Annotated in this window: 63 protein-coding genes, 10 tRNA genes and 1 riboswitch (1 of these 74 cut by a window edge); of the genes, 38 read left to right on the top strand and 35 right to left on the bottom strand. The window is 41.6% G+C overall.

Annotated features, from left to right (window positions below):
- Window positions 1-98 precede the first annotated feature (98 nt).
- From BM739_RS10655 to BM739_RS10640, 4 genes are all read right to left on the bottom strand, one after another.
- Window positions 99-174: transfer RNA gene (locus BM739_RS10655), tRNA-Val, on the bottom strand.
- Between the two features lie 37 nt (window positions 175-211).
- Window positions 212-287 (bottom strand) — tRNA-Val (locus BM739_RS10650).
- 36 nt (window positions 288-323) lie between these two features.
- A tRNA-Val gene (locus BM739_RS10645) sits at window positions 324-399 on the bottom strand.
- A 39-nt stretch (window positions 400-438) separates the two neighbouring features.
- Window positions 439-514, bottom strand: a tRNA-Val gene (locus BM739_RS10640).
- A gap of 420 nt (window positions 515-934) precedes the next feature.
- On the opposite strand from BM739_RS10640, the gene gltX reads away from it, so the two are divergent.
- The 7 genes from gltX to BM739_RS10605 all read left to right on the top strand — a co-directional run bounded on the left by gltX (window position 935) and on the right by BM739_RS10605 (window position 3,690).
- The gene (gene gltX / locus BM739_RS10635) at window positions 935-2,344 is read left to right on the top strand and encodes a glutamate--tRNA ligase (RefSeq protein ID WP_076540424.1); all 1,410 of its coding nucleotides are present in this window, start codon (window positions 935-937) and stop codon (window positions 2,342-2,344) included.
- 105 nt (window positions 2,345-2,449) lie between these two features.
- Window positions 2,450-2,525, top strand: a tRNA-Ala gene (locus BM739_RS10630).
- 84 nt (window positions 2,526-2,609) lie between these two features.
- Window positions 2,610-2,685: transfer RNA gene (locus BM739_RS10625), tRNA-Glu, on the top strand.
- A gap of 107 nt (window positions 2,686-2,792) precedes the next feature.
- Window positions 2,793-2,868 (top strand) — tRNA-Glu (locus tag BM739_RS10620).
- Between the two features lie 243 nt (window positions 2,869-3,111).
- Window positions 3,112-3,187 (top strand) — tRNA-Glu (locus tag BM739_RS10615).
- A 109-nt stretch (window positions 3,188-3,296) separates the two neighbouring features.
- Window positions 3,297-3,372: transfer RNA gene (locus BM739_RS10610), tRNA-Glu, on the top strand.
- Between the two features lie 242 nt (window positions 3,373-3,614).
- Window positions 3,615-3,690: transfer RNA gene (locus BM739_RS10605), tRNA-Glu, on the top strand.
- A 611-nt stretch (window positions 3,691-4,301) separates the two neighbouring features.
- On the opposite strand, the gene BM739_RS10600 is transcribed toward BM739_RS10605, so the two are convergent.
- The 3 genes from BM739_RS10600 to tesB form a co-directional block, all read right to left on the bottom strand.
- A complete protein-coding gene (locus BM739_RS10600) occupies window positions 4,302-5,534 on the bottom strand; it encodes an MFS transporter (RefSeq protein WP_076540449.1) in 1,233 nt (410 codons plus the stop codon).
- A 160-nt stretch (window positions 5,535-5,694) separates the two neighbouring features.
- The gene (locus BM739_RS10595; protein ID WP_076540422.1) at window positions 5,695-6,090 is read right to left on the bottom strand and encodes a YbaY family lipoprotein; all 396 of its coding nucleotides are present in this window, start codon (window positions 6,088-6,090) and stop codon (window positions 5,695-5,697) included.
- A 3-nt stretch (window positions 6,091-6,093) separates the two neighbouring features.
- Window positions 6,094-6,957, bottom strand: coding sequence for an acyl-CoA thioesterase II (tesB, locus tag BM739_RS10590; RefSeq protein ID WP_076540420.1), 864 nt, complete (start codon window positions 6,955-6,957; stop codon window positions 6,094-6,096).
- Window positions 6,958-7,191: 234 nt separating this feature from the next.
- Between tesB and BM739_RS10585 the strand changes: the two genes are divergently transcribed.
- Window positions 7,192-8,073, top strand: coding sequence for a 1,4-dihydroxy-2-naphthoate polyprenyltransferase (locus BM739_RS10585; protein WP_076540418.1), 882 nt, complete (start codon window positions 7,192-7,194; stop codon window positions 8,071-8,073).
- A 99-nt stretch (window positions 8,074-8,172) separates the two neighbouring features.
- Here BM739_RS10585 and gndA read toward each other — a convergent pair whose 3' ends face one another.
- Complete coding sequence (gene gndA, locus BM739_RS10580; protein WP_076540416.1) at window positions 8,173-9,702, bottom strand: NADP-dependent phosphogluconate dehydrogenase; 1,530 nt, start codon at window positions 9,700-9,702, stop codon at window positions 8,173-8,175.
- Window positions 9,703-10,232: 530 nt separating this feature from the next.
- Between gndA and BM739_RS10575 the strand changes: the two genes are divergently transcribed.
- Window positions 10,233-11,231: a LysR family transcriptional regulator gene (locus tag BM739_RS10575; protein WP_076540414.1), complete on the top strand. Its 999-nt coding sequence runs from the start codon at window positions 10,233-10,235 to the stop codon at window positions 11,229-11,231.
- A gap of 215 nt (window positions 11,232-11,446) precedes the next feature.
- On the opposite strand, the gene BM739_RS10570 is transcribed toward BM739_RS10575, so the two are convergent.
- Together BM739_RS10570 and BM739_RS10565 are read right to left on the bottom strand one after the other, a co-directional pair.
- Window positions 11,447-11,923, bottom strand: coding sequence for a hypothetical protein (locus tag BM739_RS10570; protein WP_076540412.1), 477 nt, complete (start codon window positions 11,921-11,923; stop codon window positions 11,447-11,449).
- A 372-nt stretch (window positions 11,924-12,295) separates the two neighbouring features.
- Window positions 12,296-14,215: a propionyl-CoA synthetase gene (locus tag BM739_RS10565; RefSeq protein WP_076540410.1), complete on the bottom strand. Its 1,920-nt coding sequence runs from the start codon at window positions 14,213-14,215 to the stop codon at window positions 12,296-12,298.
- Between the two features lie 428 nt (window positions 14,216-14,643).
- On the opposite strand from BM739_RS10565, the gene BM739_RS10560 reads away from it, so the two are divergent.
- The 8 genes from BM739_RS10560 (at window position 14,644) to BM739_RS10525 (ending at window position 23,484) form a co-directional block, all read left to right on the top strand.
- On the top strand, window positions 14,644-15,042 hold the full coding sequence (locus BM739_RS10560) for a MerR family DNA-binding transcriptional regulator (protein WP_076540447.1): 399 nt from the start codon (window positions 14,644-14,646) through the stop codon (window positions 15,040-15,042).
- Between the two features lie 127 nt (window positions 15,043-15,169).
- A complete protein-coding gene (locus tag BM739_RS10555) occupies window positions 15,170-16,339 on the top strand; it encodes an isovaleryl-CoA dehydrogenase (RefSeq protein ID WP_076540408.1) in 1,170 nt (389 codons plus the stop codon).
- 212 nt (window positions 16,340-16,551) lie between these two features.
- Window positions 16,552-18,159 carry a carboxyl transferase domain-containing protein gene (locus tag BM739_RS10550; protein WP_076540405.1) on the top strand — a complete coding sequence of 536 codons (1,608 nt, stop codon included), beginning with the start codon at window positions 16,552-16,554 and terminating at the stop codon, window positions 18,157-18,159.
- A 27-nt stretch (window positions 18,160-18,186) separates the two neighbouring features.
- Window positions 18,187-19,029, top strand: coding sequence for an enoyl-CoA hydratase-related protein (locus BM739_RS10545; protein WP_076540403.1), 843 nt, complete (start codon window positions 18,187-18,189; stop codon window positions 19,027-19,029).
- Window positions 19,029-21,074, top strand: coding sequence for an acetyl/propionyl/methylcrotonyl-CoA carboxylase subunit alpha (locus BM739_RS10540; protein ID WP_076540401.1), 2,046 nt, complete (start codon window positions 19,029-19,031; stop codon window positions 21,072-21,074). Before BM739_RS10545 ends, BM739_RS10540 begins: the two co-directional genes overlap by 1 nt.
- Window position 21,075: 1 nt before the next feature.
- Complete coding sequence (locus BM739_RS10535; protein WP_076540399.1) at window positions 21,076-21,978, top strand: hydroxymethylglutaryl-CoA lyase; 903 nt, start codon at window positions 21,076-21,078, stop codon at window positions 21,976-21,978.
- A gap of 124 nt (window positions 21,979-22,102) precedes the next feature.
- Window positions 22,103-22,816 (top strand): CoA transferase subunit A, encoded by a 714-nt coding sequence (locus BM739_RS10530; RefSeq protein ID WP_076540397.1) that lies wholly within the window; start codon window positions 22,103-22,105, stop codon window positions 22,814-22,816.
- A gap of 11 nt (window positions 22,817-22,827) precedes the next feature.
- Entirely contained in the window at window positions 22,828-23,484 is a 657-nt protein-coding gene (locus BM739_RS10525) for a 3-oxoacid CoA-transferase subunit B (RefSeq protein WP_076540395.1), read from the top strand.
- Window positions 23,485-23,887: 403 nt separating this feature from the next.
- On the opposite strand, the gene BM739_RS10520 is transcribed toward BM739_RS10525, so the two are convergent.
- The 3 genes from BM739_RS10520 to BM739_RS10510 all read right to left on the bottom strand — a co-directional run bounded on the left by BM739_RS10520 (window position 23,888) and on the right by BM739_RS10510 (window position 26,758).
- On the bottom strand, window positions 23,888-25,060 hold the full coding sequence (locus BM739_RS10520; protein WP_076540393.1) for a RelA/SpoT domain-containing protein: 1,173 nt from the start codon (window positions 25,058-25,060) through the stop codon (window positions 23,888-23,890).
- Window positions 25,061-25,528: 468 nt separating this feature from the next.
- The gene (locus tag BM739_RS10515; protein WP_076540391.1) at window positions 25,529-25,873 is read right to left on the bottom strand and encodes an FKBP-type peptidyl-prolyl cis-trans isomerase; all 345 of its coding nucleotides are present in this window, start codon (window positions 25,871-25,873) and stop codon (window positions 25,529-25,531) included.
- A gap of 573 nt (window positions 25,874-26,446) precedes the next feature.
- On the bottom strand, window positions 26,447-26,758 hold the full coding sequence (locus BM739_RS10510) for a cupin domain-containing protein (protein ID WP_076540389.1): 312 nt from the start codon (window positions 26,756-26,758) through the stop codon (window positions 26,447-26,449).
- Window positions 26,759-27,170: 412 nt separating this feature from the next.
- Here BM739_RS10510 and BM739_RS10505 point away from each other — a divergent pair, with 412 nt between their 5' ends.
- Window positions 27,171-27,869, top strand: a complete 699-nt coding sequence (locus BM739_RS10505) for an SEL1-like repeat protein (RefSeq protein WP_076540387.1) — start codon at window positions 27,171-27,173, stop codon at window positions 27,867-27,869.
- A 209-nt stretch (window positions 27,870-28,078) separates the two neighbouring features.
- Here the strand turns inward: BM739_RS10505 and BM739_RS10500 are convergent, their stop codons facing one another.
- Together BM739_RS10500 and BM739_RS10495 are read right to left on the bottom strand one after the other, a co-directional pair.
- Window positions 28,079-28,480 carry a hypothetical protein gene (locus BM739_RS10500; RefSeq protein WP_076540385.1) on the bottom strand — a complete coding sequence of 134 codons (402 nt, stop codon included), beginning with the start codon at window positions 28,478-28,480 and terminating at the stop codon, window positions 28,079-28,081.
- A gap of 135 nt (window positions 28,481-28,615) precedes the next feature.
- The gene (locus tag BM739_RS10495) at window positions 28,616-29,131 is read right to left on the bottom strand and encodes a DUF1097 domain-containing protein (protein ID WP_076540383.1); all 516 of its coding nucleotides are present in this window, start codon (window positions 29,129-29,131) and stop codon (window positions 28,616-28,618) included.
- A 416-nt stretch (window positions 29,132-29,547) separates the two neighbouring features.
- On the opposite strand from BM739_RS10495, the gene BM739_RS10490 reads away from it, so the two are divergent.
- The gene (locus BM739_RS10490; protein WP_076540381.1) at window positions 29,548-30,885 is read left to right on the top strand and encodes a coproporphyrinogen III oxidase family protein; all 1,338 of its coding nucleotides are present in this window, start codon (window positions 29,548-29,550) and stop codon (window positions 30,883-30,885) included.
- A gap of 405 nt (window positions 30,886-31,290) precedes the next feature.
- The gene (locus BM739_RS10485; protein WP_076540379.1) at window positions 31,291-33,081 is read left to right on the top strand and encodes an acyl-CoA dehydrogenase C-terminal domain-containing protein; all 1,791 of its coding nucleotides are present in this window, start codon (window positions 31,291-31,293) and stop codon (window positions 33,079-33,081) included.
- A gap of 105 nt (window positions 33,082-33,186) precedes the next feature.
- Here BM739_RS10485 and BM739_RS10480 read toward each other — a convergent pair whose 3' ends face one another.
- Window positions 33,187-33,765 (bottom strand): thymidine kinase, encoded by a 579-nt coding sequence (locus BM739_RS10480; RefSeq protein ID WP_076540377.1) that lies wholly within the window; start codon window positions 33,763-33,765, stop codon window positions 33,187-33,189.
- Window positions 33,766-34,069: 304 nt separating this feature from the next.
- Between BM739_RS10480 and BM739_RS10475 the strand changes: the two genes are divergently transcribed.
- A complete protein-coding gene (locus tag BM739_RS10475) occupies window positions 34,070-36,211 on the top strand; it encodes a M3 family metallopeptidase (protein WP_076540375.1) in 2,142 nt (713 codons plus the stop codon).
- A 482-nt stretch (window positions 36,212-36,693) separates the two neighbouring features.
- On the opposite strand, the gene BM739_RS10470 is transcribed toward BM739_RS10475, so the two are convergent.
- The 3 genes from BM739_RS10470 to BM739_RS10460 all read right to left on the bottom strand — a co-directional run bounded on the left by BM739_RS10470 (window position 36,694) and on the right by BM739_RS10460 (window position 40,597).
- Window positions 36,694-38,250 carry a Na+/H+ antiporter NhaC family protein gene (locus BM739_RS10470; protein ID WP_076540373.1) on the bottom strand — a complete coding sequence of 519 codons (1,557 nt, stop codon included), beginning with the start codon at window positions 38,248-38,250 and terminating at the stop codon, window positions 36,694-36,696.
- Window positions 38,251-38,327: 77 nt separating this feature from the next.
- A riboswitch (Lysine riboswitch) is annotated at window positions 38,328-38,548 on the bottom strand.
- Between the two features lie 373 nt (window positions 38,549-38,921).
- Window positions 38,922-39,845 carry an electron transfer flavoprotein subunit alpha/FixB family protein gene (locus tag BM739_RS10465; RefSeq protein WP_076540371.1) on the bottom strand — a complete coding sequence of 308 codons (924 nt, stop codon included), beginning with the start codon at window positions 39,843-39,845 and terminating at the stop codon, window positions 38,922-38,924.
- A 2-nt stretch (window positions 39,846-39,847) separates the two neighbouring features.
- On the bottom strand, window positions 39,848-40,597 hold the full coding sequence (locus BM739_RS10460) for an electron transfer flavoprotein subunit beta/FixA family protein (RefSeq protein WP_076540369.1): 750 nt from the start codon (window positions 40,595-40,597) through the stop codon (window positions 39,848-39,850).
- A gap of 452 nt (window positions 40,598-41,049) precedes the next feature.
- Here BM739_RS10460 and BM739_RS10455 point away from each other — a divergent pair, with 452 nt between their 5' ends.
- The 6 genes from BM739_RS10455 (at window position 41,050) to BM739_RS10430 (ending at window position 46,803) form a co-directional block, all read left to right on the top strand.
- Window positions 41,050-41,454, top strand: a complete 405-nt coding sequence (locus tag BM739_RS10455) for an H-NS family nucleoid-associated regulatory protein (RefSeq protein WP_076540367.1) — start codon at window positions 41,050-41,052, stop codon at window positions 41,452-41,454.
- Window positions 41,455-41,588: 134 nt separating this feature from the next.
- Entirely contained in the window at window positions 41,589-41,984 is a 396-nt protein-coding gene (gene rcsF / locus BM739_RS10450) for an Rcs stress response system protein RcsF (RefSeq protein WP_076540365.1), read from the top strand.
- Between the two features lie 270 nt (window positions 41,985-42,254).
- Complete coding sequence (gene tsaA / locus BM739_RS10445) at window positions 42,255-43,001, top strand: tRNA (N6-threonylcarbamoyladenosine(37)-N6)-methyltransferase TrmO (RefSeq protein WP_076540446.1); 747 nt, start codon at window positions 42,255-42,257, stop codon at window positions 42,999-43,001.
- A 1-nt stretch (window position 43,002) separates the two neighbouring features.
- Window positions 43,003-43,647: a DapH/DapD/GlmU-related protein gene (locus tag BM739_RS10440; protein WP_076540363.1), complete on the top strand. Its 645-nt coding sequence runs from the start codon at window positions 43,003-43,005 to the stop codon at window positions 43,645-43,647.
- A gap of 138 nt (window positions 43,648-43,785) precedes the next feature.
- Entirely contained in the window at window positions 43,786-45,501 is a 1,716-nt protein-coding gene (locus tag BM739_RS10435; RefSeq protein ID WP_076540361.1) for a proline--tRNA ligase, read from the top strand.
- Window positions 45,502-45,675: 174 nt separating this feature from the next.
- Window positions 45,676-46,803, top strand: coding sequence for a patatin-like phospholipase family protein (locus tag BM739_RS10430; RefSeq protein ID WP_076540359.1), 1,128 nt, complete (start codon window positions 45,676-45,678; stop codon window positions 46,801-46,803).
- Between the two features lie 336 nt (window positions 46,804-47,139).
- Here the strand turns inward: BM739_RS10430 and BM739_RS10425 are convergent, their stop codons facing one another.
- On the bottom strand, window positions 47,140-47,676 hold the full coding sequence (locus tag BM739_RS10425; protein ID WP_076540357.1) for a YfaZ family outer membrane protein: 537 nt from the start codon (window positions 47,674-47,676) through the stop codon (window positions 47,140-47,142).
- A 328-nt stretch (window positions 47,677-48,004) separates the two neighbouring features.
- Here BM739_RS10425 and BM739_RS10420 point away from each other — a divergent pair, with 328 nt between their 5' ends.
- Entirely contained in the window at window positions 48,005-48,493 is a 489-nt protein-coding gene (locus tag BM739_RS10420; RefSeq protein WP_076540355.1) for a glutathione peroxidase, read from the top strand.
- A gap of 1,304 nt (window positions 48,494-49,797) precedes the next feature.
- On the opposite strand, the gene BM739_RS20230 is transcribed toward BM739_RS10420, so the two are convergent.
- From BM739_RS20230 to BM739_RS10410, 3 genes are all read right to left on the bottom strand, one after another.
- Window positions 49,798-49,962 (bottom strand): hypothetical protein, encoded by a 165-nt coding sequence (locus BM739_RS20230; RefSeq protein ID WP_175609513.1) that lies wholly within the window; start codon window positions 49,960-49,962, stop codon window positions 49,798-49,800.
- 888 nt (window positions 49,963-50,850) lie between these two features.
- The gene (locus BM739_RS10415; protein ID WP_083698127.1) at window positions 50,851-52,635 is read right to left on the bottom strand and encodes a M1 family metallopeptidase; all 1,785 of its coding nucleotides are present in this window, start codon (window positions 52,633-52,635) and stop codon (window positions 50,851-50,853) included.
- Between the two features lie 155 nt (window positions 52,636-52,790).
- Window positions 52,791-53,762, bottom strand: coding sequence for a PstS family phosphate ABC transporter substrate-binding protein (locus BM739_RS10410; protein WP_076540352.1), 972 nt, complete (start codon window positions 53,760-53,762; stop codon window positions 52,791-52,793).
- A 1,280-nt stretch (window positions 53,763-55,042) separates the two neighbouring features.
- Here BM739_RS10410 and BM739_RS10400 point away from each other — a divergent pair.
- Window positions 55,043-55,522: a hypothetical protein gene (locus BM739_RS10400; protein WP_076540350.1), complete on the top strand. Its 480-nt coding sequence runs from the start codon at window positions 55,043-55,045 to the stop codon at window positions 55,520-55,522.
- A 122-nt stretch (window positions 55,523-55,644) separates the two neighbouring features.
- A complete protein-coding gene (locus BM739_RS10395) occupies window positions 55,645-56,460 on the top strand; it encodes a hypothetical protein (RefSeq protein ID WP_076540348.1) in 816 nt (271 codons plus the stop codon).
- 96 nt (window positions 56,461-56,556) lie between these two features.
- On the opposite strand, the gene phoR is transcribed toward BM739_RS10395, so the two are convergent.
- The 3 genes from phoR to BM739_RS10380 form a co-directional block, all read right to left on the bottom strand.
- Window positions 56,557-57,852 (bottom strand): phosphate regulon sensor histidine kinase PhoR, encoded by a 1,296-nt coding sequence (gene phoR, locus BM739_RS10390; protein WP_076540346.1) that lies wholly within the window; start codon window positions 57,850-57,852, stop codon window positions 56,557-56,559.
- Between the two features lie 221 nt (window positions 57,853-58,073).
- Window positions 58,074-58,763, bottom strand: coding sequence for a phosphate regulon transcriptional regulator PhoB (phoB, locus tag BM739_RS10385; RefSeq protein ID WP_076540345.1), 690 nt, complete (start codon window positions 58,761-58,763; stop codon window positions 58,074-58,076).
- Between the two features lie 216 nt (window positions 58,764-58,979).
- The gene (locus BM739_RS10380; RefSeq protein ID WP_076540344.1) at window positions 58,980-59,936 is read right to left on the bottom strand and encodes a porin; all 957 of its coding nucleotides are present in this window, start codon (window positions 59,934-59,936) and stop codon (window positions 58,980-58,982) included.
- Window positions 59,937-60,279: 343 nt separating this feature from the next.
- Here BM739_RS10380 and rdgC point away from each other — a divergent pair, with 343 nt between their 5' ends.
- On the top strand, window positions 60,280-61,191 hold the full coding sequence (rdgC, locus tag BM739_RS10375) for a recombination-associated protein RdgC (protein ID WP_076540342.1): 912 nt from the start codon (window positions 60,280-60,282) through the stop codon (window positions 61,189-61,191).
- A gap of 132 nt (window positions 61,192-61,323) precedes the next feature.
- On the opposite strand, the gene BM739_RS10370 is transcribed toward rdgC, so the two are convergent.
- On the bottom strand, window positions 61,324-63,129 hold the full coding sequence (locus BM739_RS10370) for a M61 family metallopeptidase (RefSeq protein WP_076540341.1): 1,806 nt from the start codon (window positions 63,127-63,129) through the stop codon (window positions 61,324-61,326).
- A gap of 153 nt (window positions 63,130-63,282) precedes the next feature.
- On the opposite strand from BM739_RS10370, the gene BM739_RS10365 reads away from it, so the two are divergent.
- From BM739_RS10365 to BM739_RS10345, 5 genes are all read left to right on the top strand, one after another.
- Window positions 63,283-65,439: a tetratricopeptide repeat protein gene (locus BM739_RS10365; RefSeq protein WP_076540340.1), complete on the top strand. Its 2,157-nt coding sequence runs from the start codon at window positions 63,283-63,285 to the stop codon at window positions 65,437-65,439.
- A 163-nt stretch (window positions 65,440-65,602) separates the two neighbouring features.
- A complete protein-coding gene (locus tag BM739_RS10360) occupies window positions 65,603-67,159 on the top strand; it encodes a GGDEF domain-containing protein (protein WP_076540338.1) in 1,557 nt (518 codons plus the stop codon).
- A 31-nt stretch (window positions 67,160-67,190) separates the two neighbouring features.
- Complete coding sequence (gene ppnN, locus BM739_RS10355; RefSeq protein ID WP_076540336.1) at window positions 67,191-68,552, top strand: nucleotide 5'-monophosphate nucleosidase PpnN; 1,362 nt, start codon at window positions 67,191-67,193, stop codon at window positions 68,550-68,552.
- A gap of 183 nt (window positions 68,553-68,735) precedes the next feature.
- Window positions 68,736-69,494, top strand: coding sequence for a flap endonuclease Xni (xni, locus tag BM739_RS10350; protein WP_076540334.1), 759 nt, complete (start codon window positions 68,736-68,738; stop codon window positions 69,492-69,494).
- Window positions 69,495-69,520: 26 nt separating this feature from the next.
- Complete coding sequence (locus tag BM739_RS10345) at window positions 69,521-70,000, top strand: DUF3192 domain-containing protein (protein WP_076540332.1); 480 nt, start codon at window positions 69,521-69,523, stop codon at window positions 69,998-70,000.
- 84 nt (window positions 70,001-70,084) lie between these two features.
- Here BM739_RS10345 and BM739_RS10340 read toward each other — a convergent pair whose 3' ends face one another.
- Window positions 70,085-72,847, bottom strand: coding sequence for a prolyl oligopeptidase family serine peptidase (locus BM739_RS10340; protein ID WP_076540331.1), 2,763 nt, complete (start codon window positions 72,845-72,847; stop codon window positions 70,085-70,087).
- 523 nt (window positions 72,848-73,370) lie between these two features.
- Here BM739_RS10340 and BM739_RS10335 point away from each other — a divergent pair.
- Window positions 73,371-74,381, top strand: a complete 1,011-nt coding sequence (locus BM739_RS10335; RefSeq protein WP_076540329.1) for an isocitrate dehydrogenase — start codon at window positions 73,371-73,373, stop codon at window positions 74,379-74,381.
- 142 nt (window positions 74,382-74,523) lie between these two features.
- Here the strand turns inward: BM739_RS10335 and rlmM are convergent, their stop codons facing one another.
- From rlmM to BM739_RS10315, 4 genes are all read right to left on the bottom strand, one after another.
- On the bottom strand, window positions 74,524-75,615 hold the full coding sequence (gene rlmM, locus BM739_RS10330) for a 23S rRNA (cytidine(2498)-2'-O)-methyltransferase RlmM (RefSeq protein ID WP_076540328.1): 1,092 nt from the start codon (window positions 75,613-75,615) through the stop codon (window positions 74,524-74,526).
- A 187-nt stretch (window positions 75,616-75,802) separates the two neighbouring features.
- Window positions 75,803-76,183 (bottom strand): DUF423 domain-containing protein, encoded by a 381-nt coding sequence (locus BM739_RS10325; RefSeq protein WP_076540326.1) that lies wholly within the window; start codon window positions 76,181-76,183, stop codon window positions 75,803-75,805.
- A 22-nt stretch (window positions 76,184-76,205) separates the two neighbouring features.
- Complete coding sequence (locus BM739_RS10320) at window positions 76,206-76,937, bottom strand: alpha/beta family hydrolase (protein ID WP_076540325.1); 732 nt, start codon at window positions 76,935-76,937, stop codon at window positions 76,206-76,208.
- Window positions 76,938-77,013: 76 nt separating this feature from the next.
- A complete protein-coding gene (locus BM739_RS10315; protein ID WP_076540323.1) occupies window positions 77,014-77,925 on the bottom strand; it encodes a transcriptional regulator GcvA in 912 nt (303 codons plus the stop codon).
- Between the two features lie 178 nt (window positions 77,926-78,103).
- Here BM739_RS10315 and BM739_RS10310 point away from each other — a divergent pair, with 178 nt between their 5' ends.
- Window positions 78,104-78,340, top strand: coding sequence for a hypothetical protein (locus tag BM739_RS10310; protein ID WP_076540321.1), 237 nt, complete (start codon window positions 78,104-78,106; stop codon window positions 78,338-78,340).
- Window positions 78,341-78,501: 161 nt separating this feature from the next.
- On the opposite strand, the gene thiI is transcribed toward BM739_RS10310, so the two are convergent.
- The 3 genes from thiI to pomA form a co-directional block, all read right to left on the bottom strand.
- Window positions 78,502-79,956, bottom strand: coding sequence for a tRNA uracil 4-sulfurtransferase ThiI (gene thiI / locus BM739_RS10305; protein WP_076540319.1), 1,455 nt, complete (start codon window positions 79,954-79,956; stop codon window positions 78,502-78,504).
- Between the two features lie 539 nt (window positions 79,957-80,495).
- Complete coding sequence (locus BM739_RS10300) at window positions 80,496-81,431, bottom strand: flagellar motor protein MotB (protein ID WP_076540317.1); 936 nt, start codon at window positions 81,429-81,431, stop codon at window positions 80,496-80,498.
- Between the two features lie 3 nt (window positions 81,432-81,434).
- A protein-coding gene (gene pomA / locus BM739_RS10295; protein ID WP_076540315.1) for a flagellar motor protein PomA crosses the window boundary here: on the bottom strand, window positions 81,435-81,993 show its 3' portion. The gene runs 209 nt beyond the window's last position; only the last 559 of its 768 coding nucleotides appear in the window; its start codon lies off the right edge, out of view; it ends in the stop codon at window positions 81,435-81,437.

Below are 81,993 nucleotides of genomic sequence, written 5' to 3'. Positions count from 1 at the left end.
GGCTCGAACCAGTGACCCCCTCCTTGTAAGGGAGGTGCTCTCCCAGCTGAGCTAATCGACCTGGGGATTTATAATGTTTTAATTCTTTATAAGAAGAATGGTGGTCGATACTGGGCTCGAACCAGTGACCCCCTCCTTGTAAGGGAGGTGCTCTCCCAGCTGAGCTAATCGACCWGGGATTTTATAATGTTTTAATTCTTTATAAAAAGAATGGTGGTCGATACTGGGCTCGAACCAGTGACCCCCTCCTTGTAAGGGAGGTGCTCTCCCAGCTGAGCTAATCGACCTGGGATTTATAATGTTTTAATTCTTTATAAAAAGAATGGTGGTCGATACTGGGCTCGAACCAGTGACCCCCTCCTTGTAAGGGAGGTGCTCTCCCAGCTGAGCTAATCGACCAGGGATTTACACAATGATTTAATTCTTTATAAAAAAGAATGGTGGTCGATACTGGGCTCGAACCAGTGACCCCCTCCTTGTAAGGGAGGTGCTCTCCCAGCTGAGCTAATCGACCTCGCTGTGTGGGGCCGTATTATAGGGAGCAACGAAATACTGTCAACGACTTTTTGATTAAAAAAGTTCAGGCGCGTTAAAAACAGCCGTCTTGGTTGATTGTTAGACGCATTAGACCGCCTTTTGCTGGCATCAATCATAATTTGGTGAATAAATAACATCTCACTATTGATATGCACCTATTATATTCTTTCTGACTCCACCAATACCTGCTAGTTAGTAGACTACTATTAACCTTTATATTCAAACTTAAATTGATTGCGCAATATTAGATGGCGTTGACTATAGTGAATGCCTGATCCACAGGAATGAAAATAACAAGTGTGGAACTCGCATAATGTGGTGGTTTGGGTATAGAATATCGACCACTTTATTATATCTGTCTTTATATAGACGTTTTTGAATAGGTTAGTGTCCCATTATGACAACTAAGACGCGTTTTGCCCCAAGCCCAACAGGCTTTTTACATGTCGGTGGTGCTCGTACAGCACTATATTCTTGGCTACATGCTAAAGCAAACCATGGTGAGTTTGTTTTACGTGTAGAAGATACAGATATTGAACGTTCAACACCTGAAGCTTGCGCTGCGATCTTAGAAGGTATGGAATGGTTAGGCCTAACTTGGGATGAAGGTCCTTATTACCAAACCAAGCGTTTTGATCGTTACAACGAAATCATTGCTCAAATGTTAGAACAAGGCAGTGCATATAAGTGCTACTGTTCTCGTGAACGTATTGAAACAATGCGTGAAGAACAAGCTGCAAATGGTGAAGCTCAAAAATATGATGGCCATTGTCGTGACTTAGCGCCACGTGAAACTGACGAGCCGTTTGTTATTCGTTTCAAAAACCCTACAGAAGGTAGTGTGGTATTTGATGATCACGTTCGTGGTCGCATCGAATTTGCTAACGATACTTTAGATGACTTAATCATAGCCCGTACTGAAGGTACGCCAACTTATAACTTCTGTGTCGTTGTTGATGATTGGGACATGGGGATCACTTGTGTTGTACGTGGTGAAGATCACATCAATAACACCCCTCGCCAAATTAATATTTTAAAAGCATTAGGTGCACCGGTTCCTGAATATGCGCACGTATCGATGATTTTAGGCGACGATGGCGCTAAATTATCAAAACGTCATGGCGCAGTTGGTGTAATGCAATACCGTGATGATGGCTATTTACCTGAAGCCCTATTGAACTACTTAGTTCGTTTAGGTTGGTCACATGGCGATCAAGAAGTTTTCTCCATTGATGAAATGATTTCATTATTTAAATTAGATGACATCAACAAAGCAGCGTCAGCATTCAATACTGACAAACTAAATTGGTTAAACCAGCATTACATTAAAGAGTCGGCACCAGAATATGTTGCAGGCCACCTTCAATGGCATATGGATGACCAAAAAATTGATACCACAAACGGCCCAGCTTTAACTGAAGTTGTCACAGCACTTGCAGAAAGAGCGAAAACCTTAAAAGAGTTAGCTGCATCTAGTCGCTACTTCTATGAAGACTTCGACGCTTTTGATGAAAATGCAGCGAAAAAGCACTTACGTGGTGTTGCAATGGAACCACTTAAGTTAATCCAACAAAAAATTTCTGCTCTATCTGACTGGTCTGTTGAAGCAATTCATCAAGCAATTGAAGACACCGCAGCAGAACTTGAAGTAGGAATGGGTAAAGTGGGAATGCCTTTACGTGTCGCTGTTACAGGCGCCGGAATGTCACCTGCTGTAGATTTAACCTTATTTCTCATTGGAAAGGCTCGTTGCGAACAAAGAATATCCAAAGCGATTGAATTTGTAGCAGCTAGAATAAATTCTTAAAAAACGAGTTGACACTTTTGGGCAGGCTGCATAGAATGCGCCCCGTACTTGAGACACGATGTGATTATTTATCGCAGCATGTCCAAATGCAATTTGTAAAGTTGAGGGGCTATAGCTCAGCTGGGAGAGCGCTTCGCTGGCAGCGAAGAGGTCCACGGTTCGATCCCGTGTAGCTCCACCAATTTTACAACAATTAAAGCGTTAAGTTTTAGCCTACAGAACTTAATGAGYATTCACTCTTTGGTAGAGTATAACGCCAGTCCGGGTCCCCTTCGTCTAGAGGCCTAGGACACCGCCCTTTCACGGCGGTAACAGGGGTTCGAATCCCCTAGGGGATACCACAACTTTAAAATTATTGAGTTATTTCGATAATTTAAAACAAGCGTTAAGTTTTAGCCTACAGAGCTTAATGAGTTATTCACTCTTTGCAGAGTCTAATGCAGTCCGGGTCCCCTTCGTCTAGAGGCCTAGGACACCGCCCTTTCACGGCGGTAACAGGGGTTCGAATCCCCTAGGGGATACCACTATTTTAAAATTRTTGAKTTATTTCGATAATTTAAAACAAGCGTTAAGTTTTAGCCTACAGAACTTAATGAGTTATTCACTCTTTGCAGAGTCTAATGCAGTCCGGGTACCCTCCGATTAAAGAAGAGAGCGCCTAGGACACCGCGCTGTTTTTATTAAGAGCACGGTGATTTCACTTTAATAGCCTTCTAAAGTGTTACTTATAGGTCTTCGTTATATTAGAAGTAAAACAATATGTCCGGGTCCCCTTCGTCTAGAGGCCTAGGACACCGCCCTTTCACGGCGGTAACAGGGGTTCGAATCCCCTAGGGGATACCACWATTTTAAAATTATTGATTTATTTCGATAATTTAAAACAAGCGTTAAGTTTTAGCCTACAGAACTTAATGAGTTATTCACTCTTTGGTAGAGTATAACGCCAGTCCGGGTCCCCTTCGTCTAGAGGCCTAGGACACCGCCCTTTCACGGCGGTAACAGGGGTTCGAATCCCCTAGGGGATACCACWAYTTTAAAATTATTGATTTATTTCGATAATTTAAAACAAGCGTTAAGTTTTAGCCTACAGAACTTAATGAGTATTCACTCTTTGCAGAGTCTAATGCAGTCCGGGTCCCCTTCGATTAAAGAAGAGAGAGCCTAGGACACCGCGCTGTTTTTATTAAGAGCACGGCGGTTTCACTTTAACAGCCTTCTAAAGTGTTACTTATAGGTCTTCGTTATATTAGAAGTAAAACAATATGTCCGGGTCCCCTTCGTCTAGAGGCCTAGGACACCGCCCTTTCACGGCGGTAACAGGGGTTCGAGTCCCCTAGGGGATACCACCTTCTTTTTTCGAAAAGAACATAAACCACTTAAATGTGGTTTTTTTGTGCCTAAAATTGGGCGCGTTGGTAGCGTTTTTAAAAAGCTCCAATGACTAGTATAAGTAAATATCCCAAAAGAACTCATCGCTAATATCTCATCGATATCTGTAAACTCATTCAAAAAGATCTTATCCATCATATATCCTATTACGGATATACTCGATCACATCAATTACAGCAACCAAGCCAAAACACTATAAAAACCTCCAATTGATAACTTCAAATCCGCCTTAGTAACCTTTCTAACTAGAACGAATCAAGCCAATACCTCAACGTCAACTTCAACGTCAGAATCCAATCAATAAATTTAAATATTCCACAACTAAATGGCTTTCTCCTTTCTTTATGATTAAGCCAATCACATAAATGCGCGCCCATACTAAGCATGGCTCACTCACAACCTGCTATTCAATTGATCAATTAGTGGCTTTATTAAATTCATAAACTAAATTGCTATTCAACTCTGTGCTTATCAATTCTTATTTAACCTTAATTTTGACACAAAAAAAGAAGCCATTAAGGCTTCTTTTATAAACAATGACGAAATTATTTTCCCAAGAGAACTGACATTATACTGCTGCTTTACTTAGGCTTTGATAATGCGACAACCTGAATATGGCCAGCGACAGTAATACTAGTAAGCCAACTGACCCCACAACAACACCTTGCCATTCAGCTTGAACCCAAAACATCATCAAGTAAGGTCCTCCAAGAGCTGCGCCGAGATAATAACTGCAAAGGTATAGTGATGTTGCTTTAGCCCTGTGAGAGGACGCTCTGATGGCCACAAATGAGTTACAACAGCTATGGGTTAAAAAGAATCCACTTGCTGTTAATAAAAAGCCTATAACGATAGCAAATAAATTATCAACCAAGGTCAGTAAAGTACCCAAGAACATCACCACTAATGCGGCGCGATATAAAAATTGCACCCCAAATTTAACCACCCACTTTGCAGATAAATAGGAAGTGAAAGTGCCACTGAGATAGCATAAGAAAATTAATGTCGCACCGAAACGACTAAACCCATACGGCTCAGCCATAAGATGTAATTGAATAAAACTAAACTGGTTTACCATCATCATAAACGCTATGCCACCAATGACATACACTAAGCGCATTTGATGATCCGTTAAGTGATAAACAAAGCCACCAATATCTTGTTTTATCTTCAAAAAGGTACTTTGCTTATCTAATTGTGGGGCATTTTTTGGCTCACAGCGAGGTAATAGGTAAGTCACCAATGCGATCCCCGTTAAGGTCACCAAAAAATTCACCATCATTGCTGACTGCCAATCAAAGTATTGTGACAATAATCCACCCATTAGGCGTCCGCCAATACCACCAAGACTATTAGACATAATGTAAATGCCTGCAGCTTTTAGCATAAAACTGGCTGGCAGTTGCTCTTTAAAATAAGCCATAGCAATAGCTGGTACGGCAGCTAATAATATCCCTTGCAGTAACCTCACCATCAACAGCGAATCAAAATCTTGGACAAAAATCAGTAAGATATTAGAAGCTGCTAGTAACCACATACTCACCATGATCGGCATTAACCGCCCGACTCTATCGGAAATAACCGCATACATCAGTAATGAAAAGGCCAGTGAAAAACTGGTAAAAGATAGAATCAATGTAGCTCTAGCACCTGAAACCTCAAAGTGTTCAGCAATAGAAGGTAGCATTCCTTGCATGGCATATAAGTTTATATAAACCACGACAGATGCTAAGCACAAAGCCCAAATTAAGCGGATTTCAGATTTTGACCGACAGGTGTTAATCCCTGTAGATGCAGACAATTCAGGCACAACACAAGCCTTAATTAAAAATGATGGTGAAATTGATTATTGCGCGATAACAAACTTAAGCAATGACGGAAATATTAAGATGTGACTTATGCCCTAAAATGGTTTTTAGGGCATCATATTCAAAGATTGAGTGAGTAAAACCTAACGCAAACTAATGAGGGACTTTTTTCATCACAACTTCAGTAGTGAACTTGTCGTTGTGGATGACTTGAAACTTTTCATAGGTTTGAAAAATCACCTGTTCATTGTAAGTAATCATTGCCACCACCCCATAATCCACCGCATCATCAATACCTTCAGCCGGTAAAGTAAACTTAAAAGGTACTGGCGCTCTGGCAATATCAAAGGTCTTTTGTGAAATGATTGAACCAGGGGTATTAAAGTCAATAATGGCAATATTGATTTTACAGCCTTGAGGCAAGGCTATTTTTTCTAAGTAGCCCGCATAGCCATTAATAACCACAGGCGGCTCTGGCTGAACGGTGACACAAGCACTTAGCATTAATGTTAATAACGAAAATATCGCCATTTTAAATGAAAATTTCATAAATTATCCTTTTGTCATTCTAAGTAGACCTTCTTGGGTTGCTGATGCAACTAAACGGCCTTGTTGATCAAAAAACTGTCCCTTTACAAAACCGCGACCACCGCTAGCATTACTGCTTTCAACACTGTAAAGCAACCAATCAGAAAAGTTAAACGGTCTATGGAACCACATCGCATGGTCAATAGTCGCCATCCTGACGCCAGGCGTTAAAAATGAAACCCCATGAGGCTGAGCTGCGGTGACTAAAAAATTAAAATCAGAGGCATAAGCCAATAAATATTCTTGAACATTATGATCCGTTGGGATTTTACCACTGGCGCGCATCCAGATATAACGTTTGGGCTCAGTGGAATCTGGCGCGATGGGGTGCGAAGGGTTCACTAAACGCATCTCAATGGGTGAGTCTGTCATAAACTTTTCAAGTATTCTTGCTGGGATCTTATCTCGCATACTCACAGCCAGCTCTTGCTGATTAAGTAAGCCTTCAGGTCCCGGCACATTAGGCATTTCAGCTTGATGTTCAAAACCTTCCTCAGGTGTTTGAAAAGAACAGGTCATAGTAAAAATTGGCCTCCCCTTCTGAATCGCTTTTACGCGTCTTGCACTGAAACTACCGCCATCACGCATAATTTCAACATCATAGACAATCGGTAACTTTTCATCACCGGCACGTAAAAAGTAAGAATGTAATGAGTGCACATGGCGATCTTCACTGACGGTTTGCTTAGCAGCGCTCAATGCTTGTCCCATCACCTGGCCGCCAAAAACATGACCAAAACCTAAGTCTTGGCTTTGACCGCGAAACAGCCCTAATTCAATTCGCTCTAGAGACAACAAAGACAAAAGGTTATTTAATACTTGGCTCATAATATTCCTAGCAGATTATTTACTTATCACTAATATCATAGGTTAACTTAATAACCTTGGTTACTGGAAAATTTAATCGTAAATTGAGTCACATATAAAATTAAATCAACCTAGAAGAAAAAATAGCATAACTTTTTCATCATTTGCGCGATCATAACCCCGTACAAAATCTCAAAAAATTGCTATGCTATTAGTCCATTCTAATTTAAATCAACACCCCGAAGCCTTAATTATATGCAATCTTGGATTTTAGCTATTAGACCACGTACTTTACCGGCTGCGATTGGTCCATTATTAATTGGTAATATTTTAGCACTACATTTAGAACTGTTTAGTTTTACAATTGCTTGTATCTCGATGCTGTGCGCTATTTTATTGCAAATAGCCGTAAACCTAGCCAACGATTATTTTGACTACAAAAACGGTATTGATACCGATGAGCGCGTTGGTCCAGTTCGAGTTACCCAAAGTGGCATGATATCCCCCACCAGTGTTCGAAATGCGATGATCTTATGTCTTGTATTAGCACTTATCGTCGGCTCAGTACTTATTGTTCATGGCGGCTGGCCTATTGCGATCTTAGCAGTAGCCTCCTTGCTAGGCGCGGTCTGTTACAGCGGCGGCCCGTACCCATTAGCTTCTCACGGTTTAGGTGAAGTCGCCGCATTTGTCTTTTTTGGCCTAGTAGCCGTAGTAGGCAGTTATTACTTACAGGCTGGGGAAACCAGTATCAGCGCTTGGTTACTTGGCAGCGCCATTGGTATGTTCAATGCCGCGATTATGCTCGTTAATAACACCCGTGATATCCAAACTGATACTAAAGCCGGCAAAAATACCTTAGCGGTTCGTATCGGCCAAGCTCAGGCAAGAGTGCTTTATCAAGCGTTAGTTTATTTACCCTTTGGGCTCATCATTGGCGGTTTTCTGATGGGCTACCTTGCAGGTTTACCGGTTTTACTCGCTGGGCTTTCCATCGTTTATGCCCGTCAGTTAAGTGGCGAGTTCAGTAACACCAGTGGTGAAGCGCTCAATCCAATTCTAGGCCGAACCGCAAAACTCACGATGATTTTTAGCTTGTTATTTAGCATAGGTTTAGTGTTTAGCTTGCCGCAATAATAAATATCACCAATAAAAAGGGCTGCTACTAAATCCTAAGTTTAGTAGCAGCCCTTTTTTATCGATTGATTCACAATAAGCCTAAAGCTTTTTTAGCAGCTAAACTTTAGCTAAGCTGCGCTCTTTAGCACTCCAATCTAAATGATACTTCTCACCAGCTGGCTTATCAGTTCGCTCAAAGGTATGAGCACCGAAGAAGTCGCGCTGACCTTGAAGTAAGTTAGCTGGCAGAGTTTCACAGCGGTAACTATCATAATAAGCAATCGCTGAGCTAATGCATGGAGCCGGCGTGCCTTGCATCACTGATGCAGCAACCGTCTTACGCCAATTCATTTGTTTAGCTGATAAATTCGTACTGAAAGTGTCAGCCAATAATAAATTCGCCAGATCTGCATTGTCTTGGTAAGCCTTGGTAATTTCTTGCAAGAAAGTGGCGCGGATAATACAGCCAGCACGCCAAATTTTGGCGATTTCAGCAAAATCTAAGGTCCAGTTTTGCTCTTTCGCAGCCATTGCCATCAGCTGGAACCCTTGTGCATAGCAGCACACCTTGGCGCAATATAGTGCATCTTCTAAGTTAGCAATAAACTCAGCTTTTTCTGCATCAGAAAGGCTTACAGCCGCTGGGCCTTTAAGTTTGCTGTTAAGCTGTACTCGTAAATCTTTTTGAGTACTTACCGCGCGGGCATAAACCGCTTCTGCAATGGTTGGCGCTGGACAGCCAATTTGTAAACTGCTTACCGCAGTCCAAAGGCCTGTGCCTTTTTGACCCGCTTTATCAAGGATCATTTCAACTAATGGCTTATCTGTTAGTGGATCGTCTTGCTGCAATACTTCTGCACTGATCCCCATCAGGTAGCTATTTAAGCTGCCATTGTTCCAGCCATTGAAAATGTCACCAATGTCATAAGCACTCATGCCTAGACCGTCATGAAGCAATTGATATGCTTCACAAATTAACTGCATGTCAGCATATTCAATGCCGTTATGTACCATTTTCACATAGTGACCAGAACCGGCAGGGCCAATATAAGTCGTACAAGGTTCACCTTCAGTAACAGGATTTCCCGGTTCAAAACGTTCAATGGGTAAGCCTGTTGCAGGGTCAACTTTAGCAGCAATAGCATTCCACACAGGTGCAACATACTGCCATGCAGCTTTATCGCCACTGGGCATTAAAGAAGGGCCGAATCGAGCACCGACTTCACCGCCAGAGACTGCTGAGCTAAAGAAAACAAACTGACCTTTATAACGTGCTTCACGTTCTACAGTATCAGTCCATAGGCTATTACCGGTATCAACGACAATGTCATCAGACTCAATGCCCGCTGCAATTAATGATTTACACACACCATCAACCGGTCCACCAGCAGGAACTGACAGCACAATAACACGTGGTTTAGTTAGAGATGACAGCATTTCGGTAAGATTATTACAAGCCAGCATTCGGGGGGCTGAATTGGCTTTTCTTTCCGCTTGTTCTTGGTTAATGGCTGAATTGACTTTGTCTGTATCTAAATCAAATGCAGCAACACTATAGCCATTATCAACGATATTTAATGCGAGATTCTTGCCCATAACACCAAGGCCAATAACGCCGATGTCTGAACTGAATGGTAGGGTATTCATTTATTATTTTCCAAAGGTCGCAGAGATTAATCGCGTATAGCGAATCCATTTGGACGGTGATTATACTGATTTGTGTAACTAAATTACAGTCATAATACGTGCATACACTTTTGCCAAAAGCGGCATATAAGATCACTCACAAGGCTCTGAAATAAATTATTCATATAAGACAACACCTTAATCTAGATTTTAACTTAAGATAAGCAAATGAAACTTGGTTTATCCGATTAAAAGTTATTTTGCGTTTCCTTTTTCTGGCATTAAAAACACATATTAATGATTAAGCCTGCTCAATTAACCAGCAACCCAAGCTGATATAGGTAAAATTCACTTTCGCTAAATCCACCAGTTGTAGCAACTAAGCTAATGATTTAAAATTAGATTTTTAAATTTATCCTGCCAATTAACACTTCTTGAATAAATTCCACTAAAAAATGTGATTAGGTTAATAAATACTACAATTAACCCGAAACCTATACCCCTAAATTGGTATATTTCAAAAAATTCACATCAGCTACGGAAACTAATCAATGATTAACGCGACCACTCAAGACAAGCTTCAGAATCTTGATTACATGACATTATTGGTATTTTTAAGGCTATATGAATTTAAAAGTGGCAAGCTCACGGCAGAAGCTTTTCATGTGCCACAATCAAAGATAAGCCGCTGTTTATCACGCTTGCGAGATGCATTTGATGACCCCTTATTTGTCAAAAAGGTAGCCGGTCTTGAAATTAGCGATAAAGCACAACGGCTCTACCCCATCATTAAAAAAATCGAGATAAACCACCTCGACTTAGCCCAAGAAATTGATAAAAGTAGCGACAAACTTGATAACGAAGTGGTGATCCACGCTCCATCGGGCTTCACCAATGGCTTACTCAGAAATCCCTATCAGTGCAGTTGTATGAACGCCTGTGTGAAATCAGCGGTACTGCAAGACAATGGTCCCAATGATGAAGAAATGCTGCTAAATAGCCAATGTGATGTGGTGATAAGTTGCCAAGCATCTAGCCATGTAGGGATTCAAAATCAGAAAATATGTGAAGTGCGAGATACCTTCATTGTCGCAAGAGATGATCACCCCATTTGGAATGAGATATACAAACCTATTCTTGATAGAGTGTTGAACTACCCGGTTATTTTGACCGAAGTGTTACACTTTAATAGTGACATTGAAGCCACCCCACTTAAACAGTTTGCCGATAGCCGTAAACGCGAGCTCGACGTTGCAGCCAAAACCAATAATCTTAATGAAATTAGTGATTTTCTCATTGACACTGATGCCATCACGTTAGTGGTATCACAAGGCGCGGTTGATCACTTAACTCAAAATGAAGCAATTAGGGCGCAAATTATACCGAAAACAGAGCGCGCCGAACTGATGCGTAATAAGTCTAATATGAATCTGTATATGCAAACCCGAAAATCAGAGCGCAAGCTATCTGATTGCGTGAAACATAAAATTGCACAACTGGTTACTCAGGGCGCTAATGGCAGCGATGAAGCCTGTCAATTTGAAAAATAAACACCTGCTACATAAGCCGGGCAATACTTACAACATTAAGATGAGCAAAAAACGCAAAGGCTATTACTGAGTTTAATAAATAATTTGATGCCGTTTTATCAAAAATAATAACTACAACGTTTTTCAGTAAACTTATTCATAAAAAAGCAGACTATTTGATTAAAAGTAGTCTGCTTTTTTTGTATCTATCTTTAAGGCCTTATCAGCTTGTTACTTCACTTAATCTCAGTAATGTTAATACTGCCTTTACCGTAGGTTGGGTGGCCTTTTCTCTGCTCTGCGGGTAAGCGATTGATACAATAATTGATATAAAAAATATTGAGGAGCAAGGTCAGTACTTTACTCATTTTATAGTCAAAACTAAAATTCACTTGAGCATAATCTTGTAGCGCAGCTCTTGCTCTAAAGGCCCAAAAAACATACAAAAATAAGGCGAATACTAATAATAGGCTGCCGAGGCCAGATAATAATGCCCAATCGCTGTGACACAGAGCGCCGCCTAAACCAAAGCTCACTGCAATACTGATAATAAAGCTATCGTCAGCAGTGCGAATTGAAGTCACCTTATCCATTTTAGGGTACTTAGCAAACAGCCAAATGATGGGGAAAATGCCACCACTAAACAGGGTTAACCAAAATAATCTACTGGTCTTGGTATTGATTTTTTCTGGCAGTTCTTTAATGTTCGTCATGATTACAATACTCGATATTTTTCTTGATGGATCGATAGTTCACTTGGATTTAACTCTTGATTAAGCTTTGGCTTAACTGTTGTTTTAGCAGCAGGTTTTTAACATTTTACTTAACCTGCACAACCAAAATCATTATAGCGGCTAGTGCGCGGTTAATTCACTATATAGCAGCGGATATCAACGATTAACCTCAACTAAATTAAATTTTAGTTGTTTTTCGCCGTACAGTTCATTGCGACAACCAGTTAATCTGCTAATTAAATGTGCAAAAAAGCACCAAAGCATATTCAAAAACCAAAAAAGCGAGCTGGTATGCTCGCTTCTGGCTAACGGTATGCTTGCTTCTAAGCAATAAATAACCCTAATGCAGCATTACACTGTTAGCTCTTTCGCCAGCGCATCGGCATAGCCCATCTTAGTTAATGCCGTGCGAATAATATCTAGCGTCATCGGATCTTCAATAGTGGCTGGCATAGTATATTCATTATTGTCAGCAATTTTACGCATGGTGGCGCGCAAGATTTTACCCGAGCGGGTTTTAGGCAATTTTTGCACCGCGCTGACTAATCGAAAAGACGCCACTGGGCCAATTTCATGTCTCACCAATGCCAGCAACTCTTGATATAAAACTTCATCTGATAACTCGACGCCATTTTTAAGCACCACTAATCCTAACGGCACCTGACCTTTGAGTTTATCTTGCACCCCAATAACCGCCGCTTCTGCAACCGCTGAATGTTGGCACAATACCTCTTCAAAGCGCCCGGTAGATAATCGATGCCCAGCAACATTAATAATGTCGTCAATACGACTCATAATATACAGATAACCATCTTCATCAATGTAGCCCGCATCACCCGTTAAGTAATAACCTTGATACATGGATAAATAGCTCTCCACATAGCGTTTATCGTTGTTCCATAAGGTGGTTAAGTTACCCGGTGGCAACGGAAGTTTAATCACCACATTTCCACTTTCATTGGCGCTAACTTGCTCGCCCATGGCATCAAGTACTTCGACCTGATAACCGGGCACAGGTCTTGCTGGCGATCCCGCTTTAATCTCGATAGGATCTGTCCCCATCAAATTCGCCGCAACTGGCCAACCGGTTTCAGTTTGCCACCAGTGATCGATAACTGGTTTTGCCAATTTATCTTGGGCCCAATTGAGCGTGTCGGGATCGCAGCGCTCACCCGCAAGAAACACTTGCCCTAAACACGATAATTCAACACCTTTAACTAATGCTCCGTCAGGATCTTCGCGTTTAATGGCTCGAATGGCCGTCGGCGCAGTAAAAAAGCTTTTCACATTATATTGTTCGATGATCCGCCAAAAAGCTCCTGCATCAGGGGTGCCAATGGGTTTACCTTCATACATCAATGTCGTTGCGCCAACCAATAATGGCCCATAAACAATATAAGAGTGACCAACAACCCAGCCCACATCTGATGCAGCCCAAAACACATCACCGGCGCCGATATTATATATGTGCTCCATAGACCAGATTAGCGCCACCCCATGGCCACCATTATCTCTCACCACGCCTTTGGGTTGGCCTGTTGTACCTGAGGTATAAAGCACATACAGCGGATGGGTCGCTTCAACGGCGACGCAATCCACTGACGATGCCTGACTCACAGCACTTTGCCAGTCAACGTCCCTTGGGCTTTGTAAGTCTGCAGTATATTGAGGTCGATTGAGAATAACGCAATGGTCAACTTGGTGAGACGCTTGAGCTAAGGCATCATCTAATAGCGGTTTGTACTTCACCACCCCTGATGGCTCAATACCACAAGATGCCGATAAAATAAGTTTCGGTTTAGCATCATTAATACGGGTGGCTAATTCATTGGCAGCAAAGCCGCCAAATACCACTGAATGAATGGCGCCTATGCGGGCACAGGCCAGCATGGCATAGGCGGTTTCTGGCACCATCGGCATATAAATGACCACTCTATCGCCCTTTTCAATGCCAATGGATTGCATGTAACCGGCTAACCGGCTCACTTGGGATAGTAATTCCTGATAACTAATACTGTACTGATTTTGGGTGACAGGACTTATGTATTCAATGGCAATGCGATCACCGTGGCCAGCCAGCACATGACGGTCAACAGCGTTATAGCAGGTATTCATTTCGCCACCAGCAAACCATTGATAAAATGGCGCATTAGCCTCATCTAACACGCTATCAAACGGCTTATCCCAGGTAATGGCCTTGGCAGCCTTTCCCCAAAATCCTTGTTTATCCTGTAAAGATTCTTGATGCATTTCAATCCCTAAACCAGCCATAAGCTACTCCCCACTGAACAATTTACCTCTCACGCTGAGTCATACCTTTAAATAACTTATCGTGAGTAATATTGAATTAGCTTCATTATGGCGTGGTTAAAAAAGTTTCCCCATTAGACCAAGGGATATAGAAATCTCGGCAACAACAGTTAAATAAAAACTTCAGTGTTATGATGCTAACGTAATGATAATTATAAATTAGCACTAAAACTTATCATTAATTATCAACCTAATTAATGGCGCCTTTGCTACAATATCAAATTCACTATGCTGCCACTGCGCCATCCTTTCGCGCGGTAATCCCTCGCCCTTGGCAAGCTGTATTTACATTGTTTTTTAACAAAAACAGCCTTGGCAACTGGCGACAAACTTTACCTTTACGTAAACTTCATATATCTTGCATCAAAAGACGTACTTTTGGTGAAACGATGAGCGCAAATTTAAACCCACAATCCACTTATTCAATTAGTGATTTATCAAAGGAATTTGATATCACCACACGTAGTATTCGGTTTTACGAAGACCAAGGCTTAATAAAACCGAAACGCCGCGGGCAAACACGTATCTATAGTTTAAAAGATCGTGTGCGCTTAAAACTGATATTACGAGGTAAACGCTTAGGTTTTTCGTTAGCGGAAACCCGTCGTTTGTTTGAGCTTTACGATGCAGATAAAAGCAGTACTTCTCAACTACAAACAATGCTCGATTTAGTAGAAGAGAAAAAAGCCTCTTTGCAGCAGCAAATGGACGATATCAAAGTGGTACTTATGGAACTGAACTCTGCTGAGCAGCAATGTAAGTCAGCCCTAGAGGACAGTGTTAAATAGCGACTCATCATCGACAGCAAAAGATCCGTTTAACTGAATAATAACAGCAACAATATAAAAATTATAAGCCTAAGGAACAACATAGTTTCACGGCACAGATAGCTAATATTCAACAGGACACAAGACAATGACATCACTCTACACAAGCCTTAATTTCGGCCTGGGCGAAGACGTGGACATGCTTCGCGATGCCGTACATGATTTTGCCAGCAACGAGATTGCGCCCATTGCGGCGCAGGTCGATCAAGACAATGCTTTTCCTAACCATATGTGGCCAGTTCTAGGAGAGATGGGACTCCTAGGCGTCACCGTGCCTGAAGAATATGGCGGCGCGAATATGGGCTACCTTGCCCATGTCGTCGCCATGGAAGAAATCTCCCGCGCCTCTGCCTCTATTGGCTTAAGCTACGGTGCCCACTCAAACCTTTGCGTCAATCAAATTAATCGTAATGGTAGCGCTGAGCAAAAAGCCAAGTACTTACCAAAATTAGTTAGTGGTGAACATATCGGCGCACTGGCTATGAGTGAACCTAATGCAGGTTCTGATGTGGTATCAATGAAGTTAAGCGCCCGTAAACAAGGCGACCATTACATTCTTAATGGCAATAAAATGTGGATCACCAATGGTCCTGATGCTGACACCTTAGTGATTTATGCCAAAACCGATGCAGATAAAGGCCCACATGGCATCACTGCCTTTATTGTTGAAAAGACCTTTAAAGGCTTCAGCACCGCACAAAAGCTCGATAAATTAGGCATGCGCGGATCCAATACCTGTGAATTGGTATTTGAAAATTGTGAGGTCCCTGAAGAAAATATCTTAGGCGGGCTTAACAATGGCGTAAAAGTACTGATGAGCGGCCTTGATTATGAGCGCGTGGTGTTATCAGGTGGGCCGTTAGGCATCATGAATGCCTGTATGGATATTGTCATGCCTTATATTCACGAGCGGGAACAGTTTGGTAAATCCATTGGTCAATTCCAATTAGTCCAAGGCAAGCTTGCCGATATGTACACCTGCATGAACGCTGCTAAATCTTACATCTATAACGTGGCCAAATCTTGTGACCGCGGCGAAACCACACGTAAAGATGCTGCTGGCGCAATTTTATATAGCGCCGAGCTAGCCACTAAAATGTCACTGGATGCGATTCAGTTATTAGGTGGCAATGGTTACGTCAATGAATATGCCACAGGGCGTTTATTACGTGATGCCAAGTTATATGAAATTGGAGCGGGAACCTCAGAAATTCGCCGTATGTTGATTGGACGTGAACTGTTTAATGAATCCAAATAGCTGTTAAATTTGGATAGCTAATCCAAATAGCTGTATATCAAAAAACAGCTGTATATCAAGCTAGTTAGCAGCACACTAAAAATACAATCAACACCAAACTATTCAAAAGTTAACGTCAATAGCAAAGTGTTTAGTGCGTAGCGTGGTTGAGGCACTCCCCCTTTAGTCTCAGCCATGCTAACGCCTCACTTGACTCATTAAGGATATGAATTGTGACGCAATTGAGCAGCCGTATTAACGCCCGTAGTGACGAGTTTAAAGCCAAGCATGATGACATGGTGGCATTAGTTGATGATCTAAAAATCAAACTCGCCCAAATTGAGCAAGGTGGTGGCCCTGTCGCCCTTGAGCGCCATCTGTCACGAGGCAAATTACTGCCCCGTCATCGAGTTGAAAAACTGCTCGACCCCGGCTCACCCTTTTTAGAAATATCCCAATTCGCCGCCTATGAAGTTTATGACGAAGCTGTGCCCGCAGCCGGTGTGATCGCCGGTATTGGCCGTGTAAGCGGTGTTGAATGCATGATCATTGCCAATGATGCCACCGTTAAAGGCGGCACTTACTACCCTATTACAGTGAAAAAGCATTTACGGGCCCAAGACATTGCTAGTCGCTGTCATTTACCTTGTATCTACCTGGTGGATTCTGGTGGAGCTAACCTACCAAGACAAGATGAAGTGTTTCCCGATCGCGATCATTTCGGACGTATTTTTTACAACCAAGCGCAAATGTCAGCTAAAGGTATTCCGCAAGTGGCTGTGGTCATGGGCTTATGTACTGCAGGTGGTGCCTATGTTCCCGCCATGGCAGATGAATCGATTATCGTTAAAGAGCAAGGCACTATCTTTTTAGCCGGCCCACCATTAGTGAAAGCCGCGACCGGCGAAGAAGTAACCGCCGAAGAGCTAGGCGGCGCTGAAGTTCATACTAAAATTTCCGGCGTTGCCGATCATTTAGCCCAAAATGATGACCACGCATTAGAGCTTGCCCGTAAAGCCATTTCACGCCTCAATCATCAAAAACAAATTGCAGCCCAGCTAAGTCCATCAAAGCCACCGAAATTCGATATCAGTGAATTGTACGGCATTGTCGGCACCGACCTTAAAAAGCCCTTTGATGTAAAAGAAGTCATCGCCCGGGTTGTTGATGATTCAGATTTTGACGAATTTAAAGCCAATTACGGTACCACGCTAGTTTGCGGCTTTGCCCGCATTCATGGCTACCCTGTCGGCATTGTCGCTAACAATGGCATTTTATTTTCTGAATCAGCCCAAAAAGGCGCTCACTTTATTGAGTTATGTTGCCAACGCAAAATCCCCTTACTGTTCCTGCAAAATATTACCGGCTTTATGGTGGGTAAAAAGTACGAACACGAAGGCATTGCTAAACACGGCGCTAAAATGGTCACCGCAGTATCATGTGCCAATGTGCCAAAGTTTACTGTGATTATTGGTGGCAGCTATGGCGCGGGTAATTACGGTATGTGTGGCCGCGCATTTGAACCCACTATGATGTGGATGTGGCCTAATGCCCGTATCTCAGTTATGGGCGGCGAGCAAGCAGCGGGTGTGTTAGCTACTGTGCGCCGTGACGGCTTAGCCCGCAAAGGCCAAGACTGGTCAGATGCAGACGAACAAGCCTTTAGAAAACCCATTGTTGCGCAGTATGACAAAGAAGGTCACCCCTACCATGCCAGTGCGCGCCTGTGGGATGACGGTATTATCGATCCAGCGCAAACCCGTGATGTGGTGGGTTTAGCCTTATCGGCGGCATTAAATGCGCCTATTGAAGACACCAAATTTGGTGTATTTCGCATGTAATTGCGGCTTAACAATAGGAGCAAGTTAATGACTCAAATAACTCATACTCAAGCTTATCAGTACATTCAATGCCAATTAAACCAAGGCGTGGCCGAGCTGATTTTAAACCGGGTTGAAAAACACAATGCTTTTGACGAAGTGATGATTAATGAAATGATCACTGCCATAGAATCATTCGCCAGCAATGACAGCTGCAACATGCTAATTGTGCGCGCTAATGGCAAAAACTTCAGTGCTGGCGCCGACCTTAACTGGATGCGCAAGCAGGCAAAAATGGACTTTGCCCAAAACCTAAATGATGCCAATGAGCTAGCAAAGCTGATGCATGTACTGGATAAATTCCCCAAACCCACCATTGCCTTAGTCAATGGCGCAGCTTTTGGCGGCGCATTAGGGTTAATTTGCTGCTGCGATATTGCCATTGCCAATGAGCGCGCAAGTTTTTGCCTCAGCGAAGTCAAACTAGGTTTAATCCCTGCGGTTATCAGCCCTTATGTGGTGCGAGCCATGGGCAACCGCCAAGCTCGCCGCTATATGCTCAGCGCCGAGCGATTCAGTGCCACTGTAGCCTTAACCCATCAAATTATTCATGAAGTTAATGATGATTTAGACGCGGCAGCCCAGCCGTTTATCGAGGCCTTTAACGCTAACAGCCCCCAAGGCATGGCATGGGTTAAAACCTTAGTGTCCCATCTTGAAGATGGCGTGATAAATGACGCCACCCTTGCCCATACTAGCGAGCAAATTGCCCGCATACGTGTATCAGACGAAGGCCAAGAAGGCCTCAATGCATTCTTTGACAAACGTTCACCATCTTGGCGTGCTCAATCGACTAAAAGCACTAAGACTGATGCACAAGGAGCCCAATAATGTTTACTAAGATTTTAATTGCCAATCGTGGTGAAATTGCCTGTCGCATCATCAACACCGCCCGCGCCATGGGCGTTCGTACTGTGGCGCTTTATTCTGATGCCGATAAAGATGCCCGCCATGTCACCATGGCCGATGAATCTTTCCACATTGGTGGCAGCGCCCCAGCTGATTCATACCTAAAAGCTGATTTGATCATTGAAATTGCGAAAAAGTCGGCCGCAGAAGCGATTCACCCAGGTTATGGTTTCTTGTCTGAAAACGCTGACTTTGCTCGCAACTGTGAGCAAAACGGCATTGTATTTATCGGCCCAGGCAGTGATGCCATTGATGCTATGGGCAGTAAAAGCGCCGCCAAAATGATTATGGGCGCAGCCAATGTGCCATTAGTGCCCGGCTATCATGGTGATGACCAATCAGATGAAACCCTACTGGCTGAAACCAAAAAAGTCGGCTACCCCATGCTGATCAAAGCAGCTTATGGTGGCGGTGGTAAAGGCATGCGTATTGTCGAAAACCAAGCTGACGTGCTGGCAGCAATTAACTCCGCTCGCCGAGAAGCGGCATCATCGTTTGGTAATGACAAATTATTAATGGAGCGCTACTTACGCCAGCCACGTCATGTGGAGCTACAAGTGTTTGCCGATACTTTCGGTAATACCATCTATTTATCTGATCGAGATTGCTCCATCCAGCGTCGCCATCAAAAAGTGGTCGAAGAAGCGCCAGCACCTGGGCTGTCTGATGCGCTGCGCAAACAAATGGGTGAAGCCGCGGTAGCCGCAGCGAAAGCCATTGATTATGTGGGCGCAGGCACGGTTGAGTTTCTATTAGATACTGATGGCAGTTTCTACTTCATGGAAATGAACACCCGCCTGCAAGTTGAGCACCCAGTAACAGAAATGGTCACCGGACAAGACTTGGTAAAATGGCAGTTAATGGTAGCCAGTGGCAGTGAGCTGCCCCTGACCCAAGCGGAAGTGCGTATTCATGGCCACGCCTTTGAAGCCCGTATTTATGCTGAAGATCCCCGCAATGAATTTTTACCCGCTTCAGGCAAGTTAACCTTCTTGCGCGAGCCGGATCAAAACCGTCATGTACGCATTGATTCAGGCATTCGCGAAAATGATGTCATTAGTAACTTTTACGACCCAATGATTTCAAAACTGATTGTGTGGGACGAATCTCGCCCCCGCGCACTGCAGCGCTTAACACACGCATTAAGCTCGTATCAAATCAGCGGCCTTAAACACAATATCGAGTTCCTCGCTAATATTGCTGAGCATAAAGCCTTTGCCGACGCCGATTTTTGTACCGACTTTATCGAGCGCTACTCCGACAGTTTAATTGGCGATGTTACCGATGAGTCAGACAACGCACTGGCATTAGCAGGGCTTTATCAAGTGTTAGCTCGTCAGCAAGCGGCAAAATCAACCGCTACCAACAGCCACGATCCTTACTCACCGTGGGGGCAAGTTAGCGGCTTTAGACTCAATAGCGCCAGTGTGCACCATGTTGCCCTACTCAGTGACAGCAGTGACGAGCAGCAATTACACAATCTTGTTATTACCGATTTAGGCGATGCACTGCATCTTAACCTCAACGGCCAAGCTTTAACCCTTGCAGGCACTATTAACGATGACATGCTGCTGGCTGAAATTAACGGTCATAAAAGCAAAATCCCCGTCAGCCATCAAGGTGATGACTTTACTCTGTTCTTACCGAGCGGCAGCTATCACTTTAAAGCGATATTAGCCCAAATAGCTGAAGACACCATTGATAGCGCCGACAAATTAAAAGCGCCAATGAACGGCACTGTGGTGACCCACTTAGTGGAAGTGGGTGATAGCGTCAAAGAAGGCCAAGGTTTACTTGTTATGGAAGCCATGAAAATGGAATACACCATTGAAGCGCCCTTTGATGGCGTGGTGAGTGAATTTTACTTTCAAAGTGGCGAACTCGTCACCGATGGTGCCCAGCTGCTAAATGTCGAGCCAAGTACACTTGATGTAAAAGCGCCTGAATCTGCTGACTCGGAGGCATAAAATGTTAGCCAGCAATCTCCCGACTCAGGTCAGTATTTTTGAAGTTGGTGCCCGTGACGGACTGCAAAATGAAACCACGGTGTCCATTGAAAACAAAATTACTCTTATTGAGCAATTAGCTGCTGCCGGTGTTAATCGTATTGAAGCGGCCAGCTTTGTGTCACCGAAATGGGTGCCACAAATGGCCGATTCAGGGAATATTTTACGACAAATCAAGCGTCAACAAGGGGTAGTTTACTCAGCCCTCACCCCAAATTTAAAAGGGCTGGAACTTGCCCTTGACGCTGGCGCAGATGAAGTGGCCATTTTTGGCGCCGCATCTGAAAGCTTCAGCCAACGTAATATTAACTGCTCGATTGACGAGTCAATCGCGCGCTTTGAGCCAGTCATGGCGCTCGCTAAAGAGCGACACATTAAAGTGCGCGGTTATGTTTCCTGTGTGCTGGGCTGTCCCTATGAAGGCGAGATTAACATCACTGAAGTGGCCCGCGTGTCTGAAATACTTTACAAAATGGGCTGTTACGAGATCTCCCTCGGAGACACCATTGGTGTTGGCACACCACTAAAAGCCCGTAAGATGGTAGAAGCGGTGGCCAATTTAGTCCCAGTTGAACAACTGGCGCTACACTTTCATGACACCTACGGCCAAGCACTCGCCAACATTCAAGCCTGTTTAGAAACTGGCGTTAGCGTGATTGACTCATCGGTAGCAGGCCTTGGCGGCTGCCCTTATGCCAAAGGCGCATCGGGTAATCTCGCCACTGAAGATTTAGTTTATATGCTCCATGGCATGGGCATTGAAACTGGCATAGATTTACAAAAACTTGCCCGAGCAGGCAATCAAATTAGCCAAGTATTGGGCCGCACCACAGGTTCAAAAGTCGCCCAAGCGCTAACAGTATAGGCCAATATTTAAAGCCAGTGTTTAAAGCCTGTTTTAAAAAACAGTTTAAACACTAGCTAAGCTCCAAATAGCACACATTAAAACGATATAAATTTGCGAACCGCAAACTGAAAAGGACAAGATTATGGCAGGACTCAATAAAGTCGTACACAGCTACCAAGAAGCCTTAGCTGGCCTCAGTAATGACATGACCATCATGGTCGGTGGCTTTGGCCTGTGTGGTATCCCTGAAGGCCTGATTAATCATATGGTGACCACAGGTGTAACAGGGCTTACCGCAATTTCAAACAACGCTGGGGTTGATGATTTTGGTTTAGGCTTATTGTTAAAGCAGCGCCAAATTGCCACCATGATCGCCTCCTATGTCGGTGAAAACGCCACCTTTGAACAGCAAATGTTGTCTGGTGAATTGAACGTCATATTAACTCCACAAGGCACCTTAGCGGAAAAAATCCGCGCTGGCGGCGCTGGCATCCCTGCATTTTTCACCGCCACAGGTTACGGCACCCCCATTGCTGAGGGTAAAGAAACCCGTGAAATTAACGGCCGTCATTATGTGCTTGAAGAGTCACTAACCGCAGACTTTGCTTTAGTACGCGCGTGGAAAGCTGACACCATGGGTAACTTAATCTTTCGTAAAACAGCGGCCAACTTTAATCCAATGATGGCCACTGCAGGCAAAATTACCGTAGTTGAAGCAGAAGAGATTGTTCAGCCGGGCGAGCTAGACCCAAACCATATCCATACCCCTGGTATTTATGTTGACCGCGTGATTCAAGCAAGCTTTGAAAAACGTATCGAGCAGCGCACCGTTAAAATTTCAGACAGCAAAGCATAAGGAGCAAGAACATGGCTTTATCAAGAGAACAACTTGCTCAACGTGTAGCACAAGAAATGCAAGACGGCTTTTACGTAAACCTTGGTATTGGTATTCCAACCTTGGTGGCCAATTACATTCCTGCAGGCATGAATGTGATGCTGCAATCTGAAAACGGCTTATTAGGCATGGGCGAGTTCCCAACCGAAGACACCATTGATGCCGACCTGATTAACGCTGGCAAGCAAACCGTCACCGCTGTAGATGGCGCATCATTTTTCTCATCGGCAGAAAGCTTTGCCATGATCCGTGGCGGCCATGTGGATTTAACCGTACTAGGCGCGTTTGAAGTCGATGTAAACGGTTCAATCGCCTCATGGATGATCCCAGGTAAGTTGATTAAAGGCATGGGCGGCGCCATGGATTTAGTCGCAGGCGCTGACAATATTATTGTCACCATGATGCATGCCGACAAAAAAGGGAACTCTAAGTTACTGCCTTTGTGTGAGCTGCCATTAACCGGTTATGGCTGCATTAAACGCGTGATGACAGATTTAGCCTTTATGGAAATCAAAGACGGCGCATTCCACTTGTTAGAACGTGCACCGGGCGTGAGTGTTGAAGAGATTCAATCTAAGACTGCAGGTAAGTTGGTCGTGCCAGAGCATGTGCCAGAAATGGTGTTTTAACTTTTAGCCAAAGTTAATGTGTTGGCCTTATTAAAATCAAAAGCGGACTCATTGAAGTTCGCTTTTTTGTTTGTGATTGGTGGTTAACAATTCAATTGTCTAATAGTTTAAGAGATTTCAAACTGTATTTGGATAGATTGAGATTTAAAATCAAAGTCGTGGTGCTTCGCCCACACCAGACGAAAGGGAAACAACAGCATTTCCCTTTTCGATATCCCTTGCCGCTCCAACGAAGTTATTCTGAAAAGCGAATAAGCTGCGGCCTTATTCGAAAATAACTAACGCTTCCGATGGGGCGTCCCTTCCCCCCGAAAGCTAGCCAGACATCCATGTCTGGACTTACGCTATTTTCTTCAACGTCCACAGCAACTTCGAATGGAGGCTGTTGAACTTATTAGATGTTTTATAAATCTGATAGATTTGCGTTATCAAAAAGACGTTTCAAAAAGTTTCGCTTAAATAAGCTCTCTGCTTCTGTAATTAACTTTAAATGTTCAGCAAATTTGGTCGAGTCCGCAAAAAAGTTAGGGTATGCTTCTTTAATACCGCCAACCGCATTAGCGTATACCAAAGCGACGATTAAATTTGGATTATCAGCGGTAATTTTCTCACTTTCAGAATATACATTCTGAGCCTCTTCAGCATTACTTTGTTCAAACATTGTATAAGCCAAAGACTTATCGAATATATTGATCTCTAATAATACATACCCATTACTTGCTATTGCCGATATTTCTTCATCCATAACTTTTAAAGAGTTAGCAAATGCTTTTAACTTATCAACTACTTTTAACTTTCTAGAACACTCACAAATCTCCAAAACTGAACGTGATGAGTTTTTATCTTTAAGTAATTTGGATACATATTGAATCTGCTTATCTTTTTCAGATAATTTCTCAAAAAAAGTAATACCATCCATTATTGCGAATTGATCGCTTACATTTATAAAAAAATCACTCCAGAGCTGCTGCCCTTGATTAGTCTTTAAAGATTGCTTTGTAAATAAATCTATTATTTCTAGAGCCGTTGCCCAGTAATGTTGAATTCGTGTTCTTAATTGAATTTCGATTTTTTTATCTATTCCGTTAGCATCTGGAAACCTTCCAATCATATGCAAGCTTCTGTAACCGTCTAGTTTTGGTTTTTTAATGTAGTCTTTGACTCTAAAGCCATCATCCCATCGAAGTTCTGGCATTTTTTTCATTATTCTAGAAACTTGGGTGACTTTCTTACTATTACTTAAAACAACTCTACAACCACCAATGTCTTGCATATTTTTCAAGCTCATTTTTGGAAATCGTTTTAGCTTTAAATAAATTGATGGAAATCTTTTTAATCTTTTAGCAAAAATGGCTGTATTATCAATATCTTTTATATCATTTTCGATTTTATTTAAAGCATTCTCTAACGGCTTTTCAAAACTGTAACGCCAATAAGACAAAACCGTAAAAGCTTCATTTAACCTAGCCTGATTTTGAGGTAAATAAGTATCTTCATCAATTAAACACTCTCCAGCCCTTAAGACTTGTTTTCCTGAAGGTGGAACGAACTCTTTATCTTCTTGCTTATCAACCATTAAATACCCAACTATTAATAACAGAATCTACATAATAACAACTTAAAACATACGGTAAAATGAGATCTGAATAAACTTATTCGAAAAAACTCCATTTTCACCTGCTGAATCAATAATCTCCGTTGGAAGTTGCTGAGGGCGTTGAAGACTCTTTATTGGAAGAATCGCGTGAGTCCAGACATGGATGTCTGGCTAGCTTTCGTTTGGCCATGGATGGCCTATCGAAAGCGTCAGCTATTTTCGAATAAGACCGAAGGTGACAACTTCGCCGGAGCGGCATGGGTGATCCAAGAGGGGGATTGCTGTTGTTTCCCCTCTTGCTCGGGTGTGGGTGGATAACCCACGACATTGATTTAATGTGGCGAAACGCCACGACTGTAGCAACTGTCAGGTTGTAATCAAATCAAAGTAAACTAATCCAATCACTACAATGCTGATGATTAATATCAGCAGTTAAACGTGCTGATATTAATCATCACGGGTTAGCACTTCTAATAATTCAATTTCAAAGAATAAATCAGAATTAGGCGGGATTTTATCGCCAATTTGGCGCTCGCCGTAACCAAGATGAGCAGGGACTGACAGTTGGCGTGTTCCGCCTACCTTCATTGGATTGTCGCCAATAATACCTTGATACCAACCTTGAATAACCCGTTTAGCGGTGATCACCACTTGAAATGCTTCTGAGCTATCAAATACGCTGCCATCAGCTAATTTACCGGTATATTTACAGGTGATTAGTGCACCTTTTTCTGCGGCTTTGCCTTCACCAACCGTGATGTCGGTAATATTAAGTTCTGCAAGGGAGGTCATAGGAATACCTTTTCTATAAAAATAATGCAGATATGATAACAGCAAATGGGCATTATTCTGATGCTAAAAACAAATAAGTGTGGTCTGAGTAAACTTATTCGAAAGACTCCTATTTATCTTGCCGATTCAAAGTTCTCCGTTGGAAGTGTCCGAATGCGTTAAGTGAATTGACGTGATGGAGGCAGGTCATTCTCGTGCATCCATGCACTCCATGACATTCAGACTTCCTGCCTATCGACGCCGACATAGCCTTTTGTTGAGCCATGGTCGCTCTTTGACATCCATGTCACCGCGACATTCGTATAGCCATATACGTCAGATACGAATCTAAGGCGTTAGTGAATTCGCTTAATTAAGCATGAGGATCAACACTTCACCGGCGCAGTAAGGGATGGTTCTTAGAAAAAGTAGGAGGAAAATGCTGTTGTTTCCCTTTCGTCGGGTGTGGGTGAAAAACCCACGACTTTGACTTAATGTGGCGAAGCGCCACGACTTTGATTTGTAGTTAAACGCCACGATCTGAAAAGTAAGCTTACTATACTAACAAGCCATCTTATCGTTTTGACTTAAACCCTACTCAGCCTTAAACCAAAACTCAATTTCATCGGTTTCGACCTCAAAACGGGCTGCATGCTCTACAAAAGCAGGCACATGGTACCAATCACCGGTTTTGACATGGGTAACATCACCATTCATGGTTAATATCAATTCACCGCGGGTGATAACCCCATGATTATCAGTATCATGCGTATGAGCTGGGATCACAGTGCCTGCAGGATATGATGCAAATAACACATCACTGCCTTTAGCCTCTAATTTGTAAGCATCAAATCTACCATCATATAAAGGTAAGCTTTTAATTTTACTTGGGTATTCACCAGCCATATAACCTCCTCCTTGAATTAAAATACGATAATCACTAGCCAAATAATGTGTTTACTTGATCAAATAAAACCAATAACCAATCAAACCATATTCATTGTATAAGAAGTGTTCACAATGAAAATAACTTCAAAATTAATCAGTCAAAAGGTTGAGTACTTAAACGCGAAGAACAATAAAAAATACAGCAAAAAACTGTCACAAAAAGGTAATACTATTATATTCCCAATTCAGCTAATGCGGGTTTAAAAAGCACGGTGTTAGCTTTAACTTTAAACTGACAAAACACAAAAAAGCACATATAATTCAAAAAATTACTGACATTCAAAATATTCCAATATGACTTTATTTTAAATTAGTAATAAGCTATTTTACTCCATACAAAATCAGAAGCTTACAGTTTAGGGATAAACGAATGTACGGTAAAAAAGCAGTAATGATGATGTTGGCTATCATAACCCTAGCTTCATGCGCATCATACAGAGACGCTAACATCGACGGTTATAGTGTTATCAATGGCGGCTTTACAGATAGAAAAGTGATGGATGGTTTGTTTTATGTTGAAGTACACGGTGGTTCTTCTGCGATTTCAAATTTAAGCAGTGTTGCAAAAAACTGGAAAAAAAGAGCCGCTGAGCTTTGTGCTGGAGAGTTTCAAAAATTTGAATATCAAGCTCTTGATGTTAAGCAGCCTTATTCATACTACTCCCCAAATGCTCTTACTATTGATTACTATGTTAGCCAAGCATCTGGCTATGCTGTTTGTGCAACTTATGATGGCGAGATGACCGAGATTAACAATTTAATATCGGGACGAAGTACTGAAATAAATAAAGCTATTGAGACTGAAACATTATTTTTGAAAAAAGGTTGTGATGACACAACGCAAAGCATTGTAGATCTCGAGAACGCTGGTGTTTCGCTGTTTAAAGAAAAAAAATATTTAGCCGCCAAGAATATATTTTATTGTGTTTATCAAAAGGATGAATACACATTAACACAAAAAAAATCATATGAAATACTGGGGACTATGAATGAGTTAGGGCTCGGAATGGATAAAGATATGAAGCAAGCGATGTTTTGGTATCAAAAGGCAGGTTTACTCCCTAAATAAATTAAACAAAACTAATTCTTTAACATGAAATCTGTCACTCAGAAGAAAAATCAGCCACAAAAAAGGGAATACCTTGGTATTCCCTACTTCACTTACTAACTAGCTAGCTATAGCTTTGATTAAAACTTTAACCAAACCTTTAAGCAACCCTTTAACCAAAAACATGGCAATAAATCAGCTGTTAGCCATTCAATCGGCAGATTGACTAGCTAGAAGTGATATCTCACTCCCGCAATGGCTTCTAATTTCACTTTAACATCATCAAGTATATATAAGGTCGGTTGTGCTTCAGCAAAAAAGGTAAACCGCTCCACTTTAGCATGAGCGCCAAACACAGCTCTAGCAGCTAACTGAATATCATCTTTATTCGAGTCGGCTATTTTGCCCCCAAGACCCCAATAAAAGTTTGGGTTATCTTGGAAATTAAACGTTCTATCCATGGTGAATGATAACTCGTCAAATCCGACCCCAATTTTATAATCATCAATTTTGACGTTGATACCTGAATCACTGCCCACCATTAAACCTACTTGTGGCGCGGCGTTGGCTGATGAACTGCGAAAAAGACTGAAAAAAGCGATTAGGGTTAAAACCAGTGTTGCGGATCTCATGTGATACCTTGCTAGATGCTAAATGGGGTCAACATCCTAGCGAGTTAGCACAGGGGAGTAAATCTATTTGTGCTAACCCGATTTTAAAACCAATAATTGAGCTGTTAACGCGAGTAAAAACACGCTTTAAGCCGATTACAACTCTTTGGCAGTTTGAGTATCTGCCCCATTGACCGGTGCATTTGAAGACAAAGCTTGAAACTTTTCCGTCAGGTTAATCAACTGGCCTGTTAATAAACTCATGCTATAACCCAGCATGGCACCAATGAGCAACGGCGGTAATATCGCAGCGATATCGGCCCCCATAGCAAAAGTGACACAACAACCAATAAATGCCCCAGGAATAAACGCCAGCTTTTGATAGCTTGCCTGTAAACACATTGCTGAGGTCGCGATAGCGGTAAAGAGATAACCAAATGTCGGTGACACAAAAAAGCTACTGCCAGAAATAATTAACCAGCCCCAAAATACACCTGATAAATTAGTGCTCATGGCCATGAACATACCTTTTATGCCTGATTCAGTCTGAGCAAAAAAAGTACTACAACTTAAAAAGCCAATCCAAGTAACTAACTGAAATACATCTGCCACGCCTGCCCATACACCAGCTAAAAGTCCGGCTGAGATTGCAATCTGCCAACGATGTTTCATAGTTTTCCCCTTGCACATAGTCCATAGATTAAAATGGAGTGTTCACAATAAAATACAATTGTGCATAATGTACGCTATTTTCAGTCTGATAAAAAGTGATCAAACACGTGTTTTAATTAATTGCTCGCACACAGAAAAAAAGCCAATAACATTACATTTAATATTAGTGATTTAAAATAGAGTGTTAACTAAGGTACTAAGTGGAATGAATTAAAGATTGCGATCATAAAAAACCGCTGACAATCACAATAATGAAGGCCTTATTAGCAACAAAAAAGTGATAACCATCAAATTTTAGTCACAAGTTACACTCCAATTTATAGTTATTTTTATATTCATGCTTCAGCCGACAGTTCTCATCCCCCGAGTCCATTAGGCTGACTATATTAGATAAAATAATACCAATGAGGGCATTAATGAAATCCACTCTCGCAACCTTAAGGTTAAACCTTGCCAGCAATAGCCTTGACTGGGTTATGGGGCAAACAATTAAAAACTCTTTAAGCTTAAAAGATGCAGTTGCGCTCGATGCCGAAGCCAAAGAATATATCCCCGAAAAACCCATCGAAACCCTCTATATTCACATCCCCTTTTGTCAAACCTTATGCCGTTTTTGCTCATTCCATAAAATTAAATTTGTTGAAGGCATAGCCAGAGAGTATTTCAAAGCCCTGAGAAAAGAGATCAGAGAGGTTATCGCTAAGGGTTACACCTTTAATCGGGTTTATATTGGCGGTGGCACCACCACCATTTTAGAAGATGAGTTAATTAAAACCATCGAGATGATCAAGAGTCTTACCACGATCCGTGAAGTCTCTTGTGAAAGTGACCCTATTTACTTTAAAGAAGGTAATCCCCATTTGCTCAAAGGTTTGGTAGACAGAATGTCAATTGGGGTACAAAGCTTTGACGACAATATTTTAAAAGCCAGTGGCCGCTTTGAAAAATTTGGCTCAGGGCTACAACAGGCTGAATATGTCAGTCGCGCCATTGAGGTCATTCCCACAGTCAACCTCGACATGATGTATGGTTTTAAGCAGCAAACAACGGATTCAATTGCATGGGATCTTGAGCAAACCATTCGCTTAAGCCCTGATCAAATTACCACTTACCCGCTAACCATCGGCATAGGTCAAAACCGTAAAAAAGCAGGCTGCCTTGCAGGTGAACCAAATGATCTGTGGCCACAATTTTTAGCGGTCAAACAAGCGTTAGGTGACAAGTACATTATGGAGTTCCCGTGGACCTTCAGCCGTAACTTCGGCCAACCGGTGGAAAACAAATATGTGCTCGACGGCGAAGATTGCTTTGGGGTAGGTTCTGGCTCATTTGGCCGCTTTGGCGAGCAGTTCAGGATCTCAAGCTTCGATATTCCAACCTATATTGAGCGCATCAATGCTGGCCATAGTGGTACCTGTTATACCAAACCCCTTGAACACAAAGCCCTACTACAGCATCACTTAATGATGATGATGGGTCATGGTGTATTAGATAATCAGCAATTCAAAGCCCATACCGGTAAAACGTTATGGCAGGCATTCCCCCTAGAAATGAGTTATTTGCATGCAGCTGGGGCAATCAAGAAACAAGGCAGCAACTACCGCACTACCACTGAAGGGCAATTTATTGCGCTGAAAATGTTCTCCGGTTTCTTAGCGGGAATGGACTACCTACGTGAGCAAGCAAGGGAGTTGCCGTTATCACAACAGCAAGACAGTGAATTAACTGGATCTGTGCTTACCTGCACTAACTAGGACACTTACTAAGGCTATAACTAGAGCGATAAACATGGTCTTGAGTTAAGTTTTACCAGCCCATAGCCACAATACTGAATCGATATAGCATTCACAGGGATGTGAGTGCTAGCTTCAAATCAATCACTCAAAAGCCGCTTTAATTTAAACTCGATAAATACAAGCCATTGACTATATTACCTATTCCCATACTAAAAGCACATCAATCTCGCCTTTCAATAATCGTCCACATTCAATAACAACGCCTGACAATATTATTGCCTCTGCGAAGTTAAAAAACAGCCGATAAATAATTACTGAGTTTTTGCTCAAATTTAGTTATGGTTAAACACCTGTTTAATTCTTGAACATCAATTCTGTCACTATGCGACTAAGCACAGAAATATCATAAGAAAGGATCCTATTATGCCGATTTATCAAGCCCCCCTTAGAGATTATCAATTCATATTATCTGAATTACTCAATATTTATCAACAACCTAACTTATTAGGATTTGATGAAATTGACCCTGAGCTTGCTGATGCCATTTTGCAAGGCGTGGCCGATTTCACCACCGAAATCATGTTGCCGCTTAATGCTTCAGGCGATCTTGAAGGTTGTCAGCTTGTGAATGGCAAAGTGGTGACCCCAAAAGGATTTAAACAGGCGTATAAACAATACGTTGATGATGGTTGGGCCACATTAACCTGTGATCCTCAATATGGCGGTCAAGGCTTACCGGAAGTTATTGGCACCTTTGCCACAGAAATGAAAACCGCCACCAATATGGCCTTTGCCATGTACCCAGGGTTAACCCATGGCGCTTACTCAGCGATTCACGTTCATGGCAGTGATGCACTGAAACAAAAATACCTTGCCAAGCTGGTCAGTGGTGAGTGGACTGGCACCATGAACTTAACTGAGTCGCATGCTGGCACTGATTTAGCTTTACTGCGCACTAAAGCAACCCCAACTGCAGATGGCCAATTTGCCATTAGCGGTGAAAAGATATTTATCTCATCAGGTGATCACGATTTAGCGGAAAATATCATTCACTTGGTATTAGCTAAATTACCTGACGCCCCAGAAGGCGTTAAAGGGATCTCATTGTTTGCAGTACCTAAGTTTATGGTTAACGATGACGGCAGTTTGGGTGAAGCTAATAGTTTATCAGCCACCGGCCTTGAACATAAAATGGGTATTCATGGTAACTCCACCTGTGTGATGCATTTTGATAATGCTCTGGGTGAATTAGTCGGCGCACCTCATCAAGGTTTAAAGGCAATGTTCACCATGATGAATCAAGCCCGCTTAGGCGTCGGCATTCAAGGCTTAGGCGTGTCTGATATCGCTTATCAAAACGCATTGGTATATGCCAAAGATCGCATTCAAGGCCGCGCGTTATCTGGCGCTAAACAACCAGAGCAAGCCGCTGACTCTATTTTAGTTCATGGTGATGTGCGCAGAATGCTGTTGTCGCAAAAGGCATTTAATGAAGGCACCCGCGCCTTAATGGGCCAGCAAGCGCTTTGGCTAGACTCTGCTGAGCGCCATACTGATCCCGCACAAGCAAAACAAGCTTCAATGCTGGCTGCGCTATTTACCCCAATAGTAAAAGGCTTTGTCACCGACCAAGGTTTTAAAGCTTGTGTTGATGCGCAGCAAGTTTATGGCGGCCACGGGTATATTAACGAATGGGGCATGGAACAATTTGTCCGCGATATTCGCATTGCGATGATTTATGAAGGCACCAATGGCGTACAAGCATTGGATTTAGTTGGCCGTAAATTACTTTCAGATAAAGGCGCTGCGCTGACATTGTGGTCAGGGATGGTTAAACAACTCATCCAAGAAAACAGCGCCAATGCAAACATGCAGCCTTATATCGCAGGATTAATGGATGCTGCAGGCGATTTAGAAAAAGCCACTGGCTTTATCGTCAAATCTGCCAGCACTAATCCAGATATTATTGGCGCAGCTTCTATGGCCTACATGCAGTTATTTGGCATCACCACACTGGCGTGGATGTGGACCCGTATTGCCGCCACCTCGTTAGCGGCTATTGAAGCTGGTACTGAAGAAACTGAGTTCTATAACGGCAAGCTTAAAACCGCTCAGTTTTATATGAGCTACTGGGGCAGCCAAACTCGTAGTTTACGCAAGCAAATTGAAGCAAGTAGTGAGCATATTGCAAATTTTGATGAAGCGGATTTTTAACCATGCTTTGTAAGTAACTGTCAAAACAAGTTCAAACAAAAACAGCGCCTATAAATCAATATAGGCGCTGTTTTTGTTTAAGAGTAACGCGTTAACTGCAACGAATTAGTCCCAAAGAAATTCTCTAAAATGTTTACGGCACACCGACTCGTAACTTTCGTTACCGCCAATGGCAACTTGCTCGCCATCACGCATAGGCTTACCGTTGCCATCCAGTCTTAACACCATATTGGCTTTACGGCCGCAATGGCAAATGGTTTTCAATTCCACTAATTTATCAGCCCAAGCTAATAAATATTGGCTACCGGTAAATAACTCACCCTGAAAGTCGGTTTTCAAACCATAACACAGCACTGGAATATCAAAATTATCAACCACATGGGTTAGTTGCTTTACTTGCTCTTTACTTAAAAATTGCGACTCATCGATTAAAATACAGTGCAGCTTTTGCTCAGCAAGTTGCTTTTCAATGAAATAAGCGAGGTTATCGCCATCACTAAAAACATGGGCTTCGGTTTCAATACCAATACGAGAAGCCACTTTGCCAATACCATAACGATCATCAATTGACGCTGTCATGACTAAGGTATTCATTCCACGTTCACGGTAGTTATACGATGATTGCAGTAGCGAAGTTGATTTACCTGCATTCATTGCAGAATAGTAGAAGTAGAGTTGCGCCAAAACGGTGTGTCCTTATGGTTATTTACCGGGGCAGTTTATCATTTATTCAGCAACGAAATAAGCGTTAGAATCGATAAACTCATGTCGGCATCACAAAAAATCACCACTATGCTGCTGCGCTTTTAAGCTAATCAGCTCTCACAGCAGTAAACACATGTTAAATCCAGTTAACAAGTCACACTTATCAAGCAGTTAAAGTTAGAAAACCCCTCACAGTTCACAATTTTCGCATTACTTCAGATACGATTAAGAAACAATTGATAGATTGTTTGAACAATAAAATATAATAGGAAGTCTAAACACTATGCATAAAACACTTGTTGCTGCAGCTATTGCTGCCACAATCGTCGTAGGTGGATGCTCAATCTCAAATAATGATACAACCAAAGCTGAAAATATCACTATGATACAAGCAGATAATCCTTTTTTTGCTCCAAGCAGCTTGCAATATCAAACCCCTAATTTTGCTAATATAAAAAATGAGCACTTCTTACCTGCACTTGAGCAAGGCATCGCCGAGCATTACCAGCAAATCTTGGTTATTGCTAACAATCCAGCGCCTGCAACCTTTGACAATACCATTGTTGCCATGGAAAAAAGCGGCGAACTATTAGGTCGTACATCGAAGGTTTTTTATAATTTAACTGGCTCTACAAGTAACCCTGAATTACGTAAAATTCAGGGCATTATGGCGCCTAAAATGGCCGCCCATTCTGACAACATTAATTTAAATTCGGCACTTTTTAGCCGCATTGAACAGATTTACAACAGCCGCGAAGGCTTAGATATTAGCCCTGAAGCCAAACGCTTAATTGAAGTTTATCATCAACGTTTTGTACTGGCGGGCGCTAAACTAACAGAAGCACAAAAACAGCAAATTCGTGTGTTGAATGAAGAGCAGTCAACCTTGACTAACGAATTCTCACAGCGTCTTATGCGTTTAAGTAAAGAAATCGCCGTTGTCGTTGATGATGAGTCAGAGCTTGCGGGTTTATCAGCAACTGCCATTAAATCAGCAGCCATTGATGCAACCGCTGCAGGCCATGAAGGTAAATACTTACTTAGCATTACCAACACCACTCGTCAGCCTGTATTAGCCCAACTTGACAATCGCCAGTTGCGTCAACAAGTATGGCAAGCATCTGCTAACCGCGGCTTAACCGGTGACAATGAAACCGCCTCGTTAGTGGCTCGTTTAGCGCAACTACGTGCCGAAAAAGCCCAACTACTGGGTTATGACAGCTGGGCAGATTACCGCTTAGCGCCACAAATGGCCAAAACGCCAGCTGCGGTTTACAAGATGTTTGGCTCAATGGTGCCAGCTGTAGTTGAAAACACCCAAAAAGAAGCTGCAGACATACAAGCAATGATCACCCAAATGGGCGGCGACTTTACCCTTGAACCATGGGATTGGGCTTATTATGCCGAACGTGTTCGTAAGGAAAAATTCGATTTAGATGAGGCGTCAATTAAGCCTTATTTTGAATTTAATCGTGTACTGGAAGATGGCGTGTTTTTCACCCTTAAAGAATTATATGGCGTTACGCTAATACCAAGACCAGATCTACCTGTGTACCACCCAGATGTAAAAGCCTATGAAATGTTTGATGAAGATGGCAGCAGCATGGCAATTTTTTATGCTGATTACTTTTCCCGTGAAGGCAAACGTGGCGGCGCTTGGATGAACTCGTTTGTGGGTCAGTCAGAGTTATTAAACAACAAGCCTGTGGTGGTTAATGTGATGAACATTAAGAAAGCCCCTGAAGGTCAGCCAACATTTGTGAGCTACAATGAAGTCACCACCATGTTCCATGAAATGGGCCATGGTACTCACGGAATGTTCTCAAAAGTTACCTACCCATCACTTGCGGGCACGTCTGTGTCACGTGACTTTGTTGAGTTCCCATCGACATTTGAAGAAGACTGGGCAGCGCACCCTAAAGTACTGGCTAACTATGCTAAGCACTACGAAACTGGTGAGGTGATCCCTGAGGCGCTACTAGGCAAATTGCTTGATTCTCGCAGCTTCAATCAAGGTTTTGACACTTTAGAGTATATGGCGGCGGCGCTAGTTGATTTAGAGTGGCATTCACTTGCTGCTGATGCGCCATTACAAGATGTGGCCAGCTTTGAAGCAAGTGCGCTGAAAAAACACGGCGTTGATATTAAAGCAGTACCACCTCGTTACCGCTCAAGCTATTTTGCTCACGCTTTCCCAGGTGGCTACTCTGCAAGTTACTACGCTTACATGTGGAGTGAAATCCTTGCAGCAGATGCTTTTGCTTACGTACAAACCCAAGGCGGCCTCAATCGTGAAATTGGCATGAAGTATCGTAAGACCATTCGTGAAGTGGGTAACTCAGTACCACCGATGGATGCCTATAAAGCCTTCAGAGGTCAAGAACCGACTACTGATGCATTACTTGAACGTCGTGGTTTAAACTAAGACTAGAGTATTGATATTAGGTTAAGTTAGGCAAAGAACCTCTAATGTACAGATGCCCTATTAGAGCGCCGAGGTTTAAAATAATTTAAGTTTGCTTAAAGCTAAATTTATTTAGCACTTGAACTTAAACCGTAAAAAATGCCGCTCAGTTGAGCGGCATTTTTGTACCTCAATATTCACCTAACTCCGAGTGCGATGATCCCCTGTACTTGTGACTCCCTATCATTGCTAATTCTTGTACACGCTATTGCCAGAACTTGTCATTAACAGCGCTAATCATGCATTGTAAGGCTTATTCCCTTCACTGGTAATATAGAGCTACACATACAAGACATGTGAGCTCAAGCTATTGAGATTTGGCTTATAGATGCCGCCTTGATTTTAAGGCATAAAAAATGCCGCTCAACTGAGCGGCATTTTCATATCAAGTAAGCTATATCTAACGTTCGCGATAAGCTTAAATCAAACCGAGTTAGCTTGCGCTATTTGGTGATAAGTTTCAGTCCAATAACGCTCAATACAAATAGTACACTACAAGTGATTAAGCCCATGGCCACTGACGCGGTAAAGCCTAATACACCGTAACCAATGATACTAATGACCGCCACAATTAACGCATAAGGTAATTGGGTCATCACGTGATCGATATGGTGACAGCTCGCCCCTGTTGACGACAAGATAGTGGTATCTGAAATCGGTGAACAATGATCGCCAAATACTGCGCCAGATAACACGGCTGCAAGCATAGGTAACATCATAGTGCTATCACTGCCCATCGCCATATCCGCTGCAATTGGCAACATGATACCGAAGGTACCCCAGCTGGTGCCGGTTGCAAATGCTGTTAAGCCTGCTAATAAGAATAATACTGCAGGTAACATCGCAAATGGGATATTGCCTGTGGCTAAACTTGCCATGTATTTACCGGTTTCAAGGTTGCCAATAACCGTTGAAATCGTCCAAGCAAATAACAAAATATAAATGGCAGGAAGCATTGATTTCGCGCCGAGCTTGATGCCAGTAAACACCATAGGCAGAGCAATTTTTTGCTGAAGCGCTAATACTAACGTGACCGCTAAGCCCACCAATGAACCGTAAAATAGCGACGAGCTAACCTCTGTATTTTCAAATGCACCTAAAATGCTAAAAGGTAAGTCGTTAGCTGAAAGTGCATCAGCGCCTGACGCCACCATGAAATAAAAGGTTGCCGCGACTAACACTAAAATAGGTAAGAATAAGCCAATAATTTTACCGGTTTCCGCTTCGGGTAAATCGGCCGTGGCACCCGGTGGTAAACCTTTAGTCTCGTCAAATAACTCGCCTTTTTGCGCATTGCGTTCATGTTGACGCATTGGGCCAATATCTAAACCAAATAACGCCACGCACACCAATAATAACAATGCGAAAATGGCATAAAAGTTCATTGGGATCATTTGCAGGAACACGCTTAAATGGCCTGTATCAGCAAAGCCATGGGCGGTTAAAATCCCGCCGATCAAGGCGATAATGTACGCACCCCAGCTTGAAACCGGTGAGATAACACAAATTGGCGCCGCAGTTGAATCCAATAAATAGGCTAGTTTAGCCCGTGAAATGTGATAACGGTCAGTAATTGGACGTGCAATAGAGCCCACCACAATACTGTTAAAGTAATCATCAATGAATACCACCATGCCAAGGAATATGGTCATCAACTTGGCATCACGTTTATTGCGAATACGCAAATGAGCCCAATCAGCAAAGGCGCGAGCTGAACCACTTACCGTGATTAATGCGGTGATCATGCCCAATACTACTAAGAAACCTAAAATTTGTAGGTTCCATGAATTGAGCGCGCCATCATCCCAAACCAGACCCTTGACGGTCGTCAGTAAATTTGAGGCTGCAGCGCTAACTGAAAAATCACCCAGTAAAAACACCCCAGTAATAATACCTAAGCCCAATGAAAGTAAGACTCGGCGAGTTAATACTGCGAGCAAAATAGCCACTACTGGTGGCAAAAGCGAAAGAGCCGAATCGGCGTAACTTGTTATCATCATTTTTTATAATTTCTTCGTTGAGTACGAATGGAGAATAACTGATAAGGCAAGTTTACGTTGAATACGTAAACGAAATTCTTTTCAGTAGCACTCCACAGTAATATCAATATCGTTGTCGATATATATTCTTCTACCCTTTCGGATAGAAATTACCATGACAGTGCAGCCCCTTTCGGTAACTGCCCCAATAAATGGTTTTGATAGAATCCATTTACTTCGGCACTAAATCCTTTCCGAATAAGTTATTGGCATCACCCAACTTACCCGTACTGATACTTAATGCACCTCTACTTATGCTAACAACAGAAAGGCTCTGTATATCAACACCCCATCATACAAACATAAGCAGTAGCATCATTGCCAGATAAAACTTGATTATCTTGTGATATATAACATCACAACCAAAATAGCGCACATTGACGTAGCACTAGTGTAACCTTTTATTAGCAAGGGTTCATATTTAACCCAGTGAAAATTTTTGCTGATTGCTAGCACAGCACCACAAATAGCAGCGCATTAGTATAAATAAGCAGCGACTATTTACGTAACATTAAAAAAGGCTTTTACCTTTCGGTAAAAGCCTTTTTAGTGCCGTTTTTTATCAGTGGATATTAACTCACCAAAAAACTAGCGTAAGTCATAAGCCGATTAAATAGCGCTCAAATTTAGGGCTATAACAAGTTAGTTAGCTCAGGGATCGCTTCAAACAAATCAGCTTCAAGACCATAATCAGCAACCTGGAAAATCGGCGCTTCAGGATCTTTGTTGATTGCCACAATGACTTTAGAGTCTTTCATACCTGCAAGATGCTGAATCGCCCCTGAGATACCCACAGCAATATACAGATCAGGCGCTACAATTTTACCGGTTTGACCTACTTGTAAATCATTCGGTACAAAGCCAGCATCTACGGCCGCGCGCGAGGCACCCACTGCAGCAGTTAATTTATCAGCAAGTGATTCTAAAATGGCAAAGTTCTCGCCACTGCCCATACCGCGGCCGCCAGAAACAATCACGCCAGCACTGCCAAGCTCAGGACGCTCTGATTCAGTTAATGTTTGTGAAACAAATTCTGCCGCTGCAGTGGCTACAAAATCAACCGATACCGCTTCTGCGTTGCCGTCATTGGTGGCCGCATCAAAAGCACTGGTGCGTACTGTTAACACTTTAACCGCATCTAAACTTTGCACTGTCGCTAATGCCGAACCGGCATAAACTGGACGCACGAAGGTATCTGGGCTAACAACTTCAATCACTTCAGAAATTTGCGCCACATCTAATAACGCCGCGACTCGTGGCAGGGTATCTTTACCGACACTGCTAGCCGCAGAAATAATATGCTCGTAATCACCTGCAAGGTTAACCACTAACTGTGACAGGCTTTCTGCTAGTTGCGCTTGATACACTGCATTATCAGCAACTAATACCTTGCTTACGCCTGTTAATGCTTGCGCTGCGGTAACGGCTGCAGCGCAATCACTACCTGCAACTAACACATGCACATCACCACCAATGGCAACCGCTGCGCTTACTGCTTTAGCGGTATCTAATTTTAAGCTTGCGTTTTCATGTTCAGCTAATACTAAAATAGTCATAATTAGATCACCTTCGCTTCATTTTTTAACTTTTCAACTAATTCAGCCACTGAACTCACCATGATGCCAGCTTTACGCTCTGCTGGAGGGGTGACTTTAAGAATGGTTTGATGTGCTTTTAAGCTTACGCCTAAATCATCAATTGAAAGTGTCTCTAATGGCTTACGCTTAGCTTTCATAATATTAGGTAATGATGCGTAACGAGGTTCATTTAAACGTAAATCAACCGTAACCACCGCTGGTAATGGCATTTTTATTGTTTGTAAGCCGCCGTCAATCTCACGGGTTACTTCTGCACTGTCAGCGGTTAATGTTAGCTCTGATGCAAACGTTGCTTGAGGCATATTAGTTAATGCAGCCAGCATTTGACCGGTTTGGTTATTGTCGCCATCAATAGATTGCTTACCAAATATCACTAATTCTGCTTGTTCTTTTTCTTGAACCGCTTTTAAAATTTTAGCAATCGATAACGGTACTAACTCTTCATCAGTCAGGACATGAATAGCACGATCGGCACCAAGCGCCATCGAGGTACGTAATTGTTCTTGAGCATTTTTCGCTCCAATAGTAACCACAACAATTTCCGTAACACTTCCTGCTTCTTTCAATCTTACAGCTTCTTCAACTGCAATTTCACAGAATGGGTTTAACGCCATTTTCAAATTAGCAGTATCAACATTTGTGTTGTCAGCGTTTACTCTGACCTTCACATTTGCATCGACTACGCGTTTTACAGGCACCAATACTTTCATGGGATTTCCTTTTACACCTTCAATGTATGTGGACGGCACATTGGGTTTAACCAATGCAATATGGCTCAACTTTACGGCCTGTTAACGTTAACGTCAACCTAAGTCAAACACTTGTTTATATTTTTTTTGCTCAATGCGCGTTTAAAAGGACTGACAGCTGCACAATTTATATTAAATAAGGTACTTAAAAGGGTAGATTAATTAATTTTTATCTAATTATTGATAATTTTATTTGATCCAATCAGGTTTAGTTTCTATTATTAATAGCGATTCAAGTAAACTTATTTTTTTACTATTAAACATTGTGCTTTATTAACATGCTTAATGGTCAATTCAATTGACACTCCAATGCTAAATAATTAAGCAATGTAGCGATTTTGATAGGTATTCTTTAATCTCTAAAGCATTACTTGAAAACTTATTACTTAATAACCATTAGGATGCACATTGATATGAGTGACTTTTTAGAAATACTAACCCATGGTCGTCGTTTTAAAGCTGCAGTTAAAGAGTTGTCTGTAGAAGATTTACGTGAACTTTCAGTAAAGCTTGAAAAAATCATTACAGAAAGAGAAGAAGACGAAAAAGCAGAACAAGAAGCCAATGCAGAAAGAAATGCACGCATTGCTGAAATTCTAGCGCAAATTGAAAACAGTGGTTTATCAATTGAAGACTTAGGTGAAGTATCAATTAAGCCTGCACCTAAAAAACGTGCGCCGCGCCCTGCTAAATACCAAATTGAAGTTGATGGCGAATTAATCCAATGGACAGGTCAAGGCCGTATGCCAACTGTGTTCAAAAACCAAGTTGATAATGGCAAAACAATGGAAGACTTCTTAATTCCTGGTATGGAATAACACTTGCTGTTTTGACATGCGTCATATAGAAAAGCTTACTTTGGTAAGCTTTTTTCTTATCTGTATTCTATTCCCTGCTGCTAGCAAGCATTGTAAACTATACTGCATTCACCTCTTTTGAATTAGGCCTTACTATGAACGCTTCTCGTCCTGTTTTTTCTTTAGCTATAAGCTCAGCAATATTATTATCTGGTTGTGCTAGTGAATACACTTTTAATAGTAACCTAGATGCTAAGGCTATTGATGACTATTTCAAACCTGGAAACGTGGTTTTATATAAAGAAAACCAACGCCCTAAAGGCTCATTTGAGGTGTTAGGCCTAGTTGAAGGTGAATCATGCCAACAAACTGCTGATGGGGTTCCTGCAAGCATTGCAGATGCGAGAACCGCTGCGCGAAAACAGGCGGTCGAGCTAGGTGCCAACGGGCTAATGATCAAAAAATGCCTATTAACAGAACAACAAGTCGACAACTGCTACAGCCAAGCAATTTGTGTCGGCCAAGCAATTAAAACCGCTACCGAGCAGTAAACACTTGCTAATAATTTAGTATTAGAGCTACCGACTATTAATGGCTAAAAATCAAAGTAATTAAACCATAAGGCTAGGTGTCATAAGTCATTTTATTTATGCCGTTATCCGAAGTGTTTTAAAAATGTTAACACCCGCTTTGTTTAAAACCTTACATTGGCTAATGGCTCTTTAGTATTAAATTAACAAAGCATTGAACATTTATTCGATTCAATGCTTGATTATGACCCTCTTAATTTATCAGTAACAATACTTGACGGTTTCTTAGACATGAAAACAGATCCTAGCGCGCAAAACTTTAGCTCTCAAATAGAAGCCGTTGGTTATTGCCGTACCCCTTACAAACAAAAGTTTGGTATCCCAAGACAGCCTGGGTTGGTCAATATTAAAGGTCTTATTGAATTAGCCCCTCAAGTCAATAATCTTGATGCGGTTAGAGGCATTGAACAATATTCACACTTATGGCTGCTTTTTTGTTTTCATGAAAATCTTGAGCAAGGTTGGAAAAATACCGTCAGACCACCAAGATTAGGTGGCAATGAAAAGTTAGGCGTATTTGCCACCCGCTCTACATTTAGACCTAATGGTATTGGCCAGTCAGTGGTTAAATTACATAAGGTTATTCAGAAAAATGGCAAAGTTTGTCTTGAAATATCCGGCATGGATTTATTAGATGGCACCCCCATTATTGATATAAAACCTTATATTCCATTTTCTGACTCAATAGAAAGTGCGACAGGTGGCATCGCTCAAGATGCGCCACAATTAATTGATGTACAATTTTCAAGCTTGGCAAAAACGCAAATTGACGCCCACTCATCTAAGCTCAATAACAGTGATTTAATTCAACTTATTACTGACGTGTTAGCTCAAGATCCTCGACCTGCTTATAAAAAAGCCAAAGCAGATCCAAAATTATATCAAGTGGCCTTATATGATATTGATATTTTTTGGACCGTCACTGAGCAGCAGATTAATGTGATTGAAATTAAGCCCACCAGCGTTGGTCAAAACTAATATGAAGTCTGATTTAAACAGCATCCCTGATACAAGTAAAAGTCCTGATTATCAGACTCAACATAAAAAACGTTTATCTTGGATGCCGTGGTTGTATTTTTCCTTAAAAGACAAACAACTTATCTGGGCTAAACCCTGGCAAGATGCAGTTCAGCAACAATTTGAGCAGCTAGAAACCATTAAGTTTGGTCAGCAGTGTTTTATCGCCCCTGAAGCCAATGTATTTGCAGAGCCTGGGCGCAATATCACTATGGGAAATCAATGCATGATTGCCGCCGAGGTGTTTTTACATGGGCCGATAACCTTAGGCAATGAAGTGGCCATTAATCATGGCTGCTCTTTCGATGGCGGTCGCTGCGGCATCACCATTGGTGATAAAACCCGTATCGCCAATAACGTCACGATTTATGCTTTTAACCATGGCATGTCAGTAGAGCAAGATATCTATCAACAACCCAGCCAATCAAAAGGCATTGTCATTGGCCGAGATGTATGGATTGGCGCCCAAGCTGGCATTGTTGATGGGGTTACTATTGGCAACCAAGCCATTGTTGGCATGGGCAGTATTGTGACCAAAGATGTTCCCGAATTTGCGATTGTTGCCGGTAACCCCGCCAAAATCATTGGCGATCGACGCGATAAATAGTTGCTATAATTTATCGCCCATATCATTTTGCCATAGCCCTATGGCTATCTTTGTCAGCTATCGCTTAATTATCTGGTGACTTCATCGTTACAGGTGATAAAATGTCGCACATTAATAGCTACTAAGTGGACATTGGGAATGCGAGTTAGCAAGTACCTGCTTTCAACACAAAAAGAAACACCTGCAAATGCAGAAGTCATCAGCCATCAATTGATGTTACGTGCCGGCTTTATCCGCCGCAATGCATCAGGCCTTTATTCATGGTTACCGAGTGGCTTACGTGTATTACGTAAAGTCGAAGCCATTGTTCGTGAAGAAATGAACAAAGTCGGTTCTATTGAAATTTTGATGCCCCTAGTACAGCCGGCCGATCTTTGGGTTGAAACAGGACGTTGGGAAAAATTTGGTCCTGAATTGCTCCGCTTCCAAGACCGTCATAACCGCGACTTCGTTTTAGGCCCAACCCATGAAGAAGTGATTACTGATTTAGTCCGTAAAGAAGTGAGCTCTTATAAGCAATTGCCACTGACATTATATCAAGTACAAACAAAATTCCGTGATGAAGTCCGCCCTCGTTTTGGCGTGATGCGTGCACGCGAATTCTTGATGAAAGATGCCTATTCTTTCCATTTAACCCAAGAGTGCATGGATAAGACTTATGCAGACATGCATCAAGCATACTGCAACATCTTTAATCGTATGGGGCTTGCTTTCCGTCCGGTTATTGCTGACACGGGTTCAATTGGTGGTAGTACCTCACATGAGTTCCATGTTCTTGCTAACAGTGGTGAAGACTTGATCGCATATTCAACTGAAAGTGATTATGCCGCTAACATTGAAAAAGCAGAAACTGCAGCGCCAACTGGCACACTAGCCGCACCAACACAGGAAATGACTGTCGTTGATACGCCGAATGCTAAAACCATTGCTGAATTAGTTGAGCAGTTTGAACTTGAAATCACTAACACAGTTAAAACCTTGATTGTTAAAGGCGCAACTGAAGATGCACCATTGGTAGCATTAGTTGTTCGTGGCGATCATGAGTTAAACGAATTAAAAGCTGAGAAGCATGAGCTCGTGGCCTCACCACTTGAGTTTGCCACTGATGCTGAAATGGTTGCCGCTGTAGGCGCAGGTCCTGGTTCAATCGGCCCTGTAGGCCTTGATATGCCTATTATCATTGACCGTGACGTCGCGCTAATGAGCGACTTTGCAGCTGGCGCTAACCAAGAAGGTAAGCATTACTTTGGCATCAACTGGGAACGCGATTTACCAATGGCACAAGCGATGGATATTCGTAACGTGGTTGAAGGTGAAGCAAGCCCAGATGGTAAAGGTGTTTATGCGTTTGCACGTGGTATTGAAGTCGGTCATATCTTCCAACTTGGTACTAACTACTCAGAAGCAATGGGCGCAACCGTACTCGATGAAAACGGTAAGTCAAAAGTGATGCAAATGGGTTGTTATGGCGCAGGTGTGAGCCGTATCGTTGCCGCTGCAATCGAGCAAAACCATGATGACCGTGGTATGAAGTTACCTGAATCACTAGCGCCGTTCACTGTGGGTATTTTACCGATGAACATGCATAAGTCTCATCGCGTAAAAGACATGGCTGAGCAGCTTTACGCAGACTTAAGTGCCCAAGGCATCGAAATTTTATTAGATGACCGTAAAGAGCGCCCAGGCGTGATGTTCAATGACATGGAGCTAATTGGCTTGCCTCATGTAATTGTTATTGGCGATCGTAATATCGATGCTGGCGTGTTTGAATATAAAAACCGCCGCACCGGTGAAAAACAAGATATCCCGTTTGATCAGATTGTCGACTTTATTAAGTCAGCAATTAAAGGCTAATCATTCGCTTTAAAACTATGCCGTAAACAACGCACCTTTTAAGGTGCGTTTTTTTTGGTTTTCATTTCATCTTTTACATGTAACTACTGTCGATTATGCTATTTTGATTGGTATAACCAGTTATTGTTATACATACTGATATCATCAGCTTATCAAACTCACAGGAGAGCATCGTTGTCAGAATCAATTGCACTGGTATTAGGTGGTGGTGGCGCACGGGCTGCGTATCAAATTGGCGTGTTAAAAGCGCTAGTTCAGCTTTATCCGCGTAATCATCATATTCCGTTTGATATTCTAAGTGGTAGCTCAGCAGGTGCAATTAACGCAACGTCATTAGCTACCCATGCCTCTTGTTTTCATTTAGGCGTTCGCAAACTTGATTGGGTTTGGCGACACTTTGAAACCCATAAAGTCTACAGCTCATCGTTTTGGAATGTATTTAAACACTTATCTAAAATGGCTTTAAAAGGGTTGCAAAGTGATACCGTTAATACTGAAGCCGGTAGCTTACTGGACAACCAACCATTACGTAGACTACTCAACCAATTAATTGATTTTCAGCGTATTGAACGCAATATTGGTAGCGGCGCGTTAAAGGCCATCAGCTTGGATGCATCAAGTTACAATGACTCATATTCTTACAGTTTCTATCAAGCTAGCCATAGTATTAACGATTGGCAACGGGCAAGAAGACATGGTCGCCGCACTACATTAACCACAGATCATTTGATGGCGACCTCAGCTATCCCGTTGGTTTTTCCATCGGTAAAATTAAAACAAGCCTATTTTGGTGATGGCTCAGTACACCAACTATCGCCGTTATCCAGCCCGATACATCTAGGCGCCAGTAAAATTATGGTGATCAATCTAGATAGCCCTCACAAGCAAAGACACAGTGATATCGATGCTCACCCTAAAACGGCAACCATTGCGGGTCATTTACTCGATACCATTTTCTCAGACACTTTAAACAGTGATTTAGAACGATTAGAGCGAATAAACAGCACCTTAGACCTTATTCCACCCGCTGATGCCAAACTGGTTCATTTGCGTAAAATTGACACCTTAGTCATTAAGCCCAGTGAAGATTTAAGCGTTATTGCCGCGCGCTACTTTCAAGACTTACCTCTCGCCATCAGAATACTACTGAAATTTATTGGTATTAATCGCCAATCAGACTCAAGTATCGCGTCATACTTATTATTTGAAAAATCCTATACCAGTGCCTTAATCGATCTCGGTTACAAAGACGCCATGAACCAAATTGACACTATCAAAACCTTTTTTGAACTGGAAAGCTAAATAAGCGATGAGAGCCATTTATTAATGGTATGGGTGACTCCATTAGCGACCGTGAACTTTTATAACTCGTTTTATAACTCGCTTTATAACTCGTTTTATAACTAAGATCGTTTGCAAGTGAAAATTGTTGAGGGAGTGGAAACTTTTGAGTGAGCTAATGAATTAGTAAGCTTATGAATTAGTAAGCTTGAAATAATGAAGACCATAGCGCTCAGTTAGTGGCAAATGTATTGAGCGAGATACCCAGCCACATAAACCACTATGGCAAAGCCTTAACAGCAAATTACGGGGCAACTTGCTGTTAATTGTCTGCAGACTTTAACGCTAAAGACGCATTTAGAAGCGTGAAGTACCACCAATATAAAAGCCATCTTCAAAAGCACTGTCTGAGCGACCATCATACTTAAAAGTGATATTTCTATAGCCAATGAACAGCGCCATATTTGGGTTAAAGTCATACTGCACTTTGCCGCCAAATTCAGTGTAACCATCAACATCTGAAAATGATAATACTGACGGAGCATAATAAGCATCTGCATGCAGTGAGACTTTATTGCCAAGCGCATAACCATAATGCCCGCCTACAGCAACAACACTGCCATTTGGGCTATTATCAAACCAAACACTGGATAGCTTAGGGCCAATTTCAATTGAATGCGGGCCAGTTTGATGGGTCATATGCATGGCAAACTGCGCCAAGTTACCTTTCTTATCTGAATACACATAAGCGGCTTCAAGATTAACGTTAGGATTAATATTGGTCTTAATGTCTGTAGACACCACGTGCTCACTCAGCCCTAAAGAAAACTCAGTGGCATTAACATTGACGCAAAATATACTCGCTGCAATCACAGCCATCATTTTTTTATTCATTTATAACCTCAAACCTAAGTGCTTATTGGGCAAGATTATACTGAGCTAATTAATTTAGTCTTTATAAAACGCCCTAATACAGGCGCCTAGGCGGATTAACACACAATTAAACCACACCCCAGTTACAATGAATAAGAACTAGCAATACCTGTAAGTTAATATATCAAGTCGCGGTTGAGTAAAACGTAATGGGTAAAATGAACTACTGTCGTTGATGGCAAGCCCAAATCAGCCTACGTATTTATAAAACTGCAAATTAAATTGCGCACAACTTAATTTGCGGTTATGATAAAACTTATAAGTATTATTATCGTTTTAGGAGTTGACCATGAGCCAAACATTTTATCAGCAAAGCGCAGTAGACATTCAAGGTAACACGGTATCCATGGATCAATTTAAAGATCATGTGGTATTGGTTGTTAACACTGCCAGTGAATGTGGTTTTACCCATCAATATAAACCCCTTGAGCACCTGTATCAGTTATATAAAGAGCAAGGTTTAGTGATTTTAGGTTTTCCATGTAACCAGTTTGGCTCCCAAGAAAAAGGTGACGAGGCTACCATTAGCAAATTTTGTGAACTGAATTTCGGGGTTAGTTTTCCGTTATTTAGTAAAGTGGACGTTAATGGCGCCAATGCCGCTCCTATCTATAAGTTTCTTAAGTCTTCAGCCAAAGGGTTGCTGGGCAGTGAGTCAATTAAGTGGAACTTCACTAAATTCTTAATAGACAAAGAAGGTAAGGTGCTAAAGCGTTATGCACCAACCATGAAACCTGAAAATTTAGTAGAACAAATTGAGTATCTACTGAAAAAGTAAGCGTTAGCGCATTTAATCGATAATTTAATTACTTTTAATTATCTGATTTAATTACATAAAAAATTTATTGATAAAAAAATTAAAAATTATTGATGTTTTTTTGAACTATTCCACTTTGAGATGCTCTTAGTATATAGACAGTGTTTTCACTTTCATCATCTCCCTGGGACTTCTAGCGCGGTCCCTTTGATCTCAAAGTGGATCAATAGGCAATCGTTTGATTGCCTTTTTTTATGGGGCTAATTTTTGATGAGACTGGTTTGCTAAAGCAAATTTTGTAAAGCAGCCCCTTTAATCCGATGATGTTCGCCATAAACGATCAATAAAGGATCTTATAAAAACCTTACAAAAAACAGCCACATAAAAATGTATCACTTTCAATTATTCGAAATAATTAAAAAATAATAAATTTTATTGAACCTTTTGCAGCTTAGGCTCTCTTAGTAATGTAGCTAGTCAGTAATGGGCTAACCCCTCATCAAGGTTATTTCGATACTGGGCTTTTATAGATTTAATCTCCCCAATTATTTCGCTACTCGAATTAGGTAACACTTTTTCATCATCACTCCCAATTGGGACATTGCTAACACGCTAGCGCACCGTTAACAGTGACCCCCATAGAAATACTTCTGGCAACCCATTGGGTTGCCATTTTTTTGCGCCGAATTTATTTCTTTCATTAGAGCGATGATAAAATACTGGAACAAGATGCCGATTCAAACTGCTGATTTAACAGCGGATTTAAAGCCAAATTGAAGTCATTAAATGCAATCAAACCAGCTAGCCCAAAAAAGTTAAAATAATTTACCGCGGTAATGAACTTTTTTGAAATGGGCCACTCTGAGTAACTGTAGCAACGAGGTAATGTGCTTTAAGCCGATGTTCACCAACTCTTCATCACGGTGACTGAATATCCGATGGCATTATCGCTAACCGAATTATGTTTTACCCGGTTTTCATTGTTCATCATCATCCCCCATTTAGGGCATTGTTAATACGCTAGCGCATTATTAGCAAAACCTACAAAGTAATACTTCTGGCAACCCATTGGGTTGCCATTTTTTTGCGYCGAATTTATTTCTTTSATTAGAGYGATGATWAAATACTGGMACAAGTTGCTTATTCAAAATGCTGATTTAACAGCTGATTTAAGTTGCCGTTTTAAAGCCAAACTGGAGTCATCAAATGCAATCAAACCAGCTCACCCAAAAATTTTAAAATAATTTACCGCGGTAATGAACTTTTTTGAAATGGGCCACTCTGAGTAACTGTAGCAACGAGGTAATGTGCTTTTAAGGCGATGTTCATGAACTCTTCATCACGGTGACTGAATATCCAATGACATTATCGCTAACCGAATTATGTTTCACCCGGTTTTCATTGTTCATCATCATCCCCCATTTAGGGCATTGATAATACGCTAGCGCATTATTAGCAAAACCTACAAAGTAATACTTCTGGCAACCCATTGGGTTGCCATTTTTTTTGCGGCGAATTTATTTCTTTGATTAGAATTATGAAAATATGCTGAAACAAGCTGCAGGTTCAAAATGCTGATTTAAGTTGCCGTTTTAAAGCCAAACTGGAGCCATAAAATCCAATTAAACCAGCTCACCCAAAAAATTTTAAAATAATTTACCGCGGTAATGAACTTTTTTGAAATGGGCCACTCTGAGTAACTGTAGCAACGAGGTAATGTGCTTTTAAGCCGGTGTTCACGAACTCTTCATCACGGTGACTGAATATCCAATGACATTATCGCTAACCGAATTATGTTTTACCCGGTTTCATTGTTCATCATCATCCCCCATTTAGGGCATTGTTAATACGCTAGCGCATTATTAGCAAAACCTACAAAGTAATACTTCTGGCAACCCATTGGGTTGCCATTTTTTTGCGCCAAATTTATTTCTTTGATTAGAATGATGATTAAATACTGGCTCAAGCTGCAGATTCAAAATGCTGATTTAAGTTGCCGTTTTAAAGCCAAACTGGAGTCATAAAATCCAATTAAACCAGCTCACCCAAAAAATTTTAAAATAATTTACCGCGGTAATGAACTTTTTTGAAATGGGCCACTCTGAGTAACTGTAGCAACGAGGTAATGTGCTTTTAAGCCGATGTTCATGAACTCTTCATCACGGTGACTGAATATCCAATGACATTATCGCTAACCGAATTATGTTTTACCCGGTTTTCATTGTTCATCATCATCCCCATTTAGGGCATTGTTAATACGCTAGCGCATTATTAGCAAAACCTACAAAGTAATACTTCTGGCAACCCATTGGGTTGCCATTTTTTTTGGGCCATCGTTAATCAACTGCTGAACAACTGTTAACCAATAGCGCCGAGCTTCAAAGCTGCTGCATCAGTGCATCAAGTTGAACTTGCAGTGAAGGATGATAACCTGCCCTTGCCTGCTGAAATATCGCTAAAGCCTGTTGCTCATATCCGGCAATTAATAACTCGTTATAAAGCGGCTTAACAAACTTTGCTCGGCCAATATTACCTAAAAAGGCTGCAACCTTTGGCAGCACAATCTCATAGTTATTGCGAATGGCAACCCGGTACCAGTCGCAGGCAAGCTCAGCATTTTGTGAACCCGAAAAACCAAACACGCTATCAAGATCGGTAAGTTGTAACTGCGTAAGCTGCAGCGGCAACTGATTAATAAAATACTGCCAATGATGCACTCGCCAATCAGTCACATTCAATTTAGCCGCGCTGTCACCCAGCTTTAATTGCTGTAAAGCCAAATCCACTTTATCTAAGCTTGTAGATGTCGGCCCAACAAACCATTGGGGTAATCCTTCACCATATACCCAAGTCATCAACTCTGATTCATTAATGGCTTCGGGATACTGCACTAGCAAGGTTTGCTTAGCATATTCAATGAAGGTTTCTGTGGTAATAGCTTGAAACTTAAAATGCTGCACATAATCAAATAAGAATTGATCAAAGGCTTTACGGCCTAAGCGCGCTTCAAGTTCATGGACAAACATTGATGCCTTGTCATAGGTAAAGCGATTAAAAGCGTCATTGGCATCTTGTTGCTGCACATTAGCCGGCAGTGTTTGCGCAGCTAATGGCATTGAGATCATTTCTTCTTTAAGGCGGCCAAACTCAATCACCCACTCAAGCTCGGCTTGCTCGGTGCCATAGATTTTTTCCACTAAACGATTAGTAAAGTACGTGGTAAAGCCTTCATTGAGCCATAAATCTCGCCATGTGGCATTACTGACTAAGTTGCCCGTCCATGAGTGAGCTAACTCATGGGCCACGGTAGACACTAAGCTTTTATCCCCCGCTATCAAAGTCGGAGTAATAAAAGCCAGTCGTGGGTTTTCCATGCCGCCAAAGGGAAAGCTCGGTGGTAACACTATCATGTCATAGCGATCCCATGGATAGGGCCCAAGCAAGGATTCGGCCGCTAATATCATCTCTTCGGTATCTTCAAACTCTGCTAATGCTTTGGCCAGCATCGCAGGTTCGGTATAAATACCGCAGCGATCACTAATGGCCCCGTAAGCTAAATCCCCTACTGCCAGCGCTAATAAATGGGTCGGAATGGGCTTTTCCATCTCAAACTGGAACACGCCGTCAGCGGGCATAATGTCGCTGTTAGCCGCGCTCATCACTGCTCGTAAACCGTTATTGACCTTAACGGTCGCTGAAAAAGTAATACGCGCTTTGGGACTGTCTTGCAAAGGTATCCAACTGCGGGCGTTAACCGGTTGAGATTGGCTAAAAAGATAAGGCACTTGTTTACCTAAGGTTTGCTCAGGTGTTAGCCATTGCAGCCCTTGCGCCTTGGGGGAGGTGCAATAACTAATAATCACTTGATTGATGTCATCACCTACTGCAATGACAATCTTTTCGCCTTGTAGCTCATTGATATGCTCAATACTAAATTCAAGCGGGCGGCCACTGTTATCGCTAATGGTATCGATAATCAAATCGCGTCCATCTAGCACTAATTCATTACAGTCTTCACAGCGATTAAATTGCAGTGTTGCTTGAGCGACTAATTGCTGCTTATCAAAATCAACATCTAAGTTTAACTGTAAATGATGTACTTTAATCTGATCAGTATTAGCCACTGAGTGATAATCACGATTGTTGTCCCAAAGCTTGCGCATTTTGATATCCATTACTCAAAAAATTCTAATGAGTACTGTATACCAACGGCCGCTTTTCATCGAGTATCACTGTGTATCCAATTAACTTAACACCCACTATCTGAAAATAAAAAAGCCTCTTAAAAAAGAGGCTTTGTATAAAGAAGCAGTTTAGCTTACAGCTTAATACCTGCTTTTTGTAAATCTCTTGCTACAACACTACGAGGTAGTGGTACGTAACCGTCTTTTTCTACAACTTGCTGACCCTGCAGTGATAACACGTAACGGATAAACTCACGGTCCATTGGCGATAAATCTTTGTTAGGGTGCTTGTTGATGTAAACGTACAGGTAACGTGATAATGGGTAAGTGCCATTAGCAGCATTTGCCGCAGTTGCATCAATAAATTTAGTGCCTTTCTTAGAAATAGCGACTGCTTTTACGCCAGCAGTTTTATAACCGATACCAGAATATCCGATAGCGTTTAGGCCTTGAGAAACTGATTGAACCACTGATGCAGAACCAGGTTGCTCGTTTACGTTTGGTCTAAAGTCACCTTTACATAGGGCTTTCTTTTTGAAGTAACCATAAGTACCTGAAACTGAGTTACGGCCGTATAATTGCACGTCTTTCTTAGCCCAGTTACCTTCAAGACCCACATCGCCCCAACGCGTTACATCATCACCGCCACACTTTTTAGTCGATGAGAAGATTGAGTCAATTTGCTCGATGCTTAGCCCTTCAATTGGGTTATCTTTATGCACAAATACTGCTAATGCATCAATGGCAACACGAATAGCTGTCGGCGCGTAACCGTAATGCTTTTCGAATGCTTCAATTTCGTTAGGCTTCATTTGACGGCTCATTGGGCCGAACTGAGAAGTCCCTTCTGTTAATGCTGGCGGCGCTGTAGAAGAACCAGCAGCTTGAATTTGGATATTTACGTTAGGGTAAATGTGTTTAAAATCTTCAGCCCATAAGGTCATCATGTTGGCTAATGTATCTGAACCCACTGATGACAAGTTACCTGAAACACCACTGGTTTTTTCGTACACAGGTAATGTTTTATCAATGGCTGCCATAGATGTAGCTGAAAATACACCAGCTGCTGAAAAGGCGATAGCGCCAACTAGCTGTTTAAGTTTCATTTTTGTGCTCCGGTATTATAAGCGTTGTTATTTAAGACAGGCTCAGTATCAATGACGATGATGACAAGTCTATGACGCTAATGTGACAGGAGTATGACAATTAACACTTTTAACAATGACATCAAACACGTTCCAAAGCTAATCAATGGTAACTTTAATTAGTTAAAAATCATAGCTTTAGTTAATATCTCGTGTATTTAAAATGCTTAACACAGCTCATTTTGACTATGTGTTATTTATTAAGCCTGCAGTTTTTGCTTAACAAGTTAGACTTTACCTTTATGGTAATTAGCAACTTGATTACAAGAGTATCTGCAAAGTCAAACAGGGTTCGCTTTATGTAAATTGTTTGCCACTAATCCAGATTTAGACCGTTGGTTCCCTTTTTGTATTTCCAAACTCCGTTTGGATTAACGTCGTGGTGCTTCGGCCAAGCCAGATTTAGACGGTTGGCTCCCTTTTAGTATTTCCAAACTCCGTTTGGATTAACGTCGTGGTGCTTCGCCCACACCAGACCAAAAGGGTATCAACAGCAATACCCTCTTGGATCACCTTGCCGCCCCTAACGAAAAATGCTGAAAAGCGCATGATTTTCGGTGGGGATTGATCCAGCTTTTAACTTCATCTGTATCCGTCTTCGGTCATTGTCGAAAAGCCCTAACGCTTCCGATGGTGCATCCCTGCACCTCGAAAGCTAGCTTGGCATCCATGCCAAGCTCACGGTCTTTTCTCGATGACCTCAATCCAAATTGAGTCGGAGGCCAATAGACTTTCTGCTTTTTATTTCCCACGAATAAAAATCAAATCGAAGAGACAATAAACCCAGTGTAGATGCAGCAGCGAGCTTCCAAAACATGGATGTTTTGGCAGAGCTTACATGGACGTACTTGCAGCGTCTCGCAGTTGTATCTGCACATAAGCCTGCGGCAGGCAATTGGTTAAATCGAAGTTATGGTCTACGGAGAAAGTGCCAATATAAATGAAGTATAGAGTTACGGCGATCTAGATAATTAATTTTCATATTTTTTCAATCTCAACCAACAGAGCAAAGCAGAGTAAAAGATGAAACATCACAAAACACACCTTAAAATATGCAATTAGAACAAACTATTAGCCGAGACACTGTACAAAAAACAACTACCGTCAAAAAGCAAATTCCTATAGCATAAACCATACCGATAAATAGGGATGTGGCATCGGCCAAGTCCAACAAGCGATTTATGCCCTGCAAACAGCGCAAAGCATAAATACTAAAACGTTATATTTTCAAGGTGAATTTAATGCAAATACATATTGATTGGGTTACGGGAGTGACTTTTGAAGAAGCCTATAAGCTCACAGGCGCAACTGACTATGGTGTTTATCAGATATATGGAAGTCATCCAGTCTATGGTCACAATGTACTCCTTTATATTGGTAAAGCTCGAGATCAAACTCTTGGTATAAGATTACGCCAACATGAAAAGTGGTTATACAATCAGGACAGTGAGAATGTAAGAATTTATACTGGCCGTATCTCGTCTGATGATGAATTAGATAAATTATGGGATCATAAGGTAGACCTAGCAGAAAAATTATTAATTTTCACACATCAGCCGGCTTGCAATTCATCCAATATTAACTCAATAAGTGATATGCCAATTGAAATCCACGTTCTCAATTGGGGAGATCGAGGAATGCTTCTTCCTGAAGTATCCGCTTATAGGCATTTAGCATCCGATGATGAGTTTATTGATTTTGAACTGTTGAGTACGGAATAAAAATATAACAACAGATTTAAAACACCAATAAAACAGTGGTTTAAACCCCAAATCCGCTACATATTTTAACCCGCTATTTTAGTCCGCTTAAGCGGGCGTTATACCTCAATGATGAGAGTTCTATGATCACAGTAAAGAATAAGTCTTATAAATGTTATTTGATCGACTCAAATTTCATTATTCAAATGTTTAAGGAAAGAGAATCCTTTGGCTCTAATGTGATCAATAGAGTGTTTTCAGATGGCTTATTTGTTTTTTCTCCTGTTAGTTTATGGGAAATTTCACAAGATGAATGTTTCGATGAATTTATATCTGTATTTTCCACATTACCTTCACTGCTGGCTCTCAGTGACGATGATATTGTAAATAAAGAATTAGAAAACTATGAGGGCGTAGAGCCTACTTCAATCAAAGATATTACTTTTCTATTGTCTGGTAATTCGCCTCATGAGTTGAACTTAATCATCAAAAACTACATAAATAAAGCATTGGGTGAAGACTATAAGGCTACAGAAAAGCAATATTTTAAGGAAATGAAAGGTAGGAATAGCTTTGGTTATTTAGATGGGCAGAGCTTAAGTAATAAAAAGGCAATAAAGAGCAGTGTTGATCTAGTCGCATTTGAGTTTATTTCAAATCTTGTCCCAAGTTTTTGTAAAACTCTCCAAGCAAACAGCTCCGCATTAAATGTAACTAGGTTTCCATCCCAAGTTAGTAAAAGCTATATATATCATTATAAGTTTGCTCACCCTAGTCGAAAAGGAGAGCCTTCTGATTTATCTGATATTTTGATTAGTTCAATACTGCCATATATCGATGTTTACCTCACGGAAAAAAGCGTGGCAAATTCAATTAGAGAAATCAGAGATGTTCATGGATTTTATAAAGGCTTAGAGACAATAACCATGAAGCAGATGCGCCCTATAAAAGAGGCATAATAAGGCGTTTAAACGGAACTAAAACAACAAGCCGCATAAACAAAAAAGCAGACATTGATGTCTGCTTTTTAATGCTAAAAATTTAGGGAAAAGTCATTATCCCTTAATCACCAAATGTGCTGGAATAATAAAGCTAAAACAACTGCCCTTTTCAAGTTCACTGCTGATAGCCAATTCACTGTAATGATGATTAAGCGCATGCTTTACAATCGCTAGCCCTAAACCACTGCCACCGGTTTTACTGGAACGGGCATTATCGACTCGATAAAAGCGCTCGGTTAAGCGGCTTATATGATGTGGCGCTATCCCAAGGCCGGTATCTGTTACGCTAAATTTAGCGCCGCTTGGGACTAACTCCCAACGAATGGTAATTTTGCCGCCTGGCTCTGTGTAACGAATCGCATTTGAAATCAAGTTGGTACAGGCGCTTCGCAATTGCACTTCGTTACCGTGACAATTTAAATTATCCTCACAAATGAACTCAAGCTGATATTGATCCATTGCCAAAGCCGAGGCTTCATCTTTTAAAATATCCAACATGACCTGCATATTGATGGTTTTTTCTAAATCAATATCTGCCCCATCTTCAATACGCGATAGCACTAATAACTGCTCAACCATTGATTGCATTCGCCTAGTTTGCTGCTGCATCAATTTAAGTGGCTTATGATTCATGCTGTCAGGCTCTTCCATGCTTTGCATGATCTCAAGATAACCTTGCAGTACGGTAAGCGGGGTTTTTAGCTCATGGGATACATTAGCAACAAACTCTTTGCGCATGCCCTCTAACTGATTAATGCGGGTAATATCACGGGCAATCAATAGCATTTGTCTGTCGCCATAGCTCATTAAGCGTATTTCTAATAAGCGTTGATCAGTTAATGGCGAGGGCAGCTCTAATGGCTCGTTAAATTTACCAGACTTAATGTAGGCCGAAAAATCAGGATGACGAATAAGATTATCAATGCGTTGGCCACTATCTTGAGGCCAAACAAAACCCAGCAGCAGTTGTGCCAGTTTATTACACCATAAAATATTATGCTCCGAATCGAGCACCACTGCAGCATCAGGTAAGGCTTCAGCACCTTGCCTAAAGCGGCCTAAAATTGATGCCAACTGGCCAACTCGGCGACGGTTTTTACCTTGCAGGCGATATATGCCATTGAAAATACCTTCCCAACTACCAGTGCCTTGAGGTGGAGTTAGTTTGCGGTCTTTCCAAAGCCAGTAATTTAAGCGGGTAATTTGGCGGTAATGCCAGCCTAAAAGGGCAATACAACCGACAATAATACTCATATAAACTTGATTGATGATCATGCCTATGATGGCAAATATCAACAAGATCCCCACAAGGCGAAGGAGAAGTCTGGACCCTGAGTAAGCTCGAAACATAAGCGGCCTAATTATGATGGTAAAAAATCTTAAGCAGATTTTTTACCTTATTGTCGGTCGAAAAATAATGGTTCACAAGATAGCTTAAAACCATGTTACTGACTATAGCCAAACCATTGAATTACACTTAAATTACTGTAAATAAATAATAATATTTACATTTACTTAAACAACAAAAGTGAAATACAACAGTATATTAAGCTTTGGCTGATAGTGAGTAATTACATTCTAGTGGAGAATCGATAACCTGCACCGCGAACGGTTTGAATCAACTTATCATGTCCAGACACTTCGACTGCCTTACGTAAGCGGCGAATATGAACATCAACGGTGCGATCTTCAACATATACGTTGGTGCCCCACACATTGTCCAACAGCTGCTCACGGCTATAAACTCGCTCTGGGTGAGTCATAAAGAAGTGTAATAATTTAAACTCAGTTGGTCCCATATCAAGCACTGATTCACCAACTGAAACTCGGTGGCTAACTGGGTCTAATTGCAACCCTTGCACGTCGATAAGCTCCTCAAGGCGAGTTGGTGCACTACGGCGTAAAACGGCCTTAATACGTGCCACTAGCTCTTTTGGCGAAAACGGCTTAGTGATGTAATCATCAGCGCCGACTTCAAGGCCTTTGACCTTATCTTCTTCTTCACCGCGAGCGGTTAACATGATGATAGGGATTTGACGCGTAAACTCATCTTGCTTTAACCGCTTAGCTAATTGTATGCCACTGCCACCAGGGAACATCCAATCTAATAAGATTAAGTCTGGATAAGGTTCTTGCAACTGGCCAATTGCTGAATCAAAATCTTCGGCAGCTGTAGTCGTAAAACCATGTTGTTCCATAACAAATGTCAGCATTTCTCGAATGGCTGACTCATCTTCTACAATTAAAATTTTAGCTGTCATAATATTGTCTGTAATTTCTGTGATTTAGTATGCCGCATGAGTATTATTGGTCAGTTTTATTACAGAAATATGATCTCAGCGCCAAAAGGCAAATTAAAATCATATTTTTGTCATGAAACTATCATAGTGAATGAGCCGTATAACACAAAGGAGACATCATGCCTCCTTTGTCATTTATCACAAAACGCTAAATTAAGGATTATAAATCCTCAACCTTTAGAATTTGTGTTCAATACCAACGGCAAAGTAGCTTTCATCAATTGATAATTCTACCATATCACCATTGTCTTCTTCATAATCCATCGAAGTGCGGTCAGTATAGAATGCAAACAATTTAGTTGGCTTACCTAGTGCGTAATCTGCACCAATTGACCATGAATCGCCTTTATCTTCCATGTCTTGGTATTGGGCTTTTAAAGTGATGCTGTCAATTTTGTAGGCAGCGCTGAGTAAGTAGCCATCTTTGCTATCACCGCTATCGACTTGTTCTTCTTGTTGGTACATACCACCAAGCACAAAACCGGCAACTTTACCTTGTACTGTACCACGAACAATATCATAACCTGCGACTTCAGCATCATAGGCAACTGATGCATAAATTGGGGTTTTCTTCAGGCCTGAGTCACCGTACATTGCTGCGATACTGAAACCATCGTCACCCGCTTGCTTACTGTCACCTGATGCAGCATAGGTTACGCCCGCTTGGAAATCGCCAAATTTAGGCGTTACGTAAGTTGCGGTTTCTGCTATACGGTTTTCACCAGCAAATAAGTTTTTCAAATCGCCTGAGTAGTCACCAAACTGGTCGACTTTACCCTGCGACTTTTTCAGCATAGTGTCGTTACGCCCCACCGCGAATGAACCAAAGTCGCCTTTTAGGCCAACGAACTGATTACGGGCTTTGAAGTTGTTTGAGCTGTCTGAGTCCGTTGCTACTTCATATTCGATAGTATAAAACGCTTCTAAAGCGCTGCTTAATTCAAAGCCGCCTTTCACACCAAATCGTGATGCATTGCTTTGCACACGTGTTTCTGAACCTGAGCCGTCATCATTTGATTGAATTGAAACATTGAGCTTGCCGTAAATTTCAAGTGGCTCTGCCGCTTGAGCGGTTGAAAGCGTGGCAGCAGTAATAGCAGAAGCAACTAGCGTTTTATAAAAAGTGTTCATCATTTCATCCTTTAGACTTAATAGTTGGTGTTTTACACCTTTTCTGTGCAGCTAATCAGTTGGAACGAGCAGAAACCTGCTACCTAATAGCTTGGGAACGAGGCGAATATTGCACACCTTTTGTTGCAGAAATATTTCAATAGCAGTTTTTTATTTAGAACAAACTAATTAAATTACAAAACAAGACAATCAACACACTGATAAATAACAAAAATATTAAGCTGAAGTGATTTATGACAATTTGATGAATTCTGCCATAGCGACAATCATGTAGATTGGGAATGATGGTTTACCCCAGCGCCGCGATACCGTAAACTGCATTTTTAATTTTCGAAGAGTGTCTTTCATGTGGTTTAAAAATCTCACCCTATATCGTTTTAATAAGCCTTTCAGTACCGATACAGAGGCACTTGAAACAGCATTAGCTGACTTCACCTTTTCGCCATGCTCAAGCCAAGACATCAGTAAGTTTGGTTTTTCAAATGCATTGGGAAAAAAAGGCCAAGCGTTAGTTCACAGCGCTGAAAACCGTCATTTAATTTGTGTCACTAAAGAAGAAAAAATCCTTCCAGGGCAAGTGATCAAAGAAGCGCTTGATGAAAAAGTAGCGTTAATAGAAGATCAAGAAAGCCGCAAAGTGACCAAGAAAGAAAAAGATGCGATGAAAGAAGAAATAACCATGACGCTATTGCCTCGTGCTTTTTCTCGTCGTAGTCAAACCCATGCGTTAATCATGCCTGAGTTAGAAATGATTTTAGTGGACAGCTCAAGCGCCACTAAAGCAGAAGAGTTATTAGCTTTATTACGTAAAGCATTAGGCAGCCTTCCGGTTGTGCCGCTGCACTTTACTACGCCAGTTGAAACCACTTTAACCGAATGGTTAAGAAACGGCGCGTCACCACAACCTTTTGAAATGCAAGATGAAGCTGAGCTTAAGTCTGATTCAGATGAAGGCGGCATTGTGCGCTTTAAGCAGCAAGTACTGCAAGAAGATGAAGTATTAGCCCATTTAGCAACCGGCAAACAAGTGCATAAACTGTCATTGCATTTTGCTAAGTCAATTGCGTTTTTATTACAGTCTGATGCCAGCGTTAAACGCCTTAAGTTCTCTGAAGAATTTAGAGCAGCTACCGATGATGTGGGCACTGAAGATCCACTGGCGAAATTGGATGCCGATTTTGCATTAATGGGCGGCGAGCTAGTTGCATTTATTAATGCGATTAAACAAGCATTAGGGCCTATTGAAGAAAACATCTAAATTTGTAAATTCACTTTCGTGGTTTAATCAAATTAAAAAGCCCAACAGCATTTATTGCTGTTGGGCTTTTTTTGTAACAACCTTGATAAGGTTTTAATTAGAAAGGTTGATTTAAACTATTAATTTAATGGCTTATTTAGCAAATTCACCTTGATCATCAAATGGCCAGTCAATGCCTAACCAAGCTTTCAGGAAGGCCTTTTGTGCAGCAGTTGGTGAATCAACACCGATTATGGCTAGCTCACCTTTAGGTTGCTCATCTAAGGTTAACTCAAGCTGCTTTAAGCTGTCGTTATTAAACAGGCTTACGCTAATGGTGTCTTGAGGGCTGAAATCTTCTAAGCGCTTTTTAAAGCCCGCGGCAGTGACTTTTAAGCCGTTAATGGCTACCACTTCATCGCCAGCAACAATACCCGCTAACCATGCTGGACTGTTACGACTGACATGAGATAGTGTCAAATCATTATGCTGACCCGATAACGTCATACCACTGTAAACAGTTGACTTTGGCTCTTTGCCATAGGAAATAGCTAAACCCGCTTGCGCCAGTAAGCTATCAAAATCTAAGCTCACAGGCTGGGTAATATGCTGCTGCCACCAAGGCTGATAATCCTTACCTGCCAGTGTCTTTAAAATAGCTTTTACATCATCAACGCTATAGCCTTTAGGCAATTTATGGTCACGGTATAATTGACGATGCACATCACGATACGAATGCGCTAACTGGGTGTCTTTTAATAAATTAAAATCCAGTGACAATGACGCCAAGTAGCCTTCAGAATAGATATTAACCCCATGGTTAATGGCATAATCACCGCCAGTATTGGTCCACTCATTTAAACTGGCTTGTGCAACTGATTGTATTTCACGACCCGGTTTATGCAGGTTGCTGTTTATCCGTTTGGCTAAATCGGCAAAAAACTCTTTCGGGGTAATGACATCGGCTCGCAGTAATAACTGGTTTTGAAAGTAACTGGTTGAGCCTTCAGCCATCCATAACAACTCTGTCATGCTGGCATTTTGGTAATCATAAGGCACTAGGCCCTGTGGGCGATAAGCTTTGACATTCCAAGTATGGATAAACTCATGCGATGCAGTACTGATAAAGCGCAGGTAATCTTTACGTTCTCTAAAGTTAAACCTTGGTAATTGAATAATGGTTGAATTTAAATGCTCAGTGGCGCCTCGTGCGCCACTGGTGGCGTGCACCATATACACGTAACGCTCAAACGGGTAGTCATCCCAAATCACTTCAGCTTGGCTGCTGATTTTGGTTAAGTCCTTAACAATTTGCTGAGCATCGTAGTTACCTTCGCCCCAAAAGACCAGCTCGTAGTCACGACCGTCAGCAGTAAAGCGATAATGGGCGTTTTCACCGGTTTCAATTGGCGAGTCAATTAACACATCGTAGTTATCAGCAATAAATGAATGGGCTTTGTTGCCCTGCGCCATACCTGAATAGCTGTTCCAGCCTTGGGGCACATTCATTGACACCAACACATTGTCATCACGAAACTCAGGGCTGTACATAAACACCCCGCTGGCATCGATATAGGCATGTGAGCTATCAATATGACGCACTCGAGTACCTAAATCATTGGCATACAACTGATAGCTGACATTAACTGCAGTCGGTTTTGACAAATTCACTTGCCATTCCCCTGTCTCAGTGCGCTGCCATGGTAACGCTTGGCCTTGTTCATCCGTTGCGGTAAATGAGCGAACCCCATCAGCTAACGGCAGCACTGCGTATTTTCCCGTACGCCAAACGGGTAAATTGACAGTTAAATTCTCAGCTGAAGATGTCGGGAAACTAACATTCACTTTGGCTAAATGGTGCTGTGGCTGAGTTAAATCGATTTGGTAGCTAACTTGGGCAAGGCTGCTGGCGCTAAAAAGTAAGCTGGCAGATAAAATAGTCAATTTTTTGGCTTTCACTCTTGATTCCTTCTGTTATTATTCTTGTTATGTTTTTAAGGACTTGTAATTGATTTTCTTCCCTTAAGGCGCGCAGTATAACAAGTACAGTGAGTTCACTCACCTAGTAACAATAAAAGCTTACAAAAATTATAATAAGGTTGTTCATTCTTCATGCGAAAACTCATTAGTGGATTACTCAGCTTAATATTACTGTCGGCCTATCCTGTTGCTGCGGATACCTTCACCGAAGCTGAAATTGAGTTTAATGAACGCCCAGTTCAATTGTTTGACCAACTGCAGAAAAAAACCAACTTCCCATTATCATTTAACAACCGCCAGCAATTTGAACAACTGGCTAAAGAATTAAAATACCAACCTGAGCAATTACAAAGAGATTTAGCGACCCTAGCAAGATTATATTTACAATCAACCATCACTGCCCCTAATGAAGTCAGTCATGCTCGCTTATTAACTCGACAACTTGAATCAATCGCTATTACCCCGCTAGATGAAGCAAAAATTTTACTCTTAGAGGGAAGAATAAGAGGCAGAGAGGATCAGCAATATCAACAAAGTATCATTCTGTTCAAAGAGGCATTAAACAAAATAGCCTCGCTCAATGACAGCGAAGCCATGAGCTATAAATTTGTGTTACAAGGGTATTTAAGCACCATGAATGGCTTGCTAAAACAAGATACCCAAGCCATGTATCACTACAAACAGTATCGCGACCTTGCCTACCAAATGCGGGAGGATTATTTCATTGCCCAAGCTGAAACCGCTTTAGGTAAGTTCTACGTTAATAAGCAGCAACTGGCAAAGGCATTACAGCACTATAACGAAGCATTTCGCATTACCAGTCGATTAGACACCCCTGTACTACATGCGCACACTCAATTTCAGTTATCACGCTTATATCGAGATCTAGGCCAATGGGATGAAGCCCTAAAAAATGCCAACAATGCCGCCATTAGTTTTCAGCAGCTAGGACAACAAGCCTTCCAATCAAAAGCCTTAACAGTCATCGCAATGGTTTATGGTATGCAAAAACAATGGAATAAAGCCATTGATTACTACCTTAATGCCCAACAAATTGATCAGCAAAATGGCCATCTTATTGGTCAAGCCCTTAACTTTCATAATATCGGCGAAGCCTACTTCTATTTAGATAATTATCAGTCATCTCTTAATTACTTGACCATGGCCAATGAAATTTTTAAAGCCAGAAAGGTATTACACTACTTAGTGTATAACGAGTTATTGTTTGCTCAGGTAAGCTCAAAACAGCAGCAATGGCAGCAAACCATTACACATGCTGAGGCCGCGCTAGAGATAGCAGAATCAAAACAACTGATTGATGCCCAAAAAGAAGCCCTAGAATACCTTTCCATTGCTTACCGTAAAGTGGATGATATTTCCTCTACCCTTGAGGTAATGGATAAAATGGTTGCCATTAGTCAAAGTGAACAAGCGTCACCTGTCAATGACTTGGTTCATTCAAGCCTAAACGAAGAAAAGTTCAAACTAGAAATTAGTAATTTACAGCAAAAACTCACTCGCTACATGGGTGATAACAAGGATCAACAAAAGGCTATTATAATTCTGTTGGCGGTGGTATTTATCTTTGCCTTTTTATGGTTTGTCAGCCTAAAAAAATTAAATCGCGCCAAACAAACCTGCCAAACCTTACGACGGTTATCAGTGCAAGAACCACTGACACAACTGAACGGTTACCAAGCATTAATTAATTTACTTTCAAGTGCCCGTTCACCAAAAACCCTGGCTTTAGTGAATATTCGCGCCCTCGCTGATATTGATATTGATCTGGGTTTATCCGAATATAAGGCGATTACGGCATCCCTTAGCAAACAATTAGAACTGGATTTAAATTGTGAAGTGTTCATCATCAAACCGGGTGAATTTGGCTTATGTTTCTCAGACGAGTTATCAGCCCAGCAAACATTAACCAACTTAGAAGCGCAGCTAGCTGCAATCACCATTGCCAATAAAAACAACATACCTAATTTTTCAGATATTAATGAGCAGCCATTACACGCCATTATGGGCCACGTTAACTTGCCATTACTGGCCAATCCTGATTTAAGATTAACGGCACAATTACAATATGAAACGGTGCAATATGCCCTCGCGGCGGCAAAAAGCCTCAATGAAGCTCAAACCTATGTCAGTATTCGCAGCTTAAATTTTGCCCCTGCGGCGATATTTTTTAAACCGCTGTATTTAAATTTAACCCATGCATTACAAAGAGGGATAATTAGGGCTGAAACTAATCGTCAAGCCGCCGATATTAACTGGCCAACCGATTAAGTTAACAACCCAGGCGATTTACGCTTAAATAACACACAAGTCAATGATATATATCAAAAAAGAAAACAAACGATGTGTGTAAACAAATAATTAGTGGTATTGTTATTCAATATAGTTAATTGGACTAATAACAAATTTATTTTTCTCTAGGAAGGCTTACAGCATGCAAGACTCTTCAGCTGCGGTGTCACAAGTTTCATTATTAAAACAAAAGCTCAACGCCGCTAAATTAGCAATAGAAGAAATTCATGATGATCGTAGTGAAAAATTACGCACCTTAATTCAATTTTTAGGGCACTTAAGCTTAGCGTGCAAAGGCCAAAATCTTGAATTAGATAATCGTCTTGCCAAACTGAGGCATCACTTGCAGGGTTTTGAGCAAATTGATGAAGCCTTGCCTGAATTGGTGGGTATTGAGCGGTTATTAAAGGCGCAATATAGCCAAACAATGACCAGCCTAGAAGAAAGTCGCAGTAGCCTTTCGCGGGTGATCAGCCAGATTCAGCGGGTTGACTCAGCCCCTGATGAAATCAAAAAAGAAATTAACTACTTTAAAAAAGATCTTAATAAGCCGATCCATACCATTTGGGAGTATATTCCTAAAGTTGAACAAGTTATCGGCTTTTATGAGCAAATTCTTCAGCAAAAGTTTGCCAATGCTGATGACCATGTCATTTTGCCTCAACACTTGATTTTAGCAAAAGAGTTAGCCCAAAAAATATCTGAGATAGAATTCAGAAAAGAGCAACGTGATCAAATTCTGGTCATGAAAGAAGTGCTTATGGGTGATATTAAGCTCAATACTTTACTTGAGTCATATCAAACTATTTTGAGCTTTTTACTGAATAACATCGCCCGAGAAAAAACCGCCTCTCAGGATTTTCTGTATACCTTAAATGATGCGATTAGCATAGTTCGTGATGTGGTCAATAATACTGCAAACAATAACGAGCGCTCGCAACAAATTAAAACTCAACTTAATAAAGAAATTAACCTGCGGGTTGATAGTGCTGACGGTATTGTCGATGACGTCGATGATATTATCGCGCTAAAAACTGAGCTTACCGTCCAACTTGCTTCATTAAGAGATGCATTAAACCGTAAAGAAGCCCTTGAAACTCGTGAGCAATCACTGCTGCGTAAATCCGTTGAGTCGATGAAAAAAGAGCTAAGCTCTATTACTAAAGAAGCCAACAGTTACAAAGAAAAACTGTTTGAGCATCAAAAACTCAACCTATTAGACCCATTAACCCAACTGCCAAATCGTGCTGCATTAGAAGATAGAATGGAGCAAGAGTATAGAAACCATAAACGCTTTAATAGCCCATTATGGGTGGCGGTAACTGATATTGATTACTTTAAAACAGTCAATGACAGTTTTGGTCATAGTACCGGTGATAAAACCCTGCAAGTGATTTCCATGGCGCTAAAAAACTCCCTTAGAGAAAGTGAGTTTGTTGCCCGTTATGGCGGCGAAGAATTTGTTTTATTGCTACCAGATGTCAATGAAGAGCATATTGGTCTATTGTTAAATCGGGTCAAAGATAAAATTAAGAATATTCCATTTAAGTTTAAAAATCAGAGAATTACTGTGACACTATCCATAGGTGCCGCTCAGGTCATGGAAAACGAACGTATCGAAGAAACCTTTGAACGTGCCGATGCTGCACTTTATAAAGCCAAAAATAAAGGTCGAGATAGAGTTGTAATCGATATCTAGTATCTACTGCAACTCTACCAAGGAGTTGCATATGATAATAAAGATCAGCCCTAGAGGCAGCTTAGATCAACTTTCGCAAATGGAGGTTGATCGCCTCAAGCAAAGTGCTAAAAATGAGTTATACCAACTACTGCGAAACTGCTCACTGGCAGTGCTTGCCTCCGGTTTAAAAAGTGATAATTCTGACGCTTTATTCAAGCGCTACGCCAATTTTCATATTAATGTGCTGCAACGTGAACGCGGCTTATTACTGGAGCTTATCAACCCGCCAACACAAGCCTTCGTTGATGGTGAAATCATTGCAGGGATCCAAGAACATCTTTTTGCGGTGCTTCGCGATATCGTCTATATCGACAATAAATATGACAATCTAAAGCATATCAATCTCACCAATGCCAGCCACATTACCAATGTCGTATTTGATATCTTGCGTAATGCCAGAGTCATTTCGCCGATGATCGACCCTAATGTCATAGTATGTTGGGGCGGACACAGCATTAACCCCATAGAGTATCAATACACCCGCGAAGTAGGCTATGAACTGGGGTTAAGAGCGTTAGATATCTGCACTGGTTGTGGCCCGGGCGCAATGGAAGGCCCAATGAAAGGCGCCGCCATTGGTCATGCCAAACAGCGCATTAAAGATGCCCGCTATATTGGCTTAACCGAGCCCAGTATTATTGCCGCAGAGCCCCCGAATCAAATAGTCAATGAGCTGGTGATATTACCGGATATCGAAAAACGCTTAGAGGCCTTTGTCCGTTTAGGCCATGGTATTGTTATCTTTCCCGGCGGCGCGGGCACCGCTGAAGAGCTGCTTTATATTTTGGGTATTTTGCTTAATCCCGCCAATGCCCAGCTGCCCTTTCCACTGATTTTAACCGGCCCTAAACAAAGTGCGGACTACTTTATTGAAATCGATGACTTTATCGGCGCAACCCTTGGTCAGCAGGCCCGAGATAAATACCAAATCATTATTGATGACCCTGTAAAAGTAGCGCAGCTGATGAAACAAGGCATGAGCGATGTAAAAGCCATGCGTAAACAACTTGGTGATGCCTACCAATACCAGTGGGCGCTGAAAATAGAACCTGAATTTCAACTGCCTTTTGAGCCAAATCACGAGGTGATGAAAAATCTGCACCTGTTTTTTCACCCGAACAAAGCTGAGTTAGCGGCCAGTTTACGGCGGGCGTTTTCAGGCATTGTGGCCGGTAATGTTAAAAGTGAGACCATTAAACTTATTGAAGACTTAGGTCCATTTGAGATAAGTGGTGATGAGCGGCTGATGACCATGATGGATAAACTGCTGGCAGCATTCGTAACGCAACAAAGAATGAAACTTCCAGGCAGCGAATATACTCCTTGCTATCGCATCAATAATAAAAAATAGCGCATGTAATATTGCTTTGCTTTGCCGTCATAGATTTTGCTTTTTAATCAAGTTGCGCTTAAATAGCCATTGATTTCACTGTTAAAAACAAGCCGTAAGGTTTAAGCTCAAGGACGGTTAATTTATAATAAAATCATACAGTGGCTCAATGTGAGCGACCTTACTGCAAACGAAAAGAAAAACATGAATAAATTACTCATTATCGATGGCCTTAATCTTGTTAGGCGTATTCATGCGGTATTGCCAGATGAAACGGATATCGTCAGTGTTAAAGAGCGCACACTGTCAGCATGTAAAAAATTACTTAAACATCACCAACCAACCCATGCCATTATGGTGTGGGACGGTGATGAAGAATCGTGGCGTAAAAAGCTCTACCCTGATTATAAAAAGGGCCGTAAGCCTATGCCTGTCGCTTTAAAGGCTGGCCTTGAAGATATCAAAACCGCTCTGGCCATTGAACATGTTCAATCCCATGATGCCGTTTCAGAAGCCGATGATGTGATTGCCACCTTGGCCACTAAAATTGCTGAAAATAACGGTCAGGCCATCATAGTGTCAACCGACAAAGGGTTTGGGCAACTGATGCACAGCAATATTGTTATTTGGGATCATTTCAAGCAGCAATATTTTGATATAAAAGCCTTAGAGAAAAAGCTCGCTGTGCAGCAAAATCAAATTTTAGACTTTATCGCGCTTGCGGGAGACGCAGGGAATAAAGTTCCTGGAATTGCCGGTATTGGGCCAAAATCAGCAGCGGATTTATTAAACAAGTTCAGAAGCTTGGCAAACTTGTATCAGTCACTGGATAATCTTGGCGCGAAACAAGCGCTAAAGTTATCAGAGGGCAAAGAGATGGCAAGAATCAGTTATAAATTGGCGCAACTGCAATGCCATATGCCGCTAAACATTAACCTCAAGCAGTTTAGAGTAGTAAGCTAACCATCAATGAAGCAAGGAATCGCCTGATGAAACCTAAAGTGTCATATTTAATCGCAACCATATTTATTGCATATGTCACTTTTGTTGTTTTCGTTATATTTGTCTACGAGACTCGGCCTGAAGATCGCAGCTGGCAAGAACGCCAAGAATTTAACCATAAAATGCTTAGCGAAATTATGATTGGCCAAACCATTGATAGCATTAGGCAGCTAATGGGCCGAGCCGATTTTTCAGAAGCCAAGGCATCGTCTGATGGCAGCTTTCAAATTATGTTTTACCGCACTCACCATGTCACCTCCGACGGTCAAACCACTAAAGATGAATGCACGCCGTTGTTATTTAAAGATGGCGAGCTGATTGCTTGGGGGCAAGAAACCTATGAGCAATTTTTGCAAATACCGATTATTGCTATTGTGCCTCAAACTGAAACCGATCTTAACGCGACACAAGTAAGTCCAATCCCCGCAGAGCAAGGCATAGAAACAGCAATAACTTCAGAGCAATAACCTCTCAGGTGTAAACATAAAAAATGCCACTGAATATCGCTATCAGTGGCATTTTTAGTTCAAAATTAGATTGAATTGTAAGGGTTAATCTTGGTTATGTTCTCGATATGCCTCACCTTCTTTTAACCACTTAGGCGCTGCTAAGCCTTTTAAATAATGGTCAAAATACTGCTTCATTCGAATGGTGTAATCTAGTTTATTAGGGTACTTTTTCAAATGATGTGGTTCATCTTCATATTGTAAAAACACCACATCTTTACCGGTTCTGCGCATGGCAAGATATAACTCCACCCCCTGCTCCCACGGCACCGCATCATCTTTATCACCGAACATAATCATCATTGGAGTTTGAATGCGTTCAGCATAAAACACCGGTGAGTTTTCAATGTACTTTTGCGGCGATTTAAACAAACTTTCAGCAATTCGGCTTTGACCGGTTTCATACTGAAATTGACGAGCAAGGCCAGAGCCATGACGAATGCCGCTATAAGCACTGGTCATGTTCGACACAGGGGCGCCGGTAACCGCTGCTTTAAAGATATTGGTTTGGGTCACAGCGAAAGCAGTTTGATAACCGCCCCATGAATGGCCTTGAATACCAATGGCATCTGGATCGGCAACGCCCATATCAATGATTTTTTGAACCCCAGCAGTTAATGCTTTTACTGACGAGATCCCCGGGTAACCCACTTCAAAACGAATATCAGGTAAGAAAATGGCATAGCCATTATCTGCATACCAAGCAAAGTTTGGTCGATGATTAATTGCCATATGCGGGAATGAATGCAAACGATCGCTCATAAAGCGATAGAAATACACCATCACCGGATACTGTTTACCGGCTTGATAGTTCGTTGGCTTGATCAGTACGCCATCTGCAGGGCGACCATCACCATCACGCCAACGCACCAATTCTGCTGCGCCCCAATTAAAACCATCTCGCTGACTATCTAAATCAGTTTGTTGGCTGGCTTCATTAGGCGTATTCACACTTGAGGTATATAGATCAGGGTACAGATCATAGCGCTGCTTAGAAAACACCATAGTGTCGCTATTTTTACTGCGGGCAAGTACCGTCAATTTTGCTTCGGTTTCAAGTTGCAACGAAATCCCAGGGACACCAACAATAGCGCCATAAAAACTGTCAGCTTTGGTGTGTTCATTATAACTGTGTAATAGCAGCGCTTGCTGCTGTTCAATGACAGCAGGCGTATCTGCCGTTGCATATAACCCTGCCAGTCTAAATTGCTGACGGTTTTTACGCCCTTCACCCGCTGATAGCATAAAACCGTCAAACGATGAGCTGCTAAATTGCCACACATCATATTTGTCATAGCCAATAATGCCTGAATCATCTGCTAGCCAAGGCCCTAAACCATAACTTGGCGCATTACTGGGATAATCGTGGTCTTCATTAGCAAAGCTAACAGTAATACCTTTGGTTAAGCTGTGTTTTCTGGCATTGGCAATATCATATAAAAACAACCCGCCTTGTTGATAATATGCCACAAAACGCCCATTGGGTGACAAGCTTGGCATTTCACCTGAGGCATGTTGAGTTAAGATTTTCAGCTTACGGCCTGTATTTAAATCCACTAGATAGACATCTTGATAAAAGCCTGCCCAGGTGATCATTTTTTGATAAGGCACATCTGAGGTTGCTAATAAATAACGCTTTTGTTCGCCATAGTGCACATCCGGTAAGGCTTTATCAGCCAGTTGCACTATGCGGTTGGCATTAACGTGCATCACAGCAAGATAAGTACGCTTTAACTCTTTGGCATATTGTTTTACTTCATGGGGTTTTATTTTTGGGTCGTCACCATGCCACACTTTTAAATCACGTAGTCCAGTGATAATTTGTTGATCAAATAAATCAGCTTCAGACTCGATTGTTGCCAATGTCAGCGCTTTATCTACTTGCGGTACACGGCCAATAAATAGTCTTAAGCTATCTTCAGAAAAGAAGATTTTTGAATACTGATTTAAAGTCCAGTCATCATCTGTTGGCACCTGTTTGAGCTTAAGAGACTCTAAAGCCAAAAGCTTCAGTTGATACTCTCGCTCGTCACGCTCAACACTTGCATCGCCTTGGGTAAAGCCAAGCCAGTTGCCATCATCAGATAAACTCAGCTCAGCCACTTGATAGCTGTCTGACTTATAAACTTGCTTTAAGGTATTAGTGATTAAATCAACCTTTTTAATCACATGCTGCTTGGCAGTAATATCATTAATGGCAACCACAAATTGGTTGCCTGAGCGGTCAAAGTTAAATTGAGTAACATGGTCAAACTCATGGAAAGTATTGGTGGCGAGTTGAATCAGCTTAAAACCACTGCCTTTATCTGCAGCGTTAATGCTCGTTTCTTTAGCGTCTTCTTTACCATCTTCTTTAGTGTCAGCAATATCAAACCAAACCGCTAAATAATCGCCTTTGGCACTAAACTCAGCTTGTTTAACCCGCTTAAACTGTTGCTGATTACCTGTTTTGGTATTCAGTAAGCTAAGCCCTGCACTAAGCTCCGATTTTTTGAGGGTTTCTTTTTCTAATAAGCTCGGCGCAATAGTGGCAATCACATAATCGCCATTGGCACTGACTTTAACATCAGAGCCACCATCAATTTGATACTGCTTTTGGGTGGCCACTTGATTGACTAAGGCGCGGCTATTACCGCGATCGGGCATAGCCTCAACCGCTAATACTGCGCCATTTTCAGAGATAACGGGAGTCTGTAAGGTCTCAAAGTGCATAATGTCATCGAGCAATAACGGCTTAATGTTGTCAGCTGATATGGCTGACATTGACACTGTTAACAGAGTCAATGGAATAAGGTTACGTAACTTCAAATCTTCCTCGTTATTGTTGTTATGGAATGAAATACAGTTCAGCTAAATTCATTAACTGAAAACATAATTGAAATTTAATAAAACATTATTGAAAAATAACACCGCAGTTTAATTAATGACCATTCAGACTAAACAGTGCCAAGTTATTTTTACAGCCCCTTCGTGAGTAGACCTATGGCGAGTAGACTGATAGTTAGTAGACCAAAGTCGTCTATTTAAAATCTGTCATCTGCTTATGCTATGTTCGCGAAACAATCTTACAACCAACCTTTTATTAACAATCAAAGCTGATTTATGACGCGAAATAAGCCTTTCAATTACATGGTTGTGAATATCTTAAAGCAATCAACTGAGGATTAGCTTAATTATTTAAAAAAATATGTGATTAAACTCACTAAAAACTGTAAAACAAAATCTAAATTCGTTAAAATGCGCCGCAACAAAACCGTTAGTAAGTAGTCTTGTTAAGGTATTGTAAACAATAACAAGAAAATGCAGTAACCACTCAGTGGAAGGACTATCCATGCCAAAACGTACTATAACCGTAATCCCAGGTGATGGGATTGGACCAAGCATTATCGATTCGGCTTTAAAAATTCTCGACAAGGCTGGTTGCGACTTTGAATATGAGTTTGCAGACGCCGGTTTAGCCGCATTAGAAAAGCAAGGTGAATTAGTACCTCAGCGTACCTTAGACCTTATCGAAAAAAACCGTATTACCCTTAAAGGGCCATTAACCACACCTGTGGGTGAAGGTTTTACCTCTATCAATGTAAGCCTACGTAAAAAATTCAGCTTATATGCTAACGTGCGCCCTGTGCTTTCTTTTAAAGGTACTCAAGCACGTTATGACAACATTGATATCATCACAGTGCGTGAAAACACTGAAGGTATGTATTCAGGCTTAGGCCAAAAAGTATCTGACGATGGCGCAACTGCTGAAGCGACCAGTATCATTACTCGTCAAGGTGCAGAGCAAATTACCACTTTTGCTTATGAGCTAGCACGTAAAGAAAACCGTAAAAAAGTGACTATCGTTCATAAAGCTAACATCATGAAGTCTACTTCAGGTTTATTCTTGAAAGTGGCGCGTGAAGTCAGTGCTCGTTACCCAGATATCGAAACTGAAGAAATGATTGTTGATGCAACCTGTATGAAGTTGGTCATGAATCCAGAAAACTTCGATGTATTGGTAACAACTAACTTATTCGGTGACATTCTATCTGACTTATGTGCAGGTCTTGTTGGCGGCTTAGGTATGGCACCAGGTGCTAACATAGGTAAAGATGCAGCAATTTTCGAAGCAGTTCATGGTAGTGCACCTGATATTGCAGGTAAAAACCTTGCAAACCCTACATCAGTGATTTTAGCCTCTATCCAAATGCTGGAGTATTTAGGCATGGCTGACAAAGCGGAAATGATCCGCTCTGCAGTATCAGCTGTGATTGAAGAAGGCGATCGCACCACCCGCGATCTTGGTGGTACTCATGGTACAACTGACTTCACTCAAGCTGTTGTTGATCGTTTAGGATAAGCTTTAGCTGAGTTATTGCCGCGCCAATAACTCTAGTGTAAATCAAACGATAATAAAAAAGCCCTTAGTGATATTCACTAAGGGCTTTTTAATGTTTGTTTTATATTTAGCAAAAATAAATTTAAATCGTCAGCTAAATAGCTTAGTTAAACGCCCAAGCGGTATTGGGTTTAACCCATAAGTGAACTGTCACTTCATCACGGTCATGATAAAGGTGCTTACACTGTAATTTAAAATCTGTGATGTCGTTTTCTTTTAAGATTTCAGCCATGGTATCTAAAATCTGTCTGACTTCTTTATAACGACTTTTCATTGGTAATTTAAGGTTAAAAATCGCTTCTTTAAACCAGCCATTAATCGCCCAAGCTTCAACCAGCTCAGCTACACGAGACGGTTTTTCAACCATGTCACACACTAACCAATAAATGTTTTTTCTTGGTGGTTCGAAACGAAAACCATCGGCGCGATAATGTTTAACCTGCCCTGTGTCCATTAACTTCTGATCCATAGGACCGTTATCAACTGCAGCGACAAACATGCCACGGCGTACTAGCTGATAAGTCCAGCCACCAGGACAAGCGCCTAAATCCACAGAATGAAGCCCTGAGCGGCAGCGGTCTTCTTGCTCTTCCTTGGTTAAGAATTGCCCAAAAGCCTCATCTAATTTCAAGCTTGAACGACTCGGTGCATCGGCAGCCATTTTAAGACGGGGAATGCCCATAAAATAAGGTGAGCTATTGTTTGATAATGAATAGCCGACATAAGCCGTACCCGGCGCCACAAAACACACATGAATGATAGGTCTGCGGTTATTTTCTTGGGCTAATAATGCCCCAGATTTTTTCAGGCCTTGACGTAAAGGCACTGTGAATTTACGGCAAAAACCTGACAGCTCTTTAGCTTCATTGGTATCTGGGGTTTCAACTCGTAACTCACCCGCTTTTGACACTTCACTTAAAGCAGCCACAATCGGTGATACTCTGTCTTTTTCAGGCAAATCTTTTATCAACTCACCAGCAGCAAACATTTGTCTTGCAAACACTAATGAATTTAGCTCAATTTGCTTTGCCAGTTGCTCACCGCCGTTTTCTTCAAAACATTGGTAAATCACATAAGCATCATTGGTATTGGTTTTAACAAAGCCACCAATGTTTAATTCAGCTGCACGCTGTTGAATTTCTGCGGCGCAATCTTTCTCATAGCCTGCGCGGCAAAATATAAAGAGGTTTTTCATGATAAGCCTTAAGCTTCTATAACCATAACTGCTTCACAGTATGGTCGAAGGACAAAATAATGGGGGCATTATACTCAAAAATTATGCCGCTGTGTTAAATAGAAAAGGCAAACGGATAAAAGCAACAAAGCAGCAGATGCGATAAACATGCTGCTGCTTTGAAATACTTGCCAAAGGTGGCGCTAAGTTATTTCTGCTTAGTGTGTTTTGCTATCGCAATGGCAAACAATGTCCAGCCAATCAGCATACAAGCGCCGCCCATAGGGGTAATTGGCCCAATCCATTTGGCACCAGTAAAGGCGTATAAATACAAGGAACCTGAAAACAATAAAATCCCCACGAAGAATAAATAACCTGCCCAATCCAGCAGTTTTGAACTTATCCAGTGGCCACTTAACGCCACGGCAATAATGGCAAAGGTGTGATAAAAGTGATAATCGACACCGAGTTTAAAAATCGCAACCAACTCAGGCGGGGCAATACTTTTTAATCCATGGGCACCAAAAGCCCCTAAAGCAACCGCTAAAAAGCCACTGATCGCCGCTAACAATAATAAACCTTGTCTCATTGCTATCTCACTTTATAAAAAATTAATCCACAATATCAGTAATAAACTGATCGCATTGGTTTAAGCAGTGCTTCAGATTAGCCGCTAATGTTGTGCCTGACGACTTGCGCGGTTTAAAACTATGATCGCCATCGGTTATCCAGCTGATTTTGACTTGTTTATTTATATCCCACTGCGGTATTTCGTTGATGCCGCCAAATTTATCCCGCTCACCTTGCACCACCATTAATGGTTTCAAGCCATTATTTAACGGCTCAAGTCTCGGCTCTCCACCTTTTAACGGGACAAAAGGGTAACCTAGGCAAATGCAGCCTTTAATTAAGGCGTTAATTGCAGCAGAGATCTCAACCTGCTCATCATTAATGATAAGTTCATCATCGGTTAACAATGTCGCCGCCATTCTGCCGCCCATTGATTTACCCATTAACACAATGTTTTCGACTACAAGATCATTGTCTTCAATGGTTTGTTCAATGGAATTAAGTAGCGCAGTAAAATGCATTAACAGCTTAGGCGCTCTATCTGGCGGCCTTCTTTTGCCATCTTGCATATTGGCTTGCATATATAAGAAGTTAAAGCGCAACACTTGATAACCTTTAGCAACCAAGCCATTGGCGATATCGACCATAAACTCATGGTGCATATTAGCCCCAGCGCCATGGGCCAATACTACTAATGTTTTACTGGGCTGACCCTGTAAGATTGATTCAATTGCTACACTATCGTTTGTTACTGCTGGGCCTGCGGGGGTCATATCATTGGTTTCTTCAATTGTTAGTGACAAAAGTATTAATTACTACGCTATATAGTTAAGCTTGGCTAAGTTAACCCTAGCCTGACAATAATTCACTGCGTGACTCTTCAGCAAACATATCCACCATCCACTCTCTAAAGGCGGCGACTTTACCTAATTCAGAATGATTTTGCTGACACACTAGGTAATAAGCATCTTTACTGACTAACACTTCAGAGAAGGGACACACCAAGCGGCCAGCTTTAATATCCGGCCTTGCGAGTACGCTGTAACCCAGCGCAATGCCTTGGCCATGAGCGGCAGCTTGCAGTACTAACGATGAATGACTAAAGATAGGGCCAGAATTAACATTAATTTCACTAATTCCACATTGTCTAAACCATGCCTGCCAATCATGACGGCTAGAGTCATGCAGTAAGGTATGATTTTTTAAGTCGCTGGGTTTCTCTAATGGTTTAGGACCATTAAGTAACAGTGGTGAACACACCGGGATGAGCACTTCATTACGCAATTTATCCGCTCTTAAGCCCGGCCAATTACCTTGGCCATAATAGATGGCCACATCCACATCATCCGTCAATGAGCCCGTTTCGCTGTCAACAGCTTTAATGCGCACATCAATATCGGGGTTTTGTTCACTAAACTTAGCCAAACGCGGCACAAGCCATTGAATTGCAAAACTTGGTGACATGCTTACCGTTAACGAACCAATGGCGCTTCGGGCTAATAATCGGTCGGTTGATTCACCTAATTGGATAAAAATATCTTTAATATCGAGGAAATAACTTTGACCTTCTTCGGTCAATAAAAGCGAACGATTTTTGCGGCGAAACAGTTTTAGGCCTAGAAAATCTTCTAATGCTTTTATTTGATGACTAACTGCAGCCTGAGTAACAAACAACTCTTCAGCGGCACGGGTAAAGCTCAAGTGCCTTGCTGCTGCTTCAAATGCTTTTACCGCGTTCAAAGGTGGCAATCTTCGCGACATAGTGATCCATCTCTCGTTTTTTAATTAGTTTTTCTAATGAATAGCGTTATATTTTGTCGTTTGTAAAGAACACTGTGTTCGGTTAAATTATGACCATCAAATTTATGCTGAGTTGGACAACTTCTACGCAGTGAAAGGGAGTGTCCGCCAGTGTTAAGTCAGCCCGGAGGCGACCTTTATGTTCAATTTAAAATCATTAGCTACAGTAGCTTTACTTTCTTGTTTTGCTTTTACAGCTAGCGCAAATGAAGAAAGCATTGATATCAGCGACCTTCAAGCTTCAATAAACGCAGAGCTTGAGCAAAGCATGTCAGAAATGCAAAGTAATGTTCAGGTTGATGTTAACAGCACTTTAGCTGCAGACAAAGAAGTTCAACAGCCAATCACTACTGCTGAAACGCGCACTGCTGATTAATTTACTGTAAAACCAGTAACAAAAAAACCGCATTGACCATTTTAATGGTAATGCGGTTTTTTTATGGGCTGAAATGACTGTCGCAGTTTCAATATGAAATACACATCACAGCCTGCAATGCTTAAGTAGGAGCATCGACTCGCGATACTCCTTTTACGCCATTAAGGACGGTATACTTTAACGTTGCTGTGACCTTGTTCAGTCAAGTATAACGCCTGCAATTTACTCATTACGCCGCGATCACAGTACAGTAAGTAAGTTTTACTTTTATCTAAATCAGCAAATTGCGTTGCTAATTTAAAGAAAGGAATTTTTAAGATTTCAGTGCCATCAATGCTTAGTGGGTTTTGCTCTTCTTCATCTTGTGCTCTGATATCAATCACAACACTGCCCGCTTCAATAGCATCAACGGTTTCGGTTTCACTTACTGTGGTTTCAACTTTTTCAGCAATTTGTTTAATGTCGATAACCACGGCATCTTCCACGATACGGTCAATTAAGTCTTCACTGAACTTAAGCTCTTCTGCTTCAATTTTTGCCAGTACAGCCTTAACGGTTGGCTTTTGCGAAATTACACCACAATACTCAGGAATCGCTTTAGCGAAATCTTCAGTACCAATTTGGCGGCTTTCATTGATAATGTCTTGCTTATCCATGGTGATCAATGGACGTAAAATCAATAAATCCGTACAGCGGTCAATCACGTTCAAGTTGGTCAGGGTTTGGCTTGAAACTTGGCCTAAACTCTCACCGGTAACCAAAGCTTGGATGTTGTACTTTTCAGCCATTTTAGTGGCGGCGCGCATCATCATACGCTTTAAGATAACGCCCATTTGACCGTTATCAATTTTTTCTAAAATTTCAGCAACCACTGGCTCAAATGGTACCGTCATAAAGCGCACTTTATGTGACTCACCATATTTTTGCCATAAATGATAAGCCACTTGCTTAACACCTATCTCATGCTGTGCGCCACCTAAGTTAAAGAAACAATAGTGTGTGCGGGCACCTTTTTTGATGAACTGATAGCTTGATACGCCTGAATCAAATCCACCCGAGATAAGCGATAATACATCTTCTTGAGTCGCCATAGGGAAACCACCCAAACCTGGAATACGGCGCACAACCATATACAGTTTTTCATGGTCAATTTCTAAATTAACCGTCATATCTGGATTTTTCAATTTCACACCGACCGCATCGGTATGCTGGTTTAAGCCACCGCCAACGTAGCGCTCAACTTCAATTGAATTAAAATCATGCTTACCAGTACGCTTAACACGAACACAGAAGGTTTTACCTGCCAGTTGCGCTTTATAAACAGGCAATACTTGCTGATAGATATCATCCATTGACTCAAAACGGTATTCATCAACTTGCACAACATGAGCAATACCAGGAATACATTCCAAACGCTCAGCAATGGCGTTAATGCGCGCTTGTTCATCGCTGTTGACGTGGATCATGATGCGATCCCACTGACGTTGTACTTTTACTTCGTCATCAACTTTTTTAAGTACATTTCGAATGTTGGTCTCAAGAATTTTAGTAAAACGCATACGAACAGTTTTACTTTTCATCATGATTTCTGGGTATAGCTTTACAATAAACTTCATTGGACTTCCGCGGCAACTGGTTTGGATGTTCACTTTTACGACTACGGATTGAGCTGATATTCAGTTCATTATCGATGCATAAAAGTCAAAAATAATAATGGCTGGAAATTAACCAGCCAACAAAGGCGGGATTATAGCAAAAACTGTCTATATACCAAACACAATAAATTTTATTACACACAATCGTTGAGCTTAGCTGCTAAGGCTGTCATCAAATCCGAATAAAATTAACAGTCTAAGCAATGCTGCAACACGGCGTAGCTAAAACGGCGTTGCGATTACTGGGTCTACGGCGCTATTTAAAGCCGATAAAATTAACAGTCTAAGCAATGCTGCAACACGGCGTAGCTAAAATGGCGTTGTGATTACTGGGTCTACGGCGCTATTTAAAGCCGATAAAATTAACAGTCTAAGCAATGCTGCAACAAACGGCGTTGCGATTACTGGGTCTACAGCGCTATTTAAAGCCGATAAAAAGCCGCTTAAGGTCTAAGCGGCTAATATCATCTTATATAAAGAGCCCGTTTCTATGGCTGCTGTTATTGTGGCGCGAGTACTTCTATCTCAGCAGACTCTGTTGCCTTGCCTTGTTCAATGGCAATTTCAACTCGGCGATTACGGCTACGGTTTTTATCCGAGTCGTTAGCCACTAATGGCGCATTAGATGCCATACCCACCACCCGCATTCTGCTGTCATCAAAGCCTGTCACTTTGGCCAGTTCATGGGCGACTGAGACTGCGCGTTTACTGGATAAGTCCCAATTAGAACTGTAAAGCTCATTGCTAATGTGCATGCCATCAGTATGACCTGATACTGTGATAATGCCGGGGACATCTTTTAATAAGTCACCAATTGAGCGAACCACAGGTTTAAATCTTGGCTGTAAAAAGCCTGAACCCGATGCAAAAGAGCCTTTCTCGCGGATCCGGATAATAATCTGTTGCCCTAATGATTCAATTTCGATGGCGCCATCAACAATTTCCTCATTGAGTTTTTCGGCCATTTTTTTCACTTGGTCGTTAATGTTTTCTTGCTCAGACTTCGCTTGGGCTTGCTGAGCCTGTGCTTGTTGCTGAGCCGTCGCTTGAGCATTGCCGCCGCGATTATCCCCTTGCTGTTTTTGCACCCCACCCGCACTGGCATCATCGCCTGCTTGATACTCGATGGTTTGCTCTGTCATCTCATTGGTTTGCTGATTAATAATTTCTATCGGAGTAGGATCCGGTTTTCCCGGCCGAAACTCTAACGCAATCACCGAGGTGCCTTTAGGAATATCTTTAACTTCAACTTTATTTTGCACCCCGAAGGCATACTTCATCGAACCGGCAATTTGTTTAAACTTCATCACGTCCATTTCAGAGAACGCCAGCAGCAACACAAAAAAGCACATCAATAACGACATAAGATCCGCAAAGGTGGCTAGCCATAACGGCGCTCCAGGGGGGGGACAATCACACTTGGCTTTTTTAGCCATGAGCTACTCTCCGTCCGTGGTATCGATTTGACGTTGTTTTTCACCTAGATAATTTTTCAGGAAACCTTCGATAACACGTGGGTTCTGACCATCTTGGATCGCCAAGACCGCATCCATAATCAAATTGCGGTTAAGTAACTCTTCACTCATACGTAATTGCAATTTATCAGCAATCGGGAGTGCCACCATATTGGCGATAATCGCGCCATAAAGCGTGGTTAATAATGCCACCGCCATTGCCGGACCAATTGATTTAGGGTCATCCATATTCGATAGCATGGCCACTAAACCAATCAAAGTACCAATCATGCCCATGGCTGGGGCCACATCACCTAAGGATTTAAAAATGCCAATGCCGGTTTTATGTCTTTGTTCAGTCAAGGCGATATCTTTTTCAAGGGCTTCACGCACCACATCACCATCATGGCCATCCACTAACATGTCGACCGCTTTTTGCATAAAACTGTTACCGATCTGCGCTTCTTCTAATGCTAAAAAGCCCCCTTTACGGGCTGCATCAGCCATATTCACTGATTGGTCAATTAACTCCTCAGGCTTATCA

Source organism: Shewanella sp. UCD-KL21, from assembly GCF_001957135.1.
GTDB lineage: Bacteria > Pseudomonadota > Gammaproteobacteria > Enterobacterales > Shewanellaceae > Shewanella.
This window is presented reverse-complemented; position numbering and strand designations above follow the sequence as displayed.

Bases quoted from the DNA above. Each gene is read 5' to 3' on its own strand.
- gltX (WP_076540424.1), top strand. From the start codon at position 935: ATGACAACTAAGACGCGTTTTGCCCCAAGCCCAACAGGCTTTTTACAT.
- BM739_RS10595 (WP_076540422.1), bottom strand. From the start codon at position 6,090: ATGAAATTTTCATTTAAAATGGCGATATTTTCGTTATTAACATTAATG.
- tesB (WP_076540420.1), bottom strand. From the start codon at position 6,957: ATGAGCCAAGTATTAAATAACCTTTTGTCTTTGTTGTCTCTAGAGCGA.
- BM739_RS10585 (WP_076540418.1), top strand. From the start codon at position 7,192: ATGCAATCTTGGATTTTAGCTATTAGACCACGTACTTTACCGGCTGCG.
- gndA (WP_076540416.1), bottom strand. From the start codon at position 9,702: ATGAATACCCTACCATTCAGTTCAGACATCGGCGTTATTGGCCTTGGT.
- BM739_RS10575 (WP_076540414.1), top strand. From the start codon at position 10,233: ATGATTAACGCGACCACTCAAGACAAGCTTCAGAATCTTGATTACATG.
- BM739_RS10570 (WP_076540412.1), bottom strand. From the start codon at position 11,923: ATGACGAACATTAAAGAACTGCCAGAAAAAATCAATACCAAGACCAGT.
- BM739_RS10565 (WP_076540410.1), bottom strand. From the start codon at position 14,215: ATGGCTGGTTTAGGGATTGAAATGCATCAAGAATCTTTACAGGATAAA.
- BM739_RS10560 (WP_076540447.1), top strand. From the start codon at position 14,644: ATGAGCGCAAATTTAAACCCACAATCCACTTATTCAATTAGTGATTTA.
- BM739_RS10555 (WP_076540408.1), top strand. From the start codon at position 15,170: ATGACATCACTCTACACAAGCCTTAATTTCGGCCTGGGCGAAGACGTG.
- BM739_RS10545 (WP_076540403.1), top strand. From the start codon at position 18,187: ATGACTCAAATAACTCATACTCAAGCTTATCAGTACATTCAATGCCAA.
- BM739_RS10540 (WP_076540401.1), top strand. From the start codon at position 19,029: ATGTTTACTAAGATTTTAATTGCCAATCGTGGTGAAATTGCCTGTCGC.
- BM739_RS10535 (WP_076540399.1), top strand. From the start codon at position 21,076: ATGTTAGCCAGCAATCTCCCGACTCAGGTCAGTATTTTTGAAGTTGGT.
- BM739_RS10530 (WP_076540397.1), top strand. From the start codon at position 22,103: ATGGCAGGACTCAATAAAGTCGTACACAGCTACCAAGAAGCCTTAGCT.
- BM739_RS10525 (WP_076540395.1), top strand. From the start codon at position 22,828: ATGGCTTTATCAAGAGAACAACTTGCTCAACGTGTAGCACAAGAAATG.
- BM739_RS10520 (WP_076540393.1), bottom strand. From the start codon at position 25,060: ATGGTTGATAAGCAAGAAGATAAAGAGTTCGTTCCACCTTCAGGAAAA.
- BM739_RS10515 (WP_076540391.1), bottom strand. From the start codon at position 25,873: ATGACCTCCCTTGCAGAACTTAATATTACCGACATCACGGTTGGTGAA.
- BM739_RS10510 (WP_076540389.1), bottom strand. From the start codon at position 26,758: ATGGCTGGTGAATACCCAAGTAAAATTAAAAGCTTACCTTTATATGAT.
- BM739_RS10505 (WP_076540387.1), top strand. From the start codon at position 27,171: ATGTACGGTAAAAAAGCAGTAATGATGATGTTGGCTATCATAACCCTA.
- BM739_RS10500 (WP_076540385.1), bottom strand. From the start codon at position 28,480: ATGAGATCCGCAACACTGGTTTTAACCCTAATCGCTTTTTTCAGTCTT.
- BM739_RS10495 (WP_076540383.1), bottom strand. From the start codon at position 29,131: ATGAAACATCGTTGGCAGATTGCAATCTCAGCCGGACTTTTAGCTGGT.
- BM739_RS10490 (WP_076540381.1), top strand. From the start codon at position 29,548: ATGAAATCCACTCTCGCAACCTTAAGGTTAAACCTTGCCAGCAATAGC.
- BM739_RS10485 (WP_076540379.1), top strand. From the start codon at position 31,291: ATGCCGATTTATCAAGCCCCCCTTAGAGATTATCAATTCATATTATCT.
- BM739_RS10475 (WP_076540375.1), top strand. From the start codon at position 34,070: ATGCATAAAACACTTGTTGCTGCAGCTATTGCTGCCACAATCGTCGTA.
- BM739_RS10470 (WP_076540373.1), bottom strand. From the start codon at position 38,250: ATGATGATAACAAGTTACGCCGATTCGGCTCTTTCGCTTTTGCCACCA.
- BM739_RS10465 (WP_076540371.1), bottom strand. From the start codon at position 39,845: ATGACTATTTTAGTATTAGCTGAACATGAAAACGCAAGCTTAAAATTA.
- BM739_RS10460 (WP_076540369.1), bottom strand. From the start codon at position 40,597: ATGAAAGTATTGGTGCCTGTAAAACGCGTAGTCGATGCAAATGTGAAG.
- BM739_RS10455 (WP_076540367.1), top strand. From the start codon at position 41,050: ATGAGTGACTTTTTAGAAATACTAACCCATGGTCGTCGTTTTAAAGCT.
- rcsF (WP_076540365.1), top strand. From the start codon at position 41,589: ATGAACGCTTCTCGTCCTGTTTTTTCTTTAGCTATAAGCTCAGCAATA.
- tsaA (WP_076540446.1), top strand. From the start codon at position 42,255: ATGAAAACAGATCCTAGCGCGCAAAACTTTAGCTCTCAAATAGAAGCC.
- BM739_RS10440 (WP_076540363.1), top strand. From the start codon at position 43,003: ATGAAGTCTGATTTAAACAGCATCCCTGATACAAGTAAAAGTCCTGAT.
- BM739_RS10435 (WP_076540361.1), top strand. From the start codon at position 43,786: ATGCGAGTTAGCAAGTACCTGCTTTCAACACAAAAAGAAACACCTGCA.
- BM739_RS10425 (WP_076540357.1), bottom strand. From the start codon at position 47,676: ATGAATAAAAAAATGATGGCTGTGATTGCAGCGAGTATATTTTGCGTC.
- BM739_RS10420 (WP_076540355.1), top strand. From the start codon at position 48,005: ATGAGCCAAACATTTTATCAGCAAAGCGCAGTAGACATTCAAGGTAAC.
- BM739_RS20230 (WP_175609513.1), bottom strand. From the start codon at position 49,962: ATGGGTTGCCAGAAGTATTACTTTGTAGGTTTTGCTAATAATGCGCTA.
- BM739_RS10415 (WP_083698127.1), bottom strand. From the start codon at position 52,635: ATGCGCAAGCTTTGGGACAACAATCGTGATTATCACTCAGTGGCTAAT.
- BM739_RS10410 (WP_076540352.1), bottom strand. From the start codon at position 53,762: ATGAAACTTAAACAGCTAGTTGGCGCTATCGCCTTTTCAGCAGCTGGT.
- BM739_RS10400 (WP_076540350.1), top strand. From the start codon at position 55,043: ATGCAAATACATATTGATTGGGTTACGGGAGTGACTTTTGAAGAAGCC.
- BM739_RS10395 (WP_076540348.1), top strand. From the start codon at position 55,645: ATGATCACAGTAAAGAATAAGTCTTATAAATGTTATTTGATCGACTCA.
- phoR (WP_076540346.1), bottom strand. From the start codon at position 57,852: ATGTTTCGAGCTTACTCAGGGTCCAGACTTCTCCTTCGCCTTGTGGGG.
- phoB (WP_076540345.1), bottom strand. From the start codon at position 58,763: ATGACAGCTAAAATTTTAATTGTAGAAGATGAGTCAGCCATTCGAGAA.
- BM739_RS10380 (WP_076540344.1), bottom strand. From the start codon at position 59,936: ATGATGAACACTTTTTATAAAACGCTAGTTGCTTCTGCTATTACTGCT.
- rdgC (WP_076540342.1), top strand. From the start codon at position 60,280: ATGTGGTTTAAAAATCTCACCCTATATCGTTTTAATAAGCCTTTCAGT.
- BM739_RS10365 (WP_076540340.1), top strand. From the start codon at position 63,283: ATGCGAAAACTCATTAGTGGATTACTCAGCTTAATATTACTGTCGGCC.
- BM739_RS10360 (WP_076540338.1), top strand. From the start codon at position 65,603: ATGCAAGACTCTTCAGCTGCGGTGTCACAAGTTTCATTATTAAAACAA.
- ppnN (WP_076540336.1), top strand. From the start codon at position 67,191: ATGATAATAAAGATCAGCCCTAGAGGCAGCTTAGATCAACTTTCGCAA.
- xni (WP_076540334.1), top strand. From the start codon at position 68,736: ATGAATAAATTACTCATTATCGATGGCCTTAATCTTGTTAGGCGTATT.
- BM739_RS10345 (WP_076540332.1), top strand. From the start codon at position 69,521: ATGAAACCTAAAGTGTCATATTTAATCGCAACCATATTTATTGCATAT.
- BM739_RS10335 (WP_076540329.1), top strand. From the start codon at position 73,371: ATGCCAAAACGTACTATAACCGTAATCCCAGGTGATGGGATTGGACCA.
- rlmM (WP_076540328.1), bottom strand. From the start codon at position 75,615: ATGAAAAACCTCTTTATATTTTGCCGCGCAGGCTATGAGAAAGATTGC.
- BM739_RS10325 (WP_076540326.1), bottom strand. From the start codon at position 76,183: ATGAGACAAGGTTTATTATTGTTAGCGGCGATCAGTGGCTTTTTAGCG.
- BM739_RS10320 (WP_076540325.1), bottom strand. From the start codon at position 76,937: ATGACCCCCGCAGGCCCAGCAGTAACAAACGATAGTGTAGCAATTGAA.
- BM739_RS10315 (WP_076540323.1), bottom strand. From the start codon at position 77,925: ATGTCGCGAAGATTGCCACCTTTGAACGCGGTAAAAGCATTTGAAGCA.
- BM739_RS10310 (WP_076540321.1), top strand. From the start codon at position 78,104: ATGTTCAATTTAAAATCATTAGCTACAGTAGCTTTACTTTCTTGTTTT.
- thiI (WP_076540319.1), bottom strand. From the start codon at position 79,956: ATGAAGTTTATTGTAAAGCTATACCCAGAAATCATGATGAAAAGTAAA.
- BM739_RS10300 (WP_076540317.1), bottom strand. From the start codon at position 81,431: ATGGCTAAAAAAGCCAAGTGTGATTGTCCCCCCCCTGGAGCGCCGTTA.